The sequence below is a fragment of the Pseudomonas sp. 22526 genome, assembly GCF_052044735.1.
Classification (GTDB): Bacteria; Pseudomonadota; Gammaproteobacteria; order Pseudomonadales; family Pseudomonadaceae; genus Aquipseudomonas; species Aquipseudomonas piscium.
In genome coordinates this window covers 31,790-127,254 of record NZ_JBQENK010000020.1, presented here as the reverse complement: position 1 = coordinate 127,254, position 95,465 = coordinate 31,790, and the positions used below count along the sequence as shown (strand labels likewise).

Below are 95,465 nucleotides of genomic sequence, written 5' to 3'. Positions count from 1 at the left end.
GCCGCTGGACTCGCCATCAGCCATGACGCGGCCTGTCAGCAAAACGGCTTCTCCCCAGTCACGGCCGCTTCGCACGGAATGCCGCCCAAACCGATCGCAGCCTGCGGCAGCGGCTACAGTTTCGGCTTCTGCGCTGACGGACCAGATGCTTGCGACCCTCGTATTGGTGCGGCCATGTTTCATTCAGGCGCGCCGCCATCCGCCGCATAGCGATACCCCGGATGCAGGTCGGCGCCCGGCGCATCCAGTTCCAGCACCAGGCCACCCGGCATCCGCACGAAGATCTGCCAGATGCCATCCTGCGGCACCTGCGCCACCTGATGCGGCAGGCCGCTGGCCTGGACCCGCTGCAATACCTGTGCGGCATCCTCCTCGGTCCTGAAGGCGATATGGCTGAGCGCCGTCTCGGCGAAGGTCGGTTGCTCGATCACGTGCACCAGCGCCTGCCCGTCCTGGTACAGCCAGCGCCCGGGAAAGGGAAACGGCGGGCGCCGTCCGGCCTGCAACCCGAGCAAGGCCTGGAAGGCCTGCTGCAAGACGTCGCCCTCGGCGGTGTTGAAGGCCAGATGATCGAAATGCCAGGTCATGACGTACCTCCGCCGCCGATAACGGCAGTGCGATCCGGCAAGAAAATACTGAGCGGTTTCATGGGGTCACCCTTGTGCGATGGAAGTGACTGCATATTCCCAGCTTGATAATCGAGGAAAAATCCCGGTAAAACGCAAGGATCTTTAAAGGATTTTTAGCAATGAGCTCGATTCTCGACCTTGAAGTCTTCGTCCGCACCGCCGATTCCGGCAGTATTTCCGCCGCTGCCCGCAGCCTGGAGTTGACCCCCGCCGCCGCCAGCATCGCCCTCAAGCGCCTGGAAACCCGCCTGGGCATGCGCCTGCTGGCGCGCTCGACCCGCAGCATGCGCCTCACCGAAGAAGGCCGGCGCTACCTGGACAGCGTGCGCGTGGCGCTGGCGGCCCTGGCGGAGGGCGAACAGGCCCTGAAGCAGCAGAGCCAGGGGCTGAGCGGCGTGCTGCAACTGGCGGCGCCGTCGGACTTCGGGCGCAACCTGCTGCTGCCCTGGCTGGACGACTTCAAGCGCGAACACCCGCATATCCGCCTGCAACTCTTGCTCAACGACCGGCACAGCGACCTGTTCCGCGAGACCGTCGACGTCGCCCTGCGCTTCGGCGTGCCCAGCGATTCCAGCCTGGTGGCCCTGCCGATCCTGCCCCGGCATCACCGGCTGGCCTGCGCCAGCCCCGACTACCTGGCGCGCCATGGCACCCCGCAAACACCCGCCGAACTGAGCGAGCACAGCGCCCTCGTCTATCTGCGCAACGGCCGCCCCTACAACAGCTGGCATTTCAGCCGCGACGGCGAGGTACAGGAAGTCCAGGTGCGCGGCGACTACCTCAGCGACGACGGCGAAGTGGCGCGGCGCTGGGCCCTGGCCGGCCATGGCATCGCCTACAAGGCCTGGCTCGACGTGGCCAGCGACATCCGCGCCGGGCGCCTGGTGCCCCTGCTCGGCGACTGGCAAGGCGAAAGCGCGCCGCTCAACCTGCTGTGCCCGCACCGCTTGCAGGTCTCGGAACGGGTGAAGGTGCTGCAAGGCTTTTTGCAGGCGCGCTGCCAGCTGCTGGCGGGATAATTCAGATTGCCCCCTACGCCCGTTCTGGTATTTGATGGGCGTCCCATGACCGGTCGCTGGCCGCTGTCGCGCCGGCCTTACCTCACGCACAAGGATTTCGTACATGAGCTACCGCATCCTCGGCCATTCCGGGCTGCACGTGTCCCCCCTGACCCTCGGCACCATGATGTTCGGCGAACAGACCAGCACCGAGGATTCCCTGCGCATCATCGACAAGGCCTGGGACCAGGGCATCAATTTCATCGACACCGCCGACGTCTACACCAACGGCCGTTCCGAGGAAATCGTCGGCGAAGCCATCGCCAGCCAGCGTGACCAATGGGTGCTGGCGACCAAGGTCGGCTTCGGTCCCGCCGATGGCGTGCCCAACCGCAGCGGCCTGAGCCGCAAGCACATCTTCAATGGCATCGACGCCAGCCTGACCCGCCTGGGCACCGATTACGTCGACATCTACTACCTGCACCGCGAAGACCACAACACGCCGCTGGAAGTCACGGTGTCGGCCATCGGCGACCTGCTGCGCCAGGGCAAGATCCGCTACTGGGGCCTGTCCAACTACCGCGGCTGGCGCATCGCCGAGGTGATCCGCATCGCCGACCGGCTCGGCGTCGACCGGCCGGTGATCAGCCAGCCGCTGTACAACATCGTCAACCGCCAGGCCGAGACCGAACAGATCACTGCGGCCCAGGCCTACGGGCTCGGCGTGGTGCCCTACAGCCCGCTGGCCCGCGGCGTGCTCAGCGGCAAGTACGCGCCGGATGTCGCCCCCGACAGCAACAGCCGCGCCGGGCGCCAGGACAAACGCATCCTGGAAACCGAATGGCGCGTCGAGTCGCTGCGCATCGCCCAGCAGATCCAGCAATACACCCAGAAGCGCGGGGTCGGCATGGTCGAGTTCGCCATCGCCTGGGTGCTGAACAATGCCGCGGTCAGCTCGGCGATCGTCGGCCCGCGCACCGAGGAACAGTGGGACGCCTACACCAAGGCGCTGGAGGTGAAGATCAGCGCCGAGGATGAAGCCTTCATCGATTCGCTGGTCACCCCGGGGCATGCCTCGACCCCGGGCTTCAACGACGTCAGCCACTTCGTCTCCGGACGCACGCCACGCTGATCTCCCCCTCAGTGGCGGCCCCTTCCGCGGGCCGCCCGCTGGCGCACTGCCGGTCAGTGGCGACAAACGGGATATTTTCCCGTCACCTGCACTAAATCCGAGTAAACGTCTCGCGCCAAACCCTCTATATTCCCCGCAGTTTTTCCTTCCACCCCATTTGCCTGGTTCAGGTCACACGAGGACAGCTTGTCTAAAGGTATTGCTCTATCGGTCTTGGCGTCGGTGCTGTTTGCCGTCATGTATTTCTACACCTCCTTGCTGGCGCCCCTGACCGGGGTGGAGATTTTCGGCTGGCGCATGCTGCTCACCGCGCCCTGCATGACGCTGTTCATGCTGCTGAGCGGTGAATGGCGGCATGTCGGGGCTATCCTCAAGAGACTGCTGGGCCAACCGCTTCTGCTGCTGGCGCTGCCACTGTCGGCGGCGCTGCTCGGGGTGCAGCTGTGGCTGTTCATGTGGGCGCCGTTGAATGGCTACAGCCTGGATGTGTCGCTGGGTTACTTCCTGCTGCCGCTGACCATGGTCCTGACCGGGCGCATCGTCTACGGCGAACAACTGTCGCGGCTGCAGAAGATCGCCGCCGGCCTGGCGACCCTGGGGGTGCTCAACGAGCTGTATCAGGTGGGCAGCTTTTCCTGGGCGACCCTGTTGGTGGCCATCGGTTATCCGGTCTATTTCGTGCTGCGCAAACGCCTGGCCGCCGACAACCTGGGCGGCCTGTGGCTCGATATGGCCCTGCTGCTGCCGATCGCGCTGTGGTTCGTGCAAAGCGGCGAGCAGGGTTTTGCCGTGGTCGATCAACACCCCTGGCTGTACCTGCTGATTCCGTTGCTGGGGTTGATCAGTGCCTCGGCGCTGGTGGCCTATATCATCGCCAGCCGCCTGCTGCCCTTCAGCCTGTTCGGCTTGTTGAGCTATGTCGAACCGGTGCTGCTGCTGGGCGTGGCCCTGCTGCTGGGAGAAAGCATCAAGGCCGGGGAATGGCTGACCTACCTGCCGATCTGGCTGGCGGTGCTGGTGCTGGTGTACGAGGGCTTCAAACATCTGATGCGCCAGCGCCGAAGCTGAACCAGCTGTTGCTGTTGCTTTTGTAGGAGCGAAGCTTGCTCGCGATAAATGCGACGCGTATCCCCTGCTGCACCGCGTTGTCGGCATCGCGGGCAAGCCTCGCTCCTACAGAAGCATCCGGGTCAGGGTTTGATTTGCTTCAGCTCGTTGAGCAGGGCCAGCAGGGCCTGCATCTTCTCTTCGCCGAACTGCTGCTGGATGCGTTGATAGTTGATTTCCATATCGCCGCTCATGGACTCGAAACAGGCCTGGCCCTTTTCCGTCAGGGTGATGAACAGGCGGCGCTGGTCCTCGGGGGATTTGCGCCGGCTGACGTATTCGTCGCGCTCCAGGCGGGTCAGCACGCCGGTCATGCTCGGCGGCAGGATGCAGGCCATTTTCGCCAGCTGATGGCTTTCCAGCTCGCCGTTCTGGCGCAGGATGCGGATCACCCGCCACTGCTGCTCGGTCAGGTCGTGCTGGTTGAGGGACGGGCGAAAGAACGCCATGGCCGCTTCGCGGGCCTGAAGCAGGGTCAATGTCAGGGAAGGTCTTGGGTTGGTCATGTGCGGGTCGTTCACAGGGCTGGATGGTGACGCTCGGCGCCACAAAGGCCGAACATTAACACATTCACAATCGCCAACCGACAGGCAAAACAAAGCCCGGTCGAGAATTCCCCGACCGGGCTTCATCGTCAGGCAGGCGGCGGCTTAGTCGGTGGACAGCACGCCACGACGAACCTGGTCGCGTTCGATCGATTCGAACAGTGCCTTGAAGTTGCCTTCGCCGAAACCATCGTCGCCTTTACGCTGGATGAATTCGAAGAACACCGGGCCCATCAGGGTTTCCGAGAAGATCTGCAGCAGCAGGCGCTTGTCGCCCTCTTCGGAGGAGCCGTCCAGCAGGATGCCCCGCGACTGCAGCTCGTTCACCGGCTCGCCGTGGTTCGGCAGGCGGCCTTCGAGCATCTCGTAGTAGGTGTCCGGCGGCGCGGTCATGAAGCGCATGCCGATCTTCTTCAGCTGATCCCAGGTCTTGACCAGGTCGTCGGTGAGGAAGGCCACGTGCTGGATGCCTTCGCCGTTGAACTGCATCAGGAACTCTTCGATCTGCCCGGCGCCCTTGGACGACTCTTCGTTCAGCGGGATGCGGATCATGCCATCCGGCGCGGTCATGGCCTTGGAGGTCAGGCCGGTGTATTCGCCCTTGATGTCGAAGTAACGGATCTCGCGGAAGTTGAACAGCTTCTCGTAGAAGCCGGCCCAGTAGGCCATGCGCCCGCGATACACGTTGTGGGTCAGGTGGTCGATGATCTTCAGGCCCGCGCCTTGCGGGTGACGGTCCACGCCTTCGAGGTAGACGAAGTCGATGTCATAGATCGAGCTGCCTTCGCCGAAGCGGTCGATCAGGTACAGCGGCGCGCCGCCGATGCCTTTGATCGCCGGCAGGTGCAGTTCCATCGGGCCGGTTTCGATGTGGATCGGCTGGGCGCCGAGTTCCAGGGCGCGCTTGTAGGCCTTCTGCGAGTCCTTGACCCGGAATGCCATGCCACACACGGACGGGCCGTGCTCGGCAGCGAAGTACGAAGCGACGCTGTGGGGCTCGTTGTTGAGGATCAGGTTGATCGCACCCTGGCGATACAGGTGCACGTCTTTGGACCTGTGGGTCGCGACCTTGGTGAAACCCATGATCTCGAAGATCGGCTCGAGGGTGTTGGGGGTAGGCGATGCGAATTCGATGAATTCAAAGCCCATCAGGCCCATCGGGTTTTCGAAGATATCTGCCATGGTTGGCGCCTCATCATGCTTTTAGAAATTAACGGATCGTTAGTTGCTGGCAATGCTGAGGCAGGCAGGTGGCGCGCAAGAGATGCCCCGCACGCTGCGCGCGAGGAAGTCACCGTAAATCAGTTGAAACCCGAGAATCTTCATGTCGACCCTGTCTTACCGGCTGGGGGGCGAGGCTTCTGCTGCCAGAAGACTTTATTATTGTATGCGTAACCAGATTCTACACAGCGTAAAACTGTTTGTCCGCACTCTCTATAAAATCCGCTTTTTTTCCAGGCCCGCAAGGGGTTTGTTGCACTGGTAAATGCCCCACAGGATCAGCCCGCCGCCCAGACACATGGCCAGGCTCAGGCGCTCGTCCAGCAGCAGCGCACCGAGGATCACCGCGGTCAGCGGATTGAGCGCGATAAACACCCCCGAGCGGGTCGCACCGATCTTGCGCAGGCCGTCGTAGTACCAGATATAGGCCAGGGCCGAGCCCAGAACGCCGAGGTACAACAGGCTCAGGCCCTGCTCCAGGGTCAGGCTCGACAGCGCCTCGATCCGCACCTCGCCGCGCAGGGCCGCGGTGCTCCAGAGCATCGCCGTACCCAGCAGGATCGAATAGGTCACGGTCTGCAACGGGCCCAGGGTCCGGTTCAGATTGCGCGAGAACAACGAATAGACGCCCCAGCCCAGAACGCAGCCGAAAATCAGCAAGTCCCCGCGCCAACTGCCCGCTCCACTGGACAAGGCCCCCGGGTCGCGGCTGAGGATCACTACCCCCGCCCCACCCAGGCACAAGGCAATGCCGAACAGCTTGGCGCCACTCAAGCGCTCCTTGAACAGCGCCCAGGACGCCAGGGCAATCACCGCCGGATTGAGGGCGACGATCAGCGAGGCGCGCGACGCATTGATCGACTGCAGGCCCTCGAAGAAACACAGGTTGTAGAAAAAGATCCCGAAAAACCCCAGCACCGCCAGCTGGGCGAACTGCGCCAGGCTCGGGCGCACCAGGGCAATCCGGGCGATCGCCATGAACAGCAGCAAGGCCAGGCTGGCCAGGAGAAAACGCAGGCTGGCGGCTAACAATGGCTCCAAGGTACCCGCCAATAGCCGCCCGGCGACAAAGGTGCCGCCCCAGATCATGGTGACCGCCGCCAGTTTGCAATACACCGGCATCTCGGAAGGCCCGGCACAGGTTTGATCGACAGTTTTCATAAGGCTCCGAGGCGCGGCTGAAGGAAGGTTCGGGTATTCTTCGACTAATGCCTGATCATCGTAAAATGAGCTTTTACTCATGACCCTGAGCCAACTGCAGATCTTCTCCCTGGTGGCCGAGCTGCGCGGCTTCACCAGCGCCGCCAGCCGGCTGGGCATCAGCCAGTCCGCGGTGTCCCACGCGCTCAAGTCCCTGGAGCAGGAACTGGGGGTCGAATTGATCCGCCGGCATCAGTCACTGGTGGAACTCACCGATATCGGCCAGCAATTGTTGCTGCGGGCTCGCGCCATCCTCGGCCTGGCCGCCACCATGGAACAGGAAGCCGCCGACGCCCGCGGCATGAAACGCGGCACCCTGCGCATCGGCTCGTTCGGCCCGACCTCATCGATGAAACTGCTTCCGGCGATCCTCCAGCGCTACCGCCAGGCCCATCCCGGGATCGAGGTGCACATCGACGAAGGGCCCGACCGCCAGGTGCTGCAATGGCTGGAGGAACGGCGCATCGATATCGGTTTCGTGGTGCTGCCCCAGGAGCGCTTCGACTGCTTCGCCCTGGTGGAAGACCAGATGGTAGCGCTGATCCCCAGCCAACATGCCCTGGCCGCCAAGGACTCGGTGAGCCTCGCCGAACTGTGCGACGACCCATTCATCCTCACCGAGGCAGGTTCCGCCGAGCTGGTTTCCCGGCTGTTCCTCGCGGCCAGGCTCAGCCCCAACATTCGCTATCGCAGCTCGCAGCTGCTCAGCACCCTGGAGACCGTGGCCCGCGGCGATGCCCTGACCCTGGTCGCCCAGTTGTCGCTGCCCGAGGCCAGCGACCCGCGTTACCTGATCAAGGCGCTGTCACCCCCCGTCCGGCGTCAGGTAGGCCTGGCGGTGCTGGATCGGCGGCAGGCGTCACCGGCGACCCTGGCCTTTATCGAGCAGGCGCGGAGTCTGTATCGCCATGACTGAGCGCAACCCGGAGGCGCCGTCTATCATGCCCATGGAGCGGATGCCGCCGGACCGTCCACCGGCTTTTGAGCGTTCTCTGGCCCCCACTTCGCCACAGGTTTTTCCTCCATGCCATTGACCGCCAAAGGCCCGTTGAAACGCTCCACCCGCAACCTGTGGACCCTGCTGATCGGCTTGCTGCCGGTGCTGCTGGGCGTGGTCATCCTCTATATGCAGGCCGAGCGCGCGCTGATCCACAGCAGCCAGCAGACCGCCGAGGAAGCGATCCGCCAGTTCGACCTGATGCTCGACAACACCGACATCGCCGCCCGGGCGCTGATGGCGCAAGTCGGCCAACCCTGCGACGACTTCAGGCAACTGGCCCTGCGCGATCAGGTGACCCGCCGCCCGTTCGTACGCTCGACCAATCTGGTGTGGCGCAATGACAATTACTGCAGCTCGCTGCTCGGCCCATCCTCGTTCGTGCTGGACCCGGCCAACTATGTCGACGGCAAGCTGTGGTTGATGAACGGCAACCCGGTCACGCCCAACACCGCACTGCTGGTCTATCGCCTGCAAGAGGGCGAACGCGCGGTCCTGGCCACCATCGACGGTTATCATCTGAGCAACGCTTTGCACCTGATCAGCCGTTTTGCCGAGCTGCAACTGCAAGTCGGCCCCTTCTGGCTGGCCGACGATGGCCAGGTCCACCCATCCATCGCTCCGCCAGCCCCAGTCGCCCCTTATCAGATGGCTTCTTCGCGCTACCCCTACAGCGTCAACGCGGGGTTCCCCGAGGGCGATATCTGGCTCTACATGAAGTCCCAGTACCCTGCCCTGTTCAGCCTGCTGATCTTCTTCGGGGTATTGGCGGCGGTCCTTGGCCACTGGCTGCAAAAGCACTCCTCGTCACCCAGCCATGAACTGCAACGCGCCCTGGAAGCGGCGGAGTTCATCCCGTACTTCCAGCCCGTGGTCCGCGGCGACACTAAACAGTGGGCCGGCATCGAAGTGCTGATGCGCTGGAAACACCCCCGGGAAGGCCTGGTGCGTCCGGACCTGTTCATTCCCTTCGCCGAGCATTCCGGCCTGATCGTGCCCATGACCCGTTCGCTGATGCAGCAGACCGCCCTGCTGCTGGCGCCCCACGCCCATACCTTCATCGACGACTTTCATATCGGCATCAATATCACCGCCAGCCATTGCCAGGACCTGGAGTTGCTGGAGGACTGCCGGGAGTTTCTCGGCATGTTCCCGCCGGGCAAGGTGAGGCTGGTGCTGGAGCTGACCGAGCGCGAACTGGTGGAACCGACCGCGATCACCCACAGCCTGTTCGAGGAACTGCACAAGTTGGGGGTGATGATCGCCATCGACGACTTCGGTACCGGCCATTCAAGCCTGGGTTACTTGCGCAAGTTCAATGTCGATTATCTGAAGATCGACCAGAGCTTCGTGGCCATGATCGGTGTCGACGCCCTGTCCCGCCACATACTCGACAGCATCATCGAACTCTCGGGCAAACTCGAACTGGGGATAGTCGCCGAGGGCGTGGAAACAGTAGAGCAACAGGACTATCTGGCCGCCCATGGCGTCGACTTCCTGCAGGGCTACTTATTCGGCAGGCCGATGCCCGGGGAAGAACTCCTACAAGCACTGGCGCGCCACTAAATAGCCATTTTTAATGAAGATTTATTGAACTCGGCAATTGTTTCACGCACCAATTTGAATCAGAAGATGACAAATTGCCTGTATCAACAACGACATTATTTACTTGCGCCAGATTAACTACTACAATTTTTCAAGCCTGTACAAGATTCACAGGTGGGCCATTATAATCGAGTCGTTCTAAGGCTCTTGGCTTATAGCTTTGTTTGCGGTTGGTATCAGCCAAATACACTATTGGAGTAAAGATATTGTCCAGACTCGCTGAATTTCGTGCAGCAGAAAAGGCCCTTCAAGAACAGCTCGCCCAGCTGGAATCCCTGAAGAACGACGCCGGACTCAAGAAAGAAATCGAGTTCGAGGAAAAGCTCCAGGGCCTGATGAAGACCTACGGCAAAAGCCTGCGCGACATTATCGCCATTCTCGATCCTCATCCGGGCAAATCCGCTCTGCCGCTCTCGGGCGCGCCGAAAACCCGTCGTGCCCGCGTGGTCAAGGTTTATCAGAACCCGCACACCGGCGAGCTGATCGAAACCAAGGGCGGCAATCATCGTGGCCTTAAAGCCTGGAAAGAACAGTACGGCGCCGCCACTGTAGATTCCTGGCTGCGCGGTTAAGAAATCGATGTATATAAAAGACCCTGCCCATGCAGGGTCTTTACCTTTAAGCCAAGGTTGTTTGTTTCGAAATCGAATAAGTTGCAGCCCATAGATTGCCTGAGCGGCAATAAACACCCAGCCGGAACTGCACCTGCGTAGCAATCCCCCGCTTGATCCTACAACTTTGTACTTAGTTCAAAGGCGCGAACCGCGCCGATCGACGTAGGACAATCGCCCCTCTCCACTAAAGTTTCAGGCTACTTCGCACCTCGCGGATTTCCTCCTGACTTTCAGCATAAACCGCAGCCTGTCCGGCATAAGACAATACATAGGCCTTATCGCCATCGACAGCCGCCACCAGTGTTTGCGACAACACATGACGGCCGTTCTCGGTAATGGTGCAAGTGGTTTCCAGCGCCGCCAGACGACTCAATGTCGTGTCGTGAATACGCGTGCACACACTTTGATAACCGCCGCGCCCGAAGTCCTTCTGCACCGACTTGCGCATCTCCAGCAAGACTCCCTGCAGATTGACCTGATGCCCACTTTCCACTTGAGTCATGGTCAACTCCATGACCATCAACGGCGTGCCGCCGGCATCCTCCTTCACTGCGCGCTGGCGGAATACCTTGGCCGGCTCTTCTGCAGACGCCTGTGGCAACTCTTCGATCTGCCAGCCGCTGGGCCAGGTGATCACCGGGTCCGCCGCCTCGACCAGGGCCGGAACCAGAAGCCAGGGCGCAAGCAGACACAGGGTTTTGAAGGATAAGCGCATGGTCATGAACACGTAGGGGACGGGCCCTGAAGTCTGAGGCTGGCGGGAGTATCGAGCAACAGATTCGTAGCTTTGTGTTTGGTGCGCCCCACCGCTCTTGCGTATCATTGCCCCACCGCAAGAACGCCCAAAGCCCTGCAAGCCAAGGGGCTCATTAGCATGAATATTCTTGCCCACTTCTTTTCCGGAGGGCCCATGAGCCTGCACGAACTCAATACTTTCCCCGGCGTGACCGCCCAGCCTGACACCGCCACCGCCAACTTCGTGTTCAACCACACCATGCTGCGGGTCAAGGACATCACTAAATCCCTGGACTTCTACACCCGGGTCCTGGGTTTCTCGCTGGTGGAAAAACGCGACTTCCCCGAAGCCGAGTTCAGCCTGTACTTCCTGGCCCTGGTGGACAAGGCGCAGATCCCGGCCGACGCCGCGGCCCGCACCGAGTGGATGAAGTCGATCCCCGGCATCCTCGAGCTGACCCACAACCACGGCACCGAGCACGACGCGAACTTCGCCTATCACAACGGCAACACCGACCCGCGCGGCTTTGGCCATATCTGCATCTCGGTGCCGGATATCGTCGCCGCCTGCGAACGCTTCGAAGCCCTGGGCTGCGATTTCCAGAAGCGCCTGAACGACGGTCGCATGAAGAGCCTGGCCTTTATCAAGGACCCGGATGGCTACTGGGTTGAGATCATCCAGCCAGCGCCGCTGTAACCCACCTGTGTAGGAGCGAGGCTTGCCCGCGATAGGCATAACGCGGTTTGTCTGACCCACCGCATCATCGTTGATCGCGAGCAAGCTTCGCTCCTACAGAAAAATAAAAAACCCCATGAGCCTGGGCTCATGGGGTTTTGTTTTTTCCGCTACCGACTCAGGCCGGCGCGGAGGTGCGGATCAGGTGGTCGAAGGCACTCAGCGAGGCCTTGGCGCCCTCGCCTACCGCGATCACGATCTGCTTGTACGGCACGGTGGTCACGTCACCGGCGGCAAACACGCCAGGCAGCGAAGTCTCGCCGCGGGCATCGACAATGATCTCGCCACGGGGCGACAGCTCGACGCTGCCCTTGAGCCAGTCGGTGTTCGGCAGCAGGCCGATCTGCACGAAGATGCCTTCCAGATCGACAGTGTTGAACTCGCCCGAATCGCGATCCTTGTACACCAGGCCGGTGACCTTCTGGCCGTCGCCCTTGACTTCGCTGGTCAGCGCGCTGGTGATCACGTTGACGTTCGGCAGGCTGTACAGCTTGCGTTGCAGCACGGCATCGGCGCGCAGCTTGCTGTCGAACTCCAGCAGGGTCACGTGGCTGACGATGCCCGCCAGGTCGATGGCCGCTTCGACGCCGGAGTTGCCACCACCGATCACCGCCACACGCTTGCCCTTGAACAGCGGACCGTCGCAGTGCGGGCAGAAGCATACGCCCTTGGCCTTGTATTCCTGCTCGCCGGGCACACTCATCTCGCGCCAGCGGGCACCGGTGGCCAGGATCAGCGACTTGGCCTTGAGGCTCGCGCCGCTTTCGAAACGCACCTCGTGCAGGCCGCCGACTTCCTTGGCCGGCACCAGCGCGCTGGCGCGCTGCAGGTTCATGATGTCGACGTCGTACTGGCGAACGTGCTCTTCCAGGGCGCTGGCCAGTTTCGGCCCTTCGGTTTCCTGGACCGAGACGAAGTTCTCGATCGCCATGGTGTCCAGCACCTGGCCGCCGAAACGCTCGGCCGCGACACCGGTGCGGATGCCTTTGCGGGCCGCGTAGATCGCCGCCGACGCACCGGCCGGGCCACCGCCGACCACCAGGACGTCGAAGGCGTCCTTGGCGCTGATTTTTTCCGCCTGCTTCTCGATGGCCCCGGTGTCGAGCTTGCCGAGGATCTCTTCCAGGCCCATGCGACCCTGGCCGAAGTTCACGCCATTGAGGTAGACACTGGGGACCGCCATGATCTTGCGATCGTTGACTTCATCCTGGAACAGCGCGCCGTCGATGGCGACGTGGCGGATGTTCGGGTTCAGCACCGCCATCAGGTTCAGCGCCTGGACCACGTCCGGGCAGTTCTGGCAGGACAGCGAGAAGTAAGTCTCGAAGTTGAACTCACCCTTGAGGGCGCGGATCTGTTCGATCACTTCGACACTGGCTTTCGAGGGGTGGCCGCCGACTTGCAGCAAGGCCAGCACCAGGGAAGTGAATTCGTGGCCCATGGGGATGCCGGCGAAACGCAGGCTGATGTCGCTTCCCGGGCGATTGATCGAGAACGATGGTTTACGTGCATCGCTGCCGTTGTCGAGCAAGGTAATCTGGCTGGAAAGACTGGCAACGTCTTTCAGCAATTCGAGCATTTCCTGGGATTTCGCACCGTCGTCGAGAGAGGCAACGATCTCGATCGGCTGGGTGACCCGTTCCAGGTATGACTTCAACTGGGCTTTAAGATTGGCGTCCAACATACGGGCGATTTCCTTTTATTCAGATCGAAAAAAAACGCCCGAGCGAATCTCGCCCGGGCGTTCTTGAGGGCGGTGCGGCTGACTTAGGTGCGGCGGTCCGCCCTGCTGTAGCGAGTCACGACTTAGATCTTGCCGACCAGGTCCAGGGAAGGAGCCAGGGTGGCCTCGCCTTCTTTCCACTTGGCTGGGCAGACTTCGCCTGGGTGGGCAGCAACGTATTGAGCGGCCTTGATCTTGCGCAGCAGCTCGGAAGCGTCACGGCCGACACCGCCGTCGTTGATTTCAACGATCTTGATCTGGCCTTCCGGGTTGATCACGAAGGTGCCACGGTCAGCCAGACCGGCTTCTTCGATCAGCACGTCGAAGTTGCGGGAGATGGCCAGGGTCGGGTCGCCGATCATGGTGTAGCGGATCTTGCCGATGGCTGGCGAAGTGTTGTGCCAGGCAGCGTGGGCGAAGTGGGTGTCGGTCGAAACGCTGTAGATTTCCACGCCCAGTTTCTGGAATTCGGCGTAGTTGTCTGCCAGGTCTTCCAGCTCGGTTGGGCAAACGAAGGTGAAGTCGGCCGGGTAGAAGAACACGACGGACCATTTGCCTTTCAGGGTGGCGTCCGACACTTCGATGAACTCGCCATTTTTGAAGGCGGTTGCTTTGAATGGTTTGACTTGGCTGTTGATGATAGGCATCGGTGATTCTCCATCAGTGGGTAAAAACTTGGGTTGAAAACTTGATGGGGAGAATCCTAACCAATGCTCCCAGCCAAGGCTCATTGGCAAAGCTGATGCTGCTGATTAGGTTTGGCTATTAGCGCACAGTATTAATAGAAGAAATCTGTATTTACTCGCCGACCGGCTTTTCCTGGGTCAGGGCCATGCCGAGAAACGGGCTGGCCTCGACGTAACGCATGGCCGACTTGATGTCCTTCCAGCCGACATAGCTCATCAGCGACTTGAGGTCCCAGCCGCTGCGATGGGCCCAGGTGGCAAAGCCGCGGCGCAGGGAGTGGCTGGTGTATTGCTCGGCGGCGACCCCGGCGCGCTCCAGGGCCTGGCGCAATAATGGGATCACGCTGTTGGCGTGCAGACCCTCCTCGCTCAGATGGCCCCAGCGGTCGATGCCACGAAACACCGGGCCACGCACCAGGGCGGCGGCGTTGATCCACTCGATATAGGCCTGGACCGGGCACAGCCGGCGCAGCGCCGGGGTGTGCCAGGTCTTGCCGAGGTTGTCGCGATCGCTCTTGCTGCGAGGCAGATACAGGCTGATGCCGGAGCCCGCCACCGCCTGCACATGCTCGATCCGTAGCCGGCACAATTCGTCGCTGCGAAAGCCGCGCCAGAACCCCAGGAGAATCAGCGCATTGTCCCGCCGTGCCCGCAGCAGCGCCGGTTGATTGTCATCGAGCCGGGCCTGGGTGGCTTCCTGCTCCAGCCAGGCCACCACCTGCTCCAGATGCTGCAACTGCAAGGGCTCAGCCTGTTTCTCTTGCGCCGGGTGCAGCGCGCGAATGCCCTTGAACACCTGGCGCACCACCGGCGCCTTGGTCGGGTCGGCGAAGCCCTGGCTGTTGTGCCACTGCGCCAGGGCCGAGAGCCGCAACTTCAAAGTGTTGATCGACAGCTCCCCCGCGTACGCCACCAGATAACGCGCCACGCTGTCGCTGGTCGCCGGCAGAAACCCGCCCCAAGTCACCTCGAAATGCTCGATGGCCGCCCGGTAGCTGCGCCGGGTGTTGTCGCGCGTCGCGGCGTGCAGGTAACGATCCAGTTCACTCATGGCGTGTTCGACTCGTGTTGCGGTACGGAAATGGCGGGGTGAAACAGGGCGATCTGGCTGTGACACGGGGTAATACCAGTATATCCCATGTCAATATTTCGAATATTTATCTTTGATTTTATTGTACAATTACACTTTATACATACCACGTAAAAAAGTACGTAATCGTAGGAGATACCATGGCTCGTGGCGGCGTTAACAAGGCGGTGGTGCAAATCGCCCGTTCGGCAATCCTCGCCCGCGGCGAACACCCCAGCATCGATGCGGTGCGCATCGAAATGGGCAATACCGGCTCGAAAACCACCATCCACCGCTACCTGAAGGAGCTGGAGCAGAGCGAAGCCCGCCGCGCCGCGCCCCAGGAAGCCCTGGAAGAAGAGCTGACGGAACTGGTCCAGCGCATGGCCCAACGCCTGCGCGAACAGGCCCAGGAACCAGTGGAGCAGGCCCGGGCGCAAGTGGAGGAAATGAACCAGGAACTGGCGGCGCAGCAGGCCGCGGCCGAACAGGCACAGGCCCAGTTGCGGCAGCAACTGCAGACCCAGACGTCAGCCCTGGCCAGCGAAAGCGCCCTGCTGCAGGAGACCCGCTCCATGTTGCAGAGCGAACAGACGCGCAATGCCGGGCTGAACCAGGCCCTGGCCGACTTCGAGTTGCGCCTGAAAGACAAGGACGAGCAGATTCGCTCGCTGGAAGAAAAGCACCTGCACGCCCGGGACGCCCTCGAGCACTACCGCAGCGCGGTCAAGGAGCAGCGCGAGCAGGATCAGCGCCGCCATGAAGGCCAACTGCAACAGGTGCAACAGGAACTGCGCCAGGCCCAGCAAAGTGCCTTGGTGCGCCAGGACGAGATCACCCAGTTACACCGCGACAATGAGCGCTTGACCAGCGAGCAGCGCGCCACCCAGAAGGAATTGCGCCAGACGCAGGAACAGGTACAGAAGACTGACGGCAAGCTTGGCCAGCTGATGGAGCAATCCACCCGCCTGAACAGCGAACACACCCTCCTCCAGGAACGCCTGCGCGTCGCCTTGCTGGAGAGTCATGAGTTCAAGCAGAACCTGGAGCAGCAGCTGCAGGACAATCGACAACTGGAACTGCGCGCCGCCAAGGCCGAGGCCAGCCTGGAGGCCCTGCAACTGGCTGCCGCCACGAAGGCCGAGGCGCAGCCAGAAGCAGAAGAACAGCGGCCGGAGCCGCCAGAGCAGGCTTAACCGGCGACCGGCGTGCGCATGGTGACGAATTCTTCGGCGGCCGTCGGGTGGACCCCGATGGTTTCGTCGAAGTCACGCTTGGTGGCGCCGGCCTTCAAGGCAATCGCCAGGCCCTGGACGATCTCGCCGGCGTCCGGGCCGACCATATGGCAGCCCAGCACCTTGTCGGTGTCGGCATCCACCACCAGCTTCATCAGCGTGCGTTCCTGGCATTCGGTCAGGGTCAGCTTCATCGGCCGGAAGCGGCTTTCGAAGATCTGCACCTGGTGCCCCGCTTCCCGCGCCTGCTCTTCGGTGAGGCCGACGGTGCCGATGTTCGGCAGGCTGAACACCGCGGTCGGGATCATGTTGTAGTCCACCGGACGATACTGCTCCGGCTTGAACAGGCGCCGCGCCACGGCCATGCCTTCGGCCAGGGCCACCGGGGTCAACTGCACACGACCTATCACATCGCCAATCGCCAGGATCGACGGCTCGGTGCTCTGGTACTGCTCATCGACCTCGATAAAGCCACGCTTGTCGAGCTTCACCCCGGTATTTTCCAGCCCCAGGTTGTCGAGCATCGGCCGCCGCCCGGTGGCGTAGAACACGCAATCGGTGACCAGCTCGCGCCCATCCTTGAGGGTGACGTTCAGGCTGCCATCGGCCTGCTTTTCGATGCGCTCGATATCGGCGTTGAACTGCAGGTCGAGCCCACGCTTGGTCAGCTCCTCCTGCAAGTGCTTGCGCACCGCGCCATCGAAGCCACGCAGGAACAGCTCGCCGCGATACAGCAGCTTGGTCTCCGCGCCCAGGCCGTGGAAGATCCCGGCGAATTCCACCGCGATATAACCGCCGCCCACTACCAGGATGCGCTTGGGCAGTTCCTTGAGGAAAAACGCCTCGTTGGAACTGATGGCGTGTTCACGCCCCGGGATGTCCGGGATCTGCGGCCAGCCGCCAGTGGCGATCAGGATGTGCTTGGCGCTGTAACGCTGGCCGTTGACCTCCACCTGATGTGGGTCGATCAGCTTGGCGTGGCCTTCGTGCAGGGTCACGCCGCTGTTGACCAGCAGATTGCGATAGATGCCGTTCAGGCGATTGATCTCGCGATCCTTGTTGCCGATCAGGGTGGCCCAGTCGAAGTCGGCCTCACCCAGGCTCCAGCCGAAGCCTGCGGATTGCTCGAAGTCCTCGGCGAAGTGGGCGCCGTACACCAGCAGCTTTTTCGGCACGCAGCCGACGTTGACACAGGTACCGCCCAGATAGCGGCTTTCGGCGACCGCGACTTTCGCGCCAAAACCCGCGGCGAACCGCGCCGAACGCACACCGCCGGAACCGGCGCCAATTACATAAAGATCAAAATCGTAGGCCATTTCACTCTCCCAGGCAGGCTGACAGCATAACCGCAGATGCGCATGCGGTCAGCGCTAGAGGATTTACATAGGGGCATAAAACGAAAAAGCCACCCGAAGGTGGCTTTTCAGTACAAGGACCAAGCGGGCTATCAGTACGCCTTGCCAGTCTTGTAGAAGTGTTCGAAGCAGAAGTTGGTCGCTTCGATGTAGCCTTCGGCGCCACCGCAGTCGAAACGCTTGCCCTTGAACTTGTAGGCGATCACGCAACCGTCCTGCGCCTGCTTCATCAGGGCGTCAGTGATCTGGATCTCGCCGCCCTTGCCTGGCTCGGTCTGCTCGATCAGGCTGAAGATGTCCGGGGTCAGGATGTAACGACCGATGATCGCCAGGTTCGACGGAGCATCTTCCGGCTTCGGCTTCTCGACCATGTTGCGCACGCGGTAGAGGTCGTCACCGATCAGGTCACCGGCGATCACCCCGTACTTGTTGGTTTCCTGCGGGTCGACTTCCTGGATCGCGACGATGGTGCAGCGATACTGCTTGTACAGCTTGACCATCTGGGTCAGGACGCCGTCGCCTTCCAGGTTCACGCACAGGTCGTCCGCCAGGACCACGGCGAACGGCTCGTCGCCGATCAGTGGACGGCCGGTCAGGATCGCGTGGCCCAGGCCTTTCATCTCGGTCTGGCGGGTGTAGGAGAACGAGCACTCGTCCAGCAGCTTGCGGATGCCGACCAGGTATTTTTCCTTGTCGGTGCCCTTGATCTGGTTTTCCAGCTCGTAGCTGATGTCGAAGTGGTCTTCCAGGGCGCGCTTGCCGCGACCGGTGACGATGGAGATTTCGTTCAGGCCGGCGTCCAGTGCTTCTTCAACGCCGTACTGGATCAGTGGCTTGTTCACCACCGGCAGCATTTCTTTGGGCATGGCTTTAGTCGCTGGCAGGAAGCGAGTACCGTAACCGGCTGCTGGGAACAAGCATTTCTTGATCATATGAGTCCTTAAAAGGGCTGTACGTACGAATTTCGGCGCAGTCTAATCAGGCCGCGTGCACCTTACAATGGGCCGCGCTGGCTAACCGCTGCCATCTAAGAGAAATATTGCCGCGGATAGTTCCGCACTGGCTGCGAACATAGCTGCGCAGCATCGTACAGATAGCCCGCGCCGTAAACTGCCATCCGGCCGCAAGGCCTTAACTTTTCTGCACTTGAGCCCCGATCCGCCCTCTTGCTGTGGCCCGTTTCCCGCTATCATGGCGCCCTTGAACCCCGCCAACGAGGCAGATAGATGTCGGCAACAAAAAGCGTAAACGGTTACCAGATCAAGCAGTTGAAAGATGGCCAGTGGTGGCTGGTCAGTGCCCAGGGCGAGAACGTCGCCGGACCTTTCGCCAGCGAGGCGATGGCGGTCGAAGTGGCATCGGTGTTCGAGGATTCGGCAGGCCACGCCTCGGCGCGTCGCAGCCCCAAGTCCTGAGACCGCCCCTGTATCGAAGAGCCCTGCCCCGCGCAGGGCTTTTTCATGCCGATCTATACCGCAGTGGCGGTTCGCTATAGCATCTCGTCCCAGACGCTCGCCAAGGGTGTCCTGCCCTCCCCCGGGGCTCAACTTCTCGACGACGATCACGCCCATGCACAAACTTCTGGCACTGACCGCGGTACTGGCCCTGAGCGGATGCGCCACCGTTTCCGATACCTACCTGGAAAACGGCGAGCAAGGCCTGAGCATCGATTGCTCCGGCGAAGCCAGCTCCTGGGCCAGCTGCTATGAAAAGGCCGATGCCTCCTGTGCCGGCACCGGCTATCGGATCATCGGCACCGATGGCACGCCGTCACTCAAGGAAAGCGACAAGACCCTGGGGGCCGATGTCGGCAACTACAAAAGCCGCAGCGTGGTGGTGGTTTGCAAATAGCAGGCGGCCCTCATGGCCTGCCTACATATGAATCTCGGCAAACTTGATGCCCAGGTTGCGAATGGTCTCGATCAGGTCGTCCAGCCGGTCGAATGACTCGACTTCATCGTTGTCATCCACAAGAAAGTAGCTGCGCCCTGCGCTTTTCTTGAAGAACACTATCCATTCCCCGGAATTCGCCGGATTCTGAATCACATGGGTCGCAGAGATATGCCCCTCTGCATGCCTCTCCCGGACGGTTTCGCGTTTCATGCTTTCTCCCAAAAAACGATGCCGCCGAAACCTGGATTTCGACGGCATCTTTGACAATGGCCGACAGTTTATCGGATGCCCTGGCCAATCAGCACGCCATCTACCGTCTGGCCATACAGATTGACCCCGTCGTTGGCGTGGAACTTGAGCCGGGTCTTCTCGATGGAGCCCTCCACCAGGCGCGGGTCCTGCGGCCGCTCATGGCGGTTGACGAACGCCGCCACGTCCCAGGCCTGCTGGTCGCTCAAGCTGCCGGCCTGGCCCAGGGGCATGTTGTATTTGATAAAGGACGCGGCCGTGTTGATCCGGTGCATGCCCGCGCCCCAGTTGTACGAGTCCTTGCCCCAGAGCGGCGGCATGACATAGTCCGCGCCGACCTTCTGGCCCTGGCCGTTATCGCCATGGCAGACCGCGCATTGCGCCCGGTACACCTGCTCGCCACGGGCCAGGTCGTAGCCCTGGGCCGGTTGCGACACCTCGGGGTAACCGCGCCCGGGCAACTCGACACCGATCGGCGCCTTGCTCGCCAGCCAATAGGAATACACCGACAGCGCGGTGATCTCGTAGCTGTCGGCAGCCGGCGGCGTGCCGTTCATGCTGAACTGGAAGCAGCCCTGCAAGCGTTCGGCGTAGGTGTTCACCTTGTTGTTCTTCTTACGGTACGCCGGGTACATCGGATAGGCGCCCCACAGTGGCGCGGAGTTGGCCAGTCGCCCCTGATCCAGGTGGCAGTTGCTGCAATTGAGCCCATTGCCGACGAACTTCGGCGCCAGGCGCTTGGTATCGACGAACAGCGCATAACCGTCGCGGACCATCTTGCCGTAGGCATTGTCCGGCAGTTCGCTCTCCGCCGGTGGCTGGAAATACTGAGGATGGGCAGCACTCACTGCCGGCTCTCGAACCTGCGACTGGTCCTCCATGGCGACTGCAGCACCATGAACCTGTGTCGCCAACAAGACGAGGGAAAAGCCCAATAGAAGATCACGGCTCATGGCTTGGGCTCCTGTTTATCGGCCTTGGCCAGCTGGCTGTCGGCCTTGGCGAAATAGTCGGCCACCGCGGCGATTTCCTCGGGGCTCAGGGCCTTGGCAATGTGTCCCATCAGATCGTTCGGGTCGTTGCGGCGCGTGCCGTCGCGCCAGGCATTCAATTGCCCGACCAGATAAGCCGCGGGCTGCCCGGCCAACGGAGGGAAGGCGTCTCCCACACCCACGCCACCCGGTCCGTGACAGATCACGCACTCCGGAACCTGGCGTTCCCAGGCACCGCGCAGGGCCAACCTCTCCCCTACACCCTCGGCTGTGGCACTGCGGTTGATCGGTGCTGGAACAGGCGCGGGCATGGCCGCCAGGGTCTGGCTGACCGCGTCGATCTCGTCATCGCTCAGGGCCTTGGCCAGTGGCTGCATGACCGGGTTGCTGCGCGCGCCGCTGCGAAAATCTTCCAGTTGCTTGCGCAGATAACCCGCCGACAATCCCGCCAAACGCGGAAATCCGGCGGCTGCCAAACCCAGGCCATCACCACCATGACAAGCCAGGCATGCCGTGGCGCCGGGCTGCGCCCCGCCCTGGGTAAACACTTTCTGCCCATCCACGGCCTGGGCACTGGCGACAAAAAACAGCATCAGGCTGCTCAGCAGTATTCGATCCATAGGGATCATGGCGAACTCCATTTTTCTAGTTATATCCTTAGGCTTATTTTATATAAGCCTACAAAGAGTAGGCCAATAGACCTTTGGCTACAACGCGAAACCCACCGAGCCTGCTTTGCCATCGGGCACAAAAAAGCCCGCCTGCGCCACGGAAATCCGGGCCAGGGCGGGCTGTTGAAAAGTCGCGCGGCTATCAGCCGGAAATGCAATCCTCCGCCGCCTTGCGGATATCGCCCGGACGCATGGGCACGTTGGACATGCTTTCATGCAGCTTGATGCTGCTGCCGCCGGAACGCTCCTCGATATCGAACACCGCGGTCGGCCCCGCCGACAGTTTCTGCGGAACGATAACGCGCATGCCGTCCTTATGCGGTTCGATCTGCAACTGGCCACGGCTGTCAGCCAGTTTGTCGCTGACGCACTTGGCGTACTCCTGCGGCTTCTTCCCTGAAATCACGTTCAGGGTGGGCAGTGTCTGGTTAATGTCCGAGACCGTCGCACAACCACTGATCGCCAAGGCCAGAATCAACACACCCCACTTCATACATTTCCTCCGTTAAAGACCGTCCGACCGCAGAAATGGCATTTTTCTCCGGATCAGTCAGATTTATCCTAAATAATCGGCAAATAACTGTTTTAAATTGTCAAAGCCGCCGGCCGCGGCCTGATAAACTGCGCCATCGTTTTGATTTTGTAGCAAAAGCCCTTCTGGAGGCGCCCATGAAATTTATCCACCAGCGCGAGCACCTCAACGAAGACGATATCGTCGTCATCGAATGCTCCCAGGTCTGCAACATCCGCCTGATGAACGACGCCAACTTCCGAAGCTTCAAGAACGGCGGACGTCACACCTATCATGGCGGCGCGTTCGACAAGTTCCCGGCCAAGATCACCGCGCCGAGCACCGGCTTCTGGAATATCACCATCGACACCGTCAACCGCCGGGCCATCAGCGTCACCCGCAAGCCGAACCTGACCCACTCGATCAAGATCATCCGCCGGTCCAGCTCGAAACTGCGCTGAACCCCGCCCAGCCCGCGAAAAACAGGTATCACCGTGGCCCAAACGACCAAGTACGTCATCAAATACAAACTCAACGGCGAACGCCGTTTCGAGTTCGCCCAGCTGGAAAGCGGCACTCAGGAAGAAGCCAAGGCCGCACTGGAAGCCCTGCACGGCCAGACCGACGACGTCATCAGCGACGTCAGCGTGAGCAAGGCGCTGTAAGCCCCTGCTTCTGTGACGAATTCGAGCGCAAGCAGCGGAGTGTGAGCGGCCCGCGCGCTTCCCAGAATGGCGGACCTCAGCCTCTACTCCGGGAATCGCCAGCATGTCCGCCCCCTCCCTCGAACAACGCCTCGCCTGCCTGGACTGGCCCTCGATCGAGCAGCAGCTCGACCAGGACGGCAGCGCCCTGATCGGCAACCTGCTCAGCGCCGAGCAATGTCATCAGCTCAGCAGTTTGTATCCCCACAGCGAGTTGTTCCGTTCGCGAGTGGTCATGGCCAGGCACGGTTTCGGCCGCGGCGAATACCAGTATTTCGCCTACCCCTTGCCGCAGCTGGTCGCCGAATTGCGCAGCCAGTTCTATCCGCGCCTGGTGCCGCTGGCCAACCGCTGGAACCGGCTGATGAATATCCCCGTGCAGTACCCGTCCCGACACGAGGATTTTCTCCAGCGCTGCCACGCCGCCGGACAGCAGCGGCCGACGCCCTTGTTGCTGCAGTACGGCCCGCAGGATTACAACTGCCTGCATCAGGACCTGTACGGCGACAATGTGTTTCCCCTGCAGGTCGCAATCCTGCTGTCACGTCCCGGCAGCGACTTCAGCGGCGGCGAGTTCGTCATCACCGAACAGCGCCCGCGCATGCAGTCGCGGCCGCAGGTCATCGGTCTGAAGCAGGGTGATGCAGTGATCTTCGCCGTGCATCATCGTCCTGTACCCGGTGTGCACGGCCATTACCGGGTGACGCTGCGCCATGGCGTCAGCCGCCTGCACAGCGGCCGCCGCCATACGCTAGGAGTGATCTTCCACGATGCCCAGTGACCGTATTACCGCCGAGCTGTTCGGCGCCCCCGAACTGCAACAGGCGCCCCGCACCGAGCAGATCGGCCCGCAATCCTTTGTGCTTCGCGGCTTCGCCCTGCCCTGGGTCGAGCGCCTGCTGCCGGCCCTGCGTAGCGTGCTGCGCGCCGCGCCGTTCCGGCAGATGGTCACGCCGGGCGGCTTCACCATGTCGGTGGGCCTGAGCAGTTGTGGCCAGCTGGGCTGGACCACCGACCGCAGCGGCTACCGTTATACCGCCATCGATCCGCAGAGCGGCCAACCCTGGCCGGCGATGCCCGAGGTGTTGCGCGAGCTGGCCCAGGCCGCCGCGACCCAGGCCGGTTTTTCCGGGTTCGATCCGGACGCCTGCCTGATCAATCACTATGTGCCCGGCGCCCGCATGTCCCTGCACCAGGACAAGGACGAGCGCGACTTCAGCGCGCCGATCGTCTCCGTCTCCCTGGGTTTGCCGGCGGTGTTTCAACTGGGTGGCGACCGGCGTAGCGATCGCCCGCTGCGGGTGTCGCTGCTGCATGGCGATGTGGTGGTCTGGGGCGGTGTCGACCGCCTGCGGTATCACGGCGTGCTGCCGCTCAAGGAAGGCACCCACCCGCTGCTGGGCCCGCGGCGCATCAACCTGACCTTTCGCCGGGCCGGTTGATCCCGCGGGAATTCAAGCGCAAGACTCGGAGTGCCAGGCACCCTGCCCTTGGTTAATCTGAGCGACATCCGTCACCGAGTAGAGCCCATGACCATGGTCCAGCCCAAGCCCACCACCACCGCAAGCGATCCACGCTGGCTCGCCGTCCTGGCCCGTGATGCGAGCGCCGATGGCCAGTTCGTCTATGGGGTGAAAACCACTGGGGTCTACTGCCGCCCCAGCAGCCTGTCGCGCCTGCCACGGCCAGAGAACGTCGAGTTCTTCGACACCGCGGAACAAGCCGAGGCCGCCGGTTACCGGCCAAGCAAACGCAGCGCCAGCGACCAGACCCAGGTGGCCGCGCACCATGCTAGCCTGGTGGCGGCCGCGTGCCGGCAGATCGAATCGGCCGAAGCGCTGCCCAGCCTGAAACAGCTGGCCGAGCAAGCCGGCATGAGCAGTTTCCACTTTCACCGGGTGTTCAAGGCCGCCACCGGGCTGACCCCGAAAGGCTACGCCAGCGCCCACCGCTCGCGGCGAGTACGGCGCCAGCTGGAGCACGGCCATTCGGTAACCGATGCGCTGTACGACGCCGGCTTCAACTCCAACAGCCGCTTCTACGAAACCGCCGACCAGTTGCTGGGCATGAAACCCAGCGACTACCGCGCCGGCGGCCTGAACGCCGATATCCGCTTCGCCGTCGGCCAGTGCTCCCTGGGCGCGATCCTGGTCGCCCAGAGCAATCGCGGGGTCTGCGCGATCCTGCTGGGCGACGATCCCAATGCCCTGGTGCAGGATCTGCAGGACAAATTCCCGCGGGGCAACCTGATCGGCGCCGACCAGGATTTCGAGCAACTGGTGGCCAAGGTGGTGGGCTTTATCGAAGCGCCGGCCATAGGCCTCGACCTGCCCCTGGACCTGCAAGGCACGGCATTCCAGGAGCGGGTCTGGCTGGCCCTCAAGGAGATTCCGCCGGGCAGCACCGCCAGCTACGCCGAGATCGCCCAGCGTATCGGCGCGCCGAAATCCTTTCGCGCCGTGGCCCAGGCCTGTGGCGCCAACAGCCTGGCGGTGGCGATCCCTTGCCACCGGGTGGTGCGCAGCGACGGCAACCTGTCCGGCTACCGCTGGGGCGTGGAGCGCAAGCGTCAGTTGCTCGAACGCGAGAGCTCGTCCGAGGCCTGAATGCCGATGTACAGCGACACCGATTCCGGCCCGGTGTACACCTCGAAGTCCGTGGCGAAACGCCGGCGGACCTGCGGGTTGTCCTCGAAGTAGGCCCAGACCAGGCCCCAGGTCTGGATCACCACGTCTGGCATCGGCCCCTTGGCGGAGAACGCCAGGTACTCGCCGCCCTGCACCTGCACCAACGGATAGTCGGCATTGCCTTCGCCCACCGCCACGCCAGCGGTGACATCGAAGTGCCCCGAGGCATCGGACTCATAGTTGGAGTACACGCCGTAGATGAACGAGTCCGACTGCCGGTGGCCGATGCTGTCGAACAGGCCTTCGACAAAAAACCGCTCCCACATCGGCCCGATCCGCGCGCTATCCGCTTGTTGCTCGTCGGCATTGCAGGTACGCACCTGCAAGCCCGAAACACTGAAAGGCTGAACCTCTCGCAGTTTGACATCCATGCTTGGTACTCCTGTCTGGCATTTATCTGGGTGACCGGCGCGCACGGTATCAGCGATTCACATCCACCACCACGCGCCCGCGCAACTCGCCGGCCAGCAGGCGCGACGCGGCGGCGATGGCTTCGCTGAGGCCGATCTCATGGCTGATCAACGGCAGCAGGGCCGGGTCCAGATTACGGCTCAGGCGCTGCCAGGCCTCGATTCGCCGGGCCTTGGGCTGGGTCACGCTGTTGATCCCGACCAGGGTCACGCCACGCAGGATGAAAGGCGCCACCGAGGCAGGGAAGTCCATGCCCTGGGCCAGCCCGCAAGCGGCCACAGTGCCATTGGCCTTGGTGCTGGCGCAGGCATTGGCCAGGGTATGGCTGCCCACCGAGTCGATCACCGCCGCCCAACGCTCCCTGGCCAAAGGCTTGCCCGGCGCGGACAGGCTGGCGCGATCGATGATCTCGCTGGCGCCCAGGCGCTTGAGGTAGTCCTGCTCGGCAGTGCGTCCGGTGGAGGCCACCACCCGATAACCGAGCTGGGCCAGCAGCGCTACGGCAAAGCTGCCGACCCCGCCATTGGCCCCGGTGACCAGCACCTCGCCCTGGTTCGGCGTCAGGCCGTGGCGCTCCAGCGCCAGGATGCTGAGCATCGCCGTGTACCCGGCCGTGCCGATGGCCATGGCCTCGGCCGCGCTGAACGCCTGGGGCAAGGGGATCAGCCAGTCGCCGTCCAGCCTCGCCTTCTGCGCCAGCCCGCCCCAATGCCCTTCGCCCACGCCCCAACCGTTGAGCAGCACCTGATCGCCGGGCTGGTAATCCGGGTGGCTGCTGTCTTCGACGATGCCCGCCAGATCGATCCCCGGGACCATGGGAAACTTGCGCACCACCGGGCTGCTGCCGGTGATGGCCAGGCCGTCCTTGAAGTTCAGGGTGCTGTAGGCCACCCGCACCGTCACGTTGCCCTCGGGCAGCTGCTCTTCGTCAATCTCACGCAGCGCCGCACGATAACCAGCGTCGTCTTTCTCGATCAAAATACCCTTGAACATCACTGCCTCCCGATAGGCCCATGGCCGGGCCGTGAACTTGAGTTTCAGCTTGCAAAGCCCCCACCTTCCCAGCCCGGGCGGGAAAAATCCACGCTCTTTTCGTCGTAGACCACCCACGCCCTGCCCTGCCCTGCCTGTAGGAGCGGCGAGGCTTGCCCGCGATAGCCTTATCACTGGCAACCCAGGTGGCGGCCCTGATCCCGCCTCGCGAGCAAGCTCGCTCCTACAGGGGATCGCCAGGCACCGGCCAAAGTCGACTGGCCTTGACCAACCCTCTCCTGATACAAACCCCGGGTTGCCGTCCTTATCTTTTTGACGTCGGAGAATCATTCCAAATGAGCCAATGGCCTGACACCCGTATTCTCGACCTGCTGGGCATCGAGCTGCCGATCATCCAGGCCCCCATGGCTGGCGCTACCACTTCCGCCATGGTGATCGCCTCCGCCCAGGCCGGCGGCCTGGGCTCCCTGCCCTGCGCCATGCTCAGCCCCGAGCAGATTCGCCAGGAAGTGCAGAGCATTCGCCAGACGACCCGCGCACCGCTGAACCTGAATTTCTTCTGCCACCAGAACCCGACACCCGACCCGGAGCGGGAAATCCGCTGGAAAAACGCCCTGGAGCCCTACTACCGCGAACTCGGCGCCGACTTCGAGGCGCCGACCCCGGTCAGCAGTCGCGCGCCCTTCGACACCGTCAGTTGCGAACTGGTGGAAGAACTGCGCCCGGAAATCGTCAGTTTCCACTTCGGTCTGCCGGAGCCGGCCTTGCTCGCGCGGGTCAAGGCCACCGGGGCCAAGGTGCTGTCGTCGGCGAGCACCGTCGATGAGGCGATCTGGCTGGAGCAGCATGGCTGCGACGCGATCATCGCCATGGGCTACGAAGCTGGCGGCCATCGGGCGATCTTCCTCAGCGATGACTTGAACACCCAGGTCGGCACCATGGCCCTGGTGCCGCAGATCGTCGATGCGGTGCAGGTGCCGGTGATCGCCGCCGGCGGGATCGGCGACGCTCGCGGCATAGTCGCCGCCTTCGCCCTCGGCGCCTCGGCGGTGCAGCTGGGCACCGCCTATCTGTTCACCCCGGAGGCCAAGGTCAGCGCCGCCCACCACCAGGCCCTGCGCACTGCCAAGGAGAGCGAAACCGCCCTGACCAACCTGTTCACCGGGCGCCCGGCGCGGGGCATCGTCAACCGGGTGATGCGCGAGATCGGCCCGATCAGCCCGCTGGCCCCAGCCTTCCCTCTGGCGGGCGGTGCACTGATGCCGCTGCGCGCCAAGGACGAAGCCGACTTCGCCAACCTCTGGGCCGGTCAGGCCCTGCGCCTGGGGCTGGAACTGCCAGCCTTCGAGCTGACCCGCACGCTGGCCGAACAAGCCCTGGCCAAGCTCGACAGAGGCTGAAAGTCCCAGGGCCGCGACCCGGTTCGCGGCCCGCTTGCCACGCTACCTCTTGTCACAGTTCCGTTCGCTGGCGATTCGCTATATATTTCCGTATACAGCGTTTCACCCACCCCCGGCGCAGTCCCTTTCCAATACCCCCAACTGCCCAACGTCCCTTCGCCAATGGAGCTGTTCATGAACCTTCGTCTCTCAGGTTTTGCCCCGACCTGCCTTGCCGCTTTGCTCGCCGCCTGTGCTTTAGGCTCGGCCCAGGCCGATGAAGTGCAGGTGGCGGTCGCCGCCAACTTCACCGCGCCGATCCAGGCCATCGCCGCCGATTTCGAGAAAGACACCGGGCACAAGCTGGTGGCCGCCTATGGCGCTACCGGGCAGTTCTATACCCAGATCAAGAACGGCGCGCCGTTCGAAGTCTTCCTCGCCGCCGACGACAGCACCCCGGAAAAACTCGAAAGCGAAGGCGCCACCGTCAAAGGCTCGCGCGTCACCTACGCCATCGGCACCCTGGCGCTGTGGTCGGCCAAGGATGCCTACGTCGACAGCAAGGGCCAGGTGCTCAAGGACAACCAGTACCAGCACCTGTCCATCGCCAACCCGAAAGCCGCGCCTTACGGCCTGGCCGCCACCCAGGTCCTGGCCAAGCTGGGCCTGACCGACCAGGTCAAGGGCAAGATCGTCGAAGGCCAGAACATCACCCAGGCCTATCAGTTCGTCTCCACCGGCAATGCCGAACTGGGCTTTGTCGCCTTGTCGCAGATCTACAAAGACGGCAAAGTCAGCAGCGGCTCGGCCTGGATAGTCCCGGCCGAGATGCACGACCCGATCAAACAAGACGCGGTGATCCTCAACAAAGGCAAGGACAACCCGGCGGCCAAGGCCCTGGTTGACTACCTCAAGGGGCCAAAAGCCGCGGCCGTCATCCAGTCCTATGGTTACCAACTCTAAATGCCGCTATCGAGTGCCGACTTTTCCGCCATCTGGCTGACCCTGCAACTGGCGTCGCTGACGACCCTGATCCTGCTGATCGTCGGTACGCCGATTGCGTTGTGGCTGTCGCGCACTCGCTCGTGGCTGCGGGGGCCGATCGGCGCCATCGTCGCCCTGCCCCTGGTCCTGCCGCCGACGGTGATCGGCTTCTACCTGCTGCTCGCCCTCGGCCCCAACGGTTACATCGGCCAGGTCACCCAGGCCCTCGGCCTGGGCACCCTGACCTTCAGTTTCAGCGGCCTGGTGATCGGCTCGGTGATCTATTCCATGCCCTTTGTAGTGCAGCCGCTGCAGAACGCCTTTACCGCGATTGGCACCCGTCCGCTGGAAGTGGCGGCGACCTTGCGCGCCAATCCCTGGGACACCTTCTTCAGCGTGATCCTGCCGCTGGCCAGGCCGGGCTTCATCACCGCGGCCATCCTCGGTTTCGCCCACACCGTCGGCGAGTTCGGCGTGGTGCTGATGATCGGCGGCAATATTCCCGAGAAGACCCGGGTGGTCTCGGTGCAGATCTACGACCACGTCGAAGCCCTGGAATACGCCCAGGCCCACTGGCTGGCCGCCGCCATGCTGGTGTTCTCGTTCCTGGTGTTGCTGGCGCTGTACTCCAGCCGCAAGACCCGCGCGGGCTGGAGTTGAGTCGTGAGTGCATCGATCCATGTGCGCCTCAAGCGCAGTTACAAAGCCTTCGACCTCGATCTTGACCTGGAACTGCCAGGCCGCGGCGTCACCGCGCTGTATGGGCATTCCGGGTCCGGCAAGACCACCTGCCTGCGTTGCATCGCCGGCCTGGAGCAAGCCGAGCAGGGCCTGGTGCGGATCAACGACGAAGTCTGGCAGGACAGCCAGCGCCAACTGTTCGTGGCACCCCACAAGCGCTCCCTGGGTTATGTGTTCCAGGAGGCCAGCCTGTTTGCCCACCTGTCGGTGCAGGCCAACCTGGAGTTCGGCCTCAAGCGCATCCCCCGCGCGCAACGCCGGGTGGACATGGCCCAGGCCACCGAGCTGCTGGGCATCGGCCACCTGCTGCAACGCCATCCGCATAACCTGTCCGGCGGCGAGCGCCAGCGTATCGGCATTGCCCGCGCGCTGCTCACCAGTCCACGGCTGCTGCTGATGGACGAGCCCTTGGCGGCCCTCGACAGCAAGCGCAAAAGCGAGATCCTGCCGTACCTCGAACGCCTGCATGACGAGCTGGAAATCCCGGTGCTGTACGTCAGCCATTCCCAGGATGAAGTGGCGCGCCTGGCCGACCATATCGTGCTGCTGGAAAACGGCCGCGCCCTGGCCAGCGGGCCGATCGGCGAAACCCTGGCCCGCCTCGATCTGCCCCTGGCCCTGGGCGACGATGCCGGGGTGGTGATCGAAGGCCAGGTCACCCACTACGACGCCGGCTACCAGTTGCTCGCCCTGCAACTGCCCGGCAGCCAGCTGCGGGTGCGGGTCGCCCATGCGCCGATGGCCATCGGCAAGCACCTGCGTTTCAAGGTCCAGGCACGAGACGTCAGCCTCAGCCTGCAAGCCGGCGAACACAGCAGCATCCTCAACCGCCTGCCGGTGACGGTCAGCGGCGAAATCCCCGCCGACAACACCGCGCACGTCCTGGTGCGCCTGGATGTCGCCGGCACCCCCCTACTGGCGCGGATCACCCGCTACTCCCGCGACCAGCTGGAACTGCACCCGGGCCAGCAACTCTGGGCGCAGATCAAGGCGGTGGCCGTGCTCGCCTGAGCCGCGCGCCGGGCGCAACCCTTTCTCGCGAGCAAGCTCGCCCCTGCAAGGGCGAGCATTGGATCTGTAGGAGCGAGCTTGCTCGCGATAGCCGCCCGCGGCGCTCCCCGACCCACCACGGGTTGTCATCCTGCCCACCCGCGCGTTAGGCTAGCCGCCCTTCCCCGTCATCGGACGATTGCCGACGTGAACAACTAAGCCTTCCAAAAATGTATTCGCAACAAGCCGCCTTGCAGCGCTTGTTGGCCTTTTTCGACATTTTCCGGAGGTGCTGATGACTCACGTCACCCGGCTGCCTGCGCTGGTTTCCCTGAACCAGCTGACCTTCCAATTCGCCCATGGCGAAACCCTGTTCGATTCACTCGACCTGACATTCGATGCCTTGCCCACCGGCATAGTCGGGCGCAACGGCACCGGCAAGAGCCTGCTCGCGCGCCTGATCGCCGGCGAGCTTGCGCCGTCCTCGGGCAGCGTCACGCGTTTTGCCCGCGTGGCCTATGTCGCCCAGGAACATCTGGCGCAGGACGGCCAGAGCGTCGCCCAGGTCGCCGGCATCGCTGAGGCCCTGGCCGCCCTCGCTCGCCTCGCCGCGGGCCAGGCCTCGATGGCCGACCTGGCGCAGGTAGACGAGCGCTGGGACCTTGGCGAACGCCTGCGCCGTCTGCTGGACGACGCCGGTCTCGACACAGTCGGCCCCGACGATCCGGCCGCCAGCCTCAGCGGCGGGCAACGGGCGCGTATCGCGGTGATCGGCGCCCTGCTCAGCGATGCCGAGCTGCTGATACTCGACGAACCGAGCAACCACCTCGACGAACCCGGTCGCCAGTGGCTGCTGACGCAGCTTCAACAGTGGCGCGGCGGACTGCTGCTGATCAGCCATGACCGCCAACTGTTGGCGCAGATGCAGCGCATCGTCGAACTCACGCCCCAGGGCGCGCGGGTCTATGGCGGCAACTACGCGGCGTTCCGTGCCCAGCGTGAAGCCGAGCACGGCGCAGCGCGGGCCGCCCTGGAGCACGCCCGCACCGAACGCAGCCGCGAACAAAAGCGCCTGCAACGCGAGCACGACACCATCCAGCGCCACGCCGCCGGCGCCCGACGTTATGCCGACACCGCCAACATCGCCAGCTTTGAACGGATGAAGATAAAAGGCGCGGCGCGGGACATCATGGGCCAGGTGCGCAACCGTCAGCAGAGCCACAAGAACCAGCTCGATCAACAGGTCCGCGACGCCTATGCGCGGGTAGTGCCGGAGGCGCCGACCCTGGTGACATTGCCCGGCACCGCAGTGCCCCAGGGGCAACAGGTGTTCTGCCTGACGCGAGCGCAGTTGCCCTGGCTGCCACCCGAGGCCGCCTCCAGCTACCTCGACCTGAACGTCACCGGGCCCATGCGCATCGCGGTCAGCGGCCCCAACGGCTGCGGAAAATCCACCCTGCTGAAGATGCTGGCCGGCGAGATCCAGCCCGTGAGCGGCCAGTGCCAGGTGCGGCTGGCCAGCGCCTGCCTTGACCAGCGCCTGTCGCTGCTCGATCCCGAGCGTTCGATCCTCGAGCACCTGGGAGCCCTCGACCGGCCACTGCAGGAAGGCCTGCTGCGCAGCCGCCTGGCCCTGCTGCAACTCGATGCCCAGCGCGTGATCCAGCCCTGTGGTCGGCTCAGCGGCGGCGAACGCCTCAAGGCTGCGCTGGCGATTGCCCTGTGGCGCGACACGCCGGCCAAGCTGCTGCTCCTGGACGAGCCGACCAACCACCTGGACCTGGAATCGGTGGAAGCCTTCGAAAGCGCCCTGCGCGATTTCCCCGGCGCGATGCTGGTGGTCTCCCACGACCGCGAGTTCCTCGCCGCCATGGCGCCCAGCCACCGACTGCAATGGACGGCAGCGGGCTGGAGACTGGACGAGGTCGGCCAATGAACAGGCTTTTGCGCGAATTTCGGAGTTGCTTCTATAGTTGCTCTGAGCCGCTATCAACCAGGGAAGCGCCATGGAAGACATTTTTGTCGTAAAGCGCTGCAACAAGATCATCATTCAGGGTCGACGCGCCGGGGAAGCCGCCCACGGCGCGCCGATCGCCGCCCACTGGTACCGCATCGCCGACACCCGCACCGACGGTTTCATCGGCGATGGCTACGACCTGGAAGAGGACGCCCTGCGCGAGTGCCGCCGGCTCAATGCCGCCAGCCGCCGCGCCTGAAACCCTGGACAATCGGGTGCTGCAGCCACTCGCCGGCAATGATGAAATTTCTTTCACTGTGAACCCGCCAAGGCTTCGCTAAAGTGGTTCAGGCTTATTGAAGACTCCCGACTGGCCCACCGCTCCCCCGGTGGGTCTTTTTTATGGGCGATCGCCAAGGGTCGGGCGACGGTTTGGCAGCTCATGCCGGGCATAAAAAAGCCCCGCACAGGGGCGGGGCTGCAGGACGCGGGCAAGACGTCGGTTACTTGAGCCTGACGGCGGTGCCGGTGACAAAAACCACCACCATGCCGCCACGGCCGCTGGGCATGCTGATCTCGTAGTCCAGGCCGATCACCGCATCTGCGCGAATATCGCGGGCACGCTCCTTGATCTCGTCGGTCGCCTGCACCCGGGCTTCTTTCAGCGCCCGCTCCAGGGTCTGGGAACGCCCACCGAAAAAGTCGCGCATCCCGGCGAAGACATCACGCACGACGTTGATCCCCTGCACGGACTCGGCGCTCACGATATCCAGGTACTCGGCGATTTCTCGCCCCGCGATCGCGTGGGTGGTAGTGATAATCACGGCATTCTCCTTTGACCGGCGCGACCNGGCGCGGTCGCAAAAAAACGCGATGGTAACAGACCCTCGGCGGGCAGCCATGCAGGGCATGCCGCGCGAGGCTGTCGCATCGGCCGGCAGGGTGATGCCAAGGGCGAGCCTGTCCGTGATTAAATCCGCCTACGGATAGCCGCAGATCCTTTCTCAATTGGAGTATTCACATGGACGTCATTCAGTTGCGAGCCCCCGATCAATGCGCAGGCATGGAGGATATCCGCCGCGAAATCGATCGCCTCGACCAGGCTGTCATCCAACTGCTGGGCGAACGTTTCCGCTACGTCATGGCCGCATCGAAATTCAAGACCTCGGAAACCGCCGTGCGTGCCCCCGAACGTTTTCGCACCATGCTCCTGCAACGCCGGGAATGGGCCCAGGCCGAGGGGCTGAGCGCCGACGCCATCGAAAAGCTCTACAGCGACCTGGTGCAGCACTTCATCGCAGAGGAACTCAAGGGCTGGAAGTCCGCCCAGGCCCAGTCGCCGGCCTGAGGGCAACAGAAACCCCGACAGCTAGGGAACAAGCCAGGCTGTCGGGCAGGGTCGTGGATGGGGTTATCGGCTGTTGGCCCCTTGCGCGACCTTCCTGGCCTTCGCCTTGTAGGCCGGCAAGGCTGCCGCATAGGCCAGGGCCTCCTCCCGGGTGCCAAAGGAGCCAAGACGGTCGCCCTTGGTACAGACGCGCCAGGGGCCACTGTTGACGCTGACCACGTCATAGCCGTTCATGTGCATCTTGTTCAGCATTGGAACGCTCATAATCGCCTCCCTTTCGGTAGAGATCGTCCGAGGTTGTCGCGAACACCTTACACCCGGTCCGCGCGGGCGTGGGTTCCATCCATCGCTACGAGGCCGGAGTACCTTGCCCGTGTTTCACTTGGGCTTCAGGTTCCCCAGAGGGTCATACGCCCGGGACTTGGGTTCTTTCTCCGGCTTGTTGTCCCTGGGCGCTCTCGCCGGACCTATGGGGTCCACCTGCGGATCAGCCAGGTCCGGGGAGTCAGGGTCGAAGCCCAGTTCGTCCTTGCCGGAGGCATGCTCGGATGAACGCGGGCCAGTGGGCCTGTTCGTATTCATGGATACCTCCCGACCAGGATGGAATGTTCTTTCAATAAGAGGGCCATTCCGGCGTGGGGTGCAAAACAGCTGACGAATGGCACTGGATCAAACAGCCTTTTTCCGCCGCGCTTATGGCGTTTTGCAAGGTCTGCCGCAGCCGAACCATGAGCTGTGTTATCAGCCCGCGCCGAGGCCTGCGTTTCGTCGCCCTGTCATTGCTAGGGCCACAGCGCAAGCGCACACTGGCTCCAGCTGACGGATCAGCTCCCCCTCTGCAAAAAGCCCGCCCGTGCGGGCTTTTTGTCTATCCGTCATCCCCTCGTCCAGCCCCTTGCGAATACTGCTCGCAACCCTCATCGCTCGGCTTTACTTCAACTGATGCACCCAGGCGTCTCTTCACGGCACCTACCATCGGGAGCCCAGCCATGAACAAAACCCTTATCCTCATGCTCACCCTGCTGTCAGCCGTCTCCGGTTGCACCAGCAACTCCCACGTCTACCGCAATCAGCCACTGGTGGCGAAGGTCGAGACCGGCATGAGCCAGGAACAAGTCCGACAGATCGGCGGCGAACCTGTGTCCGTCACCCCGCGTACCGTGGAACTCGGCACCTGCTTCGACTATGTGTTGACCCAGGCCGGCCATAAACAGCCGTTCAATGTCAGCTTCGACGGCAAGGGCAAAGTCGATCACACCAGCTTTCTCACCTGCGCCGAATGGAGCCACGCCCAGCAAAAAGCCAGGGCTCCAGGCAGCGGCACGAGTGATATGGGTGGCGGTTATTGAGCTGGGCTGGCCAGAGTCGGCGGCGATTGCGGGTGGGTACGGCCAGATGAAATTTCTTTCACTGTGAGCCAAGCGCCAGGCGGGTAGATTTCACCCTGCTCATTCAACTATTGGCCCGCTCCCCGCGGGCTTTTTTTTGCCTTGCTGGAGCTCGTGAGGAAGGAGCCCAAAGTGGCGTCGGGCGACAAGGAGGATTGCCGAAGGCAAATTTCAGGCAAAAAAAAGCCCAAGTAGCTGATGGAAACTTGGGGCTAAAAATGCATAAACCGTGGTAGGTGAACGCGGGGCTATCTTAACGTCCGTGAGAACATGTAACAATATATTTTGAGGTTATTTTTACCCTAAATATTTTCTAAGCCCTTAAATAACCACATGTTTTTTCAGGCCATGGCCGATTCGTCACCTTGTTGACGCCAGTAAAAAAGCGCCCTCCCTCTCTCCGCATTATTGAAGGGTTGCGTGAACCGCTTGCCTGTCGTCAGGCATAAAGGATCACGCACTCGGCAAACGAGGAAAACTCACCGGCTTCCACCTGCACGCTGGTGCTGACCAACCTTGCTGCGAAGGACAGCCTCAAACCCGGTGCCGCCGGGTACCCGACACAGCCTTCGTGACCCAGCAGCAGGACTTTCCCCTCGCTATCGAGCAGTTGGACGCCAACATTGCGTGCGGAGCCGGCCTCCTCATAGTCATTCATCAAGGTCACGCCATCGCTGGTGATGCCATCAAAATAGACCTGGACCTTGTTTGCGTCCTTGAGCCGGTCTTCGTTCAACTCGACGCTGAAAAAATGCGGGGAGCTGCCACCCGCCTGCAGCGCGTCAAGGCTCAATACGCCCAGCTCGACCACTTGCTCCATGACGCTGGAACGCCGACGTGAAGCCCCTGGAACAACACTCGCACCCAGGCCATTATCAGGATCGATCGTCCACGTGGAAGCGGCGACCCTGGCGCGAAAATCGAAGAACTTTCCAACATTTTGAGTAGGCATTATTTATTCCTTTAATTGAATGCAAGCATGCGATCGGTTCAGTCCGGAGCAGCCACCCAGGCCACTCTTCCTGTCTGTCGCCATGCGCTTTTTCAATGGACGAAACGCCAGTCGGTGTCAGCCAAAAAAGCACACACGGCGAACGCTGAAACCTTAGAACGGCGCCCAATCGGCGTCCCTAAGACACTTCCGAAACACGCCACTCAACTATCAGATCGCGCTGGAATGTTGCTGAAGGGGAGGCTCGGCAAATCAACGCCAGGGCGGTTATCCGCTATTTGAGCCAACGAAAAACAGCAAGGCATCGGAATCGAACCGGCGCCTGGACGTTGGGGGGGAATACGGCGGGAGTACGGGACGCTGTGTGTCAGGCAAAAGCCCGGTCTTGCACCGGGCTTTGCTTGCGAGCCGGTCCGGGCTGAATCAGTCCAGAGCGTCGTGCAGAACTTCGTAGATGATGCCTGTCGCGATGGCGACCAGGATCAAGTCGGTGCCGGCCTGTTGCCATTCATAGCCGTCATAGTGCGGCAGCCGGCCCAGCATCCGGCCATCCAGTTTTTTCGCGATACCCGGCGGCAGGGGTTTGCCTCGGGCCAGGTTCTTCTGAATGCCTGGTGGCAGGGCCGGTCCGGGTGACCAGTAGTCACGGCTGTCGCCAATGATCACGCGAATACCGCCGACATCGACTTGAGGTCCGCCATACCCACCCTGTTTGTAGTCCTGGGATTTATTGCCTTTATTGCCGTGTCCGCCCTGATTGCCATGGGGATTGCCCTTGCCATTCCCTGGGTCCGCATACAAGGCAGTCGAGCCGAATAAAAACGCGACGCTTGCTAAAACAGCTACAACCGAACGAGTAGTCATCTCTGCAGTCCTCTGCATGAATCCAGCCGTGGCGCCATTCGTCATGACACCCGAACTATAGACAGCCGATTACGTCTGAGTTCATGCAAACCTCCCCTTATCTATGGAAGCAATCATGCTTTTAAAGAAAAAAAATCTCGTGACTGCCGTGACCTGTGTACTGATGCTGGCAGCGGCGCCTCTGCTCCCTCTGACGTCCGCTTATGCAAAGGACGGTGGTGGCCATGGTGGCGGAAATGGCGGCGGTAACGGTGGGGGTCATGGCGGTGGCAATAGTGGTGGTCATGGTGGCCAGGCAGGCGGCCACGCCGGAGGGGTCAGCAGCAAGGGCCATAACGGTGGCCTGAAAAGCGACCATGCAGGCAAGTCGGTTCGCAATCTCGGAGAAAATGGCAATCACTACGGCAGCCTTCGTAATGACAGCAACGGCCATGGCTCGACCACCTCCGCAGTGGCCCATTCCAAAGATACCCGCGGGCTGTCAAAGGCGACGGCAATCTCGGGCACTACGCCTGGGGACCACAATGCAAAAGGCTTGAGCAACGCTGGCGTCTCTTCGAGCAAAAACGATCGATAGACCGCGCTTTTTGCTCTCCAGCTGAGCCGGCTTCGACACCGCTGGTTGGATAGCATCGCCCTTCATGAAAAGCCCGGTCCAGCGCCGGGCTTTTTAGTATCTGCTCTGCTCCGCGCCGCTATCTTTTGCTCTTCATGACTCGGGCATAGATGAAACTATCTTTAACCAACCTTCATGAAGCGAAGCGTCTGAATACCTACCCTTCAGGGACCGACAAAGTGAACTACAGGAGTAACCCACGATGTTTTCCCATGAAGGTCTCGGTCTGATATCCATCTTCATTGTCCTGCTGCTGTGCGTGCTGGCGATATTCATTCATCCTGTGCATGCGTTCTGGAGCTGGGTGCAAAGGCGTAGGCGCAGGTTGTCGGTCGAACATGCGGGGCGCGAAGGCAAGCCTTATTCGCGTTGAACCGCCCCCATCCAACGAAGCCCGGCCATGTCCGGGCTTCTGGTTTCTTGCTTCTACGCAGCAGCTCAGAGCCGCTCGGACCCTTTGCGCCAGTCGATTGCAACCGCGATAGCCGCCAGCAGGATCGCCAGGGTGTAGGCAAACAGCCCCAGGTTGACGCCCAGGATCAACTTCTCCGAACCATCGGAGAGCACCATCGACCCACCGTAAGACTGCCGAAGCCAGTAAGCCAGCAAGAAGCCGCCCGTGACGAACACCGTCAGGAGGCTGGAGAGGCGAAGGTTGCCCTTCAACCACACCAGCCACAGGCTGAATGCACCGATCGCCGTATTGGTGAACAGCTGCCAGACCTCATGCAACCGTGCGTGGGGTTCCCAGGCCGGGTTGAAAACATGGGTCTGATTGATCTCCAGCACCGGCACCACAACGGCGTAGAAGATAATCCCGATCGTCACAAACAGCTTTGCTATCACTTGGAACCTCCTTGTGAGCGCGGCAAAACGCCAGTGCTTCAGCGCCCTATGAAGACACGCAAACGAATAAAGATCAGGTTCGATATGCGCCAAAAGTCAGGGGGAAATGACGGCCCAGGCACAGCCAAAGAGTACCGCTCGTCCAGACCGTAGTGCCCCGCCCCGTTCCTCATCTACACCTTTAACCATGGACTTCCGGTCGTACTCATCCGACCTCTTCAGCGCCGCTCTTGGATATGGAGGATCGGGCAGCCGGCATTCGATTCGATGGCACACGAAGCGCCATGCGAAACCGCAGTACCTCAAGCTTCGGGTTTCATTTCTCAAGGAACGGAAAAATGATCACGAACTGCACGAACTGGCATGCCTGGCTGGACACCATGCCACCCAAACCGGACGAACTTCATGTAGTAGGAGACATTGAAGTCGCCAACCCAGGGGTCAAGGCCTATCTGACGGTACGAGTCCCGCAAGGTATCAACCCGGCAATACTCTTGCTGGATCTGCACCTGTTCCAGAGGCCAGGGCAATGGATTCAGCAAATCACCTGCACGCAAGTCAAGTTCACCCGGGTGCTGCCGCCAAACTCCGCGCTCTATACCGCGGTTGAAATCTTCCACAACAATGAGCGAATCGCGTATATCGACGAAATCCCACACATCTCCTGACTGATTCGTACTGAGTCAGTGGAGCCTTGATATCCGACTGCGACCGCCTGATCCTGGATCAGTCGGTCGCCTCTCCCGCCGCCCACCTGCTTCATTCAATATCTCGGTGCTTGAACTGAGCAGCCTCTGCCTCTAGCCTGCAACCCGTCGTCAGGAAAAGCGCAAGAGAAATGATCAGAAGATTTGAACAGCAAGATATGGATGCCGTGCTGGACATCTGGCTGCAGGCTTCGCTGAAAGCCCACGACTTTATCGACGCCTCATTCTGGCAGTCGCAAGTCGACAATATGCGCAACCTGTACCTCCCGGCGTCAGAGACCTATGTCATCGAACGGCAATCCAAAGTACTGGGCTTCTATTCACTGCACGACGAGCAGCTGGCCGCCCTCTTTGTTGCGCCTGAATTCCAGGCCAAGGGGATTGGCAAGCAATTGCTCGCCCATGCCAGGACACAGCGCCCGGTGTTAAGTCTGGCGGTGTACAAGGACAATACGGCCAGCTGCGGCTTTTACCTGGCACAGGGTTTTGTCGTGACCCACGAGCAGACGGATGAACATACGGGGCAGCAGGAATACCTGATGAGCAGCGCCCCGCTCTGATCCAACCCGTCAGGGTATATCCAGCCCCGGCTTTTTATTGCCCCCCAAAAAACAAAAAGCCCAGCGTACGAGCTGGGCTTTGCTTGGCCAAAGACTGAATCAATGAGGCTGACGCTGCCTCTGCAACTCTGCCTTCAACCAACTGCTTGCCGGTTGCGAGCCCCCGGGGCAGCGCACCTCATAGGCCTTGCCACTCATGCTGCTTTTAGTGGCGGCGAGGTCGATAAAGTCCTCCGCGCTGCTCACCATGTTCTTGCCCTCGAGGTAATTCAGCTTTTTCTCCAGGTGCTGCCGTGCCTGAGGGGCCGGGTATTCGGTGCCGTTACGCACGAACTGACATTGGCTGTGCTCGACAAAATCCAGCAAGCCCTTTATCTCCTGGGCTGCCTGAGGCGTCGTTTGAGCCTGCGCACTGCTCGCTATGGCCAAGACGCCGATACCCGCCGCCATCAGCCATCGAGCCCACTCACCGGTAAAAATTCGCATCATTCGTCCTTGTCTTGAAACTGAGCCATGTTGCCGGATCTGGCCGAGCATCGCCCGGCACCAGGTCGGTCAAACTTCGATAGGGAAAACCGGTTGAACGCCCTGCTGCACATCCGCGCTTTCTATCGCGGCCTCAAGTTTGGTCAGGAAGGCTGGATTCAATTTGGCGTCAAGCAGATTGCCCTGCTCTACCGCCCTCTTCTGCTCAACCAGCTTGGCAAGTTCTGCATAAGAAAGTTTTGGTGCCGGGTTTTGAATAATCATCACTGAAGCTCTCCCTTGGTTCATCCGCCCAGCCCACTAGCGGCTGGCGGCAAGTGTATCCGCTGTTCCGCGCTCATCCAAACTCACCTGGCCAGCACTTGAGCCTATTTGCCGCGCATGCCTGTCCATGCCCATTCCTGCCCTGCCATAGACCAATGGTGCCGCCAGTCGTCGTCGGGGCGTTGACGCCCTATTCCTTAAGGCGCGCAATGGCCCCCTAAAAATGATCGCCCAGGACCCCTTTCCAGATGGCAAAGATCATAGTGCTGGCCGGTGACTTCCCCCAGGGGGACGCGGAGTATCTGCGCGGAACCATCACGCTCAAAACCCCCAATAAGCCCTTGATAGGGAAAAGCTTTCTCGTCTCCGAGTTCAAGGACCTCACCGTCGAAAATACCGACTCGAACAAGAACATGAAGAGCGCCATAGGTCTTGGCGTGGTTGGCGCCATGTTTCTTGGGCCGGTGGGCGCCGTCGCGGGCTATCTTCTGGCGGGCCACAATACCGAGGTGACATTTCTGGCCACCTTGAAGAATGGTCAGACACTGCTTGCTGCAACCGATAACGAGACCTACCAGGACATCTCGGAGCGCTTCAACAGAAAAAACCAGCCCAACAAGCGCGATAAAACCGAGCCCTGAGGTCGATTCAGCGCTTTGCTTCTTTTAGTCTGGTTGGGATGACAAAGTTGCAGGAAAGATCGCTTATTGCGAAACCAGTCGATTGACCTTCGACTGTCCCCCTCCCATCAAGCAGCCAGCAGAACCTTCTCTATCAGGCCGCTCCACGCCGGCAAACATCGACGAATGGCTGGATTTGAGAACAGCGCGATGAATTCGCACGAATGGAAAAGCGACAAGGCTGACCGGACGGGGAAACCGTTCACCGTCAGCCTTGTCGTTTGGACAGCTTCAACCCAGGAACCAGCGGATTACCATTGGCCCGAGAAGATGCAGGTCAGTGCTTCGATGCCGCTGAACTTCCACAGCGAGTCGTTACAGTCTCTGGCGAATGCATGGGCGTTCGAGGCGGTGAGGGCCAGAACCACTGCGGAGGCGTAGACGATTTTCTTGAATGACATGGTGAATCTCCCTTTTCGAGTCGGCACTTTCTTGTGAGAACCATCCTGACGAGGATGGTCATCCGCACTATATGCCTGGCCTCGGCAACAGACGATTAGGGCTGTTGTGCTAATGGCCAATGCGCATCACCCAAGGCCGTGGGCGAATGGCACAAGGCTTACAGCTCCTCTGCGGACGAAAACCGAAACAGATCAGAAGTTGCAGCTGTATTGATACTCGAAGGGGAAGAACACCGTATCGACCACCAAGGAAAACGGCGCGTCGATCAGTAAAAAGGGAATCAGCTTTCCATGGGATGTGCCTACCAACCACCAGTCCAGACGCACGCCCTTGTAAGGGCAAGGGTGGTCGTAGTCCATGCGCATCGCTACCGCAGCGCAGCCGCTCAAGCAGTTGATCAACACCAACAGAATCACTTTCCGAAACACCTAATGTCCTTATTACTTCCATGTGCAGAACTGCGCAGGTGTCACTGCAATTCGCTAGTCACTCTTCCCCAGTCGTAATGACAGAGAAATACATCCGCAATCGGAAAGACAAGAAAGTCGCTCCAAGCAAGCGAACCGCCGCCTGCGATTCAAATTTGCGGACCGGAAACGAACAAGGGTTTGCATCAGCTTTCGCCAGCAAACCCTTGAGATAGATGGTGCCCGAAGCCGGAATCGAACCGGCACGCCCTTACGAGCGGGGGATTTTAAGTCCCATGCGTCTACCAGTTTCGCCATTCGGGCGGTAGCGCGGTGTTGCAATCTGAAAGGCTTGAATTGCCTGAGCCGTTTCAGCGCCTTGCGGCAAGGGGGTGAAATATATACATCCCCTACCCTTGAAGCAAGTTCGTTGGCGTCAAATTCAAGACTGGATATCGAACGCGGCCACAAACAAAAAGGCTCCGTAAATCATCGATCTACAGAACTATTTTCATCAGTGGGAACAGCAGCCGGAATCGAGCCGGCGCAGACGGATCTGCATTTCACTGATAAAACCAGATATTTCAATAGACTACCACAGCAAAATCGACGTAACCATCTGATTTTAAAAGGCTTGTAGCTGGACGAAGAGGCGAAGACAGATTTTGCCCAGCCGGCGTGGGGATCCAGGGATGGCTGCCCCCCTGGGCCAGCGGAGTCGAAGAGACAGGCCTTAGGCCAAACGGCGAAGGAGCGAAATAGGTGCCCACCCTGACCAGCTGTTGGCCGTTCAGCATTCCATCGTAAACACACCTGGCCGGGCAAGCGAGATAACTCTATCCAGAGCGGCCGCCCATGTCCCGAAGACAATTCTGAAGAAACCTGAACGGCTTGAGCCCCGGTGTGATTGGCAGAAGCCCGCTCACCCCTGCCGTTGTCGACCCCCTCTTAGCTTTCATCGGGTATCAAAATCCACCGCAGTGCCATCCATCCAGTGGCGGAGATCATCCACCCCGAACTCACGGCCGAATCGAACGATATGCCCCACATGATCGGCGTAAGCCAGCATTGCATGCCGCGTTGCGCCTTGGGTGGCCGCCGACAGGAACTCAGCCTTTTCCAGCGCCATCCCCTGCTGGAAAGGCAGCGACGCCCCCTGATAGACCAGGTGCTTGATCGCGCGTACAGCGTTCGCCGGGCGGCGCGCCAGCACCAGTGCCTCTTCCATCAGACGCTCCGCCGCAACGACTTGATTGACCTGCCCCAGCTCCTGCGCCTGCTGTGGCGACAAGAGCCTGCCGTCGCCACACCGACGCTGCGCGACTCTCCGAAGACCACTACGAAGCGAGATGCCCCATCGCGATCGTCACACTCGAACACGGATCGCACTCAGAGGTTCTCACCGCAGCCTGCGGCGCGGCGTTCGAAAGCTGGCGGAGGGAACTCGCACAGGCACTCGAAGATCGCGGGTTCGAACCCAAGCGTACCAGCGAGATCGCTTTGAGCACCCTGGTCGTGTTGAAAGGCTGCCTGGTGATCGGACGAGCTAGCGTATCGACAGAAGCATTCGAGGCGGGGCTGGCGAGGCTGCTTATCCAACTCGGCGAACAGGGAGCGGCACTTCCCTTGCCCGCCACGCCAATATCTTGAACAGGCTGCGATAGCGAGGCGGTGGATGGGACTCTATTGATTCGCACATGCGGCAGGAGCCGTTGGCCAGGGCAAGACGAATCAGCCGCATGACCTTAGCGCTGTAAAACCCAGCTGGAAGATGTGCCCGAGCACAACGAATGATCGCCGCCTCGGCGAGCAAGCACACGTCATCTATCGGATTCGATAGCCAGGCCTTCGCATCCTTGGAGCGCCTTTACCCCAGATTGAAAATCTCGATGCAGAACCCACATGAGCGAACGCTGATAAAACAGCAAAAACAAGTGACTCAGACACTAATTCTACCACTCGTCGGAACCGTCACTTTATAAAGGTGAGGGTACCTTGCTTTTACCTGTTTACAGGCTTGACTGTATTCCAATCTATGATCGAAGAAGGAAATAAAATATATCAGCTCAAGAAACTGATACTGCCCTTGATATCGATATCAATCGCCTTTGCCATCAATACTCCACAACATCTTCAATGAGTTAACCTAACTACTGATTTCCCGTAGCAGTGGCAAGTCTGCAACTTGATTTTGAATAGGGAGCCAACTCATGGAATGTACAATCAAAAAGGAATATGAAGATGAGCATCACAGTCACAAACGGGGCAAGTACAGTAGTTAACGTGGCAATCAGTACATGGGAGAAAGACGGCAGTGACGCTTACTGGCCATTAGACCAAGGCAAAGGCGATACCTGGAAACGTAGTGACCCAAGGGGTTACTTGATGGCCATTCAGGATAAATCCCAAACAACTGAATACTACGTCTCCTGCAACAGTGTAATTGTCATCGAAGACAACGTCGTGAAGGATCACGGCCGGACTCTTAACCCAGTCGCTGCTGCCGGGAAGAAAAAAGTGGCAAATGCGTAACATCTATAAGTAAGTGCATGTATAAAATGGCCAGTATCGTACAAGATGCTGGCCATTTCCGTAGGAAAAAAGCAAACCACCCATCCGACTAGCGACCATCAGACGCCCCCATATTTAGTTGAGCTCTTATATCTCAATATATCTAGACAAAAGCACTTCACTACTTGTCTCTGTAAACTTCTTTGCGATAACGCCTGATACGCAACAAAGCAATCAGTCCTTGATCGCCATCGTCAGTAATTCTGATAGCTCGTTGAGCATCCGGCCGGACACGCCAGGCACGTGCAGTCCCATGAACCACACCTCTGACGCCAGAGGCAGCAGGTACATTGGTGCAACGGGTTGGGCCTACTCGTCACGGGAAGGCGGATAAGGGATTGCGCATTTTGCTGGAGGTAGCAGGCCACAAAATAGCCCCGATGGACTCATCCAAGGGATTTCTGGGAGGACAAAGCACCACGGAGCCCAGCCCCCCATTAAGAGCGATGGGATACCTGCTTCCCTCCAGCCAATAAAAAAGCCCGCACCTTTGCGGCGTCGTACATGGTCGTTTCTCCAGGGTTGTGTTCGGTCGAAAACACCAGGTTTCAGAGGGTTCGTTGAATACGACGCGCTGTAGAAGGCTCCGGCAAAATCGCCGCGACTTTGCACTTGTATCCCAGTGCCCCTGGATAGGATCAGGAGCACTTTAAGAATCGACTGATACCTGGGGAAATACAGCGCCACTAATATGCTCGGTCTCTTAATCAGGACATGCGGCGAAAGCCCCACAACCAGTCGCACTGACTTAGGAGCCCCCCTATAAGGAAGAGGCGCATCGATGTCTCTTTCAATCCTTGCGAGAAACCCCATGAAAAAACACCTTGCCATGCGTGCAACACTTGCCGGATTCCTGTTGTTGTTTGCCGTGCCCTCCCATTCCGGTATCTCATTGGATGCAACTCGATTGGTACTGGCCGGGCCGAAGAAGGAAGCATCCATTCTGGCGCTGAATGATGAGTCGACTTCCCTCATGATCCAGTCCTGGATCGAGCCCTTCAGCGCCAGCACCAATCAGGACGTACCCTTTGCCATCAGCCCTCCCCTGAAACGCCTGAATGGGCACGCCCGGCAGCAGTTGCGTGTTTTGTATCAAGGCACCGGGCTACCGGCAGACAGGGAGTCGGTGTTCTGGTTGAGCGTGCAGGAAGTCCCCCAGAAGTCGAAGGATGAAAACGTCCTGCAGATTGCCGTGCGCCAGCGCATCAAGTTGTTCTACCGGCCCGCCGACTTGCCAGGCGAGGTTGACCAGACCCCATCCAGGCTGAAATGGCGCATGGTGCCCAAGGATGGCAAGCCAGGCCTGGAAGTCAGGAATGACTCAGCGTTTCACATTTCTTTCGGCACGGTGAACCTCAAGAGCGGTTCGAACAACTATCCGATTCCCGCAGAAATGCTGCCCCCCTATTCAAGCCAATCTTTCGCGATCGAGGGGGCTTCTTCCCTGGCTCCAGGCGGAGCAACAAAGATCGAGTTCGAAAACATCAACGACGATGGAGTGCCAGTACAGCACTCAGGCGACATATCCAGCTGAGCGTAGTTAAAGCCCAGAACCCTTCGCTTATCGCTTAACCCAGCATCGTGTCATCGGCTGAATATCACTTCTTAGTGAAATACACACTTCGTCAACGATCTGCAGCCACATTTCCGAACGAATGGAGCCAAGGGTGCGAGAGAGCGATTCACCCACGAACCACATTCAAGGTCGATCAGGGAGAAACAGGCAATGAAGACCACAGCAGAAAGAATTTTCAGCGCAATATTCATCGTGCCGCAACTGTGCGTAATAGCATTCATAGCCCTCGCCGTGTCACCACCCGCGAAGGCGGATGTAACAGCATTCGGGCAAGAGCTTTCGATCCCGAAGAACACGGCCAACGGCATCGTAGTGGCTCGACATTACATGACTCCGCAGCAGGTATGCGGTGGATCGAGCTGCAGAGTCACCCAAATTCTCGCCTACCCAGATGGCGGCGGGACCCCCTCAAACTCAACAGTACTCACCACGAATGTCTCGGGCATATCGACTCGTTTGCTGATCAATGGAAGAGCCTACGGAAGTTCATATCCAGGGGAAACGTTCACGCGGCCAATCGAAGTACAGTTACTCGGCGATGGTCGAGAAAATAAAGGCGGCTCCCTTGCGGGCGTCCACGCCTCACCGTACTACTACACTCTCACAACAGTAGAGGGCTACGCTTTTCGAATCTACCTGAAGGGCACTATCACCCCTATCGACGGTACCTGCTCGGTGCCTAGCCAGACGGTAAAGCTACCTAAAACCTTGATTCAGCGCCTGGAGCGCGTCGGCTCGACAGCCGGCACCCAGAGTTTCCAGATACAGGTCAACAACTGCCCCAAGGGCTATAACCGGATTGGCTATACCCTTGACCCCGTTGGCGGCGTGATCGCGAACTCACCAGGGGTTTTGCCGCTTGCTGGCGGTTCGACCACGAGCGGCATAAGGATCCGGGTCGAAAACGCCCAGGGTGCTCCAGCAACCATGGGGAGCTCGATAACGGTCGATGGATACAACAAGGCGGTAGGTGGCTCGTTTGTAATTCCGATGCAGGCGTCCTACATCAGAACCGACACAGTCGCCAAACCGGGAACAGTAAAGGGGGCGATGACCGTGTCTATGGATTACCGGTAACCCTATCTGCTTGCCTCCTTCGAACCAACGACAGGAGGCGCCGCCAGTCGAGCCCATGTCTGGCCAGCCGATGCCGGCTTTCAAGGCAGACTTTGAGGGGCCTCAAAAAACCCATCGGGAGGGCCCGGAACGGCAGGCCGCCATAAGGCTTTCACTGCAGTAATGAAAGTTGGCCTGCCGCCATATCGGCTGCTAATCGCGGCACAGGCATTGCTCCTTGCGCTTCAAGCCTGCTTTCCTCCAGCCAATAAAAAACCCCGTAGATCATTGATCTACGGGGTTTTCAGTTTGGAGACTGGGGTCGAAATCGAACCGGCGTAGGCGGATTTGCAATCCGAGAGGCAAGGCCTTGTATTTCCTGGGCTGCACTGTGTTTCGCGTTCCATTACCAAGCAGATTTCGATGCTCTACAGACCGCATTCTATGATCGGCGGTGGATCACCTCTGCCTTGCCGCGACTCATTCAGGTCGATGGTCGAGCTGCCCCGCGCAAACTAAAACAACGAGGTTGCTGCGATGGTGGCGCGAAGCGCCGCTGTCGCTCGGCGAATATCTTCGGCGGTCGATGGAATTTCCGCGACCATGTTGAAGCAGCCGTGGATGTTCCCGCTGACTTCCTGATAAGTGACGGGTACACCCGCCGCGATCAACGCGCCCGCATAGGCCCGCCCTTCGTCTCGCAGGGGATCGAGGCCCGCCGTGACCAGGACAGTCGGCGGCATCCCAGCTTGATCGAAGCGCAGAAGGTCGAAGCGCGGATCACCGGCGGGTGCTGCATATTGGTTGTAGAACCAGTCGATGCAAGCACCAGTCAGATAAAGCCCATCGGCAAACTCCTTGCGCGACCGCGTACCGCCGGCGCTATCGACACAGGGATAGCTCAGGAACTGAGCAGCGACGGGAATGGTGGCCGGTCTGTCGTGTAGACGATGTGCCACGACCGCTGCGAGATTGGCGCCCGCACTGTCGCCGGCAAGCACAAGCGCCGCAATCTCGCGACCGAGAGCATCCCGACCATGCGCCGCAAGCCACCGCGCTGCGGCTTCGGCATCGTCAGGCGCTGCTGGCCACGGACTCTCGGGCGCCAGGCGATAGTCGACCGCGACGACCGGAAGATCCAGTTGCTCGGCCAGCGCGACGCAGAGCGCATGATGCGACTCCAGATCGCCGAGTACGAAGCCGCCACCATGGTAATAGATCACCAACGGTCCAGGTGACCGTTCCGCGCGCGCGTCGTAGAAACGCATGCCGAGCGAGCGTCCACTGACATCGGCCGCAAAGTCGCGCACTATGGCGAGATCATGCGTGACCGGGGGCGCGGCCGCCCTGGCCCGGCCGATGAGCGCACGGACCTGCCCGACCGGCAGATCCTCCATGCGGGCGAGCGGCGAGGCATTCCAGAGATGGAGAAACCTCTGGACATCGGAACGGATGGCAGTTTTGGTCATGATCGATTCCTCTCGTACGATGAGCTTGCCGCGCATACGCCCGGCAACATCAGGTTGGTTGTTTGGCCTACAACGATGCCGGTATCGCTGCATCGGCACCCACTAGCAGCCATCGGCCAACTGGAACCAGGGCGGCCCACTAATTGAGAAGTACGCAGCAATGGTTCGCGGCCTCCCAAACCAGATGTATGACGACAAAGCTATTGCCAGGGTGTGCATTGATGACGGGCTGTCCTGGAGCAGTGGCAATACCCCGCTCATTGCGCTGTGCCATGCCATTGCTGAAGCCAAGCTCGGCGAAACCATTCAGGTGCCGGCAGAGCTGATCACGCAATAGGAGTTCGCCACAGCCCGTGTTGCAGTCGACGGATAGCCAGGACAACGGGCGGTGCGAACGCTGAAACCATGGCCAGGCGTAACGCCAGCGTCAGCAAGTCTTTCCGAAATGCCCACGCCAACTATCTGAATAGGTGCCCACCCTGACCAGCTGTCGGCCGTTCAGCAATCCCCTGCAAACACACCTGGCCGGGCAAGCACGCCGAGGATAGGTAGGCGCACCACAAGCGTCTGTAGGAATTTGCCTAAAAAACAACTTCATTAATCATACCGGCCGGAAACGGCCGGCGAGGAATCCCCATGCCTGCAAAAATATCTTCGAGATCCTGGTCGGCCTGCTCGCCTACCTCCTGATCACCCTGCTCTGGTTCTACTACGCCATCCCCAGTATGTGGGAGAGCGGGACTGAAGACGGACAAGAGGCTGCGCATTTTGATGGGGGTAGAGGGTCAGAAAAACAGCCTCGGTGAGCTCATCCAAAGGATGACCGGCAGGACAAAGCACACGGGGGCCAGCACTTCATACTCAACAAGAGCGGGAAACGAGTGTCGCAGCAAATGCTGCGCAATCGCTGGGACGATGCCCGGGAGGCAGCTCGACTTCAGGCGATCGCCGAAGCAAAACCTGATATTGCGGAGAAAATCTCACAATTTCAGTTCAAGGATATTCGTCCAAAAGCTGCATCCGAGATCCTCGATATCGCTGACGCCAGTCTGCTGCCGGGCCATTCGGAGGAGGAAATTACGAAGCGGGTGTATCGCCGAATCGGCGCCATTACCAAGCCATCAACGTAGCAAAGTTCTGGAATACTCCATTAAAAGTAATGGAACGCCTGCTTTCCTCCAGCCAATAAAAAACCCCGTAGATCATTGATCTACGGGGTTTTCAGTTTGGAAGCCGAGGTCGGAATCGAACCGGCGTAGGCGGATTTGCAACCCTGTGTGACCTTTCTTTATGCTCAATAATTTAAGTCAATTCCATTTCTACATTCGTTAGTTTTTCCATGTCTGAAGCCTACTATCTGCGCAGGGTCTACATTATTGTCCGGAAATGATTTTCATCCTCCTCCGGCGTCCCGCGACCAATCCCTTGCTGCATGAGCTTTCCAGGGGCCAAACAAACATCGAGAAGATGCGATCAGCCAGGGGCAAGCTGAAGAGATCAGCAGATTGCTCAGCACTATCGAACGCCTCACATGGGACCTTTTCGACGTCTACGTGAAGAACCGACAGATGCATGGCTGCTCACCTACCCAAGGAGATACACCACTGCCACCTAATGGCAAACAAGGCTGGCCTGTACGCACTGAAGGACCAATCCCTCACCGCCTAACAATCTCAACTGTGACCACCTGACACAGCAACTCGGCAAAGGCATAAGCGCTCGACCTCCTTGAGTGGTCGGCCAGCGTCCTGCCCCGGTATAGCCGCTGTACATCGATTACAGACCGAATAGCAGCTTGCCGTCCTTGATAATTCCACCCAGGGTCCTCTTCACGCTCTGCCATTCCGGTAGTTTGACCAAAACAGTATAGCCAGCAACAGGAGTCCAGGACTCGCCATTACTCAGTGTGCGACAGCGTCGACCCTACATCCGAGGTAGAGGCTTTAGACATATAAACGCTATCCATGAAACTCCTGAAAAATGGAATTGCAACTTCACCATAACGCTGCGACCCAACCTCGTTCAGATGATGAGTGTCTTGATAGATCAGCGTGTGATTTTGCAATGGAACCTCAGCAAAGAATGGAGTACTCGACAAATCTAGGAACGTTGCATTCTTGTGTCGTGAAACGAGGTCTTTTACTTTCAAGTTGGCGGCAGCCCACTCGGAATTCATCGAGGCGGGCAGATTAAAACCAATACTATTGGCACGATAAATACGCTGCGGGTTCGACGAAAGCATTGGTACTTGAGCAAGAACTAGAACCTGTTGATTCCTATCGGCTGCCTCCGACAGAAATTTATCCAATTGTTCCATAAACTTATCGCTTGCCGACTGATACTGCCACATTCCAGCGATAATGATCCCGTCAGCACTGGATTCGTATTTCTCACTCTCTGCAATTTGATTAAGGCAATCTTTACGCCCTCCTTCCGGGATCCGATCTATATCAAAGCCAGGAATAGTCACACAGTTACTTGACGTAACAACCCTTATCCTTGCATGAATTGAGCGACCTACAATATCGGCGAAATAATTCAGTTGCGCAGCATGGCTATCACCTAGCATCAGCAGTGTGCGCTGAGCTTCTTTATCTCCTCGAATACAGTCTCCCACAACTTTGCCATGACAAATCTCAGCATTATTAGCATATCGAGTAAGACTATCTGGTAATGGCTTCACAAGCCTGGGACTTATAGCAGCCGCTAAGGCGATGACGGCAATCGAGGTCGCACTCAACCCCATAACACGCGCAAGAGTTGACTTCACTGAGGAGCGCTCCCTGAAAGGGCTCTCCACGTATCGGTAAGACACATATGCACAGCCAAGGGTCATCGCACAAAACACCAACGCAGCAGAAGCTCCGACCTCATAGGTACCAAGAAGGTAGCGTATGGCTGCCAGTATCGGCCAGTGCCAAAGATATAGAGAGTAGGAAAGCGCTCCCAATAGCACTAAGGGAGCGCATGAAAGAGCGCGGTTAAGCGTGCTTCTTTGGCTGACAAGCAATAAAGCAGTGCCAAGGCATGCAGGCAATGCCAACACTCCTGGGAACTTCTGCTCTTCTGTTATAAAGAAGAAACTCGAAAAAACCAGTGCCCCGCCAATATATGCGAAAGCAGTAGATGGCACCTGTGAAAACTGGCGATACCGCAATAAAATAGCTGCCAAGCTTCCTATCAAAAACTCAGGAACTCTCGCCAACAGTGAAAAATACACTGCCTGTCGATGGCCTTGCTGAAGGAAATACTCCGAACCGGCTATAAGAATCAAAGTTATCAGGAGCAGAGTCGGTGCTAAAAACCGCTTTGACACAACCATTAACACAAAGGGCAGAATCAAATAGAACTGCATTTCAACTGCCAGCGACCACGTATGTAGCAAGGGTAATTCGTAAGCCGCAGGTGCAAAATAATCGTTTTGCACGGCAAAAAAGTCATTACTATTAAAATAAAGCGCAGCAATCGCACTAGCTTTAAATGTATCAAAATCTCTCGGCACGAGCAGAAAACCCATAGCCAAAGACACAACAATCAACAATACCAAATATGCAGGAGCGATTCGCCTCACTCTGCCAATGTAAAAATCGGTAAAGTTAAACGTGCCTAACTCTTTTTTCCGAATAATAATCTGGGTTATTAAAAATCCCGAAATCACAAAAAAAACATCTACCCCAACAAATCCGCCTGGCAGCCAATTTTTATTAAAGTGAAAAAAAATCACCCCAAGAACCGCAATCGCACGAAGGCCTTGTATATCCTTCCTCAGCTGAGTGTCGCTACTCATTATTTTCCTCGATCTCGTTCTTCAGTCTACGATTTGCTTGCCGCAGGCGTTTCAGTACGCCATCTAACCGTAACGCCGCCAGACACCTCAAGCCCGCAATCGACCAACGCCTGCTCTGCCTTCGCAGTTTCAGTATGCGCGGCACTTACAGGGTATTGATGGCTACTGGCGACCATTAACAGAGCTAGCATCCACCAGCTTGAGCCAAGTCATGCCGGCGGCAATGTAGTGTGCCAGCAGATCCTCCAACTTGCGCTGCGGGTGTATCTCGGAATCGGTGCCATCATCAAGCCATCAACGTAGCAAAGCTCTGGAACACTCCATTAAAAGTAATGGAACCCCTGCTTTCCTCCAGCCAATAAAAAACCCCGTAGATCATTGATCTACGGGGTTTTCAGTTTGGAGGCCGAGGTCGGAATCGAACCGGCGTAGGCGGATTTGCAATCCGCTGCATAACCATTTTGCTACTCGGCCAAACTTTCGATGCTTTACAACTGCATCAAAGGTACAACTCGAAGCTGGAAAGCCGATCTTGACTCTAATCTCGACCTACCTTCCAACCCTTTGAATTCTAAGGGGTTTTTCGCGTTCCTGAATCAGGAATGGACGCAATTCTGGACTTGTTCGCAGGGCATGTCAAGAACAGGAATAAAATAATTCAATGCATGGCGCCGGCATTAGCCGTGTCTGGCGCAAGTCCCTTCGCTGCTTTCTTTTGTCCTGTGGCGGCGCATCGACAGACTAACAGGATTGTCATGACGGTCTTTGTGGAGCGCGTGGGACCAACCTGATCAGCCACACCACCAACAGCACATTCAGCAGCGCCAGCGAGCAGAGCGCTGCCAGCACCCCGCCCGCCCCCAGCGCCTGCAACAGGAAGCCGCCGGCCAGCGGTGCCAGGGCCTGGCCAATCAGCGATGGTCGCGACATGCGGCCCATCAGCAGGACATAGTCCGCCGGCGACATCAGGGCCAGCGGCAGCAGGCCGCGAACGATGGCGCGCAGGCCATTACCGGCGCCGTAAAGCACCAGGCCCAGTGCGGTCGTGCCAGGCGCCAACGCGACCAGCAACAGCCCTGTGGCCACCAGGGTGACGCAGATCAGCGCGGTCCAGACCGGATGGCGCTGGCGAGCGAACACCTGCAGTACCCGTGAGCCCACCTGGCTGGGGCCCAACAACGCGCCGAAGCCGATGGCCGCGGCCAGGGAGTACCCCAGGCCCTGCAGCAGGGAAACCAGTTGGACGGAGATCGCCGTCATGATCACCGCGCCCAGGGCGAAGATCGTGGTAAGCAGCCCATAAATACGCCGGTCGATCGCGACCACGGCAGCAACGGCGGTTGGCTGTTTCGCCAGAGATCCGCGCCCTCGCGGCAACACCCACAGGTACAGCGGCGCCACGGCCAGCGCCAGCAGCACGGCGTACGCCTGGCAGGTGCCGCGCCAGCCGATATGCTCGATCAGCAGCGCCACCAGCGGCCACGACAGGCTGCTGGCAAACCCGGAGATCAAGGTGATGCCGGTGATCGCACTGCCCGCCCGCTCGCCATAAAGCGCGCCCAGGCTGGCGAACAAGGCTTCGTACAAGCCCAGCGCCATGCCCAGGCCGATCACCACCCAGGCCAGGAGGAACATCGGTAGAGCGGTCGAAGCGGCCATCAGCCCCAAGCCCGCGGCAACCGCCAGGCCGCTGCTGGCCAGTACGCCACGTCCACCGTGGCGGGCAATCAGCCGGCTGGTCAGGGGCGCCAGCAAGGCCGAGACGAGGATGCTCAGGGACAAGGCGCCATACACCCACTGGCTGGCCCAGCCGGTGTCCTTGATGATCGGCCCGGCCATCACCGCCATCAGGAAGAACGAACCGCCCCAGACCAGGATCTGCAACAGCCCCAGCACCACAATGCCGGGAACGCCCGGTAACCCTGAATGATCGTTCAAGACAATGCCGCCAGAGGGAAAAAGATGCGCACGACCCCGAGCCAAGGGGGCGGCGCTTTTGTGCTCGCTACAGGTATTGCGAGATTTCGATCAGGTTGAGGTCGGGGTCACGCACGTAGACCGAACGAATCGGCCCGGTGGCGCCCGTGCGCTGCACCGGCCCTTCGACAATCGGCCACTCATGCAACTGCAGATGAGCAATCACCGCCTCCAGCGGCTGGGCACTGATAAAGCACAGGTCCAGCGCGCCCGGCACCGGCAGGTGAGCCTTGGGCTCGAACTCCTGCCCGCGCACATGCAGGTTGATCTTCTGATTGCCGAAACGAAACGCCATGCGGCCATTGCCGAAGGTTTCCAGGGTCATGCCCAGCACCCGCAGGTAAAAATCCTGGCAGACCTCGGGGTCCACGGTGGTCAGGACCAGATGGTCAAGGTGATCGATCAGCATGGCGCGACTCCTCGAAAAAATGCGCTGTCAGGCCTGCCTCTGCGACAGGCCGCAGGTCTCAACCGGCGCAAGAATCAACCAGGCAACTGGCCTGGAAGTCGGCGATGTGCTGCCACATCGCCACGGGATTGGAGTACATGGGGAAGTGCCCGCAGGCCGGGATTTCCGCCAGCCGCACGCCCTGGGCCTGGATATGCGCCAGGTAGGACAGCTGGGCATTCTGTTCGCCGTACATGAACATCCGCGGGCAACCCAGGCCGAGAAACTTGTCCATCAGCTCGCCATGATCCGAGAGCTCGACCATGGACTCGAAGATACCGCGCACCGCGCCGGGGCGGACCTTGTGCCGCAGGCTGGCGGCATACAGTGCGCTGGCGTAGGCCGGCGCCTGCCGGGCACGCTCGATGAAATGCTCGAAGAAGCGCTCGGCGTCGGCCTCGGGGTAATCGACTATCTGCCGGCTGAGGAAGCAGTCTTCCGGGGCGATATTGCCTTCGATATCGACAAAGCTCAGCACCCGCTCCGGAAACTTGTGGGCCAGCATCAGGGCCGTCAGGCCGCCCATGGAATGCCCGACCAGGTGGAACCGCTCGATCTGGAAATGCTCGAGGACCTGCAACGCAGTATCGAGCAGGAACGGGATGGAGATTTTCCCCAGGTCGCCACAGTGGCTGGCACCGCAGCCCGGCGCATCGTAGGCCACGAACGGCCGCCCGGAGAAAGCTGCGTGGCGCACGATGTCCGCGTAGTCCTCCTTGGTCGAGCCAAACCCGTGCAGGAACAGGATCGGCGCCCGCTCGCCGGTGCGGTGCAGGCTGGCAATGCTCAGCTCGACGCCCTGTACGGTCAGCGGCACCTGGGTAGCGATGAATTCTGCTTGCGCAGCCACGTTGAATGCTCCTTTGACGAATCGCCGCCGGCGGACGGTGACGGCCGGCGCAACGCGCACTCTCCGGGCATGCAAGGCTTATGTAAATTCCGGATTGAAGAAGGCTGTCATACGCCAAACCTATGGCAGCCCCACCCTGCCCTTGCCCTGGAACTGCGCCACCAGCTCCTCCACCAGCGGGTTGGTGCGCGTCGGGTTCCAGGCCAGTGCGGTGGTGACCACATTCAGCCGCTGGCTCAGCGGGCGCAGCACCACGTTGCTCGGGGCGACCTTTTTCAACGACGCCGGCACCAGGGCAATGCCCTGCCCGCAACTGACGAAGGCGATCTGCGACGCCACCGAGCGCACCTCGTGCAACACCCGCGGGGAGAAGCCGCTGTCGCGGCAGGTGGCGATCAGGTTATCGAAATACATCGGGCTGACCTTGCGCGCCGACAGCACCAACGGCTCGCCCGCCAGGCTCGCCAGGCTGATGCGTGAACGCGCGGCCAACGGATGGTCGCTGGGCAGCGCCACCGCCAGGCGATCCTCGGTCAGCGGGATCGAGCGAACGCTGCTGCCCAGGTCGCCCTCCAGCCGGGCGAAGGCCAGGTCGATGTCACCGGCTTCCAGGGCCGGAATCGCCTCGACGCTGTCGATCTCCCGCACCGACACCGTGAGCTGCGGGTACCGGGCCTTCAGCTTCTCGATCAGCGCCGGCAGTACGTCGAGCATCGCCGTGGTGATGGCGCCGATGGTCAGCACCCCCGACTGTCCCGCTACTGCCTCGTGCACCGCCAGCTCCAGGCGCTCCAATTGCTCGGCGAACTTGCGCACCGCCGGCAGGATAGCCTGGCCCACCGGGGTCAGCTGGGCACCCCGTCGCGAGCGGTCGAAGAGCTTGACCTTGAGCGCCTGTTCCAGCACCTGGATCTGCTCGGTCAGCGGCGGTTGCGACATGCCCAGGCGCTTGGCGGCGCGGCTGAAGTTCTGTTCCTCGGCCACCGCCAGGAACAGCCAGAGATGACGAATCAAGCGAAAATTGATCATGGCGGCACCATAGGTTTTTCGTATGCAAGGCTTCCGTGATTCGTAATATACCTATCAAACGCGCTCATCGACACTGGGGCCCTCCGTCACCACAGGGGTTACCCCATGAGCATTGCCACCTTGCTTGATCGCCTGGCGGCGCTGGACACCAACACGGTCTCCGACGCCCTCGACTTCCTCGGCCTGCCCGGCGCCACCGTCGGCCTGCGGCCGTTGTGGGACTGCCCGAAGATCGTCGGCCGTGCCAGCACCGTGCTGCTGGGCGCCAAGACCGACAGCGCGCCGACCCTGCACCTGATTTCCCCGGTGGTCGAACGGATCGCCAGCGCCGATCGCATCCTGGTGATCGCCGGCGGCCTGGAAGGCATTTCCTGCTGGGGCGACATCCTTGCCAACGCAGCGCGCCACAAACAGATCCGCGGCAGCGTGATCGACGGTTGCAGCCGTGACATCGACGGCAGCGCCGCCATCGGCTACCCGGTCTACGGCCGAGGCGTGACCATGATCAGCGCGCGCAACCGGGTGATCCAGCTCGACGCCGGCGTGCCGGTGCAGATCGCCGGGGTACGGGTAAACGAAGACGACTACGTGATCGCCGACCGCTGCGGCACGGTGTTCGTCGCCGCCCGGCATATCGAAAAAGTCCTCGACCTGGGCGAGCGCATCGACCGCCGCCAGCACGCCATGGTCGATGCGGTGCGCGCTGGCCGCTCGGTCGCCGAGGTGATGCATGACAGCCAGTTCGAAGCCATCGCGGTGGAGCACGAGCATGAATGATCAGCAGTTGATTGAGCTGTTCGCCGGCCTGGACACCCCCGGCGTCTCCGACGCCCTGGACAAACTCGGCCTGCCCGGCCAGTGCCTGGGCATCGCGCCGCTGGACAACTACCGCCAAGTGGTGATCGGCCCGGCGTTCACCGTGCAGTACGTCTCGGCCAGCGTGCCGCCCGGCACCGTCGGTGACTTCATCGACGACGTGGCCCCCGGCGACGTGGTGGTGATCGCCAACGGCGGCCGCACCGACTGCACCGTCTGGGGCGACATCATGACCCAGTACGCCGGCAGCCGGCGGATCGCCGCCACCGTGATCGACGGCGTCTGCCGCGACGTCAGCAAGGCCCTGGGCGACGGCTATCCGCTGTTCAGCCAGGGCCGCTTCATGCGCACCGGCAAGGACCGGGTGCAAGTGCAGTCGGTGAACCAGCCGGTGTCCATCGGTGGCGCCCGGGTCTGTGCTCGCGACATCCTGGTCGCCGACGCCAATGGCGTGGTGGTGGTGCCCCGCGCCCGCGCCGCTGAAGTGGCAGCCTGTGCCCGCCAGATCGAGGCGGTCGAAGCCGACATCCGCACCCTGATCGCCCAAGGCAAGACCCTCAAGGAAGCCCGGGCCGCCCTGGGTTACCACAACCTGCAGAGGAAAGTCTGATGACCACGCTCGCCCTGCCCCTCGACTTCCACGAGCGGGCCAAAGTACTCGGCAGCTCGACGCTGTATGAAGCCTCGCACCTGCCCTGCGCCGTCGACAGCGCGATCCGGCCGGTCTGGGACGGCGCCTTCATCGCCGCCCCGGCCTATCCGCTGCAGTGCTCGCCGGGCGACAACCTGGCCCTGCACCTGGCCATGGAACGGGTGCCCCGTGGCAGTGTGCTGGTGGTGGGCACCGACAACTTCATCGCCGGCTACTGGGGCGAAGTACTCACCGTGGCCGCCGAAGCGGCCGGCGTGGTCGGGTTGGTGATCGACGGCGGCGTGCGCGATATCGCGGCCCTGAAAAAACGCCGCTTCCCGGTATTCGCCCGCGGCATCTCGGTCAAGGGCACCCTCAAGGCCAGTGCGCCCTCGGTGGGCCAGCCGTTCAATTTCAATGGCGCCTGGGTCGCTCCCGGCGATCTGCTGGTGGCCGACGATGATGGCGTGATCGTCATTCCTCAGGCCGAGGCTGCCCGCACCCTGGCCGAAGGCGAAGCCCGCGCCCACAAGGAAGCGCAGATGATGCAGGCGCTGAGCGAAGGCCGCTCGACCCTGGAGCTGATGAACCTGACCGACTGGAGAAACCGCGCATGAACAGCGATATCCAGCGCCTCAACCAGCGCCTGGCCAGTGCCCGGCCCTCGGCGACCTACCGCATCATGGACCGGGTGGCGGAACGCCGGGCGCAAGGCGCGCAGATCATCTCGCTGTGCGCCGGCGAGCCGGACTTCGACACCCCCGGACACATACGCCAGGCCGCCATCCAGGCCATCGAGCACGGCCATACCCGCTACACCCAGGTGGCCGGCGTGCGTGCGCTGCGCGAAGCGGTGGCCGCCAAGTTCCGCGACGAAAACGGCCTGGACGCGAACTGGCAGGACACCATCGTCAGCAATGGCGGCAAGCAGGTGATCTACAACGCCCTGGCCGCCACCCTGAACGATGGCGATCAAGTGATAGTCCCGGCGCCCTACTGGGTCAGCTACCCGGAAATGGTCCAGCTGTGCGGCGGCACGGCGAACATCGTCACCTGCGACGCCGAGAGCGGCTTCAAGCTGACCCCGGCGGCGCTGGCCGCGGCGATCGGCCCGCGGACCCGCTGGCTGATCCTCAACTCGCCGTCCAACCCGACCGGCGCGGTGTACAGCCGCGACGAGCTCAAGGCCCTGGCCGAGGTGCTACTGGCCCATCCGCAGGTGCTGATCCTGGCGGACGACATCTACGAGCACCTGATCTTCGACGACCAGCCGTTCCACACCCTGGCCCAGGTCGAGCCGCGCCTGGCGACGCGCACCCTGACCATGAACGGCGTGTCCAAGGCCTACGCCATGACCGGCTGGCGCATCGGTTTCGCCACCGGCCCGCGCTGGCTGCTGGACGCCATGGAAAAACTCCAGGGCCAGCAGACCTCCGGCGCCAGCGCCATTTCCCAGCAGGCGGCGCTGGCCGCGCTGAGCGGCCCCAAGGATTTCATCCGCCACAGCCGCGCGGTGTTCCAGCGCCGCCGCGACCTGATGGTCGAGCTGCTCAACGCCACGCCCGGGCTGCACTGCGCCCGACCGGCCGGGGCGTTCTATGCCTTCGCCAGCTGTGCCGGGCTGATCGGGCGCACCTCGGCCGGCGGCCGTCTATTGGCCAGCGACGAGGATGTGGCCCACGCCCTGCTCGACGAAGCCGATGTCGCGGTGGTGCATGGCAGCGCCTTTGGCCTGGGCCCCTACATCCGCATCGCCTATGCCCTGGACGACCGATCGTTGCGCCAGGCCTGCGAGGCCATTCGCCGCTTCTGCAGCGCCGTGGTGTAAAGGCCTGCATTGCTCTTGGAATCCCGGCCACGCGCCGGGATTCTTCCATCAATTACTGCATTTCATGCAGCAGTCAAATGCAAATAGGCCTGATTGTTGACCCTGTAGCACAGCCCTATCCTCGTGTCCCCATCCCCAAGTTTCCAAGGAGATCGAGCATGGTCACCCGCATACAGCTTCACCAAGTCGGCGCCCCTCAGGTTATGCAGTTCGAGCAGGTGCAAGCCCAGGCACCCGGTGCCGGCGAGGTCTGGCTGGAGCAGACGGCCATCGGCGTCAATCCGCTGGACCTCAGCCAGCGCAGCGGCGCCGTCCCTATTCCCCTGCCCTGCGGGCTCGGGCTGGAAGGCGCGGGGCTGGTCAAGGCGGTCGGTCCGGGCGTTACCCAGGTCCAGGTGGGCGACCGCGTCGCCTATGCCACCGGGCCTCTTGGCGCCTATGCCAGCGCTCGCCTGTACCCGGCCGAGCGCCTGGTCAAGCTGCCGCCGGAGCTGGCCTCGGACACCGCCGCGGCGCTGTTGTTCAAGGGCATCACCGCCCAGTACCTGCTCAAGACGACCTACCCCGTCGGCCCTGGCAGCCGGGTGCTGATCTATGGTGCCGCCGGTGCCCTGGGGCAGTTGATGGTGCCCTGGGCCAAGCATCTGGGGGCCACCGTCATTGGCGTGGTGTCCAAGCCGCAGAGCGTCGAGCGGGCCCGGGCCGCTGGCTGTGACGAAGTACTGGTGTTCGATGCCGCCACCCTCGCCCAGCAGGTCGTCGAGGCCACCCAAGGGCACAAGGTCGATGTGGTGTACGACCCGATCGGCCGGGTGTCCTTCGAAGCCTCCCTCGACAGCCTGCGCCCCCGTGGCCTGCTGGTGTCCTTCGGCGCGGCGTCGGGTGCTCCGGACGCGGTGCAAGTCGGCACGCTCAACGCCAAGGGTTCGCTGTTCCTCACCCGCCCGTCCCTCGCCGCCCATACCGCCACTGCCAGCGAGTACCAGGCACGCGCCGCCGATGTGCTGGCCGCCTTCGCCACGGGTATCATCCAGCCACGGATCTGGCAGCGTTACCCTCTGGCCGAAGTGGCCCAGGCCCACGCCGATCTGCAAGGCGGACGCGCGCAAGGAGCCATCGTACTGATACCTTGAGGCCGTTTCCCTCCCTTCTGGCCGCATAGCGAGGTACCCCAGGCACATGGATTTGTTCGACAGTCGACAGGCCGATGAACTCGCCACCCTGGTGGCGCTCTTCGAGCACGGCTCGTTCGCCGCCGCCGGCCGTGCCTTGCAGCGCCACCCTTCGGTGCTGTCCAAGCGCCTGGCGGCCCTGGAAAGCCGCCTGGGCATTCGCCTGGTGCAGCGCACCACCCGGCAATTGCGCTTCACCGACGAAGGCGCGCGCCTGGTCGAACGCCTGCGACAGGCAGCGAGCCTGATCAGCGAAGCCGAACATGAGGCCTCCCAGGGCGCCGCGCAGATCCGCGGGCGCCTGCGCCTGGCCTTGCCGGCCGCCATGGGCCGGCGCTGGCTCAGCCCGATCCTCGCCGAGTTCGCCCTGGCCCATCCCGGGGTGGTGCTGGAGACCGAATATTCGGACCGCTTTGTCGACATCGTCGGCGAAGGTTTCGACGCGGCGATCCGCATCGGCGAGCTGGCCGACAGCCAACTGGTGGCCCGCAAGCTCTGCGCCCATCGGCGCATCCTCTGCGCCGCGCCTGCCTACCTGCAACGCCATGGCGAACCGCAGGTGCCTGCCGACCTCGCCAGCCACAACTGCCTGGGTTTTACCGGCCTGCGCTCCTACCCCGACTGGCGCCTGACCTGCCAGGGCCGGCTGGAAAGCGTGCGCATCCACGGCACTCTGCACAGCAACGACAACGAGGCCTTGTTGTCCGCGGCCCGGGCCGGTGTCGGCATCCTTGCTGGCGGCGACTGGTTGATGCACCAGGACCTGGCGTCCGGGCATCTGGTCCGGGTGCTGCCGCAATGGCAGCTGGACAGCGACTCGGGGATCTACCTGCTGCGCCCCTCCGCGCGCTTCAGCAGCGCCACCACCCAGGCCTTCAAGCAGTGGATCGAAGAGAGTTTTGCCCAGGGAGCTCCGTGGGAAACACCAGCCAGGGACGAGGCGTAGCACCGCTCACAACGAACTGACGATGAACTCCCGCAGCCATTGGTGGGCCGGGTCGCGGTGGCAGCGCTCGTGCCAGAGCATGGCCATTTCATAACCCGGGACCTCCAGCGGCGGCTCGACCACCTTCAGTGCCGGATTGTCGCGCACCAGGCGCGACGGCAGCATCGCCACCAGGTCGGTGCTCGCCAGCGCCGAAAGGACAAACAGGAAATGCGGGACCGACAGCGCCACCCGGCGCGTCAGTCCCAACTCCCCCAGCGCGCTGTCGGTGACGCCGTGAAAACCGCCGCCATCGGGGGACACCATGACGTGCTCCAGCTTGCCGAACTGCGCCAGGCTCGGGCGCCGTTGCAGCCGTGGATGGCCTGCGCGGCCCACCAGCACGTAACGCTCGCTGAACAGCACGCGGCGGCGCAGCCCCGGCGGCGAATCCTCACTGGTATGCAGGGCCAGGTCGATGATGCCCTGCTCGGCCTGCTGGACCAGACGCCCCGGCTCCAGTTCGAGCACCGCCAGCCGGGTACCGGGGGCCGCCGTCCGCAAGCCGGCCAGCGCCGGCAGGATCACCGTCGACTCGCCGTAGTCGGACGCCGACACACTCCAGGTGTTGGCCGCCGCGCCCGGGTCGAACGGACTGGCCGGCGACACCGCCAACTCCAATGCTTCCAGCGCCCGGCGCAACGGCTCGCGCAGCTCGTCGGCCCTGGCGGTGGGCCGCATGCCCCGCGGGCCCGGCAGCAACAACGGGTCGCCGAAGATCTCCCGCAGCTTGGCCAAATGCACGCTGACCGAGGGTTGCGACAGGTTCAGGCGTTGCGCCGCGCGGGTCACGTTATGCTCCGCCAGCAGCACATCCAGGGTCAGCAGCAGGTTGATGTCCAAGCGCCTTAAATTATTCACGACAATACCTGGGATATTGGATATTCATTTCCAATATACCTGGCAACCACCGATCCTGCCGTCTCCCGACACTGGAGACCCTGTAATGAATGTACTGCTGGTTTATGCCCACCCCGAACCCCGCTCCTTGAACGGCTCGCTCAAGGACTTCACGATCAAGCGCCTGCAGGCCGCCGGCCACACGGTCCAGGTTTCGGACCTGTATGCGATGAACTGGAAGGCGCCGCTGGATGCCGATGACAGCCTGGGCCGGTCGGACAACAGTCGCTTCGACCCATCCCTGGATTCCAAGCGCGCGTTCGAAGAAGGCCTGCAGTCGGCGGACATCGCCCGCGAGCAGGAAAAACTGCTGTGGGCCGACACCCTGCTGCTGCAATTTCCCCTGTGGTGGTTCTCCATGCCGGCGATTCTCAAGGGCTGGGTGGAACGGGTCTACGCCTACGGGTTTGCCTATGGCGTGGGCGAGCATTCGGATGCGCGCTGGGGCGATCGCTACGGCGAAGGCACCCTGGCGGGCAAACGGGCGATGCTGATCGTCAGCGCCGGCGGCTGGGAATCCCACTACAGCCCGCGGGGCATCAACGGGCCGATGGACGACCTGCTGTTCCCGATCCACCACGGCATCCTCTATTACCCCGGCTTCGACGTGCTGCCGCCCTTCGTGATCTACCGCACCGGGCGTATCGACGAAGCGCGTTTCGCCGCGATCTGCGAAGAACTGGGACAACGTCTGGACCAACTGGAGCAAACCGCGCCCATCGCCTTCCGCCCGCAGAACGCCGGCGCCTACCAGATCCCGGAACTCACCCTGCACCCGGAGATCGCCGCCGACCAGCAAGGCTTCGCCGCCCACCTGATGTAGGCCTTGGGCTCACTGCCAGCCCCCACCCAGCACCTTGTACAGGGTCACCCTGTTGCTCTGCTCGGCCAGGCGCAGGCTGATCAGGTCCTGCTGGGCGCTGTACAGCGAACGCTGGGCGTCCAGGGCTTCGAGGTAACTTTGCGAGCCGCCGCGATACAGCGCGTCAGCCAGCTCGAAGCTTTTGCGGCTGGCGTCAGTCAGGGCCTGCTGGGCATCCAGGCGTTCGTCCAGGGTGCTGCGTTCGGCCAGGGCGTCGGCGACTTCCTTGAAAGCGCTCTGCAGGGTCTGCTGGTAGGTCTGCACCTGGATCTCGCGTTCGACCTTGGCCGCGTCCAGGGTCGCGCGGTTACTGCCGGCGTCGAACAGCGGCAGGCTGATGCTCGGGGCGAAGGTCCAGGCACCGCTGCCGGCCTTGAACAGCCCGGACAGCGCCGAACTCGCCGAACCGGCGTTGGCGGTCAGGCTGATGCTGGGAAAAAACGCCGCCCGCGCCGCGCCGATATCGATGTTCGCCGACTTCAGCGTATGTTCCGCCGCCAGCACGTCAGGACGGCGCTGCAATAGGCTGGACGGCAACTCGTCCGGCACCCGCACCAGCAGCGCCGCCGATTGCAGGCTGGCGCCGGGCAGCAGCTCATCGGAAATCTCGCTGCCCACCAACAGGCGCAACGCGTTGCGGTCCTGGAGGATCTGGCTGGCGTACACCGCCGCGTCGCCGCGGGCCGACTCCACGGTGGTCTGCGCCTGGGCCAGGGCCAACCCGGAAGAACCGCCCAGGGCATGGCTGCGCTGGGTCAGCTCGTAGGTCGCCTGCTGGCTGCGCAGGGTTTCCTGGGCCAGGCGCAGCAGTTCGTTATCCGCCGCCAGGGTCAGCCAGGCCGTGGCCACTTCGGCCACCAGACTGATCTGCGTGCTGCGCCGGGTCTCGGCCAGCGACAGGTAGGCTTCCAGCGCCTCGTCCTTGAGGTTGCGCAACCGTCCGAACACATCCAGCTCATAGCTGCTCAGGCCCAGTTGCGCGCCGTAGTCATGGCTGGTGGTGGCCACGCCGCTGCTGGAGGAAGAAGCCGGCGTGCGCGCGTGAGTGCCGCTGACCCCGGCATCGATCGCCGGAAACAACGCCGCGCGCTGGATGCGGTACTGCGCCTGGGCCTTCTCGATATTCAGGCTGGCCAGGCGCAGGTCGCGATTGTTGGCCAGGGCCAGGGTCTGCAAGCGCGCCAGGCGGCTGTCGGTGAAAAACTGCTGCCAGTGGATATCGGCGGCAGCCTCCCCGCTTGAGGTCTTGCTGCCCGGCAACCATTGCTCGGCGACCGGCGCCTCGGGGCGCTGGTATTCGGGCGCCAGGTTGATGCAGCCACCGAGCAGCGCCAGGGCAGGCACCAGGGCCCAACGAAACTTGATCATGCGTCACCTGTTGCGGCGGGTTGAGTGGAGGTCGTGGGGACACGGGTAAAGCGGCGACGGATCAGCACGAAGAACAGCGGCACGAAGAAGATCCCCAGCAGCGTGGCGCTGAACATGCCGCCCAGCACCCCGGTGCCGATGGCCCGGCGTCCGGCCGAACCGGCGCCGGAGCTCAAGGCCAGGGGCAGCACGCCGAACATGAAGGCCAGGGAGGTCATGAGGATCGGCCGCAGGCGCTGGCGTACTGCAGTCAGGGTCGCCTCCAGCAGGCTTGCGCCCTGCTCTTGCAGGTGCTTGGCGAACTCGACGATAAGGATCGCGTTCTTCGCCGACAGCCCCACGGTGGTCAACAGCCCCACCTGGAAGTACACGTCGTTGCTCAAGCCGCTGACGCGGGTCGCCAGCACCGCCCCGACCACGCCCAGGGGCACCACCAGCATCACCGAGAACGGCACCGACCAGCTTTCGTACAAGGCCGCCAGGCAGAGGAACACGAACAGGATCGAAATCCCGTAGAGCAACGGCGCCTGGGAGCCAGACAGGCGCAACTGATAGGACTGCCCGGTCCACTCATAACCGATGCCCTCGGGCAGTTGCTTGACGAGGGACTCGACCACGTCCATGGCCACCCCGGAACTCACCCCCGGCGCCGGATCGCCCACCACCTCCAGGGAGGAGATGCCGTTGTAGCGTTCGAGCAGCGGCGAACCGTAGCTCCAGGCGCTGCTGGCGAAAGACGAGAACGGCACCATTTCATCCTTGGCATTGCGCACGAACCAATGGTCCAGGTCCTCCGCCTGCATCCGCGCCGCGGCCTCGCCCTGCACATAGACCTTCTTCACCCGGCCCTGGTTGAGGAAGTCATTGACGTAGGTGCCGCCCAGGGCCGTGGACAAGGTGCTGTTGATGTCGCTGGTGCTCAGGCTCAGGGCCCCGGCCTTGCGATCGTCGATGCTGACCTTGAGCTGCGGCGTGTCGTCCAGGCCGTTGCTGCGGACCCCGAGCAGGCGCGGATCCTGTTTCGCCAACTCGATGAACTGCTCGCGAGCGGCCACCAGGGCGTCGTGGCCCAGGCCGCCGAGGTCCTTGAGCTGCAGGTCGAAGCCCGAACTTTGCCCCAGGCCGCGTACCGCCGGCGGCTGCATGACGAACACATTGGCATCGCCGATGCTCGCCAGCGCCAGGGTCGCGCGCTGGGCAATCGACGCCGAGTCCTGGCCGGAGCCCAGGCGCTGGCTCCAGTCCTTGAGTTTGATAAAGGCGCGGCCGGTGTTCTGGCTGTTGCCGCCCATGCCCAGGCCGCTGATGCTGATCAAGGCCTCGACCTCCGGCTGTTCGAGCATGTAGCTCTCGAACTGTTTCATCACCGCCTGGGTGCGGCTGTCGGTGGCGCCTACCGGCAACTGGATCTGCGCCATCAGGGTGCCCTGGTCTTCGTCCGGCAGGAACGAGGTCGGCAGGTTGCTATAGCCGACGCCCATGACCAGCAGGAGCACCCCGTACAGCAGCAGGCTGCTGTGGCTGCGTTGCAGGATGCCGCCGACCAGCCGCTGATAGGCCTGGGCGCTGCGCTCGAAATGGCGGTTGAACCAGCCGAAGAAGCCGCGCTGCGGTCCGTGCCCCTGGGCATCGGCGGGCTTGAGCAGGGTCGCACACAGCGCCGGGGTCAGGGTCATGGCCACCAGCACCGAGAGCAGCATGGCCGAGACGATGGTCACCGAGAACTGGCGGTAGATGACCCCGGTTGATCCGCCGAAAAACGCCATGGGAATGAACACCGCGCTGAGCACCAGGGCAATGCCGATCAGCGCGCTGGTGATTTCCGCCATCGACTGGCGCGTGGCCTCCAGGGGCGACAGCCCCTGCTCGCCCATCACCCGCTCGACGTTCTCCACCACGACAATGGCGTCGTCCACCAGCAGGCCGATGGCCAGGACCATGGCGAACATGGTCAGGGTGTTGATCGAATAGCCGAGCAGCGCCAGCACGCCGAAGGTGCCCAGCAGCACCACCGGCACGGTGATCGCCGGGATCAGGGTGGCCCGCGGGTTCTGCAGGAACAGGAACATGATCAGCACCACCAGGACGATGGCCTCGCCGAGGGACTTGACCACCTCCTCGATGGACAGGCTGACAAAGGGCGTGGTGTCGTAGGCGATGACGTTCTTCAGTTGCATTTCCGTCGGGTAGAACTGCTCCAGCTCCTTGAGCTTGGCCTTGACCGCGTCGCCAACGCTCAGAGCGTTGGCCCCGGTCGCCAGCTTGATGCCCATGGCCGAGGCGGGCCGACCATTGAGGGCCGTGCTCATGTCATAACTTTCGCTGCCCAGCTCGACCCGCCCCACATCGCTCAGCAGTACCACCGCGCCGTCGCTGGACGACTTGACCACCACGTTGCGGAACTCGTCCTCGGTCTGCAGCTTGCTGCGCGCGGTAATGGTCGCATTCAGTTGCTGCCCGGGCACCGCCGGCACCGCACCCAGCTGCCCGGCGGAGACTTCGGTGTTCTGCGCCTCCAGGGCGGCGCTGACATCGGACGGCATCAGCGCGTACTTTTCCAGCTTGGCCGGGTCCAGCCAGATGCGCATGGCGTAGCCCGAGCCCAGGGTCTGCACCTCGCCGACGCCGTCGATGCGGCTGATCTGGTCGAGCAAGGTGCTGGAGATGTAGTCGCCGACCTGGGTGCCGGTGACGCTTTCGTTGTCCGAGGCCAGGGCGGCGATCATCAGGAAGTCCGAGCCGCCCTTGGTCACGGTCAGGCCTTCGCTCTGCACCGATTGCGGCAGGCGCGACTCGGCTTGTTGCAGCTTGTTCTGCACCTGCATCTGCGCCACGTCCGGGTCGGTGCCGGCGGCGAAGGTCAGGTTGATGCTGGCGCTGCCCGCCGAGCTGCTGGTGGCCGACATATAGGTCAGGTTGTCCAGGCCGGTCATCTGCTGCTCGATGACCTGGGTCACCGAGTCTTCCACGGTCTTGGCCGAGGCGCCGGTGTAGGTGGCGGAGATCCGCACCGTCGGCGGCGCGATGTCGGGGTACTGCTCCAGGGGCAACTGGCTGATGGACAAGGCCCCGGCGAGCATGATGACGATGGCGATGACCCAGGCGAAAATCGGCCGGTCGATAAAGAAGCGCGCCATACTCAACCCTCCTGCGCCAGGGCGGTGGACGGTGCCTGGGGCACACGGCTGCGGGTACCGCTGCCGCTGTTTTGCGCCAGCACCGCGGCGCCGATCCGGACCTTCTGCCCGCCTTCGACGATCAACTGGTCACCGGCATTGAGGCCGGCCGTCACCCACCACTGGTTGCCCACCGCGCGGTCGATGGTCACCTGCCGTTGCTCGACCTTGCCCTCGACCACCACCAGTACCGAGGTCGCACCGCTGGCGCTGCGGTTCACCGCCCGTTGCGGAATCAGGATCGCCTGTTCGTCCCGGGCCTGTTCCAGCACCGCCCGCACGTACATACCCGGCAGCAGCAGGCGTTCCGGGTTGGGGAACTCGGCGCGCAGGGTCACGGTGCCGGTGCCCTGGCTGACGCTGACCCCGCTGAATTTCAGGCGGCCCGCATGGGCATAGATGCTGCCGTCGTCGAACTTGAGGCTGACGGGTACTTCATCCGCCGCGTTGCCTTGCAGCGCGCCACTGGCCAGGTCGCGCTTGAGGCGCAGCAGCTCGGTGGTGGACTGGGTGACATCGACATAGATAGGGTCCAGTTGCTGCACCGTGGTCAGCGCCGTGTCCTGGTTGGCCACCACCAGGGCGCCGGGGGTCACGGTGGAGGTTTCGATGCGCCCGCCGATGGGCGAGCTGATCCGGGTATAGGCCAGGTTGATGCGCGCCGTCTCGACACCGGCCTGGGCCACCTGCAGATCGGCCTGGGCGGTCAGCAGGCTGGCCTGGGCGTCTTCGTTGTCCTGCTGGCTGATGGCGTCGATCTTCGCCAGCTGGGCATCGCGGGTAGCGGTGGCCTGGGCCGACTTCAGGGTGGCGCGGGCCTTGGCCAGGCTGGCCTGGGCTTCCGCCAGGGCCGCCTTGTAGGTGGCGGCGTCCAGCTGGTACAGGCTGTCCCCGGCCTTGACCTCGGCGCCCTCGACGAACAGCCGCTGCTGGACGATGCCGCCGACCTGGGGGCGGATCTCGGCCACCAGGAAGGCCTGGGTACGCCCGGCCAGCTCGCTGGTCAGGGCCTGGCTTTGCGGCTGCACGGTGATCACCGAGACCTTGGGCACCTCGGCGGCAGCTTCGGGCGCCGCCGGCGAGCAACCGCTCAACACGAACAGCACCATCAGGGAAACGATGACCGCGGCGGTCACCATGGATTTGGCGAAAAGTTTGGTCGACATGAATGCCTCTGCAAAACGGGATGGCTTGGGCCTGTCGCCATGCTGCGAAGCAAATGTGCAGGAAAATTGAAGATTGCCCGGCGACCTTGAATCTTTGCCGCGCCGGGGCCTAAATGAGCGGGCCATTCCTCAAGCCCGCGCCCCCCATGAAACTGAGCATCTCCACCAAACTGTTCGGCGCCGTCCTGGCCTGCGTGCTGTTCGTCATCCTGAGCATGGGCCTGGCCAGCGGCTGGAGCTTCGGCCGCGGCTTTCTCGGCTACCTCAACGAACAGGCGCTGCAACGCATGGAACCGGTGCTGCCGCGCCTGGCAGAAGCCTACGAACGCGAAGGCAACTGGGAGTTCGTCCGCGACAACCCCGACCGCTGGTTCGACCTCATGCGCCCGGGGCCCAAGGAGCAGTCGCAGATCCGCAAGCTGAAACTGCCGCTGGCCTCGGACCTCACCGGCGCGCTGTTTCGCATTGCCCTGCTGGACCGCGACAAGCAACTGGTGATCGGCTATGCGGCGATCGGCGACGATGCCCTGCTGCGGCCGATCGAGGTGGCCGGCAGCACGGTCGGCTGGCTGGCCGTGTCACCCTTCCAGAGCGTCACTGAGGCCGGCGGCGAACGCTTCTTCCAGTACCAGCTGCGTACCAGCCTGGCGGTGGGCGTGGCCTCGCTGCTGCTGGCGATGCTGATCGCCTGGTGGATCTCGCGCACCCTGCTCGACCCGGTCAAGCGCGTGGCCGCGGCCACCCACCGCCTGGCCGCCGGGGAATACAGCAACCGGGTGGCCGAGGCCTCCAACGACGAAGTCGGCCAGCTGGCCCGCGACTTCAACCAGTTGGCCTACACCCTGGAGCGCAACGAACAGATGCGCCGCGAATTCATGGCCGACGTGTCCCATGAGCTGCGCACCCCGCTGTCGGTATTGCGCGGCGAACTGGAGGCCATCGAGGACGGCGTGCGCAAGCTCGACCGGCAGTCGATGCAGTCGCTGCAAAGCGAAGTGGCCATGCTCAGCAAGCTGGTGGACGACCTGTACGAGCTGTCCCTGGCCGATGTCGGCGCCCTCACCTACCGCAAGAGCGAGTGTTCGCTCAACGAGCTGCTGCAGGCCAGCGTGGCGATGTTCCAGGAACGCTGCCAGGCCGCCCGGCTCAAGGTCGAGCTGGAACTGCCGGAGCAGCCGCTGCAGCTGGATGCCGACCCCAAGCGCCTGCAACAGCTGTTCGCCAACCTGCTGGAAAACGCCCTGCGCTACACCGATGCCGGCGGCCTGTTGCGCATTAGCGCCTGCGCCGAGGGCGACAACCTGCGGGTCGATTTCCTCGACTCCGGCCCCGGGGTCGAGGCCGAACAACTGCCGCGGCTGTTCGAGCGCTTCTACCGTGGCGAGGCTTCGCGCAACCGCGCCAGCGGCGGCGCCGGCCTGGGCCTGGCGATCTGTCGCAGCATCGCCCTGGCCCACGGCGGCAGCCTCGACGCCGATCATTCGCCCCTGGGTGGCCTGTGGCTGACCCTGCGTCTGCCCGGCAAGGTCTGAAGCATGAGCACTGAACAACCGATCCTGATCGTCGAAGACGAACCGAAACTCGCCGCCTTGCTGCGCGACTACCTGGACGCCGCCGGTTACCCCAGCCTGAGCCTGGACAACGGCCTGGAGGTAGTGCCGGCGGTGCGCGCCCACCGGCCACGGCTGATCCTGCTCGACCTGATGCTGCCGGGGCGTGACGGCCTGGAAGTGTGCCAGGAGCTGCGGCACTTCAGCGAAGTGCCGATCATCATGATTACCGCCCGGGTCGAGGAAGTGGACCGCCTGCTGGGCCTGGAGCTGGGCGCCGACGACTACATCTGCAAGCCCTTCAGCCCGCGCGAAGTGGTGGCCCGGGTCAAGGCCATCCTGCGCCGCAGCCCGCAACTGACGGCAGCCGCCCAAGCCCGTCTGCTAATAGACGAAGAACGCTACCGTGCCTCGTTCGATGGTATCGCCCTGGACCTGACCCCGGTGGAATTGCGCCTGCTCAAGACCCTGGCCGCGTCCCCGGGCCGGGTGTTCTCCCGCGACCAGTTGCTCGATCGCCTGTACTCCGACCATCGGGTGGTGACCGACCGCACCGTCGACAGCCATGTGCGCAACCTGCGGCGCAAACTGGCCCAGGCCTGCCCGGGGGAAGACCCGATCCAGTCGTTGTACGGCGTGGGTTACAAACTTGAGCTGGGCGCGCTGCCGAGCTGAGCGATCGCGGCGAGCCGGGTTATCCTGTGCCGCCAGAAATCCTGCAGGTGCACGACATGACCCGACTACAGCGGGTGGACATTGACTTGAGCGCGGTGACCAGCACGGCCGAACTGCACGCGACCCTGCGCGACGCCCTGGACTTTCCCGACTGGTACGGCGCCAACTGGGACGCCTTCTGGGACGCCATCACCGGCCTGGTGGAAATGCCCGTGCACCTGCAACTCCACGGCTGGGACGGACTGGCCACGCGCTTGCCGAGAGATGCCCGGCTGCTGCGGCAATGCCTGGAAGAGATGACAACCCACTACCCGGAATTCGCGTCGCAGGTGACGTTCGACTGACTAGCACGCCCGTTCCCTGATGCCATTGCCCTCCTCCACGCCGACCTCGAACCCCTGCATGTCCTCCGGCACTTCCAGCGGATGCGCCTGGGGACCGATGCCAGGGATCGGCAGGCGCACCTACGACTGCTGACGCGTCCAGGCATCCTGCTGGTCCTGCTTGACGATGTCGACGAAGTGCGCCGGCAGCAGGTTGCGGAACGGCCCGCCGTCGCGCTCCACCACCTCGACCATCTTCGCCACCATTTCTTCGGGGTCGTATTGCTCGAACGGGAACTTCAGCCCGGAGTGATCGGTGAAGTTCTGCTGCGGGTCGTACCAGCTTTTCCAGGTTTCCATCATCCGGTCGTTGAAGCCGGTGGAGTACGGCCCGGGGTTGATGGTCGCGACCTGGATGCCGAACTCCGCCAGCTCCATGTGCAGGGCTTCGGCGATGGACTCCAGGGCATGCTTGGAGGCGCAGTAGGCGCCGGTGAAGGGCCCGGTGAGCAGGCCGGCGATCGACGACACGAAGACGATCTTGCCCTTGCGCCGTTCGACCATCTGCCGCACGAAGCCCTGGGTCAGCTCCAGGTTGGCGAACACATTGGTCTCGAACTGGGAGCGCAGGATATCCACGGGGATTTCCGCAATGGCGCCGGTCTCGGCATCGCCGGCGTTGTTCAGCAGCACATCGATGTCCCATTGCCAGGCATAGGCCCGGTCGCGAGCCGAGGTGATGTCGAGCTTCTCCACCCGTAGCTTGAGGTCCAGGCTGGCGGCGAGTTCGCGCAGCTCGGTGACCTGCGGGGTGATCTGCACCCCGGCGATCACTTCATGACCGTTGGCTGCCAGGCGCAGCGCCACCGCACGACCAAAGCCCGAACCGGCGCCGGTGACCAGAATACGTTTTTTGCTCATTGTGGTTTCTCCAGGAAAATGTCGGTGGCCAGGGCTCAGAGGCAAGCCCGGGCGATGATTTCGTCTTCAACCGCGGTGCCACCGGAGACGCCGATGGCGCCCAGGCAGCGCCCCGCCTGGTCGACGATGGGCAGGCCGCCGGCAAAGCTGGTCAAGCCGCCGTTGCTCTGCTCGATCGACCACAACGCCTGCCCCGGCCCGGAAAGCGCGCCGAGTTCGGCGCTGGCGGTACGGAACAGCGCCGAAGTCCGGGCCTTGCGCTGGGCCAGGTCGATCGCCCCCGGCACGGCGTCGTCCATGCGCACGAATGCCAGCAGGTTGCTGCCTTGATCGACGATGGCGATGCACACCGACAGCTGCATCTGCATGGCTTTGGCGATGCCCTTGTCAAGCATCTGCCGGGCGGGTTTGAGGGTGACGGGCCAGTGCATGGCGGGACTCCTTTGCGGTTGAAAAGAGTCTATGAAGCTCGTAGCTTTAAGAGAATCCGCATTCTTCCAACAAGACTATTAAGTATTTCTAATAATGAGCCGACGCGATCCACTGGCCGGGCTGCACCTCTTCATGGCGGTGGTCGAGACCGGCAACTTCACCCGCGCCGCCGCCGTGCTAGGCGTGACCCCGGCGGCCGTGAGCCTGGCCATCAACCAGCTGGAAAGCGAATTGCAGACCAAGCTGTTCCACCGAACCACCCGCGGCGTCAGCCTGACGGAAAGCGGCCAGCGTTTTCACGAAGGCAGCGAAGCCGGCTACCGCAGCCTGTTGCAGGCCAGGGACGAGTTGGGGGAAACCCAGGGCGAGCCTTCGGGGCATCTGCGCATCAGTGCCTTGCACATGGCCAAGCACCTGATCGTCGCCCCGCTGCTCGAGGATTTCTTCCAGCGCTACCCCAGGATCACCCTGGAAATACGCTACGAAGATCAGCTGGTGGACATCGTCAAGGAACAGCTCGACGCCGGTATCCGCCTGGCCGACGCCCTGCACCCGGGCATGCACGCGGTGCAGATCACCCCGCCGCTGCAATGCGCCCTGGTGGCCAGCCCGCAGTACCTGGCGCGCCATCCGGCACCGCGCAGCATCGACGAGCTGCGCCAGCATTCCTGTGTACGTTTTCGTTTTCCCAGCAGCGGGCAGATGCACAAATGGCAGCTGCACGACGGCCAGCACGAGGTGAAGCTGGATGTGCCCGGGCGCTTTATCAGCACCGACACCCAGGCGGTGATCGAGGCCGCCCGCGCCGGCGTGGGCATTGCCCATGTGTTCATTCGCGAACGGATCGCCGCCGACCTCGCCAGCGGCCAGCTGGTGGAAGTCCTGCCCGGCACCTGCCAGCCGCTGCCGGCCATGTGGCTGTACTACGCCAACCGCCGGCACGTCCCACCCAAGCTGCGTGCCCTGATCGAGGTGCTGCGGGACTGGAAGCAGTCGCTCGGACATGACGTCCGGTAAACCACCCTAAGGCCTAGGCCCGCGCCCGGACGCTCGGCACCAGCATCCGCACCAGGGAATCGGCGGTGCTGCGCAAACGTTCCGGCTCCTGATAGATGCGTTCCATCACCGCCAGCCCGCGGGTGAAGGTGACCAGCACTTGCGCGGCGTCTGCCGGCGTCAGGACCAGGTCGCCCCGGATCCGCTCGGCCGACAGCGCGGTGCTGATGATCAGTTGCAGGGCGTCCAGCAGGTCGCGCAAGCGTTGCTGGATGCGCGGGCCGATGGTGTCGGCTTCGGTGGCCGTCTTGGTGGTCAGGCAGCCTTTGGGCGGCGTGCCGCTGGTCATGTTGCTGATCGCCACCTGGAAAAACTGTCGTAGCGCGGTCTCGGCGTCCGCAGCCTCGAGGGCCTTGGCGGCGTTGCCCAGGAAGCGCGTGGCGTAGGCTTCGAACGCCAGCAGGAACAATGCCTCCTTGCCGCCGTAGGCGTGGTACAGCGAGCCGCGCTGGACCTCGGCCGCCTCGGCCAGGTCGGCCATGGAGGTGGACTGCCAGCCCTTGCGCCAGAACACATCAAGGACCGCCGACAACACTTTTTCTTCGTCAAACTGCCTGACACCCGCCATAAAAATCACTGCTCACATAATTATTGACAACCTTGTCAAAGATACCAACACTGCGATCTTTGACATACCTGTCAATCATAGCCGATAGGTGCTGTGCGGTAAGCATGCTTGATGTACTGGTCCACGACTTCCGCTGCGCGCCACGCAAGGAAGTCGGCTTCAACTGCGCAGTCACGCCCGCTGACAACGGTCGTGGGCGCGAGCGGTTTTCTCTTTTTACGTCAGGAAAAAGGAGTCTTCGAAATGGTTTCGAACAGTCGTATCCAGTATGGCTACATCAATGTCATCGAGCCCGCCGAGCACAAGGGCGAGCTCACCCGCGACAAAGTCGAGCGCTTCACCGAGGGGTTCACCAAACCCGCCCTGCTGCGCAAACTCGCGCCCATCGGCGAGGAGTTCGCGCAACGCGAGTTCTTCGATCAGGTCGGTTCGGGGAAAAACCTGCAATGGCGGGTCAAGTCCGGCGACCAGCCGGTGTCGATGCGCGACGAGAACGGCGCCTCGGACTACAACTACGTCACCGGCCGCGTCGGCACCGGGCAGGAATTCCTCGACGACATCTTCACCCACCACCTCGACGTCTACTCGCACCTGGGCACGATTTCCTCGAGCTACAACGACCCCTACGAGTGGGGCAAGGACGCCTTCAACCTGGTCAAGCAGCAGGTCTTCAGCAAACCCTGGTTCAGCATCGACGCCTGGAAAGTCACCGGCCACATGTTCCTCGGCTACAGCACCCAGGAATACGGCGAGCCGGCCCGCGGCGCGGTGGGCAGCGACTGGCACATTTTTCCCACCCTCAACATCTTCGTGATGATCGCCGGCACCAAGAAATGGAGCACCCGCCCGCCCCAGCTGGGCGACCAGTTCCGCGACTACGACCTGATGTTCGAGACCAGCAGCGGCCGCGAAGCGCCAGGCGGCGATTACGAGGCCGACACCGTCTACGTCGAACCGGGCGACGTGCTGATCAACCCGCCCTTCGAATGGCACAAGGTGCTCAATGCCCGCGGCCTGAGCATCGGCGCGGCGTTCCGGGTGATCGACATCGACTACCTGGACAAGCTGGAGGACCGCCGCAACCTGGACCTCTCCAAAGTCGCCCATGACAATGGCAACTTCGCCGAGACCGAGGAGCTGGCGCACTTCCTCACCAGCGTCAACTACGCCTCGCGCCACATCAACCGGGCGCAGATGCTGCTCAACGACATCGAGTACGCCTACCTGCGCAAGCGCGGCAACGCCGGCTCGGTGAAGATCGGCCACCGCTAGCCCCCAGGCGCCGCAGCGAGGACCCGCTCATGACGCTCTCCGTCAGTCCCGAACAGCGTTGGGCCGGCATTCTGTGCGGCCTCGCCGCGGCGTTGATCTGGGGCGCATTCCCGGTGGTCACCCGGCTGGGGCTGACCCACACGCCACTGGATGCCTACGACATCACCTGCATCCGCTACAGCGTCTCCGGGCTGATCCTGCTGCCGTACCTGCTCCGCCATGGCCGCCGGGGGCTGAGCTGGACCAGCATCGGCCTGATGGTCATCGGCATCGGCGCGCCCTACATGCTGGTGGTGGCCCAGGGGCTGGCCCTGGCCCCGGTGGAGCTGTTCGCCGTGGTGACCCCCGGCAGCATGATCCTGTTGTCGATCCTGATCAGCGCGCGGCTGTTCGGCAGCCGCCTCGGCGCCCGGGCGAACGCCGGCACCGTCCTGATCATCGGCGGCGTGCTGCTGGCCGGCTGGCACAGTTTCGCCGGGACCCAGGCCTCGCCCTACGCCTACCTGATGTTCCTGCTCGGCGGCCTGCTGTGGGCGATCTACACCCTGGTGTCGAAATGGTCCGGCAGCGATGCGCTGCACGCCACGGCGATCGTCTCGGTGTGCTCGATGGTCCTGTACCTGCCGGTCTACCTGGCCAGCCGCGGGCTGCGGATCCTCCAGGCACCGCTCTGGGATATCGGCATCCAGGTGGTCTACCAGGGCCTGCTGGTGTCGACGGTGGCGTTGTTCTTCTACAGCCGCTCGGTCCAGCTGCTGGGTGCTTCGCTGGGCTCCACCTTCGCCGCGCTGGTGCCGGGCACGGCCATGGTGCTGGCCGCCCTGCTGCTCGGCGAGCGCGCGAACGGCAGCGCCATCGCCGGCTTGCTGGTGGTGACCGCCGGCATGCTCCTGAGCCTGCTGCCGCAACGCCCACGTCCGCTGCCGGGCACCATCGGCCAGCCGACACCCGGGCCACCAGGCTCCACGCCATGAGCGACCGGCATGAGCGGAGCGCAACCACAGTCCATAGCGAAGGAAAAGCAAGCATGAGCAGCGCATCACTGACCCTCTACGAACTGGCCGGCGCCGACCCGGAGCTGCGCTTCAGCCCGCACTGCTGGAAAACCCGCATGGCCCTGGCCCACAAGGGGCTGGAAAGCCAGAACATCGCCTGGCGCTTCAGCGACAAGGCGCGCATCGCCTTTTCCCGGCAAGGCGCGGTTCCGGTGCTGGTGGATGGCGACGAGAGCATCAGCGACTCCTGGCGCATCGCCCTGCACCTGGAGCAGCGTTACCCCGAGCGCCCGTCCCTGTTCGGCAGCCGCGACGCCATCGCGCTGGCAGGCTTCGTCAACCGCTGGGCCGACAGCATGCTGCTGCCCGCCGTGGCCCGTGTCATCCTGCTGGATGTGTACGAACAACTGGCCGCCGAGGACCGGGAATATTTCCGCAGCTCCCGCGAAGCGCACTTCGGCACCTCGCTGGAACAGCTGGTGGCCCCGCAAGCCAGGCACCTGGAGCAGTTGCGCCAGGTCCTGGCCCCGCTTCGCCAGACCCTCAAGGGCCAGCCCTTCCTGGCCGGCGAGGCCCCGGCCTACGCCGACTATTGTGTGTTCGGCATGTTCATGTGGGCGCGCTGCACCAGTGGCGAAGAACTGCTGGCACCCAACGACGTCCTGCATGCCTGGCGCGAACGCCTGCTGGACGCCTTTGGCGGGCTGGCGCGCGCGGCAACCCTGGCTTCCCCCCTCGAGACTGGAGCACGCCATGTCCAATGATCCCGCCCTGCACGACTTCGCCGTCCGTTCCTCGGACAAGATCCGCTATGCCGATACCGACCGCCAGGGCCATGTGAACAACGCGGTGTTCGCCACCTTCCTGGAAACCGGGCGGGTGGAGATCATCTACGACCCGCACGCGCCGCTCGCCGAACCCGGCAGCGAATTTGTCATCGCGCGCCTGGAACTCGACCTGCGCGCCGAACTGCGCTGGCCCGGCACGGTGCAGATCGGCACTCGGGTCGCCACCCTCGGCAAAAGCTCGATGACCCTGGAACAGGCGCTGTTCCAGGACGGTCGCTGCGCCGCCCTGGCCACCACCGTGATCGTGCAGATCGATGCCCAGAGCCGGCACTCGAAACCCTTTGGCGAAGAGGCACGGCGCCGGTTGAGCGCCCTGACCACGGCCGCGGACTCGTTCGCGGTGAAATAGGCGGAGGACGCCATGTCGACGCTACAGCAACTGTTCTCGGCCCTGCCGTTTTTCCAGCTGGCGGTGATCATCGTCGCCAGCCAGCTGTGCGGCGCGCTGCTGGCCCGCTGGGGGCAGTCGCGGGTGATCGGCGAAATCTGCGTGGGCATCCTGCTCGGCCCCTGCCTGCTGCTGGCCCTCGGCGCGCAGTGGCATGCGGTGGTCTTTCCGGCGGCCATCCGCCTGGGCATCGAGACCCTGGGCAATATCGGCCTGGTCCTGCTGATGTTCCAGATCGGCCTGCGCTTCGACAACAACCACCTGGGCAACCACAAGATCGGCTTCAGCGCCCTCTCGGTGGCCGCCGGCGGGGTGATCCTGGCCTTCGCCCTCGGGGCCATGGTCGGGCTGCTCTCCCACAGCGCCCTGGCTCCCGCCCAGCCCCGGCTCGGCTACATACTGTTCTGCGGCATCGCGCTGTCGATCACCGCCCTGCCGGTGCTGGTGCGCATCATCAGCGACCTGGGGTTGGAGCACTCATTGGCCGGGACTGTGGGCATCGCGGCGGCCGCCATCACCGACATCATTGGCTGGGTGCTGCTGACCCTCATCGTCGCCCTGTCCAGCAGCGACAGCTCGCTGTTCGGGGTGTTGCGCCAGTTGACCTTCATCACCCTGTTCCTCGTCCTCGCCCGCTGGGGCTTACGCCCGCTGCTGCACGCCCTGACGCGGTTGCTCGCGACACGCAGCGCAACCCCCGCCGCCGATATGAGCATGGCGCTGATGCTGGCGACCGCCCTGCTGTGCGGCTGGATCACCACCCTGATCGGCCTGCACAGCGCCCTGGGCGGGCTGATCGCTGGCTGGCTGCTGCGCGAGCAGCGCCAGCACTGGCACCGCCATATGGAAGGCTTCGTCAACATCGGCCTGGTGCCCTTCTACTTCGCCGCCACCGGGCTGAAGATGGACCTCGGCGCCCTGGCGCCCCTCGACAGCTGGCTGTGGCTGCTGGCCTTCTTCGCCGCCGCGGTGCTGGGTAAAACCCTCGGCTGCTACCTCGCCGGACGCCTGGCCGGGCTGTCCGCGGAGGTCTCGCGCAGCGTCGCGGTGTTGATGAACACCCGTGGCCTGATCGAAATCATCGTGCTCTCCGTGGGCCTGGACATGGGGCTGATCTCCCAGAGCGCGTTCTTCCTGTTGCTGATGGTGGCCATCGCCACCACCCTGATGACCACCCCCTTGCTCAAGCGCCTGGCCAGGACCGGGCCCGCCCCATCCGCCCTGGCGAAAGGCGAGCTGCAGACGTCCGATCGCTAACCATCGACCGACCGGGGAGGCCGGGAAAACCCACAAGCTACACTCGCAGCTTGTGCCTTGCCCGCGCCCGAAAGCCCGGCCTGGCAATGGATATTCCTCGCCAACCACAGGAGGTGCGGCGGCCATGGCCTTTAGCGAAATCGACTACGAAACCCAGGGACCGATCAGGATCATCCGCTTCAACCGGCCGCAGCAACGCAATTGCATCGGCCCCACCACCCACCTGGAACTGATCGAGGCCTGGAGCCGCTTTCGCGACGATCCGGACGCGCTCGTGGCGATCATCACCGGCGCCGGCGACCAGGCCTTCTGTGCCGGCGGCGACCTCAAGGCGGCGCTCGATCTGGTGCCTACCACCCCGGACGAGATCGCCGCGCACAATCGCGGCGAGCGCCCCGGGATCATCGGCCCGAGCCGCTGGACGGATATCTACAAACCGGTGATCGCCGCGGTGAACGGTCTGGCCTACGCCGGCGGCCTGGAGTGGGCCTGCTTCGCCGATATGCGCATCGCCGAGGAACACGCCACCTTCGGCGTGACCTGCCGCCGCTGGAACATCGGCCTGGGCGATGGCGGCACCCAGCGCCTGCCACGCATCGTCGGCATGGGCCGGGCGCTGGAGTTGATCCTCACCGGCGAAGTCATCTGCGCCAACGAGGCGTTGGCTATCGGCCTGGTCAACGAGGTCGTCGCCAAGGGCCGTTCCCTGGAACGGGCGCTGGAGCTGGCGCACCTGCTCTGCACCCTGCCCCAACCCGCCATGCGCTCGGACAAGGAAGCGCTCATCCGCGGCTACGGCCAGCCCCTGGCCGAGGGACTGCGCATCGAAGCCGAGTGTTTCAACCGCTCCATCCATCAGCCGGAAACCCTGGAAGGACTGCGCCGCTTCCGCGAACGCGACCACCCGGACCTGCGCGGCGATGTTCCGGCCCAGACGCCGGGGTTGATCAAGGATTGAGGGCCATAGCGTCACCGGTGCGGCTCACGCACCGGCTGCAAACAGCGCAAACAAATACGGCTTCACAGGTTCAACCAAGGGCAGCTCCATGCGGCGCCAGCCCAGGTAATTTGGGACATAGCCTTTTTTATGTCTCGGTATCGGCTCCGCGTGCCCTGGCCACATCAAAAGAGCCTCTTCCACAGGCGCTTGAACCCATTCGGCTGTTCCGCCTACTTGTCGGTCTATTGAGGCGCCGAGGGCAGCGGAGAAGGCGGCGCAGCGGACGGGCGCGGCGCTTGGCCACTGCGTGTGCGCTTCTCATACTGGCCCCGGATTGCGAGTAGTTCGGGGCTGTCCGGACGGGCTTCCAGGCCATGCTTGATATAGGCCCGCGCCAGGTCGCGATCGCCCTTGGCATACGCGCTTTTGCTCATCTCGGCGTAGAGAAGCGCCACCTGGTCCAACCCGGCCAGCGCCTGGGCGTGCCCCGGCGCCAGGCCGAGTATCTGCCGGTAATAGAACACCGCACTGTCATCCTCGGGCTCCAGCAGGTGTTCTTCGGCGATGCGCTGCTCGGCCAGTTGCCGGTAGCCGGCGATCCGCGCCGCGACTACCCGTTGCAGTCCTTGCCGGGCCTCCGTGCTGGCTTCGTCGAGCTGCAAGGCCTGGTTGAAGAAATACTCGGCATTGTCCTGCGCCGGCTCGACCAGCTGGCCCGCCGCCAGGCGCTGTTCGCCACGTGTCAGCAGCTCGGCGATCTCGATCCGCGGCTGCAGGTACAGGCCGGTGCCGCTGGCAGCGCCGAGCAGCAGCAGGCTGCCGAGTGCCCACAGCGCCAGGCGCCTGTTCGGGCTGCGCCGGCGGGAGGGCTCGGCCTGGGCCTGGGCCTGGGGCGGCGCAGGATCGATCAGGGCCGGCGCGAAGCGGGTAGATTCCAGCTCCACCTCGCTGGGCCCGTCCGGTTGCTCTGGCTGGTCCAGCTCATCGAGTGCCTGCAGCAGCGCCTGGCAGTCGGCGAAGCGCTGGTTGGGATCCTTCGCCAGCATCCGCTCGAGCACCGCCTTGTACGGGTTGATGTGCGCCGGCAGGCTCGGCGGCGGCATCTGCACCTGGTTCATCACGGTCTGGGTATAGCTGGCGCCGCGGAACGGATTGGTGCCGATGAGCATCTCCAGGAGGATGACGCCCAGACTGTAGATGTCGGTGCGGATATCCAGCGGCTGGCACTGCGCCTGTTCCGGGCTGCTGTAGGCCGGGCTGCCGACCGCGATGCCGAGCCCGGTGAGCTCGCTGTCCATCTCCAGCGCCTTGGCGATGCCGAAATCGGTGATCACCAGCGTGCCGTCGCTGCGGAAGAGGATGTTCGCCGGCTTGATATCGCGGTGGATCAGACCCTGCTCATGCACCACGGCGAGGCCGGTGGCAATCTGCCGGACGATATCCAGAGCGCGCCTCGGCTCGAACACCTCGCCCTTGTGCCGGGCCAGATCGCCGCCGCCGACGAACTCCATGGCCAGGTAATAGCGGCCATCGGCCAGTCTGTTGATGTCGTGGATGGTGATGATGGCGGGGTGGTGCAACGAAGCGACGATATGTCCCTCGCGGATGAAGCGCTTGCTGAACGCCTCGTCATTGGCATTGAGCAGTACCTTCACCGCCACCTTGCGGTGCAGCGACTCCTGGGTTGCCAGGTAGACTTCGGCCATCCCACCTTGGCCAAGTCGGCTATGCAGGCTATAGCCGGGTATTTCGGGTAATAGTTCGTCCATGAAAGCATCCGTGCGCAGCCGCTGATTGGGGGTATCGCCGATACTGTCGGGCCGAATGTCACCCGTTGGATCGGGTTTCTAATTTTAGAACTTTTCCGATAGTTCCCGGCTCGCCGTCTGCCGCCGTCCGTCGGCAAGCACGGCAGCGATAACGACACAGGCACCGCGACCCTCCCCAAGGGGCAGTCGCGGGTGATCGGCGAAATCTGCGTGGGCATCCTGCCGGGCCCCTGCCTGCTGCTGGTCCTCGGCGCGCAGTAGCATACGGCGGTCTTTCCGACGGCCATCCGCCTGGGCATCGAGACCCTGGGCAATATCGGCCTGGTCCTGCCGATGTTCCAGATCGGCCTGCGCATCGAAGCCGAGTGCTTCAACCGCTCCATCCACCAGCCGGAAACCCTGGAAGGACTGCGCCGCTTCCGCGAACGCGACCACCCGGACCTGTGCAGCGATGCACCGGCCCAGACACCGGGGTTGACCAGGGATTGAGGGTTGCGGCGTTACCTGCGGGGCTCAGGCAGCGGCTTAAACAACGGCGATCTACGCCCTCCGTTTACCCCCTCCCCCCAGGCAATTATCGACATTCCACCCATACAACCACTGCACCGCATCATAGAACTGCGCCTGGCTGCGCCCCTCCCACAGGCTGTTGCGCACACTGCGCTCGACGCCCTGGGCATGGTAGAGGCGGCCCATTTCGCGGGTGGACCAGACTACGCGGGCGGTGCGGGGGATGCGCACCGATTCGTAGAGGCGGAACGCCGCCTGCAGGTCGTGGCCGCAGGCCTTGACCGCTTCGCCCAGGGTCACCGCGTCTTCCAGCGCCATGCACGCGCCCTGGGCCAGGTACTGGCTCATGGGGTGGGCGGCGTCGCCGAGCAGGGTCGCGTTGCCCTGGCCCCAGCGCGCCACCGGCTCGCGGTCGGCGGTGGCCCAGCGGCGCCAGGAGCTGGGGGTCTCCAGCAGCCGGGCCGGGCTCGGGTGGATGCCCTGGAAGTACGACAGCACCTCGGCCTTGCTGCCGTCGCGCACGCCCCATTCTTCCTGCTCGCGGCTATGGAAGGTCACCACCAGGTTGTACTGCTGGCCGCCGCGCAACGGGTAGTGCACCAGGTGGCAACGGGGCCCGGCCCACAGCACCGGGGCGTTGACCCGCAGTTCCTCGGGCATCTCCTGTTCGTCGACCACCGCCCGGTAGACCACATGCCCGGTCACCCGCGGCGTGTCGCCCAGCAGCTGCTCGCGCACCACCGACTTGACGCCGTCGCAGCCCAGCACCGCGTCCGCCTGGTAGCGTTGGCCATGCTGGTCGATCAGGGTCACTCCGGGCCCTTGCAGGTCCATGCTGGTAATCCGGGTCGAGGTCTGGAAGCTGATCAGCGGGTCCTGCTCCACCGCCTCGAGGATCGACAGGTGGATATCGGCGCGGTGGATCACCCCATAGGGGTTGCCGAAACGCTGCTGGAACGCCGCGCCGACATCGATGCGCACCACTTCGCCGGCATCCACCGCGTCCATCATGATGATGTGATCGGTGAACACCGAACGGCGTCGCGCCGCCTCGCCAGCGCCCAGGGCATCCAGGGCCGCGTAGGCATTGGGCCCGAGCTGGATGCCGGCGCCGATCTCGCCGATCTGCTCGGCCTGTTCCAGCAGTTGTACGCGGATGCCCTGGCGGGTCAGGGCCAGGGCCGCCGCCAGGCCACCGATGCCGCCGCCGACGATGATGACTTTTTGTTGTTGTTTTTCGTGGTTCATTAACGCTACCTCTGTGATGCGATGCGGTCAGGGGGTGGAAATCAGGGGATGTAGTCCGGCTGCCGGTCCGGCGCCGCCTGCTGGAACGCCGGCTGGCCCAGGCAGTGCCGATGGATCGCCAGGGTCAGTTCGAAGCGCTCCAGGTCACAGCCCATACGCAGCGCGTTGGCCACCTGGGGCACCAGGCAGCAGTCGGCCAGGGTCGGCTGTTCGCCGAAGCAGAACGAGCCGTGGCCATGGCGTTGCAACAGGTTTTCCAGGGCCTCGATGCCCTGCTCCGCCCAGTGCCGGTACCAGTCGTTTTTCTGCTGTGCGCTCACCCCGAGACGCTCTTGCAGATAGGCCAGCACCCGCAGGTTGTTGATCGGGTGGATGTCGCAGCCGATCAGGTTGGCCACCTCCAGCACCCGCGCCCGCGCCAGGGGCTCCTGGGGGATCAGGCGCACCTCGGGATGCAGGGCATCCAGGTAATCGATGATCGCCAGCGACTGACTGAGGCTGACCCCATCGTCATCCACCAGCAGCGGCACGCTGGCGCTGGGGTTGAGCTCCAGGTACTGCGCCGCGCGCTGCTCGCCCCGGCGCAGGTTGACCGGCAGGCAATCGAACGCCAGCCCCTTGAGCGCCAGGGCAATGCGTACCCGGTAGGAAGTGGAACTGTTGAAGAAACTGTAAAGCTGCATAGCTGCGCTCCTGGCACATCGAACAAGAAATCAGGGCTGCGCCGGGGCCTCGACCAAGGCTGGCGCAGCCGGTGCCGCGCGGTAACGGCGGCCCATGAGGAACATCGCGCCGGCGGCGATCAGGGCCGGGGCCATCAGCAGGCTGAAGATGTCGTTGAAACCCAGGCCCAGGCTGAGCATCACCCCACCGCCCAGGGTGCCGGTGATCGAACCTATGCGCCCGACTCCATGGGCCCAGGCCACCCCGGTGGCGCGGCTGGCGGTGGGATAGAACCCCGAGGCCAGGGCGTTGGCGCCGACCTGGGTGCCGCTGATGCAGAAGCCCATGCCGGCCACGCAGAGCACCAGCGGGTAGAACGACTGGTAGTACTGGCCGATGGCCCAGAGGAAACCCGCGCCGCACAGATAGGCCAGGGTCAGCACGCGCCAGGGGTCGAGGCGATCCATGCTGGCGCCCAGGCTCACCGCGCCGAGGGTGCCGCCAATCTGGAACATCGCGCTGATCAGCGCCGCCTGGCTCAGGCTCAGGCCGGTGTCCTTGATCAGCAGCGGCAGCCAGTTGGTCATCATGTAGATGATCAGCAGGCTCATGAAAAACGCCGACCACAACAACAGGGTGCCGCGGCTCAGGTGCCCGCGCAGGATCAGGCGCACCGGCGACACCGGCTTGGCCCCGACCACGCCCGCGTCGCCCAGGTCGAAGCGGCCGTTCCAGCCCTCGGGCAAGGGCCCGATGCGCCGCAGGATGGCGCCGACCCGCTCGCGTTGCTCGGCCTTGCGCAACACCAGAAAGCGCACGGATTCAGGCAACAGCCAGATCAGCACCGGCACCAGCACCAGCGGCAGCACCCCGCCCAGCAGCAACACGCTGCGCCAGCCGTGCAGCGGCACCAGGTGCGCCGCGACCACGCCGCCTAGGGCCGAGCCCAGGGTGAAGCCGCAGAACATGCTGGTGACCATCAGCGAACGGCGGCGTTGCGGGCAGTATTCCGAGGTCAGGGTAATGGCGTTGGGCATCGCCCCGCCCAGCCCCAGGCCGGTGAGAAAGCGCAGCACGGTGAGGGTTTCCAGGTTGCCGGCGAAGGCCGCGGCAACACTCCAGCCACCGAAGAACAGCACCGACCACAAGAGCACGGTCTTGCGCCCCAGGCGGTCTGCCAGCGGCCCCGCGGCGAAGGCGCCGAGCATCAGCCCGAGCAGCGCGGCGCCCAGTACCGGGTTGAGCTGGGCCGGGCTCAGCCCCCACTCCTCACGCAAGGCCGGGGCGATAAAACCGACCGCGGCGGTGTCCAGCCCGTCCAGCGCGGTGACCAGGAAACACAACAGCAGAATCAGCCACTGGAACGGCGCCACCGGCTGCCGGTCAATGAAATCCTGTACATCCACACTGTTGTTGTTATCAGTGGAAGACATGATCGAACTCCAGCGGCCCGGACCTGCGCCCGGGCCGCATCAGCAAGGAAGGAAAAGGCTCAGATAACCCGCACGCGCAGCTCGCCCAGGGACTCGACGCCGCCCAGCATCAGCTCGCCGGCCACCACCGGGCCGACGCCTTCGGGGGTGCCGGTCATGATCAGGTCGCCCGGCTGCAGCTCGAAGAAACGCGACAGGTAGGCAATGGTTTCCGGCACCGACCAGATCAGCTTGTCGATATCGCTGCGCTGCTTGTCCTGGCCGTCGACCTGCAACCAGATCGCCGCGTGTTCCAGGCCAGCCAGCTGCGCGGCCGGGGTCAGGGGCCCGATCGGCGCCGACTGGTCGAACGCCTTGCCCAGCTCCCAGGGCCGGCCCATTTCCCGGGCCTTCATTTGCAGGTCGCGACGGGTCATGTCCAGGCCCACGGCGTAGCCCCAGACGTGCTCGTTGGCCTGCTCCTTGGCGATGTCGCGCCCGCCCTTGCCGATGGCCACCACCAGCTCGATTTCGTAGTGGTAGTTGCTGGTCTCGGCGGGGTACGCAAGCTCCAGGGTCTGGCCGTTGTGTACCGGCACCACGGCATCGGCCGGCTTGCAGAAAAAGAACGGCGGCTCGCGGTCCGGATCGAAACCCATCTCCCGGGCATGGGCGGCATAGTTGCGGCCGACGCAGTAGACGCGGCGCACGGGAAAGGTGTCGTGGCTGCCATTGATCGGCAACGCGGTGATGGCAGGCGGGGTAACGACATGAGTCATGGTCGGCTCCAAAGTCTGGGCGGAAGGTTCAAGGGGTCTCGCGGGATTCACGCAGGATGCCCAGCGCTTGCTGCACCGGACGGTCGGAGAAGCTGAACAGCACGCACTCCTGCTCGCACTGGAAACGCACCGGCGCCCAGCTGGGCACGACAAACAGGTCGCGGGGTTCGAAATCGAAGCGCTCGGCGCCGATGAACACACTGCCCTGCCCCTCCACCACGCTGAACACGCTGGCATCGGTGCTGCGGTAGGTCTGGCCACGGAAACCGCGCGGCAGGATCTGCATGAAGGTGGCGATGGTCGGCATCGGCCAGCCGCCGGTGGCCGGGTTGACGTAGCGCAGCTTGACCCCGTCCCAGGGGTCGATCTGCTCCTGGCGCAGCAGGATGTCCAGGGCTTCGCGGGTGCGGCTGTAGGGGTAGCTGAAGATCGGTGAGGTGTGCGAGCTGACCTGATGCCGCACCGGCAGCATGTTCATGCCGAAGCGCGCCAGGCTGTTGCCTTCCGGACGCAGGATCGGCTGCTCCGCGACCTCGTGGTTTTCCGCGAAACCGGCGTCGAAGAAACGCACCAGCGGAATGTCCAGGCCGTCGAGCCAGATCACCGGCTCGCCGCCTTCGGCCTCGCTGGGGTTGCCGTGGTCGTGCCAGGCCCAGGACGGAGTGATGATGAAATCCCCCGGTTCCATGGTGGCGCGCTCGCCTTCCACCGCGGTGAACGCGCCGCGGCCCTCGACCACGAAACGCAGGGCCGACTGGCTGTGGCGATGGCTGGGGGCGATCTCGCCCGGCAGGATCAACTGCAGGCCGGCGTACAGGCTCGAGGTGATAGAGGCCTGGCCACGCAGCGCCGGGTTCTCCAGCACCAGCACGCGGCGCACCGCTTCCTGCGCGGAAATCAGCCTTCCGGCCTCACTCAGATAGGGACGCAGTTCCTTGTAGCGCCAGAGGGCGGCGACACAGGCGCCGGCCGGCTGTTGGGGCACCAAGTTGTGCAGTTGCTCCCACAGCGGGAACAGATTGTGTCGATCAATGCGCTGATAGAAATCCTGGCGCAACCCGTCGCTCTTGTTATTCATGGGACACCTTTGCGAGTTGTGTGGCAGCGATTATCGAACCGATACCTATGCACGAATAATGGTATTTATGGATCGTTCCATACCTAAAAACACATACCATCAGAAAGACAGCGGGTACTCGACGATGACCCGCCATTCGTCCAGGTCCGGCAGGTCGGCGCGCTGCACGGCGGCGTCGGAACGCAGGGTCGCCTGGCGCACCCGCAGCGACAGGTCGCGGGCCGGCCCGCTCTGCACCACGTAGCGCGCCTCCAGGTCGCGCTCCCAGCGCCCGCCGTCGTCGATGGCCTTGAAACGGTCGTAGGCGCCGCCCCCGTAGCCCGAACCGTCGATACCGGAACTGCTCAGGTAACGCCCCATCAGGCTCAGCCCGGGTATGCCGAACGCCGCCAGGTTCAGGTCGTAGCGCAGTTGCCAGGAGCGTTCGTGGGGCAGGTTGAAATCGGCGTTCTGCGACTTGTTGGCGAGAAAGCCGATGGCATCGCCGGGCATGGCGCCGAAGCCCAGGTAGTCGAATGGCTCGTCGCCGTTGATCACCTGCCGGGCCAGGGTCAGCTTGTGCGGGCCGAAGGCATACGCGAGGCTGGCCGACCAGGCGTTGTTGTCGATCGGCCCGGCCAGCGCCTTGCCGCTGTCCCGGGTGTGGTAACCGGCCAGGGCCAGGCTCAGCGAATGCGCGGCATCGATCGGCCAGCGGTATTCGGCGCTGACGAAGTACTGCTTCCAGACGTCCTGGTAATCCGCGCTGAACGCGCCGAGCTTGAGCCGCGGCGTGGCCTGGTAGAAACCGCCGAGGTAATCCACCTGGCGCACATCCAGCCGCGCATAAAAAGCGCTGAGCGGCCCGTCGCGGTTGGTCGAATTGACGCCGTTGCCGGAGGTGAAATGCCCAGCGTCCAGGTTCAATCCGGGCAGCTCGCCGCTGAGCAGTTGCAGGCCCTGGGCGGAGGACGGCAACAGCCGCGCCGTGGCCATGGCGAACACCGGGTTGTTGGGCATCAGGTCGCCGTACTTGAGCTCGGTGGCGGACCAGCGCAGCTTCAACGCGCCGCCCACCTCGGCCCACTGCTGCTCCGGGTTGCCCTGGCTGTCGGTGGGCATCAGCATCACCGGCGAGCGCCGCCGGCTGCCGTCGAGCCGCAGGCCGAGCATGCCGAAGGCATCCACCCCCACGCCCAGCACACCCTGGGTGTAGCCGGAGCGCAGGTCGAGGATAAAGCCCTGGGCCCATTCCTCGCGCAGGCTGGTGGGCCCCAGGTCGCTGCGGAAATCGCGATTGAAATAGAAATTGCGGCTGGTCAGCTTGAGGCTGGCGTCTTCGATCAGGTCGGTCGATTCGGCCTGATTCTGGTTCTGGCTCTGGGCCGGCACGAGCGCGCTGACGCCCAGCAGCGACAAGCCCAGGACGGTAGTTGGGTAAGGCAAAGGCATGGCGGTACACCCTGTTTGTTGGAATTGTTCAGGTGGTGCGGGGGCGATTATTCAGGGCTCATGCATATCCGAATAATGCTATTTTCTGATCAACCCATACGTGTAGAGGTATACCCATGGCCGCCGACTGGACCCGCCGCCTGCGCATGCAGCACCTGCAATTGCTGGTCAGCCTGGAAGAAACCGGCAGCGTCAGCGAAGCCGCGCGCGCCACCTTCAGTACCCAACCGGCACTCTCGAAATGGCTCAAGGAGCTGGAAGACGATGTCGGCGCGCCGCTGTTCGAGCGCCATGCCCGCGGGCTCAAACCCACGGTCCAGGGCCTGATGCTGCTGGGGCACGCGCGGCGGGTGCTGAGCGAAATGGACCGCGCCCAGCAGAACCTCGCCGCGCTGCAGGACGGCAGTTCCTACCGGGTGGCCATCGGCACCTCGCCGGCCTCGGCGCCGAACCTGGTGCCGGCGGCGATCATGAAGTTTCTCGAAGGCCATCCCCGGGCCCAGGTCGAACTGCATGAAGGCACCATGAACCACCTGCTCGACCGCCTGGAGCTGGGGCAACTGGACCTGGTGGTGGGCCGCCTGGACAACTACGCGCCGCGCAGCAACCTGCACAGCGAGCTGCTGTATGACGAAGCCATGCGGGTGATCTGCCGCCCCGGCCATCCGCTGACCGAACGCGCGAGCCTGAGCTGGCCGGACCTGTACGGCTACGACTGGATCGTCTGGCCCCAGGGCACGCCGATCCGCAGCAAGCTGGACATGGCCCTGACCAGCGTCGGCCAGGGCCCGCTGCCCTACCGCATCGAATCCTCGTCGCTGATCGGCAACCTGTGGCTGCTGCAATACAGCGACATGCTCTCTATCGCTTCCGACCGGGTGGCCGAGCACTTCACCCGGCGCAAGCTGGTGGTGCCGCTGGATTTCGAACTCAACGCCGTGGGTTCCCTGGGCATGTGCTGGCGCGACGAACCACATCCGGACCCGAGCCTGCCGGGGCTGCTGGCCAGCCTGCGCTTCGCCGCCGAGCGCCAGTCATCGGACTATGCGGTGCCGCCGGGAACCCTGGAACTCCAGTAGCAGCCGGCAGCAGCACCGACTCAGGAACGCCCCTCATCCACCGCCTTGTCCGACGCGACGGGCGGATCGATGCCCCAGTCGCCATGCAGGTACCAGTCCTCGCCGAGCATCTCGGCGGGGTGCATGGTGCGGTCCGAACCATTGCCGCAGGCCAGGGCATTGGCCGCGCAGTAACGATCGCAGCCCCAGCAGATGCGTTCGGGGTGCTTGGGGCTGATGGGAAAATTCTTGGCCATGGCGTTCCCCGGATCGCGGGTGGGAGTGGCTCCCAGGCTACGACGCCCGCGGGGAAACGCCCTTGATCAGGGTCAAGAATGACAGGCCCGGGGCGCCTGTCTCGGCACCCCGGGCCAGCCGCTACTGCGCGGTCACTGGCTCGAAGCGCACCGCCAGCTTGCGCAAGGCGACGTAGAACACCGGGGTCAGGAACAGGCCGAACAGGGTCACCCCGAGCATGCCGGAGAACACCGCGACCCCGGTGGCGCGGCGAATCTCGCTGCCGGCGCCGCTGCCGATCAGCAGGGGCACGGAACCGGCGATAAACGCCACCGAGGTCATGACGATCGGCCGCAGGCGCAAGCGGCAAGCCTCCAGCGCCGCCTCGATGATGCCCTTGCCCTGGAGCTCCAGTTCCCGGGCGAACTCGACGATCAGGATCGCGTTCTTGCAGGCCAGCCCCATCAGCACCACCAGCCCCACCTGGACGAAGACGTTGTTGTCGCCGCCGCTGAGCCACACCCCCGACAAGGCCGCGAGCATGCACACCGGCACGATCAGGATCACCGCCAGGGGCAGCGTCCAGCTCTCGTACAGGGCCGCGAGGACCAGGAACACCAGCATCACCGCCAGCGGGAACACCACAGCCGCGGCATGGCTCTGGGTGACCTGCTGGTAGCTCAGGTCGGTCCATTCCAGGGTGATGCCGCGGGGCAGCACCTGGGCGGCGATCTCTTCCAGCTTGGCGATCACCTGGCCCGACGACAGCTGCTTGGGATCGGAGTCGCCGATCAGGTCGGCGGCCGGGTAGCCGTTGTAGCGCACCACCGGGTCGGGACCGTAGCTGGGCGTCACCGTGATCATCGCGCCGAGGGGCACCATCTCGCCCCGGTCGTTGCGCACCCGCAGGTTGGTGATGTCCTCGGCGGTCTGCCGGTAGGAGCTGTCGGCCTGGGCCATGACCCGGTAGACCCGGCCGAACAGGTTGAAGTCATTGACGTAGACCGAGCCCAGGTAGGTCTGCAAGGTATTGAACACATCGCTCAACGACACCCCTTGGGCCTTGACCTTGACCCGGTCCACCTGCACCTCCAACTGCGGGATATTGGCCTGGTAGGAGCTGACCGGGTAAGTCATGCCCGGGGTCTGCGCCACCGCGGCCTGGAAGGCGCTCAAGGCATTCTGCAAGGCGCCGTAACCGAGGCCCGCGCGGTCTTCGAGGTACAGCGAATACCCTGAACCGTTGCCCAGCCCCTGGATCGGCGGCGGCAACAGCGCATAGGCAAAACCTTCGTGGACCTGGGACAGCTTGGCGTTGAGTTCGGCATTGATCTGCGCCGCGCTGCGCTGACGCTGGTCGAACGGCTTGAGGATCACGTAGGCGGCCATGACATTCGGCGTGTTGACCGACTGCAAGGCATTCAGGCCGCTGAAGGCCGGCACGGTATCCACGCCCTCCACCGAGAGTGCCGTCTCGATCAGCTCGCTGGTCACCGCATCGGTGCGGGCCAGTGACGCGCCTTCCGGCAGCTTGGCGCCGGCGAACAGGTAGAGTTTGTCCTGGGTCGGGATAAAACCGCCCGGCACCAGGTTGAACAGCCAGGCCGTGCCGATCAGCAGCAGGGCGTAGAGGAAGAACACCGAGCCGCGCCGCCCCAGGGAGTAGGACACCAGGCCGTGATAACCGTCGGAGCGGCGCTTGAACATCCGGTTGAAGGCGCGGAAAAAGCCCCCGAACACCTTCTGGATGCCCCGCTCCAGCCAGTCCTGCGGCGCGCCGTGGGGCCTGAACAGCTTGGCCGCCAGGGCCGGCGACAGGGTCAGGGAGTTGATCGCCGAGATCACCGTGGAAATCGCGATGGTCACCGCGAACTGCTTGTAGAACTGGCCGGTGACGCCGGAGAGAAAGGCCATGGGAATGAACACCGCGCAGAGCACCAGGGCGATGGCGATGATCGGCCCGGACACCTCCTTCATCGCCCGGTGCGCGGCCTCCCGCGGGTCGTAGCCCTGCTCGATGAAACGCTCGACGTTTTCCACCACCACAATCGCGTCGTCGACCACGATGCCGATGGCCAGCACCAGGCCGAACAGGGTCAGGGTGTTGATCGAGTACCCCAGCAGGTACAGCCAGGCGAAGGTGCCGATCACCGACACCGGCACCGCGATCAGCGGGATGATCGAGGCGCGCCAGGTCTGCAGGAACAGGATCACCACCAGCACCACCAGCACCACCGCCTCCATCAGGGTGTGCTGCACCGCGCTGATGGATTCGCGGACGAACACCGTCGGGTCCCACACCGCCTTGTAGGCCACGCCTTCGGGGAAATGCTCGGACAACTCGTCGAGCTTGCCGTAGACCGCCTCGGCGACCTGCAAGGCGTTGGCCCCCGGCGAGAGGAAAATCCCCACCGTCGCCTGGTTGCGGTCATCCAGGCGTGCGCGCAGGGTGTAGTCGCTCGCGCCGAGTTCCACCCGCGCCACGTCCGACAGCTTCACCAGTTGCCCGTCCGCCCCGCTCTTGAGGACGATATCGGCAAACTCCTGCTCGCTGCGCAAGCGCCCGCGCACGCTGATCGACACCAGGAAATCAGCGCCTTGCGGCGAAGGCTCGGCCCCCAGCTGGCCGGCCGAGACCTGCACGTTCTGCTCGCGGATGGCGTTGACCACGTCGGCCGCGGTGAGCCCGCGGGCGGACAGGCTGTTGGGGTCCATCCAGATGCGCATCGCATAGTCGCCCGAACCGTAGACCCCGACATCGCCGATCCCGGACAGCCGCGACAGCTCGTCCTTGACGTGCAGGGTCAGGTAGTTGCGCAGGTACAGCGAGTCGTAGCTGTTGTCCGGGGACAGCAGGCTGACGTACATCAGCGGCGTCGGCGATTGCTTCTGGGTGGTCACGCCATACTGCCGCACCTCCTCCGGCAGCCGCGACAGCGCCTGGCTCACGCGGTTCTGCACGCGCACCGCGGCGGTGTCCGGATCGACGCCGGGGACGAAGGTGATGCTCACCGCCAGGCTGCCGTTGGAGCCGGCGACCGACTTCATGTACATGATCCCTTCGACGCCGTTGATCGCCTCTTCCAGGGGCACGGCGACCGACTCGGCGATCTCCTTGGGGTTCGCCCCCGGGTAGGTGGCGCGCACCACCACACTGGTCGGCACCACCTCGGGGTATTCCCCCGACGGCAGCACCGGGATGGCGATCAGGCCGAGGGCGAAAATGATGATCGACAGCACGATGGCGAAGATTGGTCGGTCGATGAAGAACTTGGAAAAATCCATGGCCGCTCTCCCTTATTTCGCCAATGGCGTCTGGGGCGCGGCGGTCGAGGCCTGCTGCGTCGGCGCGGAGATTTCCTTGGGCTCCACCGCCATGCCCGGGTAGAAGATCTTCTGCGCCCCGTTCAGCACCACCCGATCGCCGGCCGCCAGCCCCGTGCTGATCACCCGCAGGCCATCCAGCTGGCGACCGAGGGTCACATCCTTGCGCAGGGCCTGGTTTTGCGGGCCGATGACGTACACGTATTTGCGGTCCTGGTCGGTTTGCACCGCGCGGTCGTCGATCAGCACCGCGCGGGTCTCGCTGCCGCCTTCAAGACGCACCCGGGCGAACAGGCCCGCGGTCAGCCGGCGCTCGGGGTTGGGCAGCACCGCGCGCACGCGGATGGTGCCGGTGGCCGGGTCGACCTGGTTATCCAGGAAGTCCACGGTGCCGGTCAGGGGGAAGGTCCCGACATCGTTGGCCAGGCCGACCCTCACGGTATTGCTCACCCCCGGGCGCTGGCCCTTGCCCATCAGCTCGGTGTAGCGCAGCAGGCTCTGCTCGTCGGCGTCGAAATAGACGTACATCGGGTCCTGGGAAACGATGCTGGTCAATATGCTCTGGTCGGCCTGGGCCAGGTTGCCGAGGGTCAGCATGGCCCGCCCGACGCGCCCGGAAAACGGCGCGCGGACCTGGGTGAAGTCGAGGTTGAGCTGGGCCGTGGCCACCTCGGCGACGGCCGCGTTCACATCCGCCACGCCCTGGGCCAGGGTGGCGCTGCGAATATCGCCCTCCTCCCGCGACAGCGCCGACTGCCTGACCAGCGCCTGGCCGCGGCGGTCCTGCTCGGTGGC

Annotated in this window: 102 protein-coding genes, 2 tRNA genes and 1 pseudogene; 53 read left to right on the top strand and 52 right to left on the bottom strand. The window is 63.0% G+C overall.

Annotated features, from left to right (window positions below; all coding sequences use genetic code 11):
- Positions 1 to 179: 179 nt before the first annotated feature.
- Positions 180 to 587: a hypothetical protein gene (locus ACTJKT_RS25665; RefSeq protein WP_440789041.1), complete on the bottom strand. Its 408-nt coding sequence runs from the start codon at positions 585 to 587 to the stop codon at positions 180 to 182.
- A 161-nt stretch (positions 588 to 748) separates the two neighbouring features.
- Here ACTJKT_RS25665 and ACTJKT_RS25660 point away from each other — a divergent pair, with 161 nt between their 5' ends.
- The 3 genes from ACTJKT_RS25660 to rarD all read left to right on the top strand — a co-directional run bounded on the left by ACTJKT_RS25660 (position 749) and on the right by rarD (position 3,827).
- On the top strand, positions 749 to 1,648 hold the full coding sequence (locus ACTJKT_RS25660; protein WP_440789040.1) for a LysR family transcriptional regulator: 900 nt from the start codon (positions 749 to 751) through the stop codon (positions 1,646 to 1,648).
- A gap of 103 nt (positions 1,649 to 1,751) precedes the next feature.
- Positions 1,752 to 2,759, top strand: coding sequence for an aldo/keto reductase (locus ACTJKT_RS25655; RefSeq protein WP_440789039.1), 1,008 nt, complete (start codon positions 1,752 to 1,754; stop codon positions 2,757 to 2,759).
- A 186-nt stretch (positions 2,760 to 2,945) separates the two neighbouring features.
- Entirely contained in the window at positions 2,946 to 3,827 is an 882-nt protein-coding gene (gene rarD, locus ACTJKT_RS25650; RefSeq protein WP_440789038.1) for an EamA family transporter RarD, read from the top strand.
- A gap of 122 nt (positions 3,828 to 3,949) precedes the next feature.
- Here rarD and hpaR read toward each other — a convergent pair whose 3' ends face one another.
- From hpaR to ACTJKT_RS25635, 3 genes are all read right to left on the bottom strand, one after another.
- The gene (hpaR, locus tag ACTJKT_RS25645; protein WP_097303780.1) at positions 3,950 to 4,372 is read right to left on the bottom strand and encodes a homoprotocatechuate degradation operon regulator HpaR; all 423 of its coding nucleotides are present in this window, start codon (positions 4,370 to 4,372) and stop codon (positions 3,950 to 3,952) included.
- A 144-nt stretch (positions 4,373 to 4,516) separates the two neighbouring features.
- Entirely contained in the window at positions 4,517 to 5,593 is a 1,077-nt protein-coding gene (gene hppD / locus ACTJKT_RS25640) for a 4-hydroxyphenylpyruvate dioxygenase (protein ID WP_016702457.1), read from the bottom strand.
- 252 nt (positions 5,594 to 5,845) lie between these two features.
- The gene (locus ACTJKT_RS25635) at positions 5,846 to 6,793 is read right to left on the bottom strand and encodes a DMT family transporter (protein ID WP_440789037.1); all 948 of its coding nucleotides are present in this window, start codon (positions 6,791 to 6,793) and stop codon (positions 5,846 to 5,848) included.
- Positions 6,794 to 6,872: 79 nt separating this feature from the next.
- Here ACTJKT_RS25635 and ACTJKT_RS25630 point away from each other — a divergent pair, with 79 nt between their 5' ends.
- The 3 genes from ACTJKT_RS25630 to ACTJKT_RS25620 all read left to right on the top strand — a co-directional run bounded on the left by ACTJKT_RS25630 (position 6,873) and on the right by ACTJKT_RS25620 (position 10,006).
- On the top strand, positions 6,873 to 7,748 hold the full coding sequence (locus ACTJKT_RS25630; protein ID WP_440789036.1) for a LysR family transcriptional regulator: 876 nt from the start codon (positions 6,873 to 6,875) through the stop codon (positions 7,746 to 7,748).
- A 108-nt stretch (positions 7,749 to 7,856) separates the two neighbouring features.
- On the top strand, positions 7,857 to 9,395 hold the full coding sequence (locus tag ACTJKT_RS25625) for an EAL domain-containing protein (RefSeq protein WP_440789035.1): 1,539 nt from the start codon (positions 7,857 to 7,859) through the stop codon (positions 9,393 to 9,395).
- A 245-nt stretch (positions 9,396 to 9,640) separates the two neighbouring features.
- A complete protein-coding gene (locus ACTJKT_RS25620) occupies positions 9,641 to 10,006 on the top strand; it encodes a histone-like nucleoid-structuring protein, MvaT/MvaU family (RefSeq protein ID WP_009044214.1) in 366 nt (121 codons plus the stop codon).
- Positions 10,007 to 10,232: 226 nt separating this feature from the next.
- Here ACTJKT_RS25620 and ACTJKT_RS25615 read toward each other — a convergent pair whose 3' ends face one another.
- A complete protein-coding gene (locus tag ACTJKT_RS25615) occupies positions 10,233 to 10,763 on the bottom strand; it encodes a DUF4946 domain-containing protein (RefSeq protein WP_440789034.1) in 531 nt (176 codons plus the stop codon).
- A gap of 195 nt (positions 10,764 to 10,958) precedes the next feature.
- Between ACTJKT_RS25615 and gloA the strand changes: the two genes are divergently transcribed.
- Positions 10,959 to 11,480 carry a lactoylglutathione lyase gene (gene gloA, locus ACTJKT_RS25610; RefSeq protein WP_210477803.1) on the top strand — a complete coding sequence of 174 codons (522 nt, stop codon included), beginning with the start codon at positions 10,959 to 10,961 and terminating at the stop codon, positions 11,478 to 11,480.
- A gap of 157 nt (positions 11,481 to 11,637) precedes the next feature.
- Here the strand turns inward: gloA and ahpF are convergent, their stop codons facing one another.
- From ahpF to ACTJKT_RS25595, 3 genes are all read right to left on the bottom strand, one after another.
- Positions 11,638 to 13,203 carry an alkyl hydroperoxide reductase subunit F gene (ahpF, locus tag ACTJKT_RS25605; protein ID WP_440789033.1) on the bottom strand — a complete coding sequence of 522 codons (1,566 nt, stop codon included), beginning with the start codon at positions 13,201 to 13,203 and terminating at the stop codon, positions 11,638 to 11,640.
- Positions 13,204 to 13,325: 122 nt separating this feature from the next.
- Positions 13,326 to 13,889 carry an alkyl hydroperoxide reductase subunit C gene (gene ahpC / locus ACTJKT_RS25600; RefSeq protein ID WP_007921754.1) on the bottom strand — a complete coding sequence of 188 codons (564 nt, stop codon included), beginning with the start codon at positions 13,887 to 13,889 and terminating at the stop codon, positions 13,326 to 13,328.
- Positions 13,890 to 14,040: 151 nt separating this feature from the next.
- Positions 14,041 to 14,979 (bottom strand): site-specific integrase, encoded by a 939-nt coding sequence (locus tag ACTJKT_RS25595; RefSeq protein WP_440789032.1) that lies wholly within the window; start codon positions 14,977 to 14,979, stop codon positions 14,041 to 14,043.
- A gap of 179 nt (positions 14,980 to 15,158) precedes the next feature.
- Here ACTJKT_RS25595 and ACTJKT_RS25590 point away from each other — a divergent pair, with 179 nt between their 5' ends.
- A complete protein-coding gene (locus ACTJKT_RS25590; protein ID WP_440789031.1) occupies positions 15,159 to 16,193 on the top strand; it encodes a DNA-binding protein in 1,035 nt (344 codons plus the stop codon).
- Here the strand turns inward: ACTJKT_RS25590 and gorA are convergent.
- Together gorA and galU are read right to left on the bottom strand one after the other, a co-directional pair.
- Positions 16,190 to 17,548: a glutathione-disulfide reductase gene (gene gorA / locus ACTJKT_RS25585; RefSeq protein WP_440789030.1), complete on the bottom strand. Its 1,359-nt coding sequence runs from the start codon at positions 17,546 to 17,548 to the stop codon at positions 16,190 to 16,192. The two genes, ACTJKT_RS25590 and gorA, sit on opposite strands and share 4 nt — an antisense overlap.
- Before the next feature lie 131 nt (positions 17,549 to 17,679).
- Positions 17,680 to 18,519: a UTP--glucose-1-phosphate uridylyltransferase GalU gene (gene galU, locus ACTJKT_RS25580; RefSeq protein ID WP_009049342.1), complete on the bottom strand. Its 840-nt coding sequence runs from the start codon at positions 18,517 to 18,519 to the stop codon at positions 17,680 to 17,682.
- A 294-nt stretch (positions 18,520 to 18,813) separates the two neighbouring features.
- Between galU and ACTJKT_RS25575 the strand changes: the two genes are divergently transcribed.
- Both ACTJKT_RS25575 and ACTJKT_RS25570 read left to right on the top strand, forming a co-directional pair.
- Positions 18,814 to 19,002: a hypothetical protein gene (locus ACTJKT_RS25575; protein ID WP_007921742.1), complete on the top strand. Its 189-nt coding sequence runs from the start codon at positions 18,814 to 18,816 to the stop codon at positions 19,000 to 19,002.
- A gap of 154 nt (positions 19,003 to 19,156) precedes the next feature.
- Positions 19,157 to 19,438 carry a hypothetical protein gene (locus ACTJKT_RS25570; RefSeq protein ID WP_007921741.1) on the top strand — a complete coding sequence of 94 codons (282 nt, stop codon included), beginning with the start codon at positions 19,157 to 19,159 and terminating at the stop codon, positions 19,436 to 19,438.
- Between the two features lie 21 nt (positions 19,439 to 19,459).
- On the opposite strand, the gene ACTJKT_RS25565 is transcribed toward ACTJKT_RS25570, so the two are convergent.
- The 4 genes from ACTJKT_RS25565 to ACTJKT_RS25550 all read right to left on the bottom strand — a co-directional run bounded on the left by ACTJKT_RS25565 (position 19,460) and on the right by ACTJKT_RS25550 (position 21,885).
- The gene (locus tag ACTJKT_RS25565; protein ID WP_007921740.1) at positions 19,460 to 19,690 is read right to left on the bottom strand and encodes a hypothetical protein; all 231 of its coding nucleotides are present in this window, start codon (positions 19,688 to 19,690) and stop codon (positions 19,460 to 19,462) included.
- Between the two features lie 68 nt (positions 19,691 to 19,758).
- Entirely contained in the window at positions 19,759 to 20,682 is a 924-nt protein-coding gene (locus ACTJKT_RS25560) for a c-type cytochrome (protein WP_440789029.1), read from the bottom strand.
- A complete protein-coding gene (locus ACTJKT_RS25555) occupies positions 20,679 to 21,350 on the bottom strand; it encodes a c-type cytochrome (RefSeq protein WP_440789028.1) in 672 nt (223 codons plus the stop codon). The genes ACTJKT_RS25560 and ACTJKT_RS25555 overlap by 4 nt, the downstream gene beginning before the upstream one ends.
- A 184-nt stretch (positions 21,351 to 21,534) precedes the next feature.
- Positions 21,535 to 21,885, bottom strand: a complete 351-nt coding sequence (locus ACTJKT_RS25550; protein ID WP_053279446.1) for a hypothetical protein — start codon at positions 21,883 to 21,885, stop codon at positions 21,535 to 21,537.
- Between the two features lie 176 nt (positions 21,886 to 22,061).
- Here ACTJKT_RS25550 and ACTJKT_RS25545 point away from each other — a divergent pair, with 176 nt between their 5' ends.
- The 5 genes from ACTJKT_RS25545 (at position 22,062) to ada (ending at position 25,213) form a co-directional block, all read left to right on the top strand.
- On the top strand, positions 22,062 to 22,364 hold the full coding sequence (locus ACTJKT_RS25545; protein ID WP_097303791.1) for a DUF1883 domain-containing protein: 303 nt from the start codon (positions 22,062 to 22,064) through the stop codon (positions 22,362 to 22,364).
- 33 nt (positions 22,365 to 22,397) lie between these two features.
- Entirely contained in the window at positions 22,398 to 22,568 is a 171-nt protein-coding gene (locus tag ACTJKT_RS25540) for a hypothetical protein (protein ID WP_007921734.1), read from the top strand.
- A 103-nt stretch (positions 22,569 to 22,671) separates the two neighbouring features.
- Positions 22,672 to 23,388, top strand: a complete 717-nt coding sequence (locus ACTJKT_RS25535; protein WP_440789027.1) for a 2OG-Fe(II) oxygenase — start codon at positions 22,672 to 22,674, stop codon at positions 23,386 to 23,388.
- Positions 23,378 to 24,049, top strand: a complete 672-nt coding sequence (gene alkB / locus ACTJKT_RS25530) for a DNA oxidative demethylase AlkB (protein WP_440789026.1) — start codon at positions 23,378 to 23,380, stop codon at positions 24,047 to 24,049. The genes ACTJKT_RS25535 and alkB overlap by 11 nt, the downstream gene beginning before the upstream one ends.
- An 87-nt stretch (positions 24,050 to 24,136) precedes the next feature.
- On the top strand, positions 24,137 to 25,213 hold the full coding sequence (gene ada / locus ACTJKT_RS25525) for a bifunctional DNA-binding transcriptional regulator/O6-methylguanine-DNA methyltransferase Ada (RefSeq protein ID WP_440789025.1): 1,077 nt from the start codon (positions 24,137 to 24,139) through the stop codon (positions 25,211 to 25,213).
- Here ada and ACTJKT_RS25520 read toward each other — a convergent pair.
- Complete coding sequence (locus ACTJKT_RS25520) at positions 25,177 to 25,665, bottom strand: GyrI-like domain-containing protein (RefSeq protein WP_025808608.1); 489 nt, start codon at positions 25,663 to 25,665, stop codon at positions 25,177 to 25,179. The genes ada and ACTJKT_RS25520 overlap by 37 nt on opposite strands.
- Positions 25,666 to 25,714: 49 nt before the next feature.
- Entirely contained in the window at positions 25,715 to 26,698 is a 984-nt protein-coding gene (gene acuI / locus ACTJKT_RS25515) for an acrylyl-CoA reductase (NADPH) (protein WP_440789024.1), read from the bottom strand.
- Positions 26,699 to 27,033: 335 nt separating this feature from the next.
- Between acuI and ACTJKT_RS25510 the strand changes: the two genes are divergently transcribed.
- The 6 genes from ACTJKT_RS25510 (at position 27,034) to ACTJKT_RS25485 (ending at position 33,008) form a co-directional block, all read left to right on the top strand.
- Positions 27,034 to 28,098, top strand: a complete 1,065-nt coding sequence (locus ACTJKT_RS25510) for an NAD(P)H-dependent flavin oxidoreductase (RefSeq protein WP_440789023.1) — start codon at positions 27,034 to 27,036, stop codon at positions 28,096 to 28,098.
- 174 nt (positions 28,099 to 28,272) lie between these two features.
- Positions 28,273 to 29,040: a molybdate ABC transporter substrate-binding protein gene (gene modA, locus ACTJKT_RS25505; protein WP_440789022.1), complete on the top strand. Its 768-nt coding sequence runs from the start codon at positions 28,273 to 28,275 to the stop codon at positions 29,038 to 29,040.
- Positions 29,041 to 29,721: a molybdate ABC transporter permease subunit gene (modB, locus tag ACTJKT_RS25500; protein ID WP_440789021.1), complete on the top strand. Its 681-nt coding sequence runs from the start codon at positions 29,041 to 29,043 to the stop codon at positions 29,719 to 29,721.
- A gap of 3 nt (positions 29,722 to 29,724) precedes the next feature.
- Positions 29,725 to 30,813: a molybdenum ABC transporter ATP-binding protein gene (modC, locus tag ACTJKT_RS25495; RefSeq protein WP_440789020.1), complete on the top strand. Its 1,089-nt coding sequence runs from the start codon at positions 29,725 to 29,727 to the stop codon at positions 30,811 to 30,813.
- Between the two features lie 274 nt (positions 30,814 to 31,087).
- The gene (locus ACTJKT_RS25490; protein ID WP_440789019.1) at positions 31,088 to 32,728 is read left to right on the top strand and encodes an ABC-F family ATP-binding cassette domain-containing protein; all 1,641 of its coding nucleotides are present in this window, start codon (positions 31,088 to 31,090) and stop codon (positions 32,726 to 32,728) included.
- Positions 32,729 to 32,798: 70 nt separating this feature from the next.
- Positions 32,799 to 33,008, top strand: coding sequence for a hypothetical protein (locus ACTJKT_RS25485; protein WP_440789018.1), 210 nt, complete (start codon positions 32,799 to 32,801; stop codon positions 33,006 to 33,008).
- A gap of 244 nt (positions 33,009 to 33,252) precedes the next feature.
- Here the strand turns inward: ACTJKT_RS25485 and ACTJKT_RS25480 are convergent, their stop codons facing one another.
- Positions 33,253 to 33,573 carry a YbjQ family protein gene (locus ACTJKT_RS25480; RefSeq protein WP_009049358.1) on the bottom strand — a complete coding sequence of 107 codons (321 nt, stop codon included), beginning with the start codon at positions 33,571 to 33,573 and terminating at the stop codon, positions 33,253 to 33,255.
- A gap of 197 nt (positions 33,574 to 33,770) precedes the next feature.
- Here ACTJKT_RS25480 and ACTJKT_RS25475 point away from each other — a divergent pair, with 197 nt between their 5' ends.
- Positions 33,771 to 34,097: an isochorismate lyase gene (locus ACTJKT_RS25475; protein ID WP_440789017.1), complete on the top strand. Its 327-nt coding sequence runs from the start codon at positions 33,771 to 33,773 to the stop codon at positions 34,095 to 34,097.
- A 63-nt stretch (positions 34,098 to 34,160) separates the two neighbouring features.
- Here ACTJKT_RS25475 and ACTJKT_RS25470 read toward each other — a convergent pair whose 3' ends face one another.
- Both ACTJKT_RS25470 and ACTJKT_RS25465 read right to left on the bottom strand, forming a co-directional pair.
- Positions 34,161 to 34,361 (bottom strand): DUF2188 domain-containing protein, encoded by a 201-nt coding sequence (locus ACTJKT_RS25470; RefSeq protein ID WP_440789016.1) that lies wholly within the window; start codon positions 34,359 to 34,361, stop codon positions 34,161 to 34,163.
- Positions 34,362 to 34,475: 114 nt separating this feature from the next.
- Entirely contained in the window at positions 34,476 to 34,679 is a 204-nt protein-coding gene (locus tag ACTJKT_RS25465) for a DUF6021 family protein (protein ID WP_210477785.1), read from the bottom strand.
- A gap of 407 nt (positions 34,680 to 35,086) precedes the next feature.
- Between ACTJKT_RS25465 and osmE the strand changes: the two genes are divergently transcribed.
- Positions 35,087 to 35,446, top strand: coding sequence for an osmotically-inducible lipoprotein OsmE (osmE, locus tag ACTJKT_RS25460; protein WP_440789015.1), 360 nt, complete (start codon positions 35,087 to 35,089; stop codon positions 35,444 to 35,446).
- A 478-nt stretch (positions 35,447 to 35,924) separates the two neighbouring features.
- On the opposite strand, the gene ACTJKT_RS25455 is transcribed toward osmE, so the two are convergent.
- Together ACTJKT_RS25455 and ACTJKT_RS25450 are read right to left on the bottom strand one after the other, a co-directional pair.
- A complete protein-coding gene (locus tag ACTJKT_RS25455) occupies positions 35,925 to 36,437 on the bottom strand; it encodes a fimbrial protein (RefSeq protein WP_440789014.1) in 513 nt (170 codons plus the stop codon).
- Positions 36,438 to 36,860: 423 nt separating this feature from the next.
- Positions 36,861 to 37,301 (bottom strand): anti-virulence regulator CigR family protein, encoded by a 441-nt coding sequence (locus ACTJKT_RS25450; RefSeq protein ID WP_440789013.1) that lies wholly within the window; start codon positions 37,299 to 37,301, stop codon positions 36,861 to 36,863.
- 115 nt (positions 37,302 to 37,416) lie between these two features.
- Between ACTJKT_RS25450 and ACTJKT_RS25445 the strand changes: the two genes are divergently transcribed.
- Both ACTJKT_RS25445 and ACTJKT_RS25440 read left to right on the top strand, forming a co-directional pair.
- On the top strand, positions 37,417 to 37,878 hold the full coding sequence (locus ACTJKT_RS25445; protein ID WP_440789012.1) for a hypothetical protein: 462 nt from the start codon (positions 37,417 to 37,419) through the stop codon (positions 37,876 to 37,878).
- A gap of 241 nt (positions 37,879 to 38,119) precedes the next feature.
- Positions 38,120 to 38,290 carry a hypothetical protein gene (locus ACTJKT_RS25440; RefSeq protein ID WP_440789011.1) on the top strand — a complete coding sequence of 57 codons (171 nt, stop codon included), beginning with the start codon at positions 38,120 to 38,122 and terminating at the stop codon, positions 38,288 to 38,290.
- A 65-nt stretch (positions 38,291 to 38,355) separates the two neighbouring features.
- Here ACTJKT_RS25440 and ACTJKT_RS25435 read toward each other — a convergent pair whose 3' ends face one another.
- Positions 38,356 to 38,763 carry a hypothetical protein gene (locus ACTJKT_RS25435; RefSeq protein ID WP_440789010.1) on the bottom strand — a complete coding sequence of 136 codons (408 nt, stop codon included), beginning with the start codon at positions 38,761 to 38,763 and terminating at the stop codon, positions 38,356 to 38,358.
- Positions 38,764 to 39,101: 338 nt separating this feature from the next.
- Between ACTJKT_RS25435 and ACTJKT_RS25430 the strand changes: the two genes are divergently transcribed.
- On the top strand, positions 39,102 to 39,431 hold the full coding sequence (locus ACTJKT_RS25430) for a hypothetical protein (RefSeq protein ID WP_440789009.1): 330 nt from the start codon (positions 39,102 to 39,104) through the stop codon (positions 39,429 to 39,431).
- A gap of 170 nt (positions 39,432 to 39,601) precedes the next feature.
- Positions 39,602 to 40,030 (top strand): N-acetyltransferase, encoded by a 429-nt coding sequence (locus ACTJKT_RS25425; RefSeq protein ID WP_440789008.1) that lies wholly within the window; start codon positions 39,602 to 39,604, stop codon positions 40,028 to 40,030.
- A 99-nt stretch (positions 40,031 to 40,129) separates the two neighbouring features.
- Here the strand turns inward: ACTJKT_RS25425 and ACTJKT_RS25420 are convergent, their stop codons facing one another.
- Together ACTJKT_RS25420 and ACTJKT_RS25415 are read right to left on the bottom strand one after the other, a co-directional pair.
- The gene (locus tag ACTJKT_RS25420; RefSeq protein ID WP_440789053.1) at positions 40,130 to 40,516 is read right to left on the bottom strand and encodes a DUF5329 domain-containing protein; all 387 of its coding nucleotides are present in this window, start codon (positions 40,514 to 40,516) and stop codon (positions 40,130 to 40,132) included.
- A 69-nt stretch (positions 40,517 to 40,585) separates the two neighbouring features.
- Positions 40,586 to 40,780, bottom strand: coding sequence for a hypothetical protein (locus ACTJKT_RS25415; protein WP_440789007.1), 195 nt, complete (start codon positions 40,778 to 40,780; stop codon positions 40,586 to 40,588).
- Between the two features lie 248 nt (positions 40,781 to 41,028).
- On the opposite strand from ACTJKT_RS25415, the gene ACTJKT_RS25410 reads away from it, so the two are divergent.
- Positions 41,029 to 41,421 (top strand): hypothetical protein, encoded by a 393-nt coding sequence (locus ACTJKT_RS25410; RefSeq protein ID WP_440789006.1) that lies wholly within the window; start codon positions 41,029 to 41,031, stop codon positions 41,419 to 41,421.
- 290 nt (positions 41,422 to 41,711) lie between these two features.
- Here the strand turns inward: ACTJKT_RS25410 and ACTJKT_RS25405 are convergent, their stop codons facing one another.
- The 4 genes from ACTJKT_RS25405 to ACTJKT_RS25390 all read right to left on the bottom strand — a co-directional run bounded on the left by ACTJKT_RS25405 (position 41,712) and on the right by ACTJKT_RS25390 (position 43,620).
- Complete coding sequence (locus ACTJKT_RS25405) at positions 41,712 to 41,861, bottom strand: hypothetical protein (RefSeq protein WP_007921689.1); 150 nt, start codon at positions 41,859 to 41,861, stop codon at positions 41,712 to 41,714.
- 192 nt (positions 41,862 to 42,053) lie between these two features.
- Positions 42,054 to 42,290 (bottom strand): YceK/YidQ family lipoprotein, encoded by a 237-nt coding sequence (locus tag ACTJKT_RS25400; RefSeq protein ID WP_053279470.1) that lies wholly within the window; start codon positions 42,288 to 42,290, stop codon positions 42,054 to 42,056.
- Between the two features lie 216 nt (positions 42,291 to 42,506).
- Positions 42,507 to 42,593 (bottom strand) — tRNA-Leu (locus ACTJKT_RS25395).
- 631 nt (positions 42,594 to 43,224) lie between these two features.
- Positions 43,225 to 43,620, bottom strand: coding sequence for an enoyl-CoA hydratase/isomerase family protein (locus ACTJKT_RS25390; protein ID WP_440789052.1), 396 nt, complete (start codon positions 43,618 to 43,620; stop codon positions 43,225 to 43,227).
- Between ACTJKT_RS25390 and ACTJKT_RS25385 the strand changes: the two genes are divergently transcribed.
- The 4 genes from ACTJKT_RS25385 to ACTJKT_RS25370 all read left to right on the top strand — a co-directional run bounded on the left by ACTJKT_RS25385 (position 43,551) and on the right by ACTJKT_RS25370 (position 47,493).
- Entirely contained in the window at positions 43,551 to 43,919 is a 369-nt protein-coding gene (locus ACTJKT_RS25385; protein ID WP_440789005.1) for an LmrA/YxaF family transcription factor, read from the top strand. The two genes, ACTJKT_RS25390 and ACTJKT_RS25385, sit on opposite strands and share 70 nt — an antisense overlap.
- Before the next feature lie 591 nt (positions 43,920 to 44,510).
- Complete coding sequence (locus tag ACTJKT_RS25380; RefSeq protein ID WP_440789004.1) at positions 44,511 to 44,801, top strand: hypothetical protein; 291 nt, start codon at positions 44,511 to 44,513, stop codon at positions 44,799 to 44,801.
- Positions 44,802 to 45,651: 850 nt separating this feature from the next.
- Positions 45,652 to 46,374 (top strand): fimbrial biogenesis chaperone, encoded by a 723-nt coding sequence (locus ACTJKT_RS25375; RefSeq protein ID WP_440789003.1) that lies wholly within the window; start codon positions 45,652 to 45,654, stop codon positions 46,372 to 46,374.
- A gap of 192 nt (positions 46,375 to 46,566) precedes the next feature.
- On the top strand, positions 46,567 to 47,493 hold the full coding sequence (locus ACTJKT_RS25370; RefSeq protein WP_440789002.1) for a fimbrial protein: 927 nt from the start codon (positions 46,567 to 46,569) through the stop codon (positions 47,491 to 47,493).
- Between the two features lie 494 nt (positions 47,494 to 47,987).
- Here the strand turns inward: ACTJKT_RS25370 and ACTJKT_RS25365 are convergent, their stop codons facing one another.
- Positions 47,988 to 48,941: an alpha/beta hydrolase gene (locus tag ACTJKT_RS25365; protein ID WP_440789001.1), complete on the bottom strand. Its 954-nt coding sequence runs from the start codon at positions 48,939 to 48,941 to the stop codon at positions 47,988 to 47,990.
- A 160-nt stretch (positions 48,942 to 49,101) separates the two neighbouring features.
- Here ACTJKT_RS25365 and ACTJKT_RS25360 point away from each other — a divergent pair, with 160 nt between their 5' ends.
- Both ACTJKT_RS25360 and ACTJKT_RS25355 read left to right on the top strand, forming a co-directional pair.
- On the top strand, positions 49,102 to 49,278 hold the full coding sequence (locus tag ACTJKT_RS25360) for a hypothetical protein (RefSeq protein WP_440789000.1): 177 nt from the start codon (positions 49,102 to 49,104) through the stop codon (positions 49,276 to 49,278).
- Between the two features lie 556 nt (positions 49,279 to 49,834).
- A complete protein-coding gene (locus ACTJKT_RS25355) occupies positions 49,835 to 50,071 on the top strand; it encodes a hypothetical protein (RefSeq protein WP_440788999.1) in 237 nt (78 codons plus the stop codon).
- A 767-nt stretch (positions 50,072 to 50,838) separates the two neighbouring features.
- Here ACTJKT_RS25355 and ACTJKT_RS25350 read toward each other — a convergent pair.
- From ACTJKT_RS25350 to ACTJKT_RS25325, 6 genes are all read right to left on the bottom strand, one after another.
- Complete coding sequence (locus ACTJKT_RS25350; RefSeq protein ID WP_440788998.1) at positions 50,839 to 52,728, bottom strand: acyltransferase family protein; 1,890 nt, start codon at positions 52,726 to 52,728, stop codon at positions 50,839 to 50,841.
- Positions 52,729 to 53,128: 400 nt separating this feature from the next.
- Positions 53,129 to 53,202 (bottom strand) — tRNA-Cys (locus tag ACTJKT_RS25345).
- Positions 53,203 to 53,481: 279 nt separating this feature from the next.
- The gene (locus ACTJKT_RS25340; RefSeq protein WP_440789051.1) at positions 53,482 to 54,615 is read right to left on the bottom strand and encodes an MFS transporter; all 1,134 of its coding nucleotides are present in this window, start codon (positions 54,613 to 54,615) and stop codon (positions 53,482 to 53,484) included.
- A 118-nt stretch (positions 54,616 to 54,733) separates the two neighbouring features.
- Positions 54,734 to 55,111 carry a VOC family protein gene (locus tag ACTJKT_RS25335; RefSeq protein ID WP_440789050.1) on the bottom strand — a complete coding sequence of 126 codons (378 nt, stop codon included), beginning with the start codon at positions 55,109 to 55,111 and terminating at the stop codon, positions 54,734 to 54,736.
- Between the two features lie 61 nt (positions 55,112 to 55,172).
- Positions 55,173 to 56,003, bottom strand: coding sequence for an alpha/beta fold hydrolase (locus tag ACTJKT_RS25330; RefSeq protein ID WP_440788997.1), 831 nt, complete (start codon positions 56,001 to 56,003; stop codon positions 55,173 to 55,175).
- A gap of 120 nt (positions 56,004 to 56,123) precedes the next feature.
- Positions 56,124 to 57,032 (bottom strand): LysR family transcriptional regulator, encoded by a 909-nt coding sequence (locus ACTJKT_RS25325; protein WP_440788996.1) that lies wholly within the window; start codon positions 57,030 to 57,032, stop codon positions 56,124 to 56,126.
- A gap of 105 nt (positions 57,033 to 57,137) precedes the next feature.
- Between ACTJKT_RS25325 and ACTJKT_RS25320 the strand changes: the two genes are divergently transcribed.
- From ACTJKT_RS25320 to ACTJKT_RS25295, 6 genes are all read left to right on the top strand, one after another.
- Positions 57,138 to 57,809: an RraA family protein gene (locus tag ACTJKT_RS25320; protein ID WP_440788995.1), complete on the top strand. Its 672-nt coding sequence runs from the start codon at positions 57,138 to 57,140 to the stop codon at positions 57,807 to 57,809.
- Positions 57,802 to 58,458: an RraA family protein gene (locus ACTJKT_RS25315; RefSeq protein ID WP_440788994.1), complete on the top strand. Its 657-nt coding sequence runs from the start codon at positions 57,802 to 57,804 to the stop codon at positions 58,456 to 58,458. Before ACTJKT_RS25320 ends, ACTJKT_RS25315 begins: the two co-directional genes overlap by 8 nt.
- On the top strand, positions 58,458 to 59,096 hold the full coding sequence (locus ACTJKT_RS25310) for an RraA family protein (RefSeq protein WP_440788993.1): 639 nt from the start codon (positions 58,458 to 58,460) through the stop codon (positions 59,094 to 59,096). The genes ACTJKT_RS25315 and ACTJKT_RS25310 overlap by 1 nt, the downstream gene beginning before the upstream one ends.
- Positions 59,093 to 60,307: a pyridoxal phosphate-dependent aminotransferase gene (locus ACTJKT_RS25305; RefSeq protein ID WP_440788992.1), complete on the top strand. Its 1,215-nt coding sequence runs from the start codon at positions 59,093 to 59,095 to the stop codon at positions 60,305 to 60,307. Before ACTJKT_RS25310 ends, ACTJKT_RS25305 begins: the two co-directional genes overlap by 4 nt.
- A gap of 158 nt (positions 60,308 to 60,465) precedes the next feature.
- Entirely contained in the window at positions 60,466 to 61,440 is a 975-nt protein-coding gene (locus ACTJKT_RS25300; RefSeq protein ID WP_440788991.1) for a quinone oxidoreductase family protein, read from the top strand.
- A gap of 46 nt (positions 61,441 to 61,486) precedes the next feature.
- Complete coding sequence (locus tag ACTJKT_RS25295; protein WP_440788990.1) at positions 61,487 to 62,425, top strand: LysR family transcriptional regulator; 939 nt, start codon at positions 61,487 to 61,489, stop codon at positions 62,423 to 62,425.
- A gap of 6 nt (positions 62,426 to 62,431) precedes the next feature.
- Here ACTJKT_RS25295 and ACTJKT_RS25290 read toward each other — a convergent pair whose 3' ends face one another.
- Positions 62,432 to 63,325 (bottom strand): LysR family transcriptional regulator, encoded by an 894-nt coding sequence (locus ACTJKT_RS25290; protein ID WP_440788989.1) that lies wholly within the window; start codon positions 63,323 to 63,325, stop codon positions 62,432 to 62,434.
- Between the two features lie 85 nt (positions 63,326 to 63,410).
- Between ACTJKT_RS25290 and ACTJKT_RS25285 the strand changes: the two genes are divergently transcribed.
- The gene (locus ACTJKT_RS25285) at positions 63,411 to 64,187 is read left to right on the top strand and encodes an NAD(P)H-dependent oxidoreductase (RefSeq protein ID WP_440788988.1); all 777 of its coding nucleotides are present in this window, start codon (positions 63,411 to 63,413) and stop codon (positions 64,185 to 64,187) included.
- Positions 64,188 to 64,196: 9 nt separating this feature from the next.
- On the opposite strand, the gene ACTJKT_RS25280 is transcribed toward ACTJKT_RS25285, so the two are convergent.
- From ACTJKT_RS25280 to ACTJKT_RS25270, 3 genes are read right to left on the bottom strand one after another with little or no spacing between them, the layout of a single operon-like run.
- Positions 64,197 to 65,594, bottom strand: a complete 1,398-nt coding sequence (locus ACTJKT_RS25280) for an efflux transporter outer membrane subunit (RefSeq protein ID WP_440788987.1) — start codon at positions 65,592 to 65,594, stop codon at positions 64,197 to 64,199.
- Entirely contained in the window at positions 65,591 to 68,731 is a 3,141-nt protein-coding gene (locus ACTJKT_RS25275) for an efflux RND transporter permease subunit (protein ID WP_440788986.1), read from the bottom strand. The genes ACTJKT_RS25280 and ACTJKT_RS25275 overlap by 4 nt, the downstream gene beginning before the upstream one ends.
- Before the next feature lie 2 nt (positions 68,732 to 68,733).
- Positions 68,734 to 69,936, bottom strand: coding sequence for an efflux RND transporter periplasmic adaptor subunit (locus ACTJKT_RS25270; protein WP_440788985.1), 1,203 nt, complete (start codon positions 69,934 to 69,936; stop codon positions 68,734 to 68,736).
- Positions 69,937 to 70,049: 113 nt separating this feature from the next.
- Here ACTJKT_RS25270 and baeS point away from each other — a divergent pair, with 113 nt between their 5' ends.
- Genes baeS through ACTJKT_RS25255 form a run of 3 tightly spaced genes read left to right on the top strand, consistent with a single transcriptional unit; the run spans position 70,050 to position 72,505 of the window.
- Positions 70,050 to 71,468: a sensor histidine kinase efflux regulator BaeS gene (baeS, locus tag ACTJKT_RS25265; RefSeq protein WP_440788984.1), complete on the top strand. Its 1,419-nt coding sequence runs from the start codon at positions 70,050 to 70,052 to the stop codon at positions 71,466 to 71,468.
- Positions 71,469 to 71,471: 3 nt separating this feature from the next.
- The gene (locus ACTJKT_RS25260; RefSeq protein WP_440788983.1) at positions 71,472 to 72,161 is read left to right on the top strand and encodes a response regulator; all 690 of its coding nucleotides are present in this window, start codon (positions 71,472 to 71,474) and stop codon (positions 72,159 to 72,161) included.
- 56 nt (positions 72,162 to 72,217) lie between these two features.
- Complete coding sequence (locus ACTJKT_RS25255; protein WP_440788982.1) at positions 72,218 to 72,505, top strand: barstar family protein; 288 nt, start codon at positions 72,218 to 72,220, stop codon at positions 72,503 to 72,505.
- A 120-nt stretch (positions 72,506 to 72,625) separates the two neighbouring features.
- Here the strand turns inward: ACTJKT_RS25255 and ACTJKT_RS25250 are convergent, their stop codons facing one another.
- Entirely contained in the window at positions 72,626 to 73,405 is a 780-nt protein-coding gene (locus tag ACTJKT_RS25250; protein ID WP_440788981.1) for an SDR family oxidoreductase, read from the bottom strand.
- 35 nt (positions 73,406 to 73,440) lie between these two features.
- A complete protein-coding gene (locus tag ACTJKT_RS25245; protein WP_053269259.1) occupies positions 73,441 to 73,836 on the bottom strand; it encodes a GlcG/HbpS family heme-binding protein in 396 nt (131 codons plus the stop codon).
- A 94-nt stretch (positions 73,837 to 73,930) separates the two neighbouring features.
- Here ACTJKT_RS25245 and ACTJKT_RS25240 point away from each other — a divergent pair, with 94 nt between their 5' ends.
- Positions 73,931 to 74,854, top strand: a complete 924-nt coding sequence (locus ACTJKT_RS25240) for a LysR family transcriptional regulator (RefSeq protein ID WP_440788980.1) — start codon at positions 73,931 to 73,933, stop codon at positions 74,852 to 74,854.
- Positions 74,855 to 74,867: 13 nt separating this feature from the next.
- Here ACTJKT_RS25240 and ACTJKT_RS25235 read toward each other — a convergent pair whose 3' ends face one another.
- A complete protein-coding gene (locus ACTJKT_RS25235) occupies positions 74,868 to 75,428 on the bottom strand; it encodes a TetR/AcrR family transcriptional regulator (RefSeq protein WP_440788979.1) in 561 nt (186 codons plus the stop codon).
- A gap of 276 nt (positions 75,429 to 75,704) precedes the next feature.
- Between ACTJKT_RS25235 and ACTJKT_RS25230 the strand changes: the two genes are divergently transcribed.
- The 6 genes from ACTJKT_RS25230 to ACTJKT_RS25205 all read left to right on the top strand — a co-directional run bounded on the left by ACTJKT_RS25230 (position 75,705) and on the right by ACTJKT_RS25205 (position 81,179).
- Positions 75,705 to 76,733, top strand: a complete 1,029-nt coding sequence (locus ACTJKT_RS25230; RefSeq protein ID WP_440788978.1) for a hypothetical protein — start codon at positions 75,705 to 75,707, stop codon at positions 76,731 to 76,733.
- A gap of 29 nt (positions 76,734 to 76,762) precedes the next feature.
- Complete coding sequence (locus ACTJKT_RS25225) at positions 76,763 to 77,707, top strand: DMT family transporter (protein ID WP_440788977.1); 945 nt, start codon at positions 76,763 to 76,765, stop codon at positions 77,705 to 77,707.
- The gene (locus ACTJKT_RS25220; RefSeq protein WP_440788976.1) at positions 77,704 to 78,492 is read left to right on the top strand and encodes a glutathione S-transferase family protein; all 789 of its coding nucleotides are present in this window, start codon (positions 77,704 to 77,706) and stop codon (positions 78,490 to 78,492) included. The genes ACTJKT_RS25225 and ACTJKT_RS25220 overlap by 4 nt, the downstream gene beginning before the upstream one ends.
- Positions 78,482 to 78,925 carry an acyl-CoA thioesterase gene (locus ACTJKT_RS25215; RefSeq protein ID WP_440788975.1) on the top strand — a complete coding sequence of 148 codons (444 nt, stop codon included), beginning with the start codon at positions 78,482 to 78,484 and terminating at the stop codon, positions 78,923 to 78,925. Before ACTJKT_RS25220 ends, ACTJKT_RS25215 begins: the two co-directional genes overlap by 11 nt.
- Positions 78,926 to 78,937: 12 nt before the next feature.
- Positions 78,938 to 80,221 (top strand): cation:proton antiporter, encoded by a 1,284-nt coding sequence (locus ACTJKT_RS25210; RefSeq protein ID WP_440788974.1) that lies wholly within the window; start codon positions 78,938 to 78,940, stop codon positions 80,219 to 80,221.
- Between the two features lie 124 nt (positions 80,222 to 80,345).
- Positions 80,346 to 81,179, top strand: coding sequence for an enoyl-CoA hydratase/isomerase family protein (locus tag ACTJKT_RS25205; protein ID WP_440788973.1), 834 nt, complete (start codon positions 80,346 to 80,348; stop codon positions 81,177 to 81,179).
- 224 nt (positions 81,180 to 81,403) lie between these two features.
- Here the strand turns inward: ACTJKT_RS25205 and ACTJKT_RS25200 are convergent, their stop codons facing one another.
- Positions 81,404 to 82,930 carry a protein kinase domain-containing protein gene (locus ACTJKT_RS25200; protein ID WP_440788972.1) on the bottom strand — a complete coding sequence of 509 codons (1,527 nt, stop codon included), beginning with the start codon at positions 82,928 to 82,930 and terminating at the stop codon, positions 81,404 to 81,406.
- Between the two features lie 345 nt (positions 82,931 to 83,275).
- Here ACTJKT_RS25200 and ACTJKT_RS25195 point away from each other — a divergent pair.
- Positions 83,276 to 83,419, top strand: a pseudogene (locus ACTJKT_RS25195) (enoyl-CoA hydratase); the annotation flags it as partial.
- A gap of 51 nt (positions 83,420 to 83,470) precedes the next feature.
- Here ACTJKT_RS25195 and ACTJKT_RS25190 read toward each other — a convergent pair.
- From ACTJKT_RS25190 to ACTJKT_RS25165, 6 genes are all read right to left on the bottom strand, one after another.
- The gene (locus tag ACTJKT_RS25190) at positions 83,471 to 84,688 is read right to left on the bottom strand and encodes a 3-hydroxybenzoate 6-monooxygenase (RefSeq protein WP_440788971.1); all 1,218 of its coding nucleotides are present in this window, start codon (positions 84,686 to 84,688) and stop codon (positions 83,471 to 83,473) included.
- 41 nt (positions 84,689 to 84,729) lie between these two features.
- Positions 84,730 to 85,371: a maleylacetoacetate isomerase gene (gene maiA, locus ACTJKT_RS25185; RefSeq protein WP_440788970.1), complete on the bottom strand. Its 642-nt coding sequence runs from the start codon at positions 85,369 to 85,371 to the stop codon at positions 84,730 to 84,732.
- Positions 85,372 to 85,401: 30 nt separating this feature from the next.
- Positions 85,402 to 86,784, bottom strand: a complete 1,383-nt coding sequence (locus ACTJKT_RS25180) for an MFS transporter (RefSeq protein ID WP_097303894.1) — start codon at positions 86,782 to 86,784, stop codon at positions 85,402 to 85,404.
- Positions 86,785 to 86,843: 59 nt separating this feature from the next.
- Positions 86,844 to 87,542 (bottom strand): fumarylacetoacetate hydrolase family protein, encoded by a 699-nt coding sequence (locus ACTJKT_RS25175; RefSeq protein ID WP_440788969.1) that lies wholly within the window; start codon positions 87,540 to 87,542, stop codon positions 86,844 to 86,846.
- 28 nt (positions 87,543 to 87,570) lie between these two features.
- A complete protein-coding gene (gene gtdA, locus ACTJKT_RS25170) occupies positions 87,571 to 88,620 on the bottom strand; it encodes a gentisate 1,2-dioxygenase (protein WP_440788968.1) in 1,050 nt (349 codons plus the stop codon).
- 99 nt (positions 88,621 to 88,719) lie between these two features.
- Positions 88,720 to 90,051 (bottom strand): OprD family porin, encoded by a 1,332-nt coding sequence (locus ACTJKT_RS25165; RefSeq protein WP_440788967.1) that lies wholly within the window; start codon positions 90,049 to 90,051, stop codon positions 88,720 to 88,722.
- 116 nt (positions 90,052 to 90,167) lie between these two features.
- Here ACTJKT_RS25165 and ACTJKT_RS25160 point away from each other — a divergent pair, with 116 nt between their 5' ends.
- Positions 90,168 to 91,130, top strand: coding sequence for a LysR substrate-binding domain-containing protein (locus tag ACTJKT_RS25160; protein WP_440788966.1), 963 nt, complete (start codon positions 90,168 to 90,170; stop codon positions 91,128 to 91,130).
- 20 nt (positions 91,131 to 91,150) lie between these two features.
- Here the strand turns inward: ACTJKT_RS25160 and ACTJKT_RS25155 are convergent, their stop codons facing one another.
- The 3 genes from ACTJKT_RS25155 to ACTJKT_RS25145 all read right to left on the bottom strand — a co-directional run.
- Positions 91,151 to 91,366, bottom strand: coding sequence for a DUF3079 domain-containing protein (locus ACTJKT_RS25155; RefSeq protein WP_440788965.1), 216 nt, complete (start codon positions 91,364 to 91,366; stop codon positions 91,151 to 91,153).
- A gap of 121 nt (positions 91,367 to 91,487) precedes the next feature.
- Positions 91,488 to 94,631 carry an efflux RND transporter permease subunit gene (locus tag ACTJKT_RS25150; protein WP_440788964.1) on the bottom strand — a complete coding sequence of 1,048 codons (3,144 nt, stop codon included), beginning with the start codon at positions 94,629 to 94,631 and terminating at the stop codon, positions 91,488 to 91,490.
- 12 nt (positions 94,632 to 94,643) lie between these two features.
- The coding region (locus ACTJKT_RS25145; protein ID WP_440788963.1) for an efflux RND transporter periplasmic adaptor subunit at positions 94,644 to 95,465 on the bottom strand (822 nt) is incomplete at its 5' end.

What these genes read in the sequence shown, in the direction of transcription:
- ACTJKT_RS25665 (WP_440789041.1), bottom strand. Translation starts at nt 587, where the DNA reads ATGACCTGGCATTTCGATCATCTGGCCTTCAACACCGCCGAGGGCGAC.
- ACTJKT_RS25660 (WP_440789040.1), top strand. Translation starts at nt 749, where the DNA reads ATGAGCTCGATTCTCGACCTTGAAGTCTTCGTCCGCACCGCCGATTCC.
- ACTJKT_RS25655 (WP_440789039.1), top strand. Translation starts at nt 1,752, where the DNA reads ATGAGCTACCGCATCCTCGGCCATTCCGGGCTGCACGTGTCCCCCCTG.
- hpaR (WP_097303780.1), bottom strand. Translation starts at nt 4,372, where the DNA reads ATGACCAACCCAAGACCTTCCCTGACATTGACCCTGCTTCAGGCCCGC.
- hppD (WP_016702457.1), bottom strand. Translation starts at nt 5,593, where the DNA reads ATGGCAGATATCTTCGAAAACCCGATGGGCCTGATGGGCTTTGAATTC.
- ACTJKT_RS25635 (WP_440789037.1), bottom strand. Translation starts at nt 6,793, where the DNA reads ATGAAAACTGTCGATCAAACCTGTGCCGGGCCTTCCGAGATGCCGGTG.
- ACTJKT_RS25630 (WP_440789036.1), top strand. Translation starts at nt 6,873, where the DNA reads ATGACCCTGAGCCAACTGCAGATCTTCTCCCTGGTGGCCGAGCTGCGC.
- ACTJKT_RS25625 (WP_440789035.1), top strand. Translation starts at nt 7,857, where the DNA reads ATGCCATTGACCGCCAAAGGCCCGTTGAAACGCTCCACCCGCAACCTG.
- ACTJKT_RS25615 (WP_440789034.1), bottom strand. Translation starts at nt 10,763, where the DNA reads ATGCGCTTATCCTTCAAAACCCTGTGTCTGCTTGCGCCCTGGCTTCTG.
- gloA (WP_210477803.1), top strand. Translation starts at nt 10,959, where the DNA reads ATGAGCCTGCACGAACTCAATACTTTCCCCGGCGTGACCGCCCAGCCT.
- ahpF (WP_440789033.1), bottom strand. Translation starts at nt 13,203, where the DNA reads ATGTTGGACGCCAATCTTAAAGCCCAGTTGAAGTCATACCTGGAACGG.
- ahpC (WP_007921754.1), bottom strand. Translation starts at nt 13,889, where the DNA reads ATGCCTATCATCAACAGCCAAGTCAAACCATTCAAAGCAACCGCCTTC.
- ACTJKT_RS25595 (WP_440789032.1), bottom strand. Translation starts at nt 14,979, where the DNA reads ATGAGTGAACTGGATCGTTACCTGCACGCCGCGACGCGCGACAACACC.
- ACTJKT_RS25590 (WP_440789031.1), top strand. Translation starts at nt 15,159, where the DNA reads ATGGCTCGTGGCGGCGTTAACAAGGCGGTGGTGCAAATCGCCCGTTCG.
- gorA (WP_440789030.1), bottom strand. Translation starts at nt 17,548, where the DNA reads ATGGCCTACGATTTTGATCTTTATGTAATTGGCGCCGGTTCCGGCGGT.
- galU (WP_009049342.1), bottom strand. Translation starts at nt 18,519, where the DNA reads ATGATCAAGAAATGCTTGTTCCCAGCAGCCGGTTACGGTACTCGCTTC.
- ACTJKT_RS25575 (WP_007921742.1), top strand. Translation starts at nt 18,814, where the DNA reads ATGTCGGCAACAAAAAGCGTAAACGGTTACCAGATCAAGCAGTTGAAA.
- ACTJKT_RS25570 (WP_007921741.1), top strand. Translation starts at nt 19,157, where the DNA reads ATGCACAAACTTCTGGCACTGACCGCGGTACTGGCCCTGAGCGGATGC.
- ACTJKT_RS25565 (WP_007921740.1), bottom strand. Translation starts at nt 19,690, where the DNA reads ATGAAACGCGAAACCGTCCGGGAGAGGCATGCAGAGGGGCATATCTCT.
- ACTJKT_RS25560 (WP_440789029.1), bottom strand. Translation starts at nt 20,682, where the DNA reads ATGAGCCGTGATCTTCTATTGGGCTTTTCCCTCGTCTTGTTGGCGACA.
- ACTJKT_RS25555 (WP_440789028.1), bottom strand. Translation starts at nt 21,350, where the DNA reads ATGATCCCTATGGATCGAATACTGCTGAGCAGCCTGATGCTGTTTTTT.
- ACTJKT_RS25550 (WP_053279446.1), bottom strand. Translation starts at nt 21,885, where the DNA reads ATGAAGTGGGGTGTGTTGATTCTGGCCTTGGCGATCAGTGGTTGTGCG.
- ACTJKT_RS25545 (WP_097303791.1), top strand. Translation starts at nt 22,062, where the DNA reads ATGAAATTTATCCACCAGCGCGAGCACCTCAACGAAGACGATATCGTC.
- ACTJKT_RS25535 (WP_440789027.1), top strand. Translation starts at nt 22,672, where the DNA reads ATGTCCGCCCCCTCCCTCGAACAACGCCTCGCCTGCCTGGACTGGCCC.
- alkB (WP_440789026.1), top strand. Translation starts at nt 23,378, where the DNA reads ATGCCCAGTGACCGTATTACCGCCGAGCTGTTCGGCGCCCCCGAACTG.
- ada (WP_440789025.1), top strand. Translation starts at nt 24,137, where the DNA reads ATGACCATGGTCCAGCCCAAGCCCACCACCACCGCAAGCGATCCACGC.
- ACTJKT_RS25520 (WP_025808608.1), bottom strand. Translation starts at nt 25,665, where the DNA reads ATGGATGTCAAACTGCGAGAGGTTCAGCCTTTCAGTGTTTCGGGCTTG.
- acuI (WP_440789024.1), bottom strand. Translation starts at nt 26,698, where the DNA reads ATGTTCAAGGGTATTTTGATCGAGAAAGACGACGCTGGTTATCGTGCG.
- ACTJKT_RS25510 (WP_440789023.1), top strand. Translation starts at nt 27,034, where the DNA reads ATGAGCCAATGGCCTGACACCCGTATTCTCGACCTGCTGGGCATCGAG.
- modA (WP_440789022.1), top strand. Translation starts at nt 28,273, where the DNA reads ATGAACCTTCGTCTCTCAGGTTTTGCCCCGACCTGCCTTGCCGCTTTG.
- modB (WP_440789021.1), top strand. Translation starts at nt 29,041, where the DNA reads ATGCCGCTATCGAGTGCCGACTTTTCCGCCATCTGGCTGACCCTGCAA.
- ACTJKT_RS25490 (WP_440789019.1), top strand. Translation starts at nt 31,088, where the DNA reads ATGACTCACGTCACCCGGCTGCCTGCGCTGGTTTCCCTGAACCAGCTG.
- ACTJKT_RS25485 (WP_440789018.1), top strand. Translation starts at nt 32,799, where the DNA reads ATGGAAGACATTTTTGTCGTAAAGCGCTGCAACAAGATCATCATTCAG.
- ACTJKT_RS25475 (WP_440789017.1), top strand. Translation starts at nt 33,771, where the DNA reads ATGGACGTCATTCAGTTGCGAGCCCCCGATCAATGCGCAGGCATGGAG.
- ACTJKT_RS25470 (WP_440789016.1), bottom strand. Translation starts at nt 34,361, where the DNA reads ATGAGCGTTCCAATGCTGAACAAGATGCACATGAACGGCTATGACGTG.
- ACTJKT_RS25465 (WP_210477785.1), bottom strand. Translation starts at nt 34,679, where the DNA reads ATGAATACGAACAGGCCCACTGGCCCGCGTTCATCCGAGCATGCCTCC.
- osmE (WP_440789015.1), top strand. Translation starts at nt 35,087, where the DNA reads ATGAACAAAACCCTTATCCTCATGCTCACCCTGCTGTCAGCCGTCTCC.
- ACTJKT_RS25455 (WP_440789014.1), bottom strand. Translation starts at nt 36,437, where the DNA reads ATGCCTACTCAAAATGTTGGAAAGTTCTTCGATTTTCGCGCCAGGGTC.
- ACTJKT_RS25450 (WP_440789013.1), bottom strand. Translation starts at nt 37,301, where the DNA reads ATGACTACTCGTTCGGTTGTAGCTGTTTTAGCAAGCGTCGCGTTTTTA.
- ACTJKT_RS25445 (WP_440789012.1), top strand. Translation starts at nt 37,417, where the DNA reads ATGCTTTTAAAGAAAAAAAATCTCGTGACTGCCGTGACCTGTGTACTG.
- ACTJKT_RS25440 (WP_440789011.1), top strand. Translation starts at nt 38,120, where the DNA reads ATGTTTTCCCATGAAGGTCTCGGTCTGATATCCATCTTCATTGTCCTG.
- ACTJKT_RS25430 (WP_440789009.1), top strand. Translation starts at nt 39,102, where the DNA reads ATGATCACGAACTGCACGAACTGGCATGCCTGGCTGGACACCATGCCA.
- ACTJKT_RS25425 (WP_440789008.1), top strand. Translation starts at nt 39,602, where the DNA reads ATGATCAGAAGATTTGAACAGCAAGATATGGATGCCGTGCTGGACATC.
- ACTJKT_RS25420 (WP_440789053.1), bottom strand. Translation starts at nt 40,516, where the DNA reads ATGCGAATTTTTACCGGTGAGTGGGCTCGATGGCTGATGGCGGCGGGT.
- ACTJKT_RS25415 (WP_440789007.1), bottom strand. Translation starts at nt 40,780, where the DNA reads ATGATTATTCAAAACCCGGCACCAAAACTTTCTTATGCAGAACTTGCC.
- ACTJKT_RS25410 (WP_440789006.1), top strand. Translation starts at nt 41,029, where the DNA reads ATGGCAAAGATCATAGTGCTGGCCGGTGACTTCCCCCAGGGGGACGCG.
- ACTJKT_RS25405 (WP_007921689.1), bottom strand. Translation starts at nt 41,861, where the DNA reads ATGTCATTCAAGAAAATCGTCTACGCCTCCGCAGTGGTTCTGGCCCTC.
- ACTJKT_RS25380 (WP_440789004.1), top strand. Translation starts at nt 44,511, where the DNA reads ATGAGCATCACAGTCACAAACGGGGCAAGTACAGTAGTTAACGTGGCA.
- ACTJKT_RS25375 (WP_440789003.1), top strand. Translation starts at nt 45,652, where the DNA reads ATGAAAAAACACCTTGCCATGCGTGCAACACTTGCCGGATTCCTGTTG.
- ACTJKT_RS25370 (WP_440789002.1), top strand. Translation starts at nt 46,567, where the DNA reads ATGAAGACCACAGCAGAAAGAATTTTCAGCGCAATATTCATCGTGCCG.
- ACTJKT_RS25365 (WP_440789001.1), bottom strand. Translation starts at nt 48,941, where the DNA reads ATGACCAAAACTGCCATCCGTTCCGATGTCCAGAGGTTTCTCCATCTC.
- ACTJKT_RS25360 (WP_440789000.1), top strand. Translation starts at nt 49,102, where the DNA reads ATGGTTCGCGGCCTCCCAAACCAGATGTATGACGACAAAGCTATTGCC.
- ACTJKT_RS25355 (WP_440788999.1), top strand. Translation starts at nt 49,835, where the DNA reads ATGCTGCGCAATCGCTGGGACGATGCCCGGGAGGCAGCTCGACTTCAG.
- ACTJKT_RS25350 (WP_440788998.1), bottom strand. Translation starts at nt 52,728, where the DNA reads ATGAGTAGCGACACTCAGCTGAGGAAGGATATACAAGGCCTTCGTGCG.
- ACTJKT_RS25325 (WP_440788996.1), bottom strand. Translation starts at nt 57,032, where the DNA reads ATGATCAATTTTCGCTTGATTCGTCATCTCTGGCTGTTCCTGGCGGTG.
- ACTJKT_RS25320 (WP_440788995.1), top strand. Translation starts at nt 57,138, where the DNA reads ATGAGCATTGCCACCTTGCTTGATCGCCTGGCGGCGCTGGACACCAAC.
- ACTJKT_RS25315 (WP_440788994.1), top strand. Translation starts at nt 57,802, where the DNA reads ATGAATGATCAGCAGTTGATTGAGCTGTTCGCCGGCCTGGACACCCCC.
- ACTJKT_RS25310 (WP_440788993.1), top strand. Translation starts at nt 58,458, where the DNA reads ATGACCACGCTCGCCCTGCCCCTCGACTTCCACGAGCGGGCCAAAGTA.
- ACTJKT_RS25305 (WP_440788992.1), top strand. Translation starts at nt 59,093, where the DNA reads ATGAACAGCGATATCCAGCGCCTCAACCAGCGCCTGGCCAGTGCCCGG.
- ACTJKT_RS25300 (WP_440788991.1), top strand. Translation starts at nt 60,466, where the DNA reads ATGGTCACCCGCATACAGCTTCACCAAGTCGGCGCCCCTCAGGTTATG.
- ACTJKT_RS25295 (WP_440788990.1), top strand. Translation starts at nt 61,487, where the DNA reads ATGGATTTGTTCGACAGTCGACAGGCCGATGAACTCGCCACCCTGGTG.
- ACTJKT_RS25285 (WP_440788988.1), top strand. Translation starts at nt 63,411, where the DNA reads ATGAATGTACTGCTGGTTTATGCCCACCCCGAACCCCGCTCCTTGAAC.
- ACTJKT_RS25280 (WP_440788987.1), bottom strand. Translation starts at nt 65,594, where the DNA reads ATGATCAAGTTTCGTTGGGCCCTGGTGCCTGCCCTGGCGCTGCTCGGT.
- ACTJKT_RS25275 (WP_440788986.1), bottom strand. Translation starts at nt 68,731, where the DNA reads ATGGCGCGCTTCTTTATCGACCGGCCGATTTTCGCCTGGGTCATCGCC.
- ACTJKT_RS25270 (WP_440788985.1), bottom strand. Translation starts at nt 69,936, where the DNA reads ATGTCGACCAAACTTTTCGCCAAATCCATGGTGACCGCCGCGGTCATC.
- baeS (WP_440788984.1), top strand. Translation starts at nt 70,050, where the DNA reads ATGAGCGGGCCATTCCTCAAGCCCGCGCCCCCCATGAAACTGAGCATC.
- ACTJKT_RS25260 (WP_440788983.1), top strand. Translation starts at nt 71,472, where the DNA reads ATGAGCACTGAACAACCGATCCTGATCGTCGAAGACGAACCGAAACTC.
- ACTJKT_RS25255 (WP_440788982.1), top strand. Translation starts at nt 72,218, where the DNA reads ATGACCCGACTACAGCGGGTGGACATTGACTTGAGCGCGGTGACCAGC.
- ACTJKT_RS25250 (WP_440788981.1), bottom strand. Translation starts at nt 73,405, where the DNA reads ATGAGCAAAAAACGTATTCTGGTCACCGGCGCCGGTTCGGGCTTTGGT.
- ACTJKT_RS25245 (WP_053269259.1), bottom strand. Translation starts at nt 73,836, where the DNA reads ATGCACTGGCCCGTCACCCTCAAACCCGCCCGGCAGATGCTTGACAAG.
- ACTJKT_RS25240 (WP_440788980.1), top strand. Translation starts at nt 73,931, where the DNA reads ATGAGCCGACGCGATCCACTGGCCGGGCTGCACCTCTTCATGGCGGTG.
- ACTJKT_RS25230 (WP_440788978.1), top strand. Translation starts at nt 75,705, where the DNA reads ATGGTTTCGAACAGTCGTATCCAGTATGGCTACATCAATGTCATCGAG.
- ACTJKT_RS25225 (WP_440788977.1), top strand. Translation starts at nt 76,763, where the DNA reads ATGACGCTCTCCGTCAGTCCCGAACAGCGTTGGGCCGGCATTCTGTGC.
- ACTJKT_RS25220 (WP_440788976.1), top strand. Translation starts at nt 77,704, where the DNA reads ATGAGCGACCGGCATGAGCGGAGCGCAACCACAGTCCATAGCGAAGGA.
- ACTJKT_RS25215 (WP_440788975.1), top strand. Translation starts at nt 78,482, where the DNA reads ATGTCCAATGATCCCGCCCTGCACGACTTCGCCGTCCGTTCCTCGGAC.
- ACTJKT_RS25210 (WP_440788974.1), top strand. Translation starts at nt 78,938, where the DNA reads ATGTCGACGCTACAGCAACTGTTCTCGGCCCTGCCGTTTTTCCAGCTG.
- ACTJKT_RS25205 (WP_440788973.1), top strand. Translation starts at nt 80,346, where the DNA reads ATGGCCTTTAGCGAAATCGACTACGAAACCCAGGGACCGATCAGGATC.
- ACTJKT_RS25200 (WP_440788972.1), bottom strand. Translation starts at nt 82,930, where the DNA reads ATGGACGAACTATTACCCGAAATACCCGGCTATAGCCTGCATAGCCGA.
- ACTJKT_RS25190 (WP_440788971.1), bottom strand. Translation starts at nt 84,688, where the DNA reads ATGAACCACGAAAAACAACAACAAAAAGTCATCATCGTCGGCGGCGGC.
- maiA (WP_440788970.1), bottom strand. Translation starts at nt 85,371, where the DNA reads ATGCAGCTTTACAGTTTCTTCAACAGTTCCACTTCCTACCGGGTACGC.
- ACTJKT_RS25180 (WP_097303894.1), bottom strand. Translation starts at nt 86,784, where the DNA reads ATGTCTTCCACTGATAACAACAACAGTGTGGATGTACAGGATTTCATT.
- ACTJKT_RS25175 (WP_440788969.1), bottom strand. Translation starts at nt 87,542, where the DNA reads ATGACTCATGTCGTTACCCCGCCTGCCATCACCGCGTTGCCGATCAAT.
- gtdA (WP_440788968.1), bottom strand. Translation starts at nt 88,620, where the DNA reads ATGAATAACAAGAGCGACGGGTTGCGCCAGGATTTCTATCAGCGCATT.
- ACTJKT_RS25165 (WP_440788967.1), bottom strand. Translation starts at nt 90,051, where the DNA reads ATGCCTTTGCCTTACCCAACTACCGTCCTGGGCTTGTCGCTGCTGGGC.
- ACTJKT_RS25160 (WP_440788966.1), top strand. Translation starts at nt 90,168, where the DNA reads ATGGCCGCCGACTGGACCCGCCGCCTGCGCATGCAGCACCTGCAATTG.
- ACTJKT_RS25155 (WP_440788965.1), bottom strand. Translation starts at nt 91,366, where the DNA reads ATGGCCAAGAATTTTCCCATCAGCCCCAAGCACCCCGAACGCATCTGC.
- ACTJKT_RS25150 (WP_440788964.1), bottom strand. Translation starts at nt 94,631, where the DNA reads ATGGATTTTTCCAAGTTCTTCATCGACCGACCAATCTTCGCCATCGTG.